General features: G+C 71.8%; 98 protein-coding genes, 2 tRNA genes and 2 pseudogenes (2 of these 102 cut by a window edge). 53 read left to right on the top strand and 49 right to left on the bottom strand.

All coding sequences use genetic code 11. The annotated features are described in order from the left end of the window. The 4 genes from ACZ42A_RS11490 to ACZ42A_RS11475 form a co-directional block, all read right to left on the bottom strand. Positions 1–227 carry the 5' portion of a CBS domain-containing protein gene (locus ACZ42A_RS11490; protein WP_468526960.1) on the bottom strand. Its footprint begins 121 nt before the window's first position, so only the first 227 of its 348 coding nucleotides appear in the window; the start codon lies at positions 225–227; its stop codon lies beyond the left edge, outside the window. A gap of 44 nt (positions 228–271) precedes the next feature. Next, complete coding sequence (locus ACZ42A_RS11485; protein ID WP_468526959.1) at positions 272–1,780, bottom strand: DEAD/DEAH box helicase; 1,509 nt, start codon at positions 1,778–1,780, stop codon at positions 272–274. Between the two features lie 244 nt (positions 1,781–2,024). Next, positions 2,025–2,228, bottom strand: a complete 204-nt coding sequence (locus ACZ42A_RS11480) for a cold-shock protein (RefSeq protein WP_189725621.1) — start codon at positions 2,226–2,228, stop codon at positions 2,025–2,027. A gap of 1,069 nt (positions 2,229–3,297) precedes the next feature. Further along, on the bottom strand, positions 3,298–4,329 hold the full coding sequence (locus ACZ42A_RS11475; RefSeq protein ID WP_468526958.1) for a helix-turn-helix domain-containing protein: 1,032 nt from the start codon (positions 4,327–4,329) through the stop codon (positions 3,298–3,300). A gap of 89 nt (positions 4,330–4,418) precedes the next feature. On the opposite strand from ACZ42A_RS11475, the gene ACZ42A_RS11470 reads away from it, so the two are divergent. The 3 genes from ACZ42A_RS11470 to ACZ42A_RS11460 all read left to right on the top strand — a co-directional run bounded on the left by ACZ42A_RS11470 (position 4,419) and on the right by ACZ42A_RS11460 (position 9,069). After that, a complete protein-coding gene (locus tag ACZ42A_RS11470) occupies positions 4,419–6,194 on the top strand; it encodes an ABC transporter ATP-binding protein (protein WP_468526957.1) in 1,776 nt (591 codons plus the stop codon). Continuing rightward, the gene (locus ACZ42A_RS11465) at positions 6,191–7,906 is read left to right on the top strand and encodes an ABC transporter ATP-binding protein (RefSeq protein WP_468526956.1); all 1,716 of its coding nucleotides are present in this window, start codon (positions 6,191–6,193) and stop codon (positions 7,904–7,906) included. The genes ACZ42A_RS11470 and ACZ42A_RS11465 overlap by 4 nt, the downstream gene beginning before the upstream one ends. A 359-nt stretch (positions 7,907–8,265) precedes the next feature. Further along, positions 8,266–9,069, top strand: coding sequence for an MBL fold metallo-hydrolase (locus tag ACZ42A_RS11460; protein WP_468526955.1), 804 nt, complete (start codon positions 8,266–8,268; stop codon positions 9,067–9,069). Between the two features lie 129 nt (positions 9,070–9,198). Here ACZ42A_RS11460 and ACZ42A_RS11455 read toward each other — a convergent pair. Together ACZ42A_RS11455 and ACZ42A_RS11450 are read right to left on the bottom strand one after the other, a co-directional pair. Next, a tRNA-Arg gene (locus ACZ42A_RS11455) sits at positions 9,199–9,271 on the bottom strand. Positions 9,272–9,578: 307 nt separating this feature from the next. Beyond that, complete coding sequence (locus tag ACZ42A_RS11450; RefSeq protein ID WP_468526954.1) at positions 9,579–10,913, bottom strand: M6 family metalloprotease domain-containing protein; 1,335 nt, start codon at positions 10,911–10,913, stop codon at positions 9,579–9,581. 253 nt (positions 10,914–11,166) lie between these two features. Here ACZ42A_RS11450 and ACZ42A_RS11445 point away from each other — a divergent pair, with 253 nt between their 5' ends. Both ACZ42A_RS11445 and ACZ42A_RS11440 read left to right on the top strand, forming a co-directional pair. After that, the gene (locus ACZ42A_RS11445) at positions 11,167–11,811 is read left to right on the top strand and encodes a TetR/AcrR family transcriptional regulator (protein ID WP_468526953.1); all 645 of its coding nucleotides are present in this window, start codon (positions 11,167–11,169) and stop codon (positions 11,809–11,811) included. Between the two features lie 227 nt (positions 11,812–12,038). After that, complete coding sequence (locus ACZ42A_RS11440) at positions 12,039–13,586, top strand: MFS transporter (RefSeq protein WP_468526952.1); 1,548 nt, start codon at positions 12,039–12,041, stop codon at positions 13,584–13,586. Positions 13,587–13,616: 30 nt separating this feature from the next. Here ACZ42A_RS11440 and ACZ42A_RS11435 read toward each other — a convergent pair whose 3' ends face one another. After that, positions 13,617–14,129: a MarR family winged helix-turn-helix transcriptional regulator gene (locus tag ACZ42A_RS11435; protein ID WP_468526951.1), complete on the bottom strand. Its 513-nt coding sequence runs from the start codon at positions 14,127–14,129 to the stop codon at positions 13,617–13,619. Between the two features lie 115 nt (positions 14,130–14,244). On the opposite strand from ACZ42A_RS11435, the gene ACZ42A_RS11430 reads away from it, so the two are divergent. The 3 genes from ACZ42A_RS11430 to ACZ42A_RS11420 all read left to right on the top strand — a co-directional run bounded on the left by ACZ42A_RS11430 (position 14,245) and on the right by ACZ42A_RS11420 (position 17,657). Then, entirely contained in the window at positions 14,245–15,036 is a 792-nt protein-coding gene (locus ACZ42A_RS11430) for a dioxygenase family protein (protein ID WP_468526950.1), read from the top strand. 366 nt (positions 15,037–15,402) lie between these two features. Then, positions 15,403–16,401: a sigma-70 family RNA polymerase sigma factor gene (locus tag ACZ42A_RS11425; RefSeq protein WP_468526949.1), complete on the top strand. Its 999-nt coding sequence runs from the start codon at positions 15,403–15,405 to the stop codon at positions 16,399–16,401. A gap of 563 nt (positions 16,402–16,964) precedes the next feature. Continuing rightward, positions 16,965–17,657: a TetR/AcrR family transcriptional regulator gene (locus ACZ42A_RS11420; RefSeq protein ID WP_468526948.1), complete on the top strand. Its 693-nt coding sequence runs from the start codon at positions 16,965–16,967 to the stop codon at positions 17,655–17,657. Between the two features lie 24 nt (positions 17,658–17,681). Here ACZ42A_RS11420 and ACZ42A_RS11415 read toward each other — a convergent pair whose 3' ends face one another. Next, positions 17,682–18,647, bottom strand: coding sequence for a helix-turn-helix transcriptional regulator (locus ACZ42A_RS11415; protein WP_468526947.1), 966 nt, complete (start codon positions 18,645–18,647; stop codon positions 17,682–17,684). Between the two features lie 62 nt (positions 18,648–18,709). Between ACZ42A_RS11415 and ACZ42A_RS11410 the strand changes: the two genes are divergently transcribed. From ACZ42A_RS11410 to ACZ42A_RS11395, 4 genes are all read left to right on the top strand, one after another. Further along, positions 18,710–20,251 carry an MFS transporter gene (locus ACZ42A_RS11410; protein ID WP_468526946.1) on the top strand — a complete coding sequence of 514 codons (1,542 nt, stop codon included), beginning with the start codon at positions 18,710–18,712 and terminating at the stop codon, positions 20,249–20,251. 122 nt (positions 20,252–20,373) lie between these two features. Continuing rightward, positions 20,374–21,135: a DeoR/GlpR family DNA-binding transcription regulator gene (locus ACZ42A_RS11405; RefSeq protein ID WP_468526945.1), complete on the top strand. Its 762-nt coding sequence runs from the start codon at positions 20,374–20,376 to the stop codon at positions 21,133–21,135. Further along, entirely contained in the window at positions 21,132–22,079 is a 948-nt protein-coding gene (gene pfkB, locus ACZ42A_RS11400) for a 1-phosphofructokinase (protein WP_468526944.1), read from the top strand. Before ACZ42A_RS11405 ends, pfkB begins: the two co-directional genes overlap by 4 nt. A gap of 367 nt (positions 22,080–22,446) precedes the next feature. After that, the gene (locus ACZ42A_RS11395; protein WP_468526943.1) at positions 22,447–24,516 is read left to right on the top strand and encodes a PTS fructose transporter subunit IIABC; all 2,070 of its coding nucleotides are present in this window, start codon (positions 22,447–22,449) and stop codon (positions 24,514–24,516) included. 75 nt (positions 24,517–24,591) lie between these two features. Here the strand turns inward: ACZ42A_RS11395 and ACZ42A_RS11390 are convergent, their stop codons facing one another. The 3 genes from ACZ42A_RS11390 to ACZ42A_RS11380 all read right to left on the bottom strand — a co-directional run bounded on the left by ACZ42A_RS11390 (position 24,592) and on the right by ACZ42A_RS11380 (position 27,957). Further along, the gene (locus ACZ42A_RS11390; RefSeq protein WP_468526942.1) at positions 24,592–25,338 is read right to left on the bottom strand and encodes a DUF6227 family protein; all 747 of its coding nucleotides are present in this window, start codon (positions 25,336–25,338) and stop codon (positions 24,592–24,594) included. A 184-nt stretch (positions 25,339–25,522) separates the two neighbouring features. After that, entirely contained in the window at positions 25,523–26,626 is a 1,104-nt protein-coding gene (locus ACZ42A_RS11385; RefSeq protein ID WP_468526941.1) for a P1 family peptidase, read from the bottom strand. Positions 26,627–26,718: 92 nt separating this feature from the next. Beyond that, positions 26,719–27,957, bottom strand: coding sequence for a low temperature requirement protein A (locus ACZ42A_RS11380; protein ID WP_468526940.1), 1,239 nt, complete (start codon positions 27,955–27,957; stop codon positions 26,719–26,721). Positions 27,958–28,051: 94 nt separating this feature from the next. On the opposite strand from ACZ42A_RS11380, the gene ACZ42A_RS11375 reads away from it, so the two are divergent. Beyond that, entirely contained in the window at positions 28,052–28,237 is a 186-nt protein-coding gene (locus tag ACZ42A_RS11375; RefSeq protein ID WP_468526939.1) for a hypothetical protein, read from the top strand. A gap of 94 nt (positions 28,238–28,331) precedes the next feature. Here ACZ42A_RS11375 and mscL read toward each other — a convergent pair whose 3' ends face one another. From mscL to ACZ42A_RS11345, 6 genes are all read right to left on the bottom strand, one after another. After that, positions 28,332–28,808: a large conductance mechanosensitive channel protein MscL gene (gene mscL, locus ACZ42A_RS11370; protein WP_468526938.1), complete on the bottom strand. Its 477-nt coding sequence runs from the start codon at positions 28,806–28,808 to the stop codon at positions 28,332–28,334. 138 nt (positions 28,809–28,946) lie between these two features. Beyond that, entirely contained in the window at positions 28,947–29,498 is a 552-nt protein-coding gene (locus ACZ42A_RS11365) for a hypothetical protein (RefSeq protein WP_468526937.1), read from the bottom strand. Between the two features lie 194 nt (positions 29,499–29,692). Beyond that, positions 29,693–30,526: an S-methyl-5'-thioadenosine phosphorylase gene (locus tag ACZ42A_RS11360; RefSeq protein ID WP_468526936.1), complete on the bottom strand. Its 834-nt coding sequence runs from the start codon at positions 30,524–30,526 to the stop codon at positions 29,693–29,695. A gap of 153 nt (positions 30,527–30,679) precedes the next feature. Then, entirely contained in the window at positions 30,680–30,982 is a 303-nt protein-coding gene (locus ACZ42A_RS11355; protein ID WP_468526935.1) for an FmdB family zinc ribbon protein, read from the bottom strand. A gap of 67 nt (positions 30,983–31,049) precedes the next feature. Then, on the bottom strand, positions 31,050–32,342 hold the full coding sequence (locus ACZ42A_RS11350; protein WP_468526934.1) for an MFS transporter: 1,293 nt from the start codon (positions 32,340–32,342) through the stop codon (positions 31,050–31,052). Between the two features lie 294 nt (positions 32,343–32,636). Continuing rightward, complete coding sequence (locus ACZ42A_RS11345; protein ID WP_468526933.1) at positions 32,637–34,208, bottom strand: potassium/proton antiporter; 1,572 nt, start codon at positions 34,206–34,208, stop codon at positions 32,637–32,639. A gap of 199 nt (positions 34,209–34,407) precedes the next feature. Here ACZ42A_RS11345 and ACZ42A_RS11340 point away from each other — a divergent pair, with 199 nt between their 5' ends. Continuing rightward, on the top strand, positions 34,408–37,215 hold the full coding sequence (locus tag ACZ42A_RS11340) for a penicillin acylase family protein (protein ID WP_468526932.1): 2,808 nt from the start codon (positions 34,408–34,410) through the stop codon (positions 37,213–37,215). A gap of 56 nt (positions 37,216–37,271) precedes the next feature. Here ACZ42A_RS11340 and ACZ42A_RS11335 read toward each other — a convergent pair whose 3' ends face one another. Beyond that, the gene (locus ACZ42A_RS11335; protein ID WP_468526931.1) at positions 37,272–37,898 is read right to left on the bottom strand and encodes a 5-formyltetrahydrofolate cyclo-ligase; all 627 of its coding nucleotides are present in this window, start codon (positions 37,896–37,898) and stop codon (positions 37,272–37,274) included. A gap of 93 nt (positions 37,899–37,991) precedes the next feature. Between ACZ42A_RS11335 and galU the strand changes: the two genes are divergently transcribed. The 7 genes from galU to ACZ42A_RS11300 all read left to right on the top strand — a co-directional run bounded on the left by galU (position 37,992) and on the right by ACZ42A_RS11300 (position 43,582). Beyond that, on the top strand, positions 37,992–38,894 hold the full coding sequence (gene galU, locus ACZ42A_RS11330; protein WP_468526930.1) for a UTP--glucose-1-phosphate uridylyltransferase GalU: 903 nt from the start codon (positions 37,992–37,994) through the stop codon (positions 38,892–38,894). Between the two features lie 5 nt (positions 38,895–38,899). Beyond that, on the top strand, positions 38,900–40,222 hold the full coding sequence (gene glp / locus ACZ42A_RS11325; protein ID WP_468526929.1) for a molybdotransferase-like divisome protein Glp: 1,323 nt from the start codon (positions 38,900–38,902) through the stop codon (positions 40,220–40,222). Between the two features lie 86 nt (positions 40,223–40,308). Further along, positions 40,309–40,821, top strand: coding sequence for a cyclic pyranopterin monophosphate synthase MoaC (moaC, locus tag ACZ42A_RS11320; RefSeq protein WP_468526928.1), 513 nt, complete (start codon positions 40,309–40,311; stop codon positions 40,819–40,821). Beyond that, a complete protein-coding gene (locus ACZ42A_RS11315) occupies positions 40,818–41,333 on the top strand; it encodes a MogA/MoaB family molybdenum cofactor biosynthesis protein (RefSeq protein WP_468526927.1) in 516 nt (171 codons plus the stop codon). The genes moaC and ACZ42A_RS11315 overlap by 4 nt, the downstream gene beginning before the upstream one ends. Beyond that, the gene (locus ACZ42A_RS11310; RefSeq protein ID WP_468527283.1) at positions 41,330–41,953 is read left to right on the top strand and encodes a GNAT family N-acetyltransferase; all 624 of its coding nucleotides are present in this window, start codon (positions 41,330–41,332) and stop codon (positions 41,951–41,953) included. The genes ACZ42A_RS11315 and ACZ42A_RS11310 overlap by 4 nt, the downstream gene beginning before the upstream one ends. A 172-nt stretch (positions 41,954–42,125) precedes the next feature. Further along, positions 42,126–43,424, top strand: coding sequence for a divisome protein SepX/GlpR (sepX, locus tag ACZ42A_RS11305; protein WP_468526926.1), 1,299 nt, complete (start codon positions 42,126–42,128; stop codon positions 43,422–43,424). Between the two features lie 84 nt (positions 43,425–43,508). Further along, positions 43,509–43,582, top strand: a tRNA-Ala gene (locus ACZ42A_RS11300). Positions 43,583–43,713: 131 nt separating this feature from the next. Here the strand turns inward: ACZ42A_RS11300 and ACZ42A_RS11295 are convergent. Beyond that, a complete protein-coding gene (locus ACZ42A_RS11295) occupies positions 43,714–44,193 on the bottom strand; it encodes a GNAT family N-acetyltransferase (protein ID WP_468526925.1) in 480 nt (159 codons plus the stop codon). 68 nt (positions 44,194–44,261) lie between these two features. On the opposite strand from ACZ42A_RS11295, the gene ACZ42A_RS11290 reads away from it, so the two are divergent. After that, complete coding sequence (locus ACZ42A_RS11290; protein ID WP_468526924.1) at positions 44,262–45,065, top strand: exodeoxyribonuclease III; 804 nt, start codon at positions 44,262–44,264, stop codon at positions 45,063–45,065. Here the strand turns inward: ACZ42A_RS11290 and ACZ42A_RS11285 are convergent. After that, entirely contained in the window at positions 45,062–45,682 is a 621-nt protein-coding gene (locus tag ACZ42A_RS11285; protein WP_468527282.1) for a MerR family transcriptional regulator, read from the bottom strand. The genes ACZ42A_RS11290 and ACZ42A_RS11285 overlap by 4 nt on opposite strands. Before the next feature lie 187 nt (positions 45,683–45,869). On the opposite strand from ACZ42A_RS11285, the gene ACZ42A_RS11280 reads away from it, so the two are divergent. From ACZ42A_RS11280 to ACZ42A_RS11265, 4 genes are all read left to right on the top strand, one after another. Then, a complete protein-coding gene (locus ACZ42A_RS11280) occupies positions 45,870–47,432 on the top strand; it encodes a flavin-containing monooxygenase (RefSeq protein WP_468526923.1) in 1,563 nt (520 codons plus the stop codon). Continuing rightward, complete coding sequence (locus ACZ42A_RS11275; protein WP_468526922.1) at positions 47,429–48,346, top strand: alpha/beta fold hydrolase; 918 nt, start codon at positions 47,429–47,431, stop codon at positions 48,344–48,346. Before ACZ42A_RS11280 ends, ACZ42A_RS11275 begins: the two co-directional genes overlap by 4 nt. Beyond that, positions 48,343–49,236 carry an SDR family oxidoreductase gene (locus ACZ42A_RS11270; protein ID WP_468526921.1) on the top strand — a complete coding sequence of 298 codons (894 nt, stop codon included), beginning with the start codon at positions 48,343–48,345 and terminating at the stop codon, positions 49,234–49,236. Before ACZ42A_RS11275 ends, ACZ42A_RS11270 begins: the two co-directional genes overlap by 4 nt. 76 nt (positions 49,237–49,312) lie before the next feature. Further along, a complete protein-coding gene (locus ACZ42A_RS11265; RefSeq protein WP_468526920.1) occupies positions 49,313–49,513 on the top strand; it encodes a hypothetical protein in 201 nt (66 codons plus the stop codon). Between the two features lie 58 nt (positions 49,514–49,571). Here the strand turns inward: ACZ42A_RS11265 and ACZ42A_RS11260 are convergent, their stop codons facing one another. Next, positions 49,572–52,850: a S41 family peptidase gene (locus ACZ42A_RS11260; RefSeq protein WP_468526919.1), complete on the bottom strand. Its 3,279-nt coding sequence runs from the start codon at positions 52,848–52,850 to the stop codon at positions 49,572–49,574. Positions 52,851–53,019: 169 nt separating this feature from the next. On the opposite strand from ACZ42A_RS11260, the gene ACZ42A_RS11255 reads away from it, so the two are divergent. The 4 genes from ACZ42A_RS11255 to ACZ42A_RS11240 all read left to right on the top strand — a co-directional run bounded on the left by ACZ42A_RS11255 (position 53,020) and on the right by ACZ42A_RS11240 (position 57,461). Further along, positions 53,020–53,619 carry a TetR/AcrR family transcriptional regulator gene (locus ACZ42A_RS11255; protein ID WP_468526918.1) on the top strand — a complete coding sequence of 200 codons (600 nt, stop codon included), beginning with the start codon at positions 53,020–53,022 and terminating at the stop codon, positions 53,617–53,619. A 94-nt stretch (positions 53,620–53,713) separates the two neighbouring features. Then, positions 53,714–55,936, top strand: a complete 2,223-nt coding sequence (locus tag ACZ42A_RS11250) for an MMPL family transporter (protein ID WP_468526917.1) — start codon at positions 53,714–53,716, stop codon at positions 55,934–55,936. A 170-nt stretch (positions 55,937–56,106) separates the two neighbouring features. Next, a complete protein-coding gene (locus ACZ42A_RS11245; RefSeq protein ID WP_468526916.1) occupies positions 56,107–56,619 on the top strand; it encodes a YbaK/EbsC family protein in 513 nt (170 codons plus the stop codon). Next, a complete protein-coding gene (locus tag ACZ42A_RS11240; protein ID WP_468526915.1) occupies positions 56,616–57,461 on the top strand; it encodes an EamA family transporter in 846 nt (281 codons plus the stop codon). Before ACZ42A_RS11245 ends, ACZ42A_RS11240 begins: the two co-directional genes overlap by 4 nt. 7 nt (positions 57,462–57,468) lie before the next feature. On the opposite strand, the gene ACZ42A_RS11235 is transcribed toward ACZ42A_RS11240, so the two are convergent. Then, positions 57,469–58,242 carry an alpha/beta fold hydrolase gene (locus ACZ42A_RS11235; RefSeq protein WP_468526914.1) on the bottom strand — a complete coding sequence of 258 codons (774 nt, stop codon included), beginning with the start codon at positions 58,240–58,242 and terminating at the stop codon, positions 57,469–57,471. A 104-nt stretch (positions 58,243–58,346) separates the two neighbouring features. Here ACZ42A_RS11235 and ACZ42A_RS11230 point away from each other — a divergent pair, with 104 nt between their 5' ends. Continuing rightward, on the top strand, positions 58,347–58,619 hold the full coding sequence (locus tag ACZ42A_RS11230) for a DUF1876 domain-containing protein (RefSeq protein WP_468526913.1): 273 nt from the start codon (positions 58,347–58,349) through the stop codon (positions 58,617–58,619). A 12-nt stretch (positions 58,620–58,631) separates the two neighbouring features. On the opposite strand, the gene ACZ42A_RS11225 is transcribed toward ACZ42A_RS11230, so the two are convergent. The 6 genes from ACZ42A_RS11225 to ACZ42A_RS11200 form a co-directional block, all read right to left on the bottom strand. After that, positions 58,632–59,801: a serine hydrolase domain-containing protein gene (locus ACZ42A_RS11225; RefSeq protein WP_468526912.1), complete on the bottom strand. Its 1,170-nt coding sequence runs from the start codon at positions 59,799–59,801 to the stop codon at positions 58,632–58,634. 59 nt (positions 59,802–59,860) lie between these two features. Next, complete coding sequence (locus ACZ42A_RS11220) at positions 59,861–60,307, bottom strand: organic hydroperoxide resistance protein (RefSeq protein WP_468526911.1); 447 nt, start codon at positions 60,305–60,307, stop codon at positions 59,861–59,863. A 133-nt stretch (positions 60,308–60,440) separates the two neighbouring features. Further along, on the bottom strand, positions 60,441–60,911 hold the full coding sequence (locus ACZ42A_RS11215) for a MarR family winged helix-turn-helix transcriptional regulator (protein ID WP_468526910.1): 471 nt from the start codon (positions 60,909–60,911) through the stop codon (positions 60,441–60,443). Continuing rightward, positions 60,908–61,675: an energy-coupling factor ABC transporter ATP-binding protein gene (locus ACZ42A_RS11210; protein ID WP_468526909.1), complete on the bottom strand. Its 768-nt coding sequence runs from the start codon at positions 61,673–61,675 to the stop codon at positions 60,908–60,910. The genes ACZ42A_RS11215 and ACZ42A_RS11210 overlap by 4 nt, the downstream gene beginning before the upstream one ends. After that, the gene (gene cbiQ / locus ACZ42A_RS11205; protein WP_468526908.1) at positions 61,663–62,424 is read right to left on the bottom strand and encodes a cobalt ECF transporter T component CbiQ; all 762 of its coding nucleotides are present in this window, start codon (positions 62,422–62,424) and stop codon (positions 61,663–61,665) included. The genes ACZ42A_RS11210 and cbiQ overlap by 13 nt, the downstream gene beginning before the upstream one ends. Positions 62,425–62,431: 7 nt before the next feature. Beyond that, positions 62,432–63,484 carry an energy-coupling factor ABC transporter permease gene (locus ACZ42A_RS11200; RefSeq protein WP_468526907.1) on the bottom strand — a complete coding sequence of 351 codons (1,053 nt, stop codon included), beginning with the start codon at positions 63,482–63,484 and terminating at the stop codon, positions 62,432–62,434. Positions 63,485–63,663: 179 nt separating this feature from the next. Between ACZ42A_RS11200 and ACZ42A_RS11195 the strand changes: the two genes are divergently transcribed. Continuing rightward, complete coding sequence (locus ACZ42A_RS11195; RefSeq protein WP_468526906.1) at positions 63,664–64,026, top strand: SsgA family sporulation/cell division regulator; 363 nt, start codon at positions 63,664–63,666, stop codon at positions 64,024–64,026. Between the two features lie 36 nt (positions 64,027–64,062). Here ACZ42A_RS11195 and ACZ42A_RS11190 read toward each other — a convergent pair whose 3' ends face one another. From ACZ42A_RS11190 to ACZ42A_RS11180, 3 genes are all read right to left on the bottom strand, one after another. After that, positions 64,063–65,742 carry a penicillin-binding transpeptidase domain-containing protein gene (locus ACZ42A_RS11190; protein WP_468526905.1) on the bottom strand — a complete coding sequence of 560 codons (1,680 nt, stop codon included), beginning with the start codon at positions 65,740–65,742 and terminating at the stop codon, positions 64,063–64,065. Positions 65,743–65,874: 132 nt separating this feature from the next. Next, positions 65,875–67,497: a penicillin-binding transpeptidase domain-containing protein gene (locus ACZ42A_RS11185; protein ID WP_468526904.1), complete on the bottom strand. Its 1,623-nt coding sequence runs from the start codon at positions 67,495–67,497 to the stop codon at positions 65,875–65,877. A gap of 100 nt (positions 67,498–67,597) precedes the next feature. Next, positions 67,598–69,340 carry a dolichyl-phosphate-mannose--protein mannosyltransferase gene (locus tag ACZ42A_RS11180; RefSeq protein WP_468526903.1) on the bottom strand — a complete coding sequence of 581 codons (1,743 nt, stop codon included), beginning with the start codon at positions 69,338–69,340 and terminating at the stop codon, positions 67,598–67,600. A gap of 62 nt (positions 69,341–69,402) precedes the next feature. Between ACZ42A_RS11180 and rsmI the strand changes: the two genes are divergently transcribed. The 6 genes and pseudogenes from rsmI to ACZ42A_RS11150 all read left to right on the top strand — a co-directional run bounded on the left by rsmI (position 69,403) and on the right by ACZ42A_RS11150 (position 75,041). Further along, complete coding sequence (gene rsmI / locus ACZ42A_RS11175; protein ID WP_468526902.1) at positions 69,403–70,263, top strand: 16S rRNA (cytidine(1402)-2'-O)-methyltransferase; 861 nt, start codon at positions 69,403–69,405, stop codon at positions 70,261–70,263. A gap of 220 nt (positions 70,264–70,483) precedes the next feature. Beyond that, positions 70,484–70,735, top strand: a pseudogene (locus tag ACZ42A_RS11170) (hypothetical protein); the annotation flags it as partial. A gap of 59 nt (positions 70,736–70,794) precedes the next feature. Continuing rightward, positions 70,795–71,664 carry a TatD family hydrolase gene (locus ACZ42A_RS11165; RefSeq protein WP_468526901.1) on the top strand — a complete coding sequence of 290 codons (870 nt, stop codon included), beginning with the start codon at positions 70,795–70,797 and terminating at the stop codon, positions 71,662–71,664. A 117-nt stretch (positions 71,665–71,781) separates the two neighbouring features. Beyond that, on the top strand, positions 71,782–73,218 hold the full coding sequence (locus ACZ42A_RS11160) for a ubiquitin-like domain-containing protein (RefSeq protein ID WP_468526900.1): 1,437 nt from the start codon (positions 71,782–71,784) through the stop codon (positions 73,216–73,218). 39 nt (positions 73,219–73,257) lie between these two features. Beyond that, positions 73,258–74,148, top strand: coding sequence for a 16S rRNA (adenine(1518)-N(6)/adenine(1519)-N(6))-dimethyltransferase RsmA (gene rsmA, locus ACZ42A_RS11155; RefSeq protein WP_468526899.1), 891 nt, complete (start codon positions 73,258–73,260; stop codon positions 74,146–74,148). Next, on the top strand, positions 74,145–75,041 hold the full coding sequence (locus ACZ42A_RS11150; protein ID WP_468526898.1) for a 4-(cytidine 5'-diphospho)-2-C-methyl-D-erythritol kinase: 897 nt from the start codon (positions 74,145–74,147) through the stop codon (positions 75,039–75,041). Before rsmA ends, ACZ42A_RS11150 begins: the two co-directional genes overlap by 4 nt. A gap of 6 nt (positions 75,042–75,047) precedes the next feature. Here the strand turns inward: ACZ42A_RS11150 and ACZ42A_RS11145 are convergent. Further along, positions 75,048–75,419, bottom strand: a pseudogene (locus ACZ42A_RS11145) (Uma2 family endonuclease); the annotation flags it as partial. A gap of 215 nt (positions 75,420–75,634) precedes the next feature. Between ACZ42A_RS11145 and ACZ42A_RS11140 the strand changes: the two are divergent. From ACZ42A_RS11140 to ACZ42A_RS11125, 4 genes are all read left to right on the top strand, one after another. Then, positions 75,635–77,440, top strand: a complete 1,806-nt coding sequence (locus tag ACZ42A_RS11140) for an ABC-F family ATP-binding cassette domain-containing protein (protein WP_468526897.1) — start codon at positions 75,635–75,637, stop codon at positions 77,438–77,440. A 214-nt stretch (positions 77,441–77,654) separates the two neighbouring features. Further along, on the top strand, positions 77,655–79,457 hold the full coding sequence (locus ACZ42A_RS11135; protein WP_468526896.1) for an outer membrane protein assembly factor BamB family protein: 1,803 nt from the start codon (positions 77,655–77,657) through the stop codon (positions 79,455–79,457). Between the two features lie 55 nt (positions 79,458–79,512). Next, positions 79,513–81,414, top strand: a complete 1,902-nt coding sequence (locus ACZ42A_RS11130) for an outer membrane protein assembly factor BamB family protein (protein ID WP_468526895.1) — start codon at positions 79,513–79,515, stop codon at positions 81,412–81,414. Positions 81,415–81,709: 295 nt separating this feature from the next. Continuing rightward, on the top strand, positions 81,710–82,423 hold the full coding sequence (locus tag ACZ42A_RS11125; protein WP_468526894.1) for a helix-turn-helix transcriptional regulator: 714 nt from the start codon (positions 81,710–81,712) through the stop codon (positions 82,421–82,423). A gap of 33 nt (positions 82,424–82,456) precedes the next feature. Here the strand turns inward: ACZ42A_RS11125 and ACZ42A_RS11120 are convergent, their stop codons facing one another. After that, the gene (locus tag ACZ42A_RS11120) at positions 82,457–82,798 is read right to left on the bottom strand and encodes a hypothetical protein (protein ID WP_468526893.1); all 342 of its coding nucleotides are present in this window, start codon (positions 82,796–82,798) and stop codon (positions 82,457–82,459) included. 30 nt (positions 82,799–82,828) lie between these two features. Further along, positions 82,829–84,517: a sodium:solute symporter family protein gene (locus ACZ42A_RS11115; RefSeq protein ID WP_468526892.1), complete on the bottom strand. Its 1,689-nt coding sequence runs from the start codon at positions 84,515–84,517 to the stop codon at positions 82,829–82,831. A gap of 121 nt (positions 84,518–84,638) precedes the next feature. Here ACZ42A_RS11115 and galT point away from each other — a divergent pair, with 121 nt between their 5' ends. Genes galT through galK form a run of 3 tightly spaced genes read left to right on the top strand, consistent with a single transcriptional unit; the run spans position 84,639 to position 87,849 of the window. Continuing rightward, positions 84,639–85,697: a galactose-1-phosphate uridylyltransferase gene (galT, locus tag ACZ42A_RS11110; protein WP_468526891.1), complete on the top strand. Its 1,059-nt coding sequence runs from the start codon at positions 84,639–84,641 to the stop codon at positions 85,695–85,697. Beyond that, complete coding sequence (galE, locus tag ACZ42A_RS11105; RefSeq protein WP_468526890.1) at positions 85,697–86,692, top strand: UDP-glucose 4-epimerase GalE; 996 nt, start codon at positions 85,697–85,699, stop codon at positions 86,690–86,692. The genes galT and galE overlap by 1 nt, the downstream gene beginning before the upstream one ends. A gap of 2 nt (positions 86,693–86,694) precedes the next feature. After that, entirely contained in the window at positions 86,695–87,849 is a 1,155-nt protein-coding gene (galK, locus tag ACZ42A_RS11100; RefSeq protein WP_468526889.1) for a galactokinase, read from the top strand. 11 nt (positions 87,850–87,860) lie between these two features. On the opposite strand, the gene ACZ42A_RS11095 is transcribed toward galK, so the two are convergent. Then, a complete protein-coding gene (locus tag ACZ42A_RS11095) occupies positions 87,861–88,313 on the bottom strand; it encodes a GNAT family N-acetyltransferase (RefSeq protein ID WP_468526888.1) in 453 nt (150 codons plus the stop codon). A 250-nt stretch (positions 88,314–88,563) separates the two neighbouring features. Between ACZ42A_RS11095 and ACZ42A_RS11090 the strand changes: the two genes are divergently transcribed. Next, entirely contained in the window at positions 88,564–89,343 is a 780-nt protein-coding gene (locus tag ACZ42A_RS11090) for a LuxR C-terminal-related transcriptional regulator (protein WP_468526887.1), read from the top strand. Here the strand turns inward: ACZ42A_RS11090 and tamR are convergent. After that, the gene (gene tamR / locus ACZ42A_RS11085; protein WP_104780304.1) at positions 89,302–89,799 is read right to left on the bottom strand and encodes a MarR family transcriptional regulator TamR; all 498 of its coding nucleotides are present in this window, start codon (positions 89,797–89,799) and stop codon (positions 89,302–89,304) included. The two genes, ACZ42A_RS11090 and tamR, sit on opposite strands and share 42 nt — an antisense overlap. A gap of 73 nt (positions 89,800–89,872) precedes the next feature. On the opposite strand from tamR, the gene ACZ42A_RS11080 reads away from it, so the two are divergent. Further along, a complete protein-coding gene (locus ACZ42A_RS11080) occupies positions 89,873–90,679 on the top strand; it encodes a trans-aconitate 2-methyltransferase (protein WP_468526886.1) in 807 nt (268 codons plus the stop codon). 93 nt (positions 90,680–90,772) lie between these two features. On the opposite strand, the gene ACZ42A_RS11075 is transcribed toward ACZ42A_RS11080, so the two are convergent. Continuing rightward, complete coding sequence (locus ACZ42A_RS11075; RefSeq protein WP_468526885.1) at positions 90,773–91,450, bottom strand: TetR/AcrR family transcriptional regulator; 678 nt, start codon at positions 91,448–91,450, stop codon at positions 90,773–90,775. Beyond that, positions 91,447–92,466 (bottom strand): acyl-CoA desaturase, encoded by a 1,020-nt coding sequence (locus ACZ42A_RS11070; RefSeq protein ID WP_468526884.1) that lies wholly within the window; start codon positions 92,464–92,466, stop codon positions 91,447–91,449. The genes ACZ42A_RS11075 and ACZ42A_RS11070 overlap by 4 nt, the downstream gene beginning before the upstream one ends. Before the next feature lie 289 nt (positions 92,467–92,755). On the opposite strand from ACZ42A_RS11070, the gene ppc reads away from it, so the two are divergent. Continuing rightward, on the top strand, positions 92,756–95,488 hold the full coding sequence (gene ppc, locus ACZ42A_RS11065; protein WP_468526883.1) for a phosphoenolpyruvate carboxylase: 2,733 nt from the start codon (positions 92,756–92,758) through the stop codon (positions 95,486–95,488). Positions 95,489–95,566: 78 nt separating this feature from the next. Here the strand turns inward: ppc and ACZ42A_RS11060 are convergent, their stop codons facing one another. The 6 genes from ACZ42A_RS11060 to glmU all read right to left on the bottom strand — a co-directional run bounded on the left by ACZ42A_RS11060 (position 95,567) and on the right by glmU (position 101,105). After that, complete coding sequence (locus tag ACZ42A_RS11060; protein WP_468526882.1) at positions 95,567–96,283, bottom strand: LAETG motif-containing sortase-dependent surface protein; 717 nt, start codon at positions 96,281–96,283, stop codon at positions 95,567–95,569. A 173-nt stretch (positions 96,284–96,456) separates the two neighbouring features. Continuing rightward, entirely contained in the window at positions 96,457–96,945 is a 489-nt protein-coding gene (locus ACZ42A_RS11055) for a hypothetical protein (RefSeq protein ID WP_468526881.1), read from the bottom strand. Between the two features lie 54 nt (positions 96,946–96,999). After that, complete coding sequence (pth, locus tag ACZ42A_RS11050; protein ID WP_468526880.1) at positions 97,000–97,602, bottom strand: aminoacyl-tRNA hydrolase; 603 nt, start codon at positions 97,600–97,602, stop codon at positions 97,000–97,002. Between the two features lie 112 nt (positions 97,603–97,714). Next, entirely contained in the window at positions 97,715–98,314 is a 600-nt protein-coding gene (locus ACZ42A_RS11045) for a 50S ribosomal protein L25/general stress protein Ctc (protein WP_468526879.1), read from the bottom strand. Between the two features lie 222 nt (positions 98,315–98,536). Beyond that, positions 98,537–99,517, bottom strand: a complete 981-nt coding sequence (locus ACZ42A_RS11040) for a ribose-phosphate diphosphokinase (RefSeq protein ID WP_468526878.1) — start codon at positions 99,515–99,517, stop codon at positions 98,537–98,539. 139 nt (positions 99,518–99,656) lie between these two features. Then, positions 99,657–101,105, bottom strand: a complete 1,449-nt coding sequence (gene glmU / locus ACZ42A_RS11035) for a bifunctional UDP-N-acetylglucosamine diphosphorylase/glucosamine-1-phosphate N-acetyltransferase GlmU (RefSeq protein ID WP_468526877.1) — start codon at positions 101,103–101,105, stop codon at positions 99,657–99,659. Between the two features lie 416 nt (positions 101,106–101,521). Here glmU and ACZ42A_RS11030 point away from each other — a divergent pair, with 416 nt between their 5' ends. Continuing rightward, positions 101,522–102,844 carry a sensor histidine kinase gene (locus ACZ42A_RS11030; RefSeq protein ID WP_468526876.1) on the top strand — a complete coding sequence of 441 codons (1,323 nt, stop codon included), beginning with the start codon at positions 101,522–101,524 and terminating at the stop codon, positions 102,842–102,844. Positions 102,845–102,860: 16 nt separating this feature from the next. Here the strand turns inward: ACZ42A_RS11030 and ACZ42A_RS11025 are convergent, their stop codons facing one another. Further along, positions 102,861–103,364 carry an SUKH-3 domain-containing protein gene (locus ACZ42A_RS11025; protein ID WP_468526875.1) on the bottom strand — a complete coding sequence of 168 codons (504 nt, stop codon included), beginning with the start codon at positions 103,362–103,364 and terminating at the stop codon, positions 102,861–102,863. Positions 103,365–103,405: 41 nt separating this feature from the next. After that, a complete protein-coding gene (locus ACZ42A_RS11020; RefSeq protein ID WP_468526874.1) occupies positions 103,406–103,921 on the bottom strand; it encodes a YwqJ-related putative deaminase in 516 nt (171 codons plus the stop codon). 395 nt (positions 103,922–104,316) lie between these two features. Here ACZ42A_RS11020 and ACZ42A_RS11015 point away from each other — a divergent pair, with 395 nt between their 5' ends. The 3 genes from ACZ42A_RS11015 (at position 104,317) to ACZ42A_RS11005 (ending at position 109,307) form a co-directional block, all read left to right on the top strand. Next, positions 104,317–105,300, top strand: coding sequence for an SMI1/KNR4 family protein (locus ACZ42A_RS11015; RefSeq protein ID WP_468526873.1), 984 nt, complete (start codon positions 104,317–104,319; stop codon positions 105,298–105,300). Between the two features lie 8 nt (positions 105,301–105,308). Then, positions 105,309–108,200, top strand: a complete 2,892-nt coding sequence (locus tag ACZ42A_RS11010) for an SUKH-4 family immunity protein (protein WP_468526872.1) — start codon at positions 105,309–105,311, stop codon at positions 108,198–108,200. Between the two features lie 213 nt (positions 108,201–108,413). Beyond that, positions 108,414–109,307 (top strand): cellulose-binding protein, encoded by an 894-nt coding sequence (locus tag ACZ42A_RS11005; protein ID WP_468526871.1) that lies wholly within the window; start codon positions 108,414–108,416, stop codon positions 109,305–109,307. Positions 109,308–109,334: 27 nt separating this feature from the next. Here the strand turns inward: ACZ42A_RS11005 and ACZ42A_RS11000 are convergent, their stop codons facing one another. Together ACZ42A_RS11000 and ACZ42A_RS10995 are read right to left on the bottom strand one after the other, a co-directional pair. Continuing rightward, positions 109,335–110,945, bottom strand: a complete 1,611-nt coding sequence (locus ACZ42A_RS11000) for a sodium/solute symporter (protein ID WP_468526870.1) — start codon at positions 110,943–110,945, stop codon at positions 109,335–109,337. Next, on the bottom strand, positions 110,942–111,334 hold the full coding sequence (locus tag ACZ42A_RS10995; RefSeq protein WP_468526869.1) for a DUF485 domain-containing protein: 393 nt from the start codon (positions 111,332–111,334) through the stop codon (positions 110,942–110,944). The genes ACZ42A_RS11000 and ACZ42A_RS10995 overlap by 4 nt, the downstream gene beginning before the upstream one ends. Positions 111,335–111,515: 181 nt before the next feature. Here ACZ42A_RS10995 and ACZ42A_RS10990 point away from each other — a divergent pair, with 181 nt between their 5' ends. Beyond that, positions 111,516–111,905 (top strand): hypothetical protein, encoded by a 390-nt coding sequence (locus ACZ42A_RS10990; protein ID WP_468526868.1) that lies wholly within the window; start codon positions 111,516–111,518, stop codon positions 111,903–111,905. A 46-nt stretch (positions 111,906–111,951) separates the two neighbouring features. Here ACZ42A_RS10990 and ACZ42A_RS10985 read toward each other — a convergent pair whose 3' ends face one another. Beyond that, positions 111,952–112,280: the end of a DUF3592 domain-containing protein gene (locus tag ACZ42A_RS10985; RefSeq protein WP_468526867.1), read on the bottom strand. 424 nt of this gene lie beyond the right edge of the window; 329 of the gene's 753 nt are visible here — the last part of the coding sequence; the start codon falls outside the window, past its right edge; its stop codon occupies positions 111,952–111,954.

The raw sequence follows: 112,280 nt of genomic DNA, 5'->3' as shown, positions 1-112,280 counted from the left end.
CCGGGGCTGCCGCGGAGAACGGCGAGCCGGGCCAGGGTGATCAGGCCCGTGCTCTGGTCGTCCCCGTCGCACAGGACGAGGTGATCGACACGGGCACCGGCCATGAGGGACAGCGCCACCTCGACCGTCATGTCGTCACAGACCCGAGGTCCGGCGGTGTCCGTGTCGTCGACCACGGCCGTGGGGGAGCGATGCGCTACCTGGTGCTGCGGCTGAGCCGTCGTCATAGGTGCCTCCTACCGGAAGGGACGGGCTGGTGATCACGGCGGCTCTAGGCGGCCGAGCCGAAGCTGGTCCGCCGCTGTGTCCTGCGGCGCGCCGCTTCACCGACGGGCCGGCCCTGTCCGGCCTGGCCCCGGCGACCCCGACGGCCCCGGGACGAGGAAGACGCGCCGCGGGGACGTTCCACCTCCGGCGCGGTGATGACGACCGGGACACCGGAAGGAGTCTGGGCACCGGTGATGCGGCTCAGCTCCGCCTCGCCCGACCGCACCTGGGCGATCCGGGGGGTGATGCCCGCCGAAGCCATCAGCCGGCTCATGCCGCGACGCTGGTCAGGGGTCACCAGGGTGACGACGCTGCCGGACTCGCCGGCGCGGGCCGTACGACCGCCGCGGTGCAGGTAGTCCTTGTGGTCACTGGGCGGATCCACATTGACGACCAGGTCGAGGTTGTCGACGTGGATCCCGCGCGCCGCGACGTTGGTCGCCACCAGAACCGTCACATGCCCGCTCTTGAACTGGGCCAGGGTCCGCGTGCGCTGCGGCTGGGACTTGCCACCGTGCAGGGCCGCGGCGCGGACACCGCTGCTCAGCAGGTGCTTGGTCAGCCGGTCCACGGCGTGCTTGGTGTCCAGGAACATGATCACTCGACCGTCTCGCGCCGCGATCTCGGTGGTCGTCCGATGCTTGTCCGCCTCGTGCACGTGGAGTACGTGGTGCTCCATCGTGGTGACCGCGCCGGCGGAGGGATCGACCGAGTGGACGACGGGGTCGTGCAGGTAGGTGCGCACCAGCCGGTCGACGTTGCGGTCCAGGGTGGCCGAGAACAGCATCCGCTGCCCGTCGGGGGCCACCTGGTCGAGCAGGGCGGTCACCTGCGGCATGAAGCCCATGTCGGCCATCTGGTCGGCCTCGTCGAGGACCGTGATGTCGACGGCGTCCAGCCGGCAGTCGCCCCGGTCGATGAGGTCCTTGAGCCGCCCGGGCGTCGCGACGACCACCTCGGCTCCGGCGCGCAGCGCACCGGCCTGCCTGCCGATGGACATCCCGCCGACGACGGTGGCCAGCCGCAGGCTCACGGAGCGGGCGTACGGCGTGAGCGCGTCGGTGACCTGCTGGGCGAGCTCGCGGGTGGGGACGAGAACGAGGGCGAGCGGCTGCCGCGGCTCGGCACGCCGCCCCGCTGTACGGGCCAGCAGGGCGAGCCCGAAGGCGAGGGTCTTGCCCGAGCCGGTCCGGCCACGGCCGAGTACGTCACGACCGGCCAGGGAGTTCGGCAGCGTTGCCCCCTGGATCGGGAACGGTACGGTCACGCCTTCCCTGCCGAGCGTCGCCAGCAGCGACGCAGGCATGGCGAGATCGGCGAACGACTCTACGGCCGGCAGCGCGGGCGTGATCGTCTTCGGCGGCGCGAACTCGCCCTGTACGGCCGGTCCGGCCGGTCGATTTCCATAGCTCTTGGAACGGCGCGGACCACCGGAGCGGTTGGCGCCCGAGCGGTTGCCGCCGGAGCCCCCTCCGAAGCGATCATATGTACGGGATGTGCGGGCACGCTTCATGCGGAACCTTCCTTGATGGCACGTAGCAAGGAATTCCCGCAGCAGATGAGCGGCGCTGAGAATTTCGAGACGAGCCAAAGTCGATGTGGGGCGAGTCGGACCGACGGGGGATGTGTCACCGGCCGGTGATATAGGCCCGGTGATGCACCGGAGCCTTCCCGTCGCGCGCCCTGAAAAGCAGCGAGCTGGGGCCCGCACCCCAGAGGTGCGGGCCCCAGCTGCGAAGTATGCGTCAGCGCCGGTGTCAGGCGGGGACGATGTTCTCGGCCGTCGGGCCCTTCTGGCCCTGCGCGATGTCGAACGACACCTTCTGGCCTTCCTGCAGCTCGCGGAAGCCCTGGGTGGCGATGTTCGAGTAGTGGGCGAAGACGTCGGCGCCGCCGCCGTCCTGCTCGATGAAGCCGAAGCCCTTTTCCGCGTTGAACCACTTCACGGTGCCGGTAGCCATGTCATTTCTCCTTCGGAGGCGGTGTCAGGAATTCGCCCTGTGCGAATTCCGTGTCGCCGTGATGATTACCCCGTCGGAAATGAACCTTCTGGCAACCACACCTGCAACTGAGATCGACAGTAGCACGGTGCGATCGGCCCTGCACGGTCGATAATTCCGGGCCGCCCGCCAGTCGGGGAATACTGGCCGTGCCCGGATCCTATTTCTCATGTCACGGACACAGATATTGCTCTCCGCGGGCGCCGCGTTTCCTGCCGCGCACTTCCCTCACAGCCCTACGACCTCCACCGACGGCAGATGCGCCGCTGCCCCCACCGCCAGCGGACGGCACAGCGCCGAACGCGCCGAACCTCCACTACCGCGATGAAGGTCACATCCCCCGCGCAGACCGCGACGGCCGGTGGCCGGCAGGTTCGGGAGATCAACTCCCCGTCCACTCACACAAACGGCCCCGGACGAGGAGTCCGAGGCCGAAGCGCGTTGTGCCCCCGGCAGGATTCGAACCTGCGACACCCGCTTTGGGAGTGGGACGCAATTCATGATGAAAGGTGTGGGGTCATGCCGGGTGGTGCTGTCCTTGCAGGTCAGCACCGACCGGTGTGATCGCCGGTCCTGCTTCTGGTGGCTCGTGCTCCACCGTCCGCTCACGCATCGCTCACGCGTGGAAGAAGAGCGCGCGCGCTGTTTCCACGTAGGGGCGGTGTCTCACCTTGTGTGATTGAGGGACGGGAAAGAGCGCGGGCAAGGTCCGGATCCGGTACGACGAGGATGCGGTCCATTTCCACCAGGAGGGTGGAGGGGTCTCTTCTGGGCAATGGAGCCCGTCATCAAGATCTTGCGGCCGTCGGTTCCCGTGACTCGAGTGCTCGCCTGCAAGGGGGTCTCGGTCTCCAGGGGCGCAGGCCCGCGGTAGCGCATCCGGAGTGAGATGGTCATGCCTGGGTTGCCGACCGCGGTGCTTGCCTACCCCATCAGTTCGTCGAGGAGCATGGCGCTGACGCCGCCGTGGCCGTGGCCGGGTGGTCGTTCGTGCGCGATGCCCAGATCGCACCGTCCCACGAAGCCGCCGTCAGCCGGAGTCGCCCGCATCGGCGGCGCGAGCGGGCTGCCGGCGCCGGTGACGGGACCGTACATCCGTACCCCGCCCGGGAACTCGTTCGCCTCGGGTAGCTCCGCCGGTTGGCGGCGGTGGCCGGTGCGGCCCGTCGAAACGGGGGGCTGGGGCATTGCCCCATCGTGCCGAGAGGCGCGGCACGTGGTCCACCCACGCCATGTCGGCCGTCGTGATGAGCGACTGGCCGGCCACGGTTGCGGGGGTCACGCCGGTGAACGCCACGACGTCCCGGTGCAGATGCGACTGGTCGGCGTAGCCGCAGTCGGCCGCGACCCTGGCCGCCTCCTGGCCCCCGGCCAGGCGGGTGGCGGCCCAGTCGAAGCGGACGAGCTTCACGGCGCGCTTGGGCGGCAGGCCGAGCTGGGCGTGGAAGCGGGACCACAGACGCTTGCGGCTCCAGCCCAGTTCGTCGGCCAGCCCCTCGACCCGCACCTGGCCGTGCCCGGCGACGATACGGTCCCAGGCCCAGGCCAGCTCCGGCTCGATGGCGGGCCCCGCGGCGGCCAGCCGGGCGAGGAACGCTTCGACGAGCGCGAAGCGTTCCTCCCACGAGGCGGCCTGGGCCAGCTGCTCGCGCAGCCGGGCTGCCCGCCGCTCTCCCCACAGGTCGTCCAGGGCCACCACGGAGCTCTCCAGCTCAGCAGGGCCCACGCCCAGCACGGCGCGCGCGATGGCGGGGGACAGGCGCACCTGCATCCACTCGACGTTCGCGGCCCGCACCCGCGCAGTACCGCCGACGCCGAACCCGAGCCCGGTGACAAGGCTGCCGCGGTGCTGCCGCCCCGTCGACTCGTCGATGCCGAGCGCCGCCTCGCCGCAGGCCAGCGCCAGCGTCAGCACGGGGTGCGGGTCGAGCCGGTGGTCGACCGGAGCCGGGCCGCGGTCGCGCAGCCCCGCCAGGACGACGCCGGGTACGCGGCCGCGCCGGGCCGGGCGCGTGACCTGCCACACGGGGGCAACGACGCGCTGGCGCACGGCAGTCGACATGTGTCCATGCTACGGGCCCGCCCGGACGGAACATCCGGACGGAACATTTCTTCAATCCAGCGGGCCGCAGCCGCGGCGAAGGTGAGCGCATGACTTCCACCGGAACCACCGCGCCGCCACCACCGGGCGTGGCCCGTCTGTTGCGCCCGTACGCGGGCGGCTTCGCCGCCGTCGTCGTCCTGCAGGTCATCGGCGCTGTCGCCGGCCTGGCGCCGCTCCTCGCGGTCGTCGAGCTCGGCCGTACGCTGCTGGCGCCGGGGCCGGCCGACGACGGGCACGTGCGCGACGTCGTGATCGCGGGTGCGGCAGGGCTGCTCGTACGGCTGTTGTTCACGGCCGCATCGTCCGGCGTCGGACACCTCCTCGACACCCGGGTGCAGCTGTCGCTGCGCCGGCAACTCGCCGCGCGGCTCGGGCGGGTGCCGATCGGCCGGCTGGCGCGGCGGCGCACCGGGGAGCTGGCGAAGCTGGTAGGTGAGGACGTCAGCGCCGTGCACCCGCTCATCGCGCACACGCCGGGCGAGCTGGTCTCCGCCTTCGTGGTGCCGCTGGTCTCACTCGGCTACCTCCTCACCGTGGACTGGCGGCTGACGCTGATCACGCTGATCCCCGTGCTGCTGGCGGTCGCGCTGGTGCCGCTGATGATGACCCCCACGCGGCTGGGCGAGCAGAAGGAGTTCGACGCCGCAATGGGGCGGATCTCGGCGTCGGTGGTCGAGTTCGTGCAGGGCATCGCGGTGGTGAAGGCGTTCGGCGGGTCGGAGCGGGCGCACAGCAAGTTCCGTACCGCGGTGGGCGACTTCACCCGGAGCTTCTACCGGATGGTGCGCGGTCTTTCCGGGGTCGCCGCCGGGATGCAGGTGGCGCTGTCGCCGCCGTTCGTGCTGCTGGCGGTGCTGGTCGGCGGCGCGTACCGGATCACCGGGGGCGGGCTCGCCCCGGCGGACCTGCTGCCTTTCCTGCTTCTCGGCCTCGGACTGACCGCGCCCGTGGCCGCGCTCGGGCACGGCTTCGACGACCTGCAGGCCGCGCGGCGCGCCGTCGGCCGCATCCGGGACGTACTCGCCGAGCCGTCGCTGCCCGAGCCCGTACGGCCGGTGGCGCCCGAGGGACACCGGGTGGAGCTGCGGGACGTCCGCTTCGGGTACGAGGGTGCCGAGGCCGGGCGCGAGGTGCTGCGCGGGATCGACCTGGTGCTGGAGCCGGGGACGATCACCGCCGTGGTCGGGCCGTCCGGCAGCGGCAAGTCCACGCTGGTGCAGCTGCTGCCGCGGTTCTACGACCCGACGCACGGGTCTGTGCTCCTCGGCGGCGTCGACCTGCGCGAGGTGGGCAGCCAGGAGCTGTACCGGCGGGTGTCCTTCGTCTTCCAGGACGTCCGGCTGCTGCGCGCCTCGGTCGCGGACAACATCGCCCTCGCCGTACCGCACGCCGACCGCGACGCCGTTGTCCGCGCCGCCCGCCGGGCGAGCATCCACGACCGCATTCTCGAACTGCCCCGCGGCTACGACTCGGTGATCGGCGAGGACGCCCGCCTCTCCGGCGGCGAGGCGCAGCGCGTCTCGATCGCCCGCGCCCTGCTCGCAGACGCCCCTGTCCTGGTCCTCGATGAGGCCACCGCCTTCGCCGACCCGCAGACCGAGCAGGCGGTGCGCGAGGCGCTGGCGCAGACCCGGGAAAAGCGGACGACGCTGGTCATCGCCCACCGCCTGGAGACGATCGCCGACGCCGACACCGTCGTGATGCTGCGCGACGGCGAGATCGTGGAACGAGGCACGACTGCGGAACTCCTCGCGCGGAACGGCGCATTCGCCGAATTCTGGAAGATCCACGCCGGTGCCATGGAAGGGGAAGAGGCCCGATGATCAGCACACTGCTGCGTGTGCTCGGCCACGAGTACGCCGGGCCGGTGCGCCGCACCGTTGCCCTGATGACGGCGACCGCCCTCGCCGAGGGACTGTCGTACGCCCTGCTGGTGCCCGTGCTGCGCGCGCTCTTCGGCAGCACACCCGAGGACGCCCGGCCCTGGCTGGCCGCCTTCGGCGCGGCGGTCGCGGTCTATGCGGTGTTGCGGTACGTCAGCGACCGCTCGGGTTTCCGCGTGGGCACGACGATGCTGCACGGCATGTACGAGCGCCTCGGCGAACACCTCGCCCGGCTGCCCATCGGCTGGTATCAACCCGGCCGCACCGGCGAGGTGTCCGTCCTCGCCAGCCAGGGCGTGTTGCAGGCGATGAGCGTGATCGCGCACCTGCTGGCGCCGTTCATCTCCGCCTGTGTGACGCCGCTGACGATCCTCGCCGTGATGCTCGCCTTCAACTGGCAGCTGGGGCTTGCCGGCCTGGCCGCTGTGCCATTGGTAGCCGCGGTCCAGCTGCGCACGGCCCGCGCGACGACGGTTACCGACACGGAGCGCGTGGAACGCGAGCGCGAGGCCACCGGCCGCGTCATCGAGTACCTCCAGGCCCAGCCGGTGCTGCGCGCCGGCGGCCGCACCGGCGAGCGATTCGGTCTGCTGGACGACTCCCTGAAGGAACTGCGCCGCGCCTCGCGTCGCTCCACCCTTTCGGCGCTGCCAGGTGTGCTGGGTCTCGCGGTCACCGTGCAGGCGGTGTTCACCGCGCTGCTCGCACTCGGTGCGTACCTCGCCCTCGGCGGGGACATCGGCGCGGCCGAGGTGCTCGCAGTCCTGGTGCTCGCCGCCCGCTGCGCCGACCCGCTGCTGTCCCTCGCCGAGATGAGTGGTGGCATTCGCGCCGCCCGCGCCGAACTCACCCGCCTCGACGACGTCCTCAACACCAAGCCGCTGCCGGAGCCTCGCGTGCCGCGCGAACCGTCCTGCCACGAGGTCGAGTTCGACGCGGTCACCTTCCGGCACGGGGACCGGACGGTCGCCGACGGGGTGACGCTGTCCGTACCCGAGGGCCGGCGGCTCGCCGTCGTCGGGCCGTCGGGCGCGGGTAAGACGACGCTGCTGCAGCTGCTCGCCCGCTTCTACGACGTCGACGCGGGCGCGGTGCGGATCGGCGGCGTGGACGTCCGGGAGATGGACACCGCGGCGCTGATGGCTCGGATCGCCATCGTCTTCCAGGACGTCTACCTCTTCGACGGCACGATCGAGGAGAACGTGCGCCTCGGCCGCCCGGACGCCACCGACGCCGAGGTACGGGCCGCGGCCGCCGCGGCCCGTCTCGACGAGGTGATCGAGCGGCTGCCCGACGGCTGGTCGACGGGCGTGGGCGAGGGCGGGACGCTGCTGTCGGGCGGCGAGCGGCAGCGCGTCTCCATCGCCCGCGCGCTGCTGAAGGACGCGCCGATCGTGCTGCTCGACGAGGTCACTTCGGCCCTGGACCCGGTGAACGAGGCGGCCGTGCACGCCGGCATCGAGGAGCTGATGGCGGGCCGGACCGTGGTGATGGTGGCGCACCGCATGGGGACCGTGCGCCGGGCCGACCGCGTCGCCTTCCTGGACGCCGGGCGGGTGGTCGAACAGGGCAGCCACGAGGAGTTGCTGCGGCGCGCCGGCCGGTACGCCGCGTACTGGGACCTGTCCCGGGCCGGGGCGGCACAGGACTGAGACGGCCGTGCAGGCTGTCGCCCCGGCCGCGCGGGGCCTCGGCGGAGAAGACGACGGAACGGCCGACGAGGAACAGCTGGCTTTGTGCATCTCTTGGAACATATGTGGATGGGCGTTGGGAGGCGGTTGGTGGTTGCGCGTCGCCTGAACGTCGATGAGGAATGACGGCACTGTCTGCGGGAGACGCAGGCTTGTGGTCCTGAAAGAAGTACGCGCCGGTCAATGAGACGGAAGCGGCCGACGCCCGAGCCATGCACGAGGTCGAGGTCTGCCAGTTCTGCGAGGCGCACACGACCTGGAGCGAACTCCGGAGCTACCCGCCTGCTCATGGGTCGCCCACCGGTGGCACTATCTGTGGGATGCCCCCTTCCATCCAGGTCGGCCCGTACACCGTCATCGCGCTCGCCGACGGCGCGGGCCCCTTCTTCTCCCCCAGGTCGGAGGCGTTCCCCGGCGCCACCACCGAGCAGTGGGCGGCGGCCGACCAGCTCGATCCCGGCGCGCTCGACGCCGACGGGCGCTGGCGGCTCCAGTTCCGCGCGTTCGCGATCCGCAGCGACCAGGGTGTGACGCTGGTCGATGCGGGGATCGGCCCGGCCGACAGCCCGGCGGCCTCGTGGGCGCCCGTGCCCGGCGTGCTCCCGGCTTCGCTGGTCGCCGCGGGTATCGAACCATCCGACGTAGACACCGTGGTGCTCACGCACCTCCACACCGACCACGTGGGCTGGGCCGTCGTCGGCGGCGAGCAGACGCGGCCGTTCTTCCCGAACGCCGAATACCTGTTGCAGCAGGCCGAACTCGACGCGATCGAGGAGGTCAACCCGCAGCTGCGGTCCACTGTGGTCGACCCGCTCCGGAAGACCGATCAGCTACGGCTGCTCGACGGCGACACCCCGCTGCGCAGCGGCGAGCGCGTGATCGCCACGCCGGGTCACACGCCCGGGCACCAGAGCGTGCTCGTCGCGTCCGGGCGCGAACTGGTTGCCGTCACCGGTGATCTGCTCGTGCACGCGATCCAGCTGCTCCACCCCGAACTCGCCTACGCCCACGAGATGGACCCTGGGCAGGCAAGGGCCTCAAGGGAACAGGTGCTCCACAGCCGGGCCGCCAGCACCCTCTACCTCGCGACCCCTCACCTGACCGAGCCGTTCATCGCCCGCTGACCTCGCCGATGCTCCGAAGGTGTACGGCTGGTGCGCACCGCTCACGCAAACGGCCTCGGACGAGGAGTCCGAGGCCGACCAAAACCCCTCCCTGGGGAAGAAAGCCCAGGTCAGAGCGGTAATACGCTGTGCCCCCGGCAGGATTCGAACCTGCGACACCCGCTTTAGGAGAGCGGTGCTCTATCCCCTGAGCTACGAAGGCAGTGGGCGATAGCAGGCGGTGGTGCCTGCGTCACCGCGGCCAGTGTAGCGGGTGGCGGATCACGGGCGGGGTGAACTGGTGGTCCGCCCGGGCAGCAGGCGGTGGTAGCGGCCCGGGCAGGTTTCCGTGAGCCAGGCGTTGATGCTGTTCAGGCCGCGTTCGTTGAGCTGGGCGTCGTGGATGCCGTAGGCGCAGGGTGCCGCCGCCGGGGTGCTCCAGCCGGACGCAGGAGTGGGTGTGCTTGGTCAGCCGTAATGACCGCATTGGGATGTGTGCGGGGCCGTTGGCGTCCCGCCAAGAGGGCGATTCACTTCCTCGTCACCCTGATCACGTGCCGTCCCTCCAGGTCCGCCGAGGCGATGGCGATGACGATGCCGTGCTTCGGGTCCTTGAAGGTCTCGCCGGCCGAGAAGGTCGCGTCGGAGAGTTCCGCGTGGACGTTGGGGCTGTGGGTGCAGCCGCCGCTGTCGCGGTGGGAGTCGTAGACGTTCACCGGGCCCTGGCCGGTGTCCACGGTCGCGTCGACCTTGTAGATCAGGACGCCGGCGTGGCACACCGCCTCGTCGTTGCCCTCGCGGGTGCGCAGTTCGACGGCGTAGCCGGTGCGCCGGTCGAGCGGGACGAAGAGCAGCTTCGGGCCGCCGGCGCGGGCCAGCGGGGTGAGGAGGTGCTCGCTGGTGCCGCGGCCGGACGCGCAGGAGACCTGGGTGGCGTCCAGCCAGCCCAGCTTCCATTTGTGCCAGCCGAGCAGGTCGTTGTTGGCGCCCCAGTCCTCGCTCATGATGTCCCAGTGGCCGACGGCGCCGCCGCCTTCCTGGGTGTAGAGGTCGGGCAGGCCGAAGACGTGCCCGTTCTCGTGGGGCAGGACGCGGTAGCCGGTGCGCCCGTAGGAGCCGGAGCCGTCGTCCTGCCGGGAGTAGACGAAGGACGCGTTCGCCACCGGCACCCCGTCCGCGACCGGCGCCTCGGCGTTGCCGGCGAAGGTCACCGACAGGACGGTGTCGAGGGCGGAGGGGCCCGCGTTCGGCGTGACCAGGACGTTCAGGAGGTCGTACGAGCGGAAGTCCACCTTGGGATCGGCCGCGGCCACGATGTCCTGGACCAGCGTCCGGTAGCCGGGGTCGAAGGGCGCGCCGCGCTCTATGCCGTACGCCTCGAAGGTGCGCGGCATCCGCAGCCAGCCGCGGATGGGGGTCTCCGGGCGGTAGTCCAGACGGCCGTAGGAGCTGGTGCGGAACCACTCCCGGGTCTGCGGGAAGAACTCGCGGTAGCGGTCGAGCGCCTCGCCGGAGCCCGGCGCGTCGGAGAAGTCGATCATCAGGGTGAGCGCGCGGACCGTGCCGGTGGAGCGGGAGTAGCCGCCGGGGGTGGGGATGCCCTCCGACATCTGGACCTCCCGGTCGCTGCTGATCATGCAGGGGGCGAGGGCGGAGGAGTGGGCCGAGCTGATCGGGCGGGCCCCGGCCGTGGCCGGGCCGTCGGCGAGCCGGCCGCCGCCCGCCGAGGTGCAGACCGCCGCCGTCAGCGCGGCCACCGCCGTGAGAGCGGTTCCGCGCCGTACACCTCGTGACGGCCGTACACGACGTGACAGCAGTACACGTCGTGACGGGCGTATCCGACGGCTGGACGGCTGCGGCTGCATGCATGGACCTTTCGCTCCAGGCAGCCGCCGGTCTCCGGCTGCACCCTTGCGATCACCCTGTGACGCGAGGGGCGCGGACGCGCGTTGGAGGAGACCGATCGTGGGTTACTCGCGGGGAGGGAAGTGATTCAGGTCACAGGAGATGGGGGCTCTGGCGGGAAATAACCGGGGATCCAATCCCCGTTTAACCATGCGTCCGAGCGAAACGGGGACTCGGTCCCCGGATCCCCACACCGTCTCCGAGGAGTACGCCGTGCAGACCGCCACCCCCGTGCGCCGCAAGGCGACCCGGCCGCGCGCCGACGCCCTGCGCAACCGGGAGCGGATCGTCACCGCCGCCCGGGAGATGTTCGTCGAGTTCGGCCCCGATGTGCCGTTCGACGAGATCGCCCGCCGCGCCGGCGTCGGCAACGCCACGGTGTACCGCAACTTCCCGGACCGCGACGCGCTGGTCCGCGAGGTCGTCTGCGCGGTCATCGACCGCACGGTGCAGGCGGCCGAGCGGGCCCTCGCGGAGACCGGCGACGCCTTCACGGCCCTGGAGCGCATCGCGCATGCCGCCGCCGACGAGCGGATCAGCGCGCTGTGCCCCATGGTCACCAGCACCTTCGACCAGAACCACCCGGACCTGGAGGCCGCGCGCCTGCGTTTCGAGAAGCTGGTCGGCGAGGTCATGGACCGCGCCAAGGCCGAGGGGCAGCTCCGGCCCGACGTCGGGGTCGGCGACCTGATGCTCGGCGTCGCCCAGCTCAGCCGGCCCCCGGCCGGCACCGCCTGCCCGAGCGCCGACCGCTTCGTCCACCGCCATCTCCAGCTGTACCTGGACGGGCTGCGGGCCCCGGCCCACTCCGCGCTCCCGGGTACGGCCGTGACCCTGGAGGACCTCCGCCGGTCCTGACCGCGACCAGCCGCTCCGGGCTGCCTGAATCCGTCCGGCCGTCGATGGCGACGCGCCGTCCCGCACCGATCCCCTTTTTCGCTTCTTAGTTCGCTTCATCCCGTCCTGGTTCGCTTCATCCCGTCTTAGTTCGATTCGTCTCCTCTTAGTTCGCTTTAGTTCGCTTCATCTCGCTCCAGCTCGCTTTTTCCGTCACGAAGTCTCGAAGTCCCGAAGTGGGTACACCCATGTCTCAGACCGCCGCCAAGGCCTCCACCACACCCGGCCCCGTGCCGGACCCCGGGCGCTGGAAAGCGCTCGTCTTCATCGCCCTCGCCCAGCTGATGGTCGTGCTGGACGCGACCATCGTGAACATCGCTCTGCCCTCCGCCCAGCAGGACCTGGGCATCTCGGACGGCAACCGCCAGTGGGTGGTCACGGCGTACGCCCTCGCCTTCGGCGGTCTGCTGCTGTTCGGCGGCCGGATCGCCGACCTGTGGGGCCGCAAGCGCGCCTTCGTCGTCGGCCTGGCCGGCTTCGCCGCGGCCTCCGCGCTGGGCGGCGCCGCCACCAACGAGGCGATGATGTTCGGCGCCCGCGCCCTCCAGGGTGTCTTCGGCGCCCTGCTCGCGCCCGCCGCGCTCTCGCTGCTCGCGGTGATGTTCACCGACGCCAAGGAGCGCGCCAAGGCGTTCGGCATCTACGGCGCGATCGCCGGTGGCGGCGGTGCCGTCGGCCTGATCCTCGGCGGGTTCCTCACCGAGTACCTGGACTGGCGCTGGACGTTCTTCGTCAACATCCCGTTCGCCGTGGTCGCCGCGGCCGGTGCCTGGCTCGTCATCCGTGAGCCGGAGGGCGGCCGCAACCGCTCCCCGCTCGACATCCCCGGCGTGATCCTGTCCACCCTCGGCCTGGTCGCGCTGGTCTACGGCTTCACCCGCGCCGAGTCCGACGGCTGGAGCGACGCCGTCACCATCGGCATGTTCGTCGGCTCGGCCGTGCTGCTGCTCGCGTTCGTGCTGGTCGAGGCGAAGGTGAAGGCCCCGCTGCTGCCGCTGCGCGTGGTCACCGAGCGCAACCGCGGCGGTGTCTACCTCTCGCTCGGCCTCGCGATCATCGCGATGTTCGGCCTGTTCCTCTTCCTGACCTACTACCTGCAGATCGTGAGGGGCTACTCGCCGGTCAAGACCGGCTTCGCCTTCCTGCCGATGATCACGGGCATGATCGTGGGCTCCACCCAGATCGGCACCCGCCTGATGACCCGGGTCGCGCCGCGCCTGCTGATGGGTCCCGGCTTCCTGGTCGCCGCCGTCGGCATGCTGCTGCTGACCCAGATGGAGGTCGACTCCTCGTACACCGCCCTGCTGATGCCGGCGATGCTGCTGCTCGGCCTGGGCATGGGCACGGCGTTCATGCCGGCGATGTCCCTGTCCACGCAGGGTGTGGAGGCGCGGGACGCCGGTGTCGCCTCCGCGATGGTCAACACCTCGCAGCAGGTGGGCGGCGCCATCGGTACGGCTCTGCTGAACACCATCGCGGCCTCGGCCACCACGTCGTACATCGCCGACCACATCGGCTCGGCCACCTCCCGCTCCCAGCAGCAGCTGGTCCAGCTGGAGGGCATGGTGGAGGGCTACACCAGCGCCATCTGGTTCGCCGTCGGCATCCTGGTCGTCTCCGCGCTGATCGCCCTGACCTTCGTCAACGCCGGCCGTCCGAGCACGACGACGGTCACCGGGTCTGGCTCCGGCGCCGCGGCCGAGGACGAGGTGCCGGTGCCGGTGGTCGCGCACTGACCGGTCCGGTCCGCCCCGGCTCCCGGTGACTCACCGGAGCCAGGGCAGGTCCGCTCCCGCTTCGCTGGGCTGAAGTCCCTCGGCGACGATCCGCATGATCTCGCCGAGGGACTTCTGCTGTTCGGGGGTGAGCCGGTCGAAGACCGCCTGGCGTACGGCGGCCACGTGGCCCGGCGCGGACCGCCGCAGCACTTCCATGCCCTCCTCGGTGAGGACGGCGAACTGGCCCCGCTTGTCGGAGGGGCAGTCCTCGCGGCGCACCCAGCCGTTCTTCTCCAGCCGGGCCACGGCGTGCGAGAGGCGGGAGCGGGTGATCTTGGCGTACTTGGCGAGTTCGGTCATCCGCAGCCGGCGGCGCGGCGACTCGGCGAGCTTGACCAGGAGGCCGTAGTACACATGCGGCATTCCCGCGTCACGCTGGAGCTGACGGTCGAGATGGTCCTCCAGCAGGGTGGCGGCCTCGATGTACGAGCGCCAGACGAGCTGTTCCTCGGCGGTGAGCCAGCGGGGCTCCGCGGGGTCGGGTGCGGGTGCCGTGTTCATGGGTTCCACTGTACGAGGCCTCTCCTTGAATGTTGAACAAACGGGGCGTACGGTGGAGAGGTAAATCTTGAATGTTCAAGCATTCTCCAAAATCCTCCGGAGGGAGTCGCCGGACATGTCCGCAACCACCCAGGAGCGCATGCCCGCGCTCTACCTCAGCCACGGGGCCCCGCCGCTCGCCGACGACCCGGTCTGGCCCGGCGAACTGGCCGCCTGGTCGGCCGCGCTGCCGCGCCCCAAGGCGATCCTCACGGTCTCCGCCCACTGGGAGGAGGCCCCGCTCGCCCTCGCCGCCACGCGGACCGTGCCTCTGGTCTACGACTTCTGGGGCTTCCCCGAGCACTACTACCGGGTCCGCTACGCCGCCCCGGGCGCCCCCGCCCTGGCCGAGTCCGTACGGAAACTGCTGCGCGCCCCCGGCATGCCCGTGCAGGACATCCCGGACCGGGGTCTCGACCACGGTGCCTACGTCCCCCTCGTCGAGATGTACCCGGACGCCGACATCCCGGTCCTCCAGATCTCCCTGCCGACCCTCGACCCCGTACGGCTGATGGAGATCGGCCGCAAGCTGGCGCCGTTGCGCGACGAGGGCGTGCTGATCGTCGGCTCCGGCTTCTTCACCCACAACCTCGCCGCCCTGCGCCACACCGGCGGGGGAGTGCCCGGCTGGTCGGCCGAGTTCGACGACTGGGGGCGGCGGGCCCTGGAGGCGCGGGACGTCGACGCCCTCGCGGACTTCCTGAACAAGGCGCCGGCCGGCCGGTACGCCCATCCCCGCACCGAGCACTTCGCGCCCCTGTTCGTGGCCCTGGGCGCCGCGGACGCGGCCGGTGAGCTGGGGGAACAGAAGTCGGTGATCGACGGGTTCTGGATGGGACTGGCCAAGCGGTCCGTGCAGTTCGGCTGAGTCTGGCAACCATCGCGCGGCACCGCCCGTCTTCCCGGGTGAAGATCCCGGTGCCGGGCTCGGTGTCGATGTGATGGCCGTCTCATGTACGGAGTGGCGGGAGAGGCCGGCGGGAGCGGCGGGGTGGCTCCCGCACCGCGGCCTGACCTGCGCACCCGTACCCTCCGACGGCATCGCGCTACCCACTGTGGCGGCACAGGGTACTGCATGATCAGAAAAATTGAGGGGCGGCTTGGGAATTCTGTCCGGATTCCAGTCGTTGTTTCCATCGGATGCAGGGCACCCGGACGAGGATCGAAGGGTCCGTCACCGGTGCTGAGCGTCCGTAGGACCACCCGCTGACCTCACCATCGCAAGGGAGCACGCATGGCAACCCGTGCCGTCGCCCGTCGTACGTCCGCCGCCGGCGAGACCGTCGACGCGGCAAGCAGTGTTCGCGCCCATGGCGGCGAGATCGCGGACCGCGATCTGGTCGGCATGTACCTGGACGAGATCGCGCGGACGCCGCTGCTCGACGCCGCAAAGGAGGTCGAGCTGTCCCAGATCATCGAGGCGGGTGTGTTCGCACAGCAGGTCCTCGACGGGTACGAGGAGTCGAAGACGAAGGCCACCCGTGAGGAGCTGGAGGCCCTGGTCGCCGAGGGGGAGCGGGCCAAGGACGTCTTCATCCGCTCCAACCTGCGCCTGGTCGTCGCCGTCGCCCGCCGGTATCCGCGCAGCGGCCTGCCGCTGCTCGACCTGATCCAGGAGGGCAATGCCGGCCTGGTCCGCGCGGTCGAGAAGTTCGACTACCGCAAGGGCTTCAAGTTCTCTACCTACGCCACCTGGTGGATCCGCCAGGCGATCACCCGGTCCATAGCCGACCAGTCGCGCACCATCCGCCTGCCCGTCCACCTGGTGGAGGAGCTGGGCCGGATCCGCCGCGTGCAGCGCGAGTTCAACCGGGAGCACGGCCGGGAGCCCGAGCCCGCCGAGATCGCCGCCGAGCTCGGCTCGACGCCGGAGCGCGTCATCGACGTGCTCGACTGGGCCCGTGACCCGGTCTCGCTGAACATGTCGGTGGACGACGAGGGCGAGACCCAGTTCGGCGACCTGCTCGAGGACACCTCCGCGGTCTCCCCGGAGCAGTCGGTGCTGACCCTGCTGCGCAGCGAGGAGCTGGACGACCTGATCGGCCGCCTCGACCAGCGCACGGCCTCCATCATCAAGATGCGGTACGGCATCGAGGACGGCCGGGAACGCACCCTGACCGAGGTCGGCAAGGAGCACGGACTGACGCGCGAGCGCATCCGGCAGATCGAGAAGCACGCGCTGCTGGAGCTGAAGAAGCTCGCGCGGGACACCGGCTTCGACGCCGCGGCGTGAGCCGCGCCGGGGCCTCCCGGCGCCGGGTGGGGCGGACTGTTCCGGCGCCGGGCGGACGGCTTGCCGCCGGGCGGGGGACGGCCGGGGGTCTTGGGCGGAGGACGGCCGAGGGCCGCGGGCGGGAGACGACTGGGAAGCCGGTACGCAGTGGCGGTCGGTCCGCCGGACGGCGTACGACCGGGGGGCACCGCGTACGCCGGGTGGCGAAAGGCCGCGCAAATGTGGCGATGTAACGCCGCTTCAACCCGTCAGAGCCCGGGAACAAGACTTCCGGGTACAGGAGTTCGGTGAGTATCCGGACCCGCTCCCGGACCCGCCCCACCAGAGCCACGTCCCGACGCACTCCCCCCGGCGCCGGGACTTTCCCAGCCGGGCTTCGGCGCCTTCCCCCGGGCGTCGGAGCCCGGCTCTTTGCGTCCGGCCCGGCTCTCTGCGCCGTAGCCCGGCTCTTTTCGTCCTTAACTCCGGCCGCGGGCATGACTGGGCGGCGGGGCACCCCGTACCTGAACCCCGGGGTGGCCCGCCGGATGGCAGATTGTGCCACATGGGCATAGCCTGCCGGAGTGAGCAGCACCACCCCCGCACAGCCCCCGACCACCCCGGCGCCCGCCCTCTCGCTGACGGAACGGCGCAAGGCGGCCACCCGGATGGAGATCGCCCGGGCGGCGGCCGGCCTCTTCGCCACGCACGGGCTGCGGGCCACCCGCGCCGAGGACATCGCCCAGGCCGCCGGGATCGCCCCGCGCACCTTCTACCGCTACTTCGCCAGCAAGGAAGAGGCCGTCGCCCCCCTCTACGCCGCCGGCGCCCAGCGCTGGGCCCAGGCGGTGCGCGAGGCCCCGGCCGGACTGCCCGTCCCGGAGGCACTCGAACACGCCGCCCGGCACACCCTGTCGCCCGGTGTCGGGGTCTCGGCCGCGTCCTGGGAGTGGGTACGCACCCTGATCCGCCTGGCCACCACCAACCCGGCGCTGCGGAAGGTGTGGGCGGAGGTGTGCCACGAGGCGGAAGGGACGCTGGCGGAGGTGCTGAGGGAGCGGGGCGGCCAGGGCGGACGCGGTGGCGACAACGTTGCCGAGGGCCCGGGCATCTCGCCGGAGCTGCGCTTCGGCGCCGCCGTCGCCGGTGCGGCCGTACGCGTCGCGGTGGAGAGCTGGGCGACAGGCAGCGCTCCGGCGACCGGGCCGGAGGGACCGGCCGCGCTGGCGCTGCGGAACCTGGCGGCGTTGCGGGACTTCCCGTGGGAGAGGTCTTAGGGAGGGGCGTTTCGCGCGGGAGGGTCACCCCTGCGCCGCGCGGACCAGCCGTTCCCCCAACTCCCGTACACACGCGACGAGTTCCGCGGGTTCCCGCACCGTGAACTCATGGCCCAGCATGGCCAGCCGCAGAGCCAGCCACTCCACCGGATCCCCGGTGGTGCCGCGCAGCCGGCAGCTCGCCTCGTCGAGCGGCTCCGGCGTGCCCATCCAGGCCGGAACGCGGCCGGCGACGGTGTGCGCCGGGGCGGCGAAGGTCACGGTGAAGTCGTACGTCTCGCTCCGCCGGGCGATCGACTGCCGCAGATACTCCGCCGCGCTCCCCGTCGGCAGCTCGCGCGGCGCGAAGCGGGCACCGGTGGCGAAGGGGTCGCTGATCCGGTCGACGCGGAAGGTGCGCCAGTCGGCGCGGTCCAGGTCGTAGGCGACGAGGTACCAGCGGCGGCCCGTCGACACCAGGCGGTACGGCTCGGTCAGGCGCCGGGACTCGGTGCCGTCCTTGTCGCGGTAGGCGAACCGCAGCCGCTCGTGGCCGGCCACCGTCGAGGCCATCACGGTCAGCGTCTCGGGGGCGATGCTGGGGCCGTCGCCGCTGGTCAGCGGGGTCGTCGCGGCCTGGAGGGTGGCGACGCGACGGCGCAGGCGGGACGGCAGCACCTGTTCCAGTTTGGCCAGCGCCCGCACCGACGCCTCGTCCACGCCCTCGACCGCGTGCCCGGCGCCGGCCCGCAGCCCGACCGCGATCGCCACCGCCTCCTCGTCGTCGAGGACGAGCGGCGGCATCGCCTTGCCCGCGACCAGCCGGTAGCCGCCGTCGGCGCCCTTGGTCGCCTGCACGGGATAGCCGAGTTCGCGCAGCCGGTCGATGTCCCGCCGGACGGTGCGCCGGGAGACGCCGAGCCGGTCGGCCAGCTCGCCGCCGGGCCATTCGCGCGGGGTCTGGAGGAGGGAGAGGAGCTGGAGCAGCCGGGCCGGGGTGTCCGTCGTCATACGTCCGAGGATGCCGGAGAATTAGGTCGCTATCTGACCTAGTCCCCACCTAGCTTCGGGACATGACCTCCACCGAGACCCCTCCGATCGGTCCGAACGGCTCGAACGGTTCGAGCACCATGCCCGACCGGCGTCGCTGGTTCGCGCTCGCCATCGTGATGACGGCGGCCTTCATGGACCTCGTCGACGTCACGATCGTCAACATCGCCATACCGTCCATCCAGCGGGAGGCGGGCGCCACCCTCGCCCAGATCCAGTGGATCACCGCCGGTTACGCCCTCGCCTTCGCCGCCGGTCTGATCACCGGCGGACGCCTCGGCGACATCCACGGCCGCAAGCGGGTGTTCCTCATCGGCATCGGCGGCTTCACCGTCGCCTCCGCCCTGTGCGGGCTCGCCGCGAACCCGGAGATGCTGGTCGCCTCGCGTGTACTCCAGGGCGCCATGGCCGCGTTGATGGTGCCTCAGGTGCTGTCGATCGTGCACGCCACCTTCCCGGCGCACGAACGGGGCAAGGTCTTCGGGCTGTTCGGCGCGGTCGTCGGGCTCGGCGCGGTGTCCGGGCCGCTGCTCGGCGCGCTGCTGACGGAGTGGAACCTGTTCGGCCTCGAATGGCGCCCGATCTTCCTCATCAACCTCCCGGTCGGCCTCGCCGGCCTGATCCTGGGCAGCCGCTTCATCACCGAGTCCAAGGCCCCGCGCGCCCTCAAGCTGGACCTGGTCGGCGTCGCGCTGGTGACGCTGGGTCTGCTGATGCTGCTCTACCCGCTGACCCGCGGCCGTGAGCTGGGCTGGCCGCTGTGGGGGTACCTGTCCATGGCCGGCGCGTTCGTCGTCTTCGCGGCGCTGGTGGCGTACGAGCGGCGCAAGACCGCCCGCGACGGCTCCCCGCTGGTCGAACTGTCCCTGTTCAAGGTGAAGAGCTTCGCCGCCGGCATCGCCGTGCAGACGGTGTTCGGTGTCGCGCTCGGCATCTTCTTCCTGGTGTGGACGCTGTATCTGCAGATCGGGCTGGGCTGGGGCGAGTTGAAGGCGGGTCTGACCGGCGTCCCGTTCTCCATCGCCGTCTCCCTGGCGGCCGGACTGTCCGTGCAGAAGCTGGTGCCGCGCTTCGGCCGCAAGGTCCTCCAGGCGGGTGCGCTGATCATGGCGGCGGGCGTCCTGCTCTACCTCTGGGAGGCCGACCGCTACGGCCTCGTCATCGCCCCCTGGCAGATGGCCCTGCCGCTGGTCGTGATGGGCGTCGGCATGGGCCTGATCGTCGCCCCGCTGACGGACGCGGTGCTGTCGGGGGTGCCGCGCGAACACTCCGGTTCGGCGTCCGGGCTGATCAACACCGTGCAGCAGATGGGCAACGCGCTGGGGCTCGGGCTGGTGTCCGTCGTCTTCTTCGGCGTGATCGACGAGCCCCTGACCAGGGCGGAAACGGGCCCGGCCTTCGTGAACGCCTTCCAGCACGCCCTCGGGTGGGTGGCCGCCGTGATGGCCGTGATCTTCCTGCTGATGTCGGCGCTGCCGAAGCGTCCGGCGCAGCACATGGAGGGGGCGGCGGCCGAGCCGGAGGCCGCGGCGGGGAAGGCCGCCGAGCCCGAGCTGGTCCCCTGAGCCGAGCGGGCTGCGCCTGCCCGATCATGCCCGACTGTGCCCGAACCTGTTTACATTCCGGAAAACGCGTCGTAGCCTCCGATTGAAACCACACGTTCGGGCACAGTCGGAGGCGAACGGACATGTACGCACCGGAGCGGCAGCAGGAGATCCTCCGGCTCGCCCGTGACGGCGGCCGGGTGGACGTCGTGTCGCTGGCCGAGGAGTTCCAGGTGACGGCGGAGACCATCCGCCGCGACCTGAAGGCCCTCGACCGCGCCGGCCTGGTGCGCCGCGTACACGGTGGTGCGATCCCCGTCGGACGCCTCGACTTCGAGCCGGACCTCGCCGAGCGCGAGTCCACCGCCGCCGACGAGAAGGACCGGGTCGCCAAGGCCGCCCTCGCGGAACTGCCCGCCGAGGGCACGATGATCCTCGACGCCGGTACGACGGTGGCCCGCCTGGCCGCCGCCATCCCGCTGGAGACCTCCCTCACCGTCGTCACGCACAGCCTGCCCATCGCGGCTCGCCTCGCCGACCACCCCGGCATCCAACTGCACCTCGTCGGGGGGCGCGTACGGCACCGCACGCGCGCCGCCGTCGACGCCTGGGCGCTGCGGGCGTACGGCGAGATCCGCGCCGACGTCCTCTTCGTGGCGGCCAACGGCTTCTCCGCCGAGCACGGCCTCACCACCCCCGACCTCGCCGAGGCCGCGGTGAAGCGCGCGGCGATGGCCGCGGCCCGCCGGGTCGTGCTGCTCGCCGACTCCTCCAAGCACGGCCAGGAGCACTTCGCCCGCTTCGGGGACCTGAGCGATGTGGACCTGCTGATCACCGACAGCGGGCTGAGCCCCGAAGACGCCGCCGCCATCGAGCGCGGCGGCACGGAAGTAGTGCGCGCATGATCCTCACCGTCACCCCCAACCCGTCCCTCGACCGCTCCTACGAGGTCCAGGCCCTGAAGCGCGGTGAGGTCATCCGCGCCGAGACCGAGCGCGTGGACCCCGGCGGCAAGGGCGTGAACGTCTCGCGCGCCGTCGCGGCCGCCGGGCGGCGCACGGTGGCGGTTCTGCCGCTCGGTGGTGCGCCGGGGGCGCTCGTCGCGGATCTGCTCGACGCGCAGGGCATCGAGGTCGCGCCGGTGCCGATCGCGGGCGCCACCCGCTCCAACATCGCGCTCGCCGAGTCGGACGGGACGCTCACGAAGATCAACGCGCCGGGTCCCAAGCTGTCGGAGGCCGAGCAGGAGCTGCTGCTGGACACCGTGCGCGAGCAGTCGCGCGACGCGGACTGGATCGCCTGCTGCGGGAGCCTGCCCCGGGGACTCGAGCCGTCGTGGTACGCCGATGTGGTCGCGCGGGCGCACGCCGAAGGCGCGCGCATCGCGCTGGACACCTCCGGGCGCGCGCTGCTGGAGGCGCTGCGGGCCCGGCCCGACGTGGTGAAGCCGAACGCCGAGGAGCTGGCGGAAGCCGTCGGGCGGCCCCTGGCCACGGTGGGCGACGCGCTGAAGGCGGCCGAGGAGTTGCGTGAACGGGGCGCACGCGCCGTGCTCGCAAGCCTGGGCGCCGACGGCCAGCTGCTCGTGGACGACGCGGGCACCTGGTTCGGCAGCGCCCGCGTGGACGCCGTACGCAGCAACGTCGGCGCCGGCGACTCCTCCCTCGCGGGCTTCCTCATCGCCGGCGGCAGCGGCCCCGACGCCCTCGCCTCCGCGATCGCCCACGGCGCCGCCGCCGTCCAGCTCCCCGGCAGCGTCATGCCGACCCCGGCCGACCTGAACCCGGCGGCTGTGTCGGTCACGGCGGACGTACCGGTGGACCGGGTGCTGAGGGAGGCGGTGTCATGAGGTGGTCCGCGACCGTGGGGCGGCCTGTGCCCAAGGGGCCAGCGGTCATTTGTGGCCCGGCGCCCATGAGGACTCCGGCACCCACGAGCCGGCCCGCGCCCACGAGCCGACCCGCCCCCACCGCCCTCCACCCCGGACCGGCCACCCAGCGGCGAGGCTCCCCGTTACTCGCCGCGGTCCCCGGGCGGCCCGCCCACCCCGGCGGGTCGGCCCCCGCCCGGAGGCGGGGTTTCCCCGGCCCCGCCTCCGCCGACCGACGGGCCCTCGAAGCCCGTACGGCCCTCACCCCCGCGACCCCCCACCGCACCCCCGTCCCCACTCCCGCCCACCCCACTCCCCGGGCGATACGCGAGCGAAGGAGCCCGCGATGAGCGACATGATCACCGCGGACCTGGTCGATCTCGACCTGTCCGCCGACACCAAGGAAGCGGCGGCGCGCGCCCTCGCCCAGCGCATGGTCGCCCAGGGCCGGGTGACCGACCTGGAGGGCTTCCTCGCCGATGTGGCCGCGCGTGAGGCGCAGATGCCGACCGGGCTCGACGGCGGCATCGGCATCCCGCACTGCCGCAGCGCCCACGTCACCGAGCCGACGCTCGCCTTCGGACGCAGCGCCGCCGGCATCGACTTCGGCGCCGCGGACGGCCCCGCCGACCTGATCTTCCTGATCGCCGCTCCCGCCGGCGCCGACGACGCCCACCTGACGATCCTGTCGTCGCTCGCCCGGCAGCTGATGAACACCGAGTTCACCGACGCCCTGCGCGCGGCCGGCGACCCGGTGGCCGCGGCGGCGCTCATCCGCGGGGAAGAGCCCCCGGCTGCGGCCGAGAGCGGCTCCGCGGCCGCCGAGGACGCCTCCGCCGCGGCCGAGGGCGGCTCCGAAGACTCCGTGGCGGCGTCGGTGGCGGCCTCCGCCGACGCCGCCGCGGACACCACTGACGCGAGCGGGGAGGAGGAGCGGCCCTTCCGTATCGTGGCCATCACCTCCTGCCCCACCGGCATCGCCCACACCTACATGGCCGCCGAGTCCCTGGAGAACGCGGGCCGTGAGGCGGGCATCGAGGTCGCCGTGGAGACGCAGGGCTCGGCCGGCTTCACCCGGCTCGACCCGGCCGTCATCGCCGCCGCGGACGGCGTGATCTTCGCCCATGACGTCCCCGTCCGCGACAAGGACCGCTTCGCGGGCAAGCCCACCGTCGACGTCGGGGTGAAGGCGGGCATCAACCGCCCCGCCCAGCTCATCGCCGAGGTGCGCGAGAAGGCGGCGCGCGGCGAGGTGACGGCCGCCGCCAGGCCCGGCGGCACGCCGGTGGAGCGCGCCGGTGAGCCCGGCGAGGGCTACGGCACCAAGCTGCGCAAGTGGCTGATGTCCGGCGTCAGTTACATGGTCCCGTTCGTCGCGGCCGGCGGTCTGCTCATCGCCCTCGGCTTCGCGATCGGCGGCTACCAGATCAACGAGGCCAAGTCGGTCATCGACCACTTCGACTGGGGCCAGGTCGACAGCTGGGGCGCGCTCTTCTTCCAGATCGGCGCGGCGGCCTTCGGCTTCCTCGTCCCGGTCCTCGCGGGTTACATCGCCTACGGCATGGCCGACCGGCCAGGCCTGGTGCCCGGCTTCGTCGGCGGCGCGATCTCGCTGACGATCGGCGCGGGCTTCCTCGGCGGTCTCGTCGCCGGTCTGATCGCCGGTGGCGTGGTCCTCGCGATCCAGCGCATCAACATCCCGGCCGTGCTGCGCGGCATCATGCCGGTGGTGGTGATCCCGCTGGTCTCGTCGGCGGTCGTCGGCTTCCTGATGTTCGTGGTGATCGGCAAGCCGATCTCCGAGGCACAGCAGGGCCTGACCAACTGGCTGAACGGCCTCTCCGGCGCCAACGCCATCCTCCTCGGCGTCCTGCTCGGCCTGATGATGTGCTTCGACCTCGGCGGCCCGGTCAACAAGGTCGCGTACACCTTCGCCACGGCCGGTATCTCCGTCGCGGCGCCCAGCGACTCGGCGATGAAGATCATGGCCGCGGTGATGGCCGCCGGCATGGTCCCGCCGCTGGGCATGGCGCTGGCCACCACCCTCCGCAAGAAGCTGTTCACCCCCGCCGAGCGCGAGAACGGCAAGGCGGCCTGGGTCCTCGGCGCCTCCTTCATCTCCGAGGGCGCGATCCCGTTCGCGGCCGCCGACCCGCTCCGGGTCATCCCCGCCTCCATGGCGGGCGGCGCGGTCACCGGCGCGCTGGCCATGGCGTTCGGCTCGACCCTGCGCGCCCCGCACGGCGGCATCTGGGTCACCTTCCTGATCGGCAAGCCGTTCCTGTACCTGCTGGCCATCGCGGCCGGTACGGCGGTCACGGCCGGCCTGGTGATCCTCCTGAAGGGCCTGCGCAAGCCGGCCCCGGGCACCGAGCCCGCCCCGGCGGCGGAGACCAAGCATCTGATCGCCGCGTAAGAAACGCTCCTTGGGGAGACAGACCACGGTCCGGGACGGAAGTCCCGGACCGTGGTCTGTGGTGCTTGTGGGCCGCTACGACATCTGCGCCGCCCGCCGCTCCATCGCCTCCCGCGCCGCCTCCTCGGAGGTGTACACCTCGCACATGTGCCGCCCGTCGGGCGTGGCCGTGTGCTCGACCTCCCACAGGGAGATCTCCGCGCCGTCGCGCAGCAGGAACGCGTGCTCGTAGAGCGAGAAGCCCAGCCCGGCGCGCCCGGCCCGGCAGGGGCGCCCGAAGGCCTGCGTGATCTGGTGCGCGCACGCCGTGGCCAGCAGCGCGGCCGTCTCCGCGTCCGGCCGGTCCGGGTTCTCCGCCCGGCGCAGGAGCCGACGCGCGTGGTCCGCCGAGTCGTCCGGCACATACGCGTGCCGCGGCCCCGGCACCGGCGACGGCTGCACCAGCACCGGCAGCTCGAACTCCGGCGCGTCCGGCGGCAGCGGCAGCCGCATGGTCGCGGCCCGCAGCTCCTCCTCGTCGACGTACACCTCGTGCTGCGCCGCACGACCCCGCGCGGTGTTGTGCACAAGCTCCCACAACGTGAGCGCCGAGCCGTCGGCGAGCAGCCAGGTGTGCCGGTACGTCTCGCGGTGCAGGCCCGCGCTGTGGTGTGCGGAGTGCAGCGAACTGTCGTGCGCCAGCGCGCCGTCGAGGCGCCTTATCGTCTCGTCGGGCAGTTCGAACGAGTTCAGGGCGCGGCCGAGCAGTCGCGCGAGATGCTCCTCCGGAGACTCGGGCGACTCGTGTGGTTCGTACGCTGCGGTCTCGTACGGAACGCTCAAGGTTTCTCCCGGCGTTGCTGCATGTCACCTTGTGGGTGCATACCGTAGCCCCTCGGCCAGACATCATGTCTCGGAACCGAGAAAACGTATGCGGGGAAAACGGCCGGGCCGCGCGCGAAGTTCCCACCCGATCCGACGATCAGTCAAAACCTCCTGTTCAGGCGCCCCTTGGCTGTCGGCGCCGTCAATCGGGCAGCACGTTCGGCGAGCTGCCGGCTCCCCTCCGTTCTCCCTCTCGACGCCCCCCGTACGGCTTCTCGTACGGCTCCCCGTACAGCTCCCCGTACGACGGCCACACCCCGCCCGGCCCGTCCACCGACTCGGCGGCGCGCACCGCGCGCACGATGGCGCGCGTCACCAGATCCGCGCCCGCGGCGAGGATCTCGTTGAGCGCGAGAGGGCTCCCGGCGTCGAGCGCACGCTCCCCCGTCGCCAGCGCGAACACGGTGTCGCCGTCGTTGAGCTGATGCACCGGCCGCACCGCGCGCGCGATCCCGTCGTGCGCCGTGCCGGCCAGCTTCTGCGCCTGCGCCTTCGACAGGTCCGCGTCGGTGGCGACGACCGCGAGCGTCGTGTTGAGCGGCGGCGGCGCGTTCCTGGCCGCGGTCTCGGCGAGGCGCCGCCGCGCGGCCTCGTGGACGTGCGCCTCCGGATAGCCCACGCGCCCCTGGAACAACTCTCCGTACAACACCCCCGTCTCCGGATCCTCCACGGCGCCCGCGGCGTTGGCCACCACCAGCGCCGCCACGGTGATCCCCGACTCCAGGACGGCGCTCGCGGTGCCGACGCCGCCCTTCAGCACGCCGACCACGGCCCCCGTGCCGGCGCCCACACACCCCTCGGGCACCGGCGCACCGGGCCCGGTGGCCGCGGCCGCCTCGACCGCGGCACGGCCGAGGGCCGCGTCCGGCCTGGCCCGGAAGTCGCCGCCGCGCCCCAGATCGAAGACGCACGCGGCGGGCACCACCGGCACGACGTGCGCCGGGTCCACCCCCACCCGCACTCCGCGCCCTCGTTCCTCCAGCCAGGCCATCACCCCGGACGCCGCGTCGAGCCCGTAGGCGCTGCCGCCGGTCAGCACGATCGCCTCGACCCTCTGCACCAGGTTGCGCGGGTCGAGCGCGTCGGTCTCCTTGGTGCCCGGCCCGCCGCCGCGTACATCCACGGCGGCGACGGCCCCGCCCTCCGGGGCGAGGACGACGGTGGTGCCGGTGAGCCACCCGTCCCCGGTGCGCGTCGCGTGTCCCACCCGCAGGCCTGCCACGTCCGTCAGAGCGTCAACAGTCATGGGGTCAGTCTGGCCCGCTCCGGCGAGCGCACGGCGCTCTGCTCCCAGTTCTCCTCTCTCGGTTCTCCTCCCCGGCTCTCCCCTCTCCGCGTTCAGACCGTGGGCGCGGGCTCGTTCGCCGCGCTCTCCCGGGCGGTCCTGCGCGCCGTCAGCGTCACGCCCGTCGCCACCGCCAGAGCCGTCACGACGCCCGCCGCGAGGACCGCCCAATGCCCCAGGAAGGTGCAGCAGATGACCAGCAGAGCGGTCACCGGCAGCACCGCCTGCTGGGCGAGGCCCACCTTGAAGTGACGCGAGTGCAGCGCCCACACGGTCAGCAGATAGAGCGCCGTCGGCAGGGTCACCGCGGCGGCGGCGGACAGCGTGGAGATGTGTGCCTTGCCGACCGCCTGCTCGACCGCCACCTCCAGGCCCGCGCCGATCGCGGCCGCCGAGGCGAAGATCAGGTAGTGGCCGTAGCCCCACAAAAACGCCTGCCGGTTGGAGCGCAGACGGCCGTGGATCGGCACCGCGAAGTAGATCCACCAGGCGGAGAACACGATCAGCAGGCCGCCCGCCGCGATCGGCAGCAGCTCGCCCAGCGCGTCGTTCTCGTCGACGCCCGACTTCACGGCCACCGTCGCCGCCGCGATGGTCTCGCCCAGCACGATGATCGTGAACAGCCCGTACCGCTCGGCGATGTGGTGCGGATGCCAGGACGTCGGGACGTCCTTCTCCGCGACGACCGGCACGCACAGCTCCGCGACCACCATCACGAGGAACACCCAGGGCCGCGCCGGCTCCGGCAGCACCACCAGCCCCAGCCAGCCGACCTGGCACAGCAGTACGCCGACCGCGTACCGCAGCGCCGTGGTCCGCTCCGGGCCCGCCGCCGATCTCGCGGCGCGCAGCCACTGCGGGACCAGCGCCAGCCGCATGATCAGGTAGCCGAGCCAGACGACGGTGAAGTCATGCTCGTCGAAGGCCCGTGACACACCCGCGGCCAGCACCAGGACACCGGCGATCTGGACCAGGGTGACGACGCGGTACAGGGCGTCGTCGTTGTCGTAGGCCGAGGCGAACCAGGTGAAGTTCATCCAGGCCCACCAGATGGCGAAGAACACCATCGCGTAGTTCAGGATGCCCTCGCCCGCGTGCCCCTCGGCGACGGCGTGCACCAGCTGGAGGCCCGCCTGGGCGACCGCCACGACGAAACACAGGTCGAAGAACAGCTCCAGTGGGGAGGCGACGCGGTGCGCCTCGTCGCGGCGCCGTGCGGTGAGTCTGCGCAGCGGCCTGCCGGGGGCCGGCCCGCCCGCCGGGGCGGGCGGGGGAGTCGAAGGGGACGTCATGAGTCCCAGAACAGCAGATACCGGGTGAAATTTCTTGTGAAGGTGTTCACAAGCACCCCGGCGTGGCCCAGCCCCGGAGCCGTACCCTGGGGGCATGAGCAGCACCGCCTCCAGCCCCGAACCGCGCGAATCCAAGGCCGCCCTGATCTTCGGCGACCCGCTGGACGAGCAGTCCTCCGACGACACGGACCGGGGCTGGGGCGAACGGCAGGGCACCGAGGGCGATGCCGCGGACGACCTGAAGCGCTTCCTCGACGAGAAGCCGCCGCACCACCTGTGAGCCGGCCGGGACGCACCGTCTCTCGCAGCCGGCCTGATCCGAACGACAGGCCCTAGGCCGTTTCCGCAAAGTCCCGCCTGCCCCGCGACACGACCTAGCGCTCGGTGTGGCCCGACCCTCGCTGCGCGACCAGCGCGTCGCGGATCTCCTTCAGCACCTCCAGCTCGGTCACCTCGACGACCTCCTTCGTGCCCTCGCGCTCCCTCCGGCGGGCCTCCTGCCGTGCCAGGTACTTGGACATCGGCAGGACCATCAGGAAGTAGACGACCGCCGCGGTGATCACGAAACTCAGCGTCGCGCCGAGGACCGAGCCCCAGAGGATCATGACCCCGCTCGTGACGGTCCCGTCCCGCCCCACCTCGCACGGACCCTTGAGACACGAGCTGTAGCTGTCGAGGTTCTTCGTGCCGATCGCTCCGACCAGCGGGTTGATGACCCCCTTCACCACCGAGTTGACGATGTTGGTGAAGGCGGCGCCGATGACCACCGCCACTGCCAGATCGACGACGTTCCCGCGCATCAGGAAGGCCTTGAAGCCCTGCCAGAGACTCGGTTCCTTCTTTTCGCTCACCTCGGGGCCTCTCCTCGCACGCACACGGTGTGGAATCAAACGCTCCGCAACCTACGTCACGGCGAGGCCGGGCTGTCCCCTGAGGTGGCTCGAACGAGCGACTTGACAGCACCTTGCCCAGCAGGCGCCAACCCCGGTTCAGCACAGCGTCACCGCCAGCCGCGCCGTCGCGCTCGCGCCGACCAGACGCGCGGCCGTGGCACGGGGGACCGACAGCACGACCAGCGCGCCGCCGTCCACCGCGTCGCCCAGCGGTTCGGGCACCTCGGTCACCCGCGCTCCGCGCGCGACCACGCGGGCCTGGCCGCCGGACGCCGTCTCCTCGGCGGCGATGACGTCGACCCGGTCGCCGGGCCGCAGCAGCCGCACCGTGGCGGCGTCCGCGATCCGCACCGGCGCGGTCACCCGCGCCGCGGCGGGCCGTCCCGGCACCCGGTCCGCCACCGGGTGGCCACGCGCCCGGTCGCCGGGAGGCGGCTCCGTACTCCGCGGACCGGCGGCCACCAGCGCGGCGGCGGTGACGGCGAGCCCGGCGGCCAGCGCCCGCTGCCGGTGCCGTACGAGCCGGCGCAGCCGATGGCACCCGCCGCGCACCCGGACGGGAGGGAAGTGCGGCACCTCGCGGGTGCCGGGTACGTCGGTGCCGGGCGGGCGCGGGGACAGGGAAGCGGACGAGGGAGCGAGGGTCACGTGGACCACCACCTTCGGCGAGCGAGCGAAGCGATCGGTTCGAGCCCACGATGAGGCTTCGCTCCGCCGCCCGCTGAGGCCGGTGGACTACCGACGGGTTGTGGAAAACCCCGTCACCGGAACGAGGCGCTCCGCAGCCGGAGTCCCACGGCGCCAGGTCCCGTCCGGCCTCCCGCTCCCCCGGATACGGACGGCTACGGCAGCTCGAACCCCGGATCCATCCCGCCCAGCGCCCTTGTGCACAGGCAGTCCCGCTCCTCGTTCGCGGGCAGCGCGGCCACCGCGTCGAACAGCACGCCCCGCAGCCGGTCCACGTTCGCCGCGAACACCCGCAGCACCTCGTCGTGCGAGACGCCCTCACCGGTCTCCGCGCCCGCGTCCAGGTCGGTGACCAGGGTGAGCGAGGTGTAGCAGAGTTCGAGTTCGCGGGCGAGCGCCGCCTCGGGGTGGCCCGTCATGCCCACCACCGACCAGCCCTGCGCCTGGTGCCACAACGATTCGGCACGGGTCGAGAACCGCGGCCCCTCGACGACGACCAGCGTGCCGCCGTCCACCGGCTCCCAGTCCCGGCCGCGTGCCGCCTTCAGGGCCGCCGCGCGGCCGGCGGGGCAGTAGGGGTCGGCCAGAGACACGTGCACCACGTTCGGCACGGTGCCGTCCGGCAGCGGCAGCCCGTCGAAGTACGTCGCGACCCGCGCCTTCGTACGGTCCACCAGCTGGTCCGGGACCAGCAGCGTGCCGGGCCCGTACTCGGGCCGCAGGCCGCCCACCGCACACGGGGCGAGGACCTGGCGCACCCCGACCGACCGCAGCGCCCAGAGGTTGGCCCGGTAGTTGATCCGGTGCGGCGGCAGATGGTGGCCGCGGCCGTGCCGGGGCAGGAAGGCCACCCGCCGGCCGGCGATCTCGCCGAGGAGGAGGGAGTCGCTGGGCGACCCGTAGGGGGTGTCCACCCGCATCTCGGTGACGTCCTCGAGGAAGGAGTAGAAGCCGGACCCGCCGATGACACCGATCTCTGCGTTCGCCATGACCAGCACAGTAGCCGCCGCGGGCAGCGCACAGGGACCCGCGCGGGAACGCGGAAGCCCTCGCCGGCCCCCGGGAAGCGCGAAAGCCTCCGCCGGCCCGGGAACGCGAAAGCCCCCGCCGTCGTGGGACGGCGGGGGCTGCGCGGAGGTGCGTTACGCGGCGGTGCCGGTCGAGGTGCTGGAGCCCGACGCCTTAGAGTCCGAGGACGAGGACGTCGAGGACGACGAAGACGAGGCGGACGACGACTTCGACGACGCCGGCGAGCTGCTCGACGAGGAGCCGCGGCTGTCGTTGCGGTAGAAGCCGGAGCCCTTGAAGACGATGCCGACGGCCGAGAACACCTTCTTGAGGCGGCCCTGGCAGCTGGGGCACTCGGTCAGGGCGTCGTCGGTGAACTTCTGCACCGCCTCGAGGCCCTCGCCGCACTCGGTGCACTGGTACTGGTAGGTCGGCACTGTCTTCCTCCTGGCACTCTCACTCAATGAGTGCTAACGACGGTCCATAGTGACGTATTCCAGCGGATCAGTCCACCGTCACCGGCGAGCGGTGACCCACGCCACGCGCGACGGTACGCGTGCGGGGCCGCGCCGAGAGGCGCGAGCGCAGTGCCAGCAGGGTCGCCAGGGCGAGCGCCGTGCCGCCCAGCGGCACCAGGAACCCGGCGCCGCCCCAGAAGCGGTCCTCCAGCTGTCCGGCGATGGTGACGGCGGCCGCCTGGCCGAGCGCGACCGCGCCGGTCAGCCAGGTGAAGGCCTCGGTGCGGGCCCCGGCCGGGACCAGGCTCTCGACCAGCGTGTAGCCGGTGATCAGGGCGGGCGCGATGCACATGCCGACCAGCAGACCGAGGCCCGCCAGGAGGAGCACCGAGTGGGCGGCCCACAGCCCGGCGGCGGCCAGCGCGAGCGCCGCGTAGCCGACGACCAGGCGCTGCTGCGGGGCGGCCTTCCACGCGATGGCGCCGCAGACGATGCCCGAGAGCATGTTGCCCGCGGCGAAGATCCCGTACAGGACGCCGTTCAGCCCCGGCTCGCCGATCGACTCGGTGAACGCGGCCAGCGAGACCTGCATGCCGCCGAAGACGGAGCCGATGCCGAGGAAGGCCACGATGAGGACGCGCACGCCGGGGACGCGCAGCGCGGACGTGTGCTCCACGCGCGCGTGGCCGCCGGTGGTGACGACCGGCTGCGTGCTCTTCTGCGCGGCGAACAGCAGACCGCCGACCAGGGTCAGGGCGGCCTCCGTGACCAGGCCCGCCGCCGGGTCGACGGTGGTGCACAGGGCGGTGGCCAGCAGCGGGCCGACGACGAAGGTCAGCTCGTCGGTGACGGACTCGAAGGCGGCCGCGGTGGTCATCAGGGGCGAGCCCTGGAGCTTCACGCCCCAGCGGGCACGCACCATGGGGCCGATCTGCGGCACCGAGGCGCCGGTGGGGACGGCCGCGAGGAACAGCGCCCACAGGGGGGCGTGCGCGAGCGCGAGCGCCGTCAGGGTGAGGCCCGAGACGGTGTGCACCAGCACGCCGGGGATCAGCACGGCGCGCTGGCCGAAGCGGTCCGCGAGACGCCCGCTGTAGGGCGCGAAGAGCGCCATGGAGACGCCGGTGACCGCCGCGGCGGCGCCCGCCGCGCCGTACGAGCCGGTGGTGTGCTGCACCAGCAGCACGATGGAGAGCGTGAGCATGGCGAACGGCTGGCGGGCCGCGAAGCCGGGCAGCAGGAACGTCCAGGCGCCGCGGGTGCGCAGCAGCTGCCCGTATCCCGGGCGGGAGGGCGCCGTCGTGTCCTTCGACGGCTCGGTGGTGACCGTGGACGCCACGGCCCGTGCCTTTCTGCCGCCTGGTAGCGCGGCCCCCGGGGTGGCGGGGCGGCGCCGAGAGCTGTCCTCTTGCGCGGAACTGCGGTAGATACCGGTGCTCACTGCGGGGAGCGGGCCGGCCGCCATACGGTCGCGCCAGCTCTGCGTCAGGCAGAGTTGGTTCGATCAGGTCTGGTCGACCTTCATGATACAGAGATCTACGCGCGTCGCACCTGTGAAAACGAGCACCATGCGGCCCGTCACCTGTGAAGGCCGGGCACGCGCGCCCTTCTCGTACCCGTGAGCGCCGAAGGCCTACGGCCCGTTCCCGCTCGTCCCCAGCCAGCCGGCCAGCTTGCCGCCCCGTCCCACCGCGCGCAGGCGCCGCTCGGCGGCGTCCCGGACCGGATCGGTGGCGACGACCAGCAGCTCGTCGCCGCGTCGCAGCACGGTCGAGGGGAGCGGCACGAACGACTTCCCGTCGCGGACGACGAGGGTGACCGCGGCGCCGGCCGGCAGCCGCAGCTCGTGGACCTCGACGCCGTGCATCTTCGACCCCTCGGGGATCGCGACGGACAGCAGATGCCCGCGCAGTCGCTCCAGGGGTGCCGACTCGATGCCGAGGTCGGCGGCCTCGGCCCGGTCGCCCAGGCGGAGCTTGCGGGCGAGCCAGGGCAGGGTCGGCCCCTGGACGAGGGTGTAGACGACGACCAGGACGAAGACGATGTTGAAGATGCGGCGGCTGCCCTCGACGCCGTTCACCATGGGGATCGTCGCCAGGATGATGGGCACGGCGCCGCGCAGGCCGGCCCAGGACATGAGCGCCTGCTCCGGCCACGGCACCCGGAACGGCAGTAGGCAGACCACAACGCTCAGCGGGCGCGCCACCATGGTCAGCGCGAGGCCGATGAGCAGCGCGGGCACGATGTCGTCGCCCAGCTCGGAGGGCGTGACCAGCAGGCCGAGCAGCACGAACATGCCGATCTGGGCGAGCCAGCCGAGCCCGTCGGCGAACCCGCGCGTGGCGGGCCAGTGCGGCAGCCGCGCGTTGCCCATCACCATCGAGGCGAGGTAGACGGCGAGGAAGCCGCTGCCGTGGGCCAGCGCGCCCGCCGCGTACGCCGCGACAGCGATGGCCATGACGGCGATCGGGTAGAGGCCGGAGGCGGGCAGCGCCACGTGCCGCAGGCCCCACGCGCCCAGCCAGCCCACCGCGAGGCCGATGGCGGCGCCGATGGCCAGCTCCAGGGCTATCTCGCCGAGCAGGGCGTACCAGTGTTCGATCGGGCCGGCGGTGGAGAAGGCCACCACCAGGATGACGACCGGGGCGTCGTTGAAGCCGGACTCGGCCTCCAATGTGCCCGTCACGCGCGCGGGGAGGGGTATTTTCCGCAGCACCGAGAAGACGGCCGCCGCGTCGGTCGAGGAGACGACCGCCCCGATGATGAGCGCCTGGCGCCATTCCAGGCCGATCAGCAGGTGTGCCGCCGTCGCGGTGACCCCCACGCTCACCGCGACCCCGACCAGCGCCAGCGCGGAGGCGGCCGGCAGGACCGGCCTGATCTCCTTCCACTTCGTGCCCAGACCACCCTCGGCGAGGATCACGACGAGCGCCGCGTACCCGATGACCTGCGTCAGCTCGGCGTTGTCGAAGCGGATCCCGCCGATCCCGTCCTGGCCCATGAGGACGCCGATGCCCAGGTACACGAGCAGGCTGGGGAGCCCGCTGCGCGAGGAGATCCGGACCGCTGCGACGGCGATGAGCAGGACGAGCGAGCAGACGAGCAGGAGCTGGTTGAGGTGGTGGACAGTCAGCGGCCGTTCCCTTCCCTGGTTCGCGCGCTCCCCGCGCGCGTGGATCTCCACGAATCCGACACGGAGCCGCACCCGCTCCGCACCAAGTACTTCGTTACCTTACCTAACTCTTGACGATTTCTTGACGTTCGCCCGGCAAGATCGAACGTCCGTGCGCGCTGGTTCCCGACTCCGCGTCAAGCGGGAGGGGGCCCTGCGCCTATGGTTGCTCCAGCGCTCATTGAAAGTCACAGCCCGACCTGCCGCTCGCGTTAGGACAGCAAGGACAGCGATGCCCCCCAACACCACCGCCTCATCGGGTCAGAAGCCCGGCAAGTCCGGCAGGAAAAAGGGGCGCAAAGCCCGTCTGATCGTGCTCGTGCTGGTGCTGGCCCTGATCGGCGGCGTCGCCTACGGGGCGTACTGGACCATCAGCACCGTCCGGGCCTCCTTCCCGCAGACCAAGGGTTCACTCACGCTCGACGGCCTCTCCGGACCCGTCGACGTGAAGCGGGACGGCTACGGCATCCCGCAGATCTACGCCTCCTCCGACGAGGACCTGTTCATGGCGCAGGGCTACGTCCAGGCGCAGGACCGGTTCTACGAGATGGACGTGCGCCGCCACATGACGGCCGGGCGCCTGTCGGAGATGTTCGGCAAGAGCCAGGTCGACAACGACGAGTTCCTGCGCACCCTGGGCTGGGAGCGGATCGCGCAGGAGGAGTACGACACCAAGCTGTCGGCCTCCACCAAGAAGTACCTCCAGGCCTACGCCAAGGGAGTCAACGCCTACCTGAAGGGCAAGGAGGGCGAGGACATCTCCCTGGAGTACGCCGCCCTCGGCTTCAGCAACGACTACAAGCCCCGGGAGTGGACCCCGGTCGACTCGATCTCCTGGCTGAAGGCGATGGCCTGGGACCTGCGCGGCAACATGCAGGACGAGATCGACCGCGCCCTGATGACCAGCCGCCTCGGCCCGAAGCAGATCGCCGACCTGTACCCGGAGTACCCGTACGACCGGAACAAGGCGGTCGTCCAGGAAGGCGGGTACGACGAGCTCACGCAGACGTTCGAACAGGGCGCGGGCTCGGGCACGTCCACCGGCGCCTCGACCGGCACGGCCGGCGCCGCGGGCACGGCCGGGGCGTCCACGGGGACCGCGGCGGGCACGGCGGCGGGCACCGGCTCGCCCTCGGCCACCGACGCGCTCCAGACCCAGCTGGCGGGCCTCCAGGAGGTCCTGGACGACCTCCCCACGGCCGTCGGCGTGAACGGCAACGGCATCGGCTCCAACTCCTGGGTCGTCGGCGGCGCGCACACCATCACCGGCAAGCCGCTGCTCGCCAACGACCCGCACCTGTCGCCGTCGCTGCCGTCCGTCTGGTACCAGATGGGCCTGCACTGCCGGTCCGTGTCCCGTACGTGCCAGTACGACGTCTCCGGGTACACCTTCGCGGGCATGCCCGGCGTGATAATCGGCCACAACAAGGACATCGCCTGGGGCCTGACCAACTCCGGCGTCGACGTCAGCGACCTCTACCTGGAGAAGCTCACCGGCGACGGCTACCTGTACGGCGGCAAGGTGGTCCCCTTCAAGACCCGCGAGGAGACCATCAAGGTCGCCGGCGGCGCCCCGAAGAAGATCGTCGTCCGGGAGACCAACAACGGCCCCCTGCTGTCCGACCGCGACGACGAGCTGGTGAAGGTCGGCAAGAAGGCCACCGTCGACACCGCAGCGCCCGACCGCGGCGACGGCTACGGCATCGCCCTGCGCTGGACCGCGCTCGACGCGGGCCGGACCATGGACGCCGTCTTCGCGATGGACAAGGCGGCGAACTGGGACGACTTCCGCGCGGCGGCCGCCCTCTTCGAGGTGCCGTCCCAGAACCTCGTCTACGCCGACACCCGGAACCACATCGGCTACACCCTGCCCGGCCGGATCCCCACGCGCGCGCAGGACCACGACGGCTCCGTCCCGGCGCCCGGCTGGGACCCGCAGTACCGCTGGACCGGCTACGTCGAGCAGGACGAACTGCCCTACGAGTACGACCCGGAGCGCGGCTACATCGTCACCGCCAACCAGGCCGTGGTCGACGAGAAGTACCCCTACACGCTGACCACGGACTGGGGCTACGGCACCCGCAGCCAGCGGATCACCGACCTGATCGAGTCGAAGATCAAGGGCGGCGGCAAGGTGTCCACCGAGGACATGCGCCAGATGCAGACGGACAACAGCAGCGAGATCGCCAAGCTGCTGGTGCCGCAGCTGCTGAAGATCGACATCGGCGACAAGGACGTCCGCGAGGCGCAGAAGCTGCTGGAGGGCTGGGACTACACCCAGGACGCCGATTCGGCCGCGGCCGCCTACTTCAACGCCGTCTGGCGCAATGTCCTCAAGCTGGCCTTCGGCAACAAGCTGCCCAAGGAGCTGCGGGTCAAGGGCCAGTGCCTGTGGGTCGAGCCGGTCGACACCACCGGGCCCGTGGACGACGACCGCCGGGTGCGCGAGTGCGGCCAGCGCGACGCCGACGAGGCTCAGCCGGACGGCGGCGACCGCTGGTTCGAGGTGGTCCGCAACCTCATGGACGACCAGGACAGCGACTGGTGGACGGCGCCCGAGAACGGCACCCGCCCCGGCGCGGACAACCGCGACGAGCTCTTCGAGCGCGCCATGATCGACGCCCGCTGGGAGCTGACCGCCAAGCTGGGCAAGGACATCGACACCTGGAGCTGGGGCCGGCTGCACCGCCTGTTCCTGAAGAACCAGACCCTCGGCACCGAGGGCCCCGGTTTCCTCCAGTACGCCCTGAACCGCGGCCCCTGGAAGCTCAGCGGCGGCGAGGCCGCGGTCAACGCCACCGGCTGGAACGCCGCCGGCGGCTACGGCGTCGTCTGGGTGCCGTCGATGCGGATGGTGGTCAACCTCGGCGAGCTCGACAAGTCGCGGTGGATCAACCTCACCGGCGCCTCCGGGCACGCCTACAGCGCCCACTACACGGACCAGACGGGCAAGTGGGCCAAGGGCGAACTGCTGCCGTGGTCCTTCTCGGAGAAGGCGGTCGACAAGAGCACGACCGACACCCTGGTCCTCAAGCCGTGAGCGACTGACGAAGCAGAACGCGAAGGGGCCCTCCACGCGCGCGTGGAGGGCCCTTTTCACATCTCCGAGGCTCCGAAGCGGCGCACGCCGGACGGGGTCACCACCGCGTGCACCGGCCGGTCGTGCTCCTCCTCCGGGACGCGCTCGACGACCTCCGTGTCGTACAGCAGCACCACCAGCGCCGGGTGGGCGCCCGCGCGCTCCAGCCGGGCCAGGACGCGGTCGTACGATCCTCCGCCGCGCCCCAGCCGCATGCCGCGCGCGTCGACCGCGAGGCCCGGCAGCAGCACGACGTCGGCCGCGGTCACCGCGTCCGGCCCGAGGCGGTCGCCGACGGGTTCCAGGAGGGCCATCTTCCCGCCGTGCCGGACCTCGGCGAGGGAGCCCTCGCCGGCGTACTCGCCCCAGTCGAGGTCGTTGTCGGGCAGCAGGGCCGGAAGCAGGACGCGCACGCCCCGCGCGCGCAGCGCGTCGAGCAGCGCGCGCGTCCCCGGTTCACTCCCCACGGACACATACGCCGCCACCGTGCGCGCCTGCGCCAGCTCGGGCAGCTCCAGCGCCCGACGGGCCAGTGCCGCCTCCGATTCCCGCACGTCATCCGCCGTCAACCTGTTCCTCACGGCGATGAACTCGCGTCGCAACCCTCGCTTGTCAGGATCGGCCGAAGGTCCGCTGTGGCTCACCTGTCACTCCCGTACGGTTCCAATGTGCTCATATGAGCGTCAACTAACCGGAGCCTCAGATTCCCTACAAAGGCACCGGATATGGTGTCGGGCATGACTCAGTCGCACCCCAGGATCAGCAAGGCTGTCATTCCCGCAGCCGGCCTCGGTACCCGGTTCCTGCCGGCCACCAAGGCCACTCCCAAGGAGATGCTGCCGGTTGTGGACAAGCCGGCGATCCAGTACGTGGTCGAGGAGGCCGTGTCGGCGGGCCTCGACGACGTCCTCATGATCACGGGCCGCAACAAGCGCCCCCTCGAGGACCACTTCGACCGCAACTACGAGCTGGAATCGGCCCTGGAGAAGAAGGGCGACGCCGAACGGCTCGCCAAGGTGCAGGAGTCCAGCGACCTGGCGACGATGCACTACGTCCGGCAGGGCGACCCCAGGGGCCTCGGCCACGCCGTCCTGTGCGCCGCTCCGCACGTCGGTGACGAGCCGTTCGCCGTCCTCCTGGGCGACGACCTGATCGACCCCCGCGACCCCCTGCTCAAGCGGATGATCGAGGTCCAGGAGCAGCACGGCGGCAGCGTCGTCGCGCTCATGGAGGTCGCGCCCGAGCAGATCCACCTCTACGGCTGCGCCGCCGTCGAGTCCACCGCCGACGGCGACGTCGTCAAGGTGAACGGCCTGGTGGAGAAGCCGGATCCGGCCGATGCCCCGTCCAACTACGCCATCATCGGCCGTTACGTCCTCGACCCGCACATCTTCGACATACTGCGCAAGACCGAGCCGGGCCGCGGCGGCGAGATCCAGCTGACCGACGCCCTCCAGCAGCTCGCGCAGGACGAGAAGGTCGGCGGCCCGGTGCACGGCGTCGTCTTCCAGGGGCGCCGCTATGACACCGGCGACCGTGGCGACTATCTGCGTGCCATTGTCAGACTCGCGTGCGAACGTGAAGACCTGGGCCCGGAGTTCCGGACCTGGCTTCGCAGTTTCGTCACCGAGGAGATGTAGCCACCTTGAGCACCGCCGCGCCCCGCGCCACCGGCCAGGACCACCTCTGGTCGGTGGACGAACACCTGGAGGACATCCTCGACACCGTCCGCCCCCTCGAACCCATCGAGCTGAACCTGCTCGACGCCCAGGGCTGTGTCCTGGTCGACGACATCACGGTGCCGGTCTCCCTGCCGCCGTTCGACAACAGCTCCATGGACGGGTACGCGGTGCGGGTCGCGGATGTCGCGGGCGCGAGCGAGGAGTTCCCCGCGGTGCTCGACGTCGTGGGCGACGTCGCGGCGGGCCAGGCCGACCTGCTCCAGGTGGGCCCCGGCCAGGCCGCCCGCATCATGACGGGCGCCCCGCTGCCGCCCGGCGCCGAGGCCGTGGTCCCCGTGGAGTGGACCGACGGCGGCCTCGGCGAGGGCCCCGTCACCGGGATGCGCGCCCGCAGCCTCGCCCCCGAGGGCGCCGGCGGCCAGGTGCGCGTGTACCGGCCGTGCGAGGCACGCGCGCATGTGCGCGCGAAGGGCAGCGACGTGAAGGCCGGCGAGCGCGCCCTCGACGCCGGCACCGTCCTCGGCCCGCCGCAGATCGCGCTGCTCGCCGCCATCGGCCGCGGCACGGTCCGCGTGCACCCGCGCCCGCGCGTGGTGGTGATGTCCACCGGCAGCGAACTCGTCCAGCCCGACGAGGAGCTGTCCGGCGGCCAGATCTACGACTCCAACAGCTTCGCCCTCACCGCCGCCGCGCGGGACGCCGGGGCGATCGCCTACCGGGTGGGCGCCGTCGCCGACGACGCCGAGACCCTGCGCACCGCCATCGAGGACCAGCTCGTCCGCGCCGACCTCATGGTCACCACGGGCGGCGTCAGCGTCGGGGCGTACGACGTCGTCAAGGAGGCGCTGTCGCACGTCGGCGACGAGGACGAACCGGGCAGCGGCGTCGAGTTCCGCAAGCTCGCCATGCAGCCCGGCAAGCCGCAGGGCTTCGGCTCCATCGGCCCCGACCACACCCCGCTGCTCGCCCTGCCCGGCAACCCGGTGTCGTCGTACGTCTCCTTCGAACTGTTCGTCCGCCCCGCGATCCGCACCCTCATGGGCCTCAAGGACGTGAACCGGCCCCGGACCCGCGCCACCCTGACGGCGGACAAGCCGCTGACCTCGCCCAAGGGCCGCAGACAGTTCCTGCGGGGCGCCTACACCGACGGCACGGTGACCCCGGTCGGCGGTGCCGGGTCCCACCTGGTCGCGGCCCTCGCGCGCGCCGACGCGCTGATCGTCGTGCCCGAGGACGTGGAGTCCGTCGAGCCCGGCACCGACGTCGAGGTGATCCTGCTCGGCTGACCGCCTCCGGTTGGAGGTACCGTGTCGCGCACAACAGGCCCGCGCGCCGCACCGCGCGGGGCCCGGACCGGGAGCGCCACACGATCATGACTGTGCCTTCCCGGGGGGAGACCCCCGGACCCCCTGTGCAGGACCGACTGACACACATCGACGACGCGGGCGCCGCCCGGATGGTCGACGTGTCGGACAAGGACGTGACCGCGCGCACCGCCCGCGCCAGCGGACGCGTCCTCGTCTCGCCCCGCGTGGTCGAGCTGCTGCGCGGCGAGGGCGTCCCCAAGGGCGACGCCCTGGCGACCGCGCGGATCGCCGGGATCATGGGGGCCAAGCGCACCCCGGACCTGATCCCGCTGTGCCACCCGTTGTCGGTGTCGGGTGTGAAACTGGACCTGTCGGTCGCGGACGACGCCGTGGAGATCACCGCCACGGTGAAGACGACGGACCGCACGGGCGTCGAGATGGAGGCCCTGACCGCGGTCTCCGTCGCCGCGCTCACCGTGATCGACATGGTCAAGGCGGTCGACAAGGGAGCGGTCATCACGGACGTGAGGGTGGAGGAGAAGACGGGCGGCAAGTCGGGCGACTGGAGCCGGGCATGAGCGCCGGGGGCGCGCCGTACCGCGCGCTGGTCGTCACCGCCTCCAACCGGGCCGCCGCCGGCGTCTACGAGGACAAGGGCGGCCCGCTGATCGCGGACGCCCTCAAGGCGTTCGGGTTCGACGTCGACGGCCCGCAGGTCGTCCCCGACGGGGACCCCGTGGAGGCGGCCCTGCGCGCGGGCGTGGACGCCGGGTACGACGTGATCGTCACCACGGGCGGCACCGGCATCTCGCCCACCGACCGCACCCCGGAGGCCACCCGCGCGGTGCTCGACCGCGAGGTGCCGGGCATCGCGGAAGCGATCCGCGCGTACGGCCGGGACAAGGTGCCGACCGCCGTGCTCTCCCGGGGTCTGGCCGGAGTGGCGGGCCGGACCCTGATCGTCAACCTGCCCGGCTCGACCGGCGGCGTGCGCGACGGACTGGCCGTCCTGGAACCCCTGCTGATCCACGCCGCCGACCAGATCCGCGGCGGCGACCACCCCAGACCTTCCCGTGGGGGTGCGAGCTGAGCAGCGCATCGTGGCCCGTCGAGCTGGCCGAGGGAGATGTCGTCCTCCGGCCGATAAAGCTGCGCGACCAGCGGGCCTGGCGCGAGGTCAACCGGCGCAACCGGGACTGGCTGCGCCCCTGGGAGGCGACCATCCCGCCGCCCGCGCCCGGCGGGCCGGTCACGCACCGGCCGACCTACCGCCAGATGGTCCGCCATCTGCGCTCCGAGGCGAACGCGGGCCGGATGCTGCCGTTCGTCATCGAGTACCAGGGGCGGCTGGTCGGGCAGTTGACGGTCGCCGGGATCACCTGGGGCTCGATGTGCTCCGGGCACATCGGCTACTGGGTGGACGAGGCGGTGGCCGGCCGCGGGGTGATGCCGACCGCCGTGGCGCTCGTGGTGGACCACTGTTTCCGCACCGTCGGACTGCACCGCGTGGAGGTCTGCATTCGCCCGGAGAACGCGCCCAGCCGCCGGGTCGTGGAGAAACTCGGATTCCGCGAGGAGGGGCTGCGGCCCCGTTATCTCCACATCGACGGAGCCTGGCGCGACCACCTCGTCTTCGCGCTCACCGCGGAAGAAGTGCCCGACGGGCTGCTGAACCGGTGGCGGCGGAGTCGGGCGCGGAGCAGTAATTGAATAAACGTTCGAAATTGATCGCCCGGTGACCGACTCGGGGCTTTGAATTCACGACCGGAGCGGTCCGCTGATCGCATCCATCACAAAAAAAGCCAGAAATATCAGCCAGATCGTGCGACACACCGGCTCAATTGGCGGATGGCCTCACGCAAACCCCTCTACCGTGTGAGGCGTGAGCAGCAGCGGCCTCATCTACGCAGTCATCGTCGGGGCCTGGGCCGCCTACTTGGTGCCGATGTGGCTCCGTAGGCAGGACGAGCTGAACGAGGCCCGTCCGACGGAACGCTTCAGCACAGCCATCCGGTTGTTGTCCGGACGGGCCGGGATGGAGCGCCGGTACGCCAAGGACCTGCAGGCGCGCTCCGCCGACGAGGAGGAGCCCGCCCTGAGCGACCCGGACGCGGTCACCGACTCGGTGGACGTCCGGGCCTTCGCCGTGCCCCCGACCCGCCCGCACACGCAGGTGCCCCTGCCGGCACGCGGCGCGGAGCGGCCGGAACCGGCACGGGAACGGGCGCCCGCCCCGGTGGACGGGTCCGGTGACGCGCCCGCCCGCGGATCGGGGTCCGCGGGCGGGCCCGCCTCGGGCGGCGCGCCCGGACAAGCGCCATCGGGCAGTGCCCCCGCGCGCGGATCCGGTGCGGTACCCGCCCGTCAGCAGGTGCCGCCCGCTCGGCGTGCGCCTGGAGCGGAGGCCGCCGCGGCGCGCGCCCGGCGCTCGAAGGTGCTCGCGCGCCGCCGACGCACCACCGTGATGCTCTTCCTCGCCTTCACGCTGGGCTCGATCGTCGCCGCGGTCGGAGGGCTCGCCTTCCTGTGGGCGCCCGGCGTGCCCGCCGTGCTGCTCAGCGCGTACATCGCCTATCTGCGCTCCCAGGAGCGCCGCCGCTTCGCGTACCAGATGGACCGCCGCCGCGCGGAGGCCGCCGCCCAGCGGCTGCGCGAGCGGGCGCGCCAGTCGCGCCGGCAGCCGTCCGCGCCCACCGACAGCGACGAACCCGACGAGGGCCCGGAGCCGGAGGCCGACCCCGGCCTGTCGGCGCTCGCCGCGGACCGGCGGGCGCTCGTCGAGCAGACCGATCACGCCGAGTGGGTCGACCAGCAGCGCGAGCGGCAGCGGCGGCCGGGGCGCGGGGAGAGCTGGGAGCCGGTCCCGGTCCCGCTGCCGACGTATGTGACTGCGCCGGTGGCACCGCGGGCCACGGCCGACGTCGACCTCGGCGCGCCGGACGCGTGGAGCTCGGCGCGCTCCAGCCCCGTCGCGCGGGAGGAGGAGAGCCGGGCCGCCGGCGAGTCGTCCGAGGGGGAACCGGGCGACGGAGAGGCGGACCGAGCGGGAGACCGGCCGGAGGGCGACGGGCGCAGTGACGCGCGGCGGGCCGCTTCGGCGCGGCGGGCGCGGGAGCGGGGGCGTACGCCGCTGTTCGATCAGTACGAGGACGGGGACCGGCCGCGCGCGGCCAACGAGTAGGGGCCCGCCGGGCCCCTGGTGGCCCCGACCAGGAGCGGATTTCCAAGCAGGCCGATCGGGGTGCTAAAGTTTCACTCGTTGCAAGGGCCTGTGGCGCAGTCCGGTAGCGCACCTCGTTCGCATCGAGGGGGCCAGGGGTTCAAATCCCCTCAGGTCCACGCAGCATAGAGCCCCGTCGGGAAACCGACGGGGCTCTATCGTTTTCTCTGCCACTTGAGGGACCGTGACGGCCCCTCAAGTGGCCCGTGTCACAGGGCCGACAGGGCCCACAGGACCGCCACGGAGGCCCTCACAGCGCCTTCGCGTAGCACCGGCTCGACTCGTGGAAGCGGTAGTAGCCGAACTTGGCGCACGGCTCGTAGCCGCTGGAGGTGTACAGGCCGATGGCCTCCGGCTGCTCGGTGCCGGTTTCCAGGACCATGCGGATACGGCCGGCCGCGCGGGCGTCCTCCTCCAGGGCGGTCAGCATGCGCCGGGCGAGGCCGCGGCCGCGCATCTCCCTGATCACGTACATCCGCTTCAGCTCGGCGTCGCCGTCCTCGTTGCCCTCGTCGTTCTTGTCCTGGCGCCGCCAGCCGCCGGTGGCCACGGGGCGGTCCTGCTCGTCGTAGGCGATGAAGTACACGCCGTTCGGGGGGTCGAAGTCGGACGGGGCGAGCGGGGTGGCGTCGCCCTCGCCGCCGCCGTAGCGCTCCTGGTACTCGGCCTGGACCTCGTCGTTGAGCTTGACGGCGTCGGGGTGGTCGAAAGCAACGCGGCGTATATTCATGTGAGGCATCGTACTTCTATGCAGATGGCGAATCCGGACTTCGTCCAGTGTGCCGGTATCGTGCCGGGGTGCTCACTGTGACCTCCGTAAACGTGAACGGGCTGCGGGCCGCCGCGAAGAAGGGCTTCGTGGAGTGGCTGGCCGGGACCGACGCCGATGTGCTGTGCCTCCAGGAGGTGCGCGCGGAGCCACAGCAGCTGCCCGAGCATGTGCGGACGCCGGAGGGCTGGCATGTGGTGCACGCTCCCGCCGCCGCGAAGGGGCGCGCGGGCGTCTCGCTCTACACCCGGCGTGAACCGGACCGCGTGCGGGTCGGGTTCGGCTCGGCCGAGTTCGACGGAAGCGGGCGCTACGTCGAGGCTGACCTGCCCGGTGTGACCGTCGCCTCCCTCTACCTCCCCTCCGGCGAGGTCGGCACCGAGCGGCAGGACGAGAAGATCCGCTTCATGGGCGAGTTCCTCGCCTACCTCAAGGAGCTGCGCGAGCGCGCCGCCGCCGACGGCCGCGAGGTGCTGGTCTGCGGCGACTGGAACATCGCCCACCAGCAGGCCGACCTGAAGAACTGGCGCGGCAACACCAAGAACTCCGGCTTCCTGCCGGAGGAACGCGAGTGGCTGACCCAGGTCCTCGCGCCGGCGGCCGGCGGCTACGTCGATGTCGTACGGGCGCTGCATCCGGGTGTGGAGGGGCCGTACTCGTGGTGGTCCTACCGGGGGCGGGCGTTCGACAACGACACGGGATGGAGGATCGACTACCACGTCTCCACGCCCGGTCTCGCGGCGAAGGCGGTCAAGGGGTACGTGGAGCGGGCGGCCACGCATGCCGAGCGCTGGTCGGACCACGCGCCGGTCACCGTGGTGTACGACCTCTAGTCCTGCTTGCGCAGCCGCCTGTCGAGGGCCAGGGACAGTTCCGCCTCCACCACGCTGCGGGCCAGGGGGCGGAGGCGGTGGAGGTGGTCCTCGGGGGCGTGGCGGAGGATCAGGTCGGCGAAGAGGTCGGCGAGGGCGTCGGCGTGTTCGCGGACGCGTTTCGCGGCGGCCAGGACCTCGGCCAGCGGGATGCCCTCGCGGACCAGGGTCGAGGAGACGTCCAGCAGGCGGCGGCTGATGTGGACGATCTCGTCGCCGTCGGTGCCGAGGTAGCCGAGTTCCATGGCGGCGGCGAGGTTCTCGGGGGTGGCCTGGCCGGCGAAGTGGTCGGCGAGTTCCTCGGGGGTGAGGCGGACCGGGGTCTCCTCGGTCGGGGCGCCCAGGCCGAGCAGGTCGCCGACGTCGCGGCCGTGGTCGAAGGCCTCGGCCAGTTCGGCGATGCCGCTCAGGGTGTGGCCGCGTTCCAGTAGGGCGGCGATGGTGCGCAGCCGGGCCAGGTGGTGGTCGTCGTACCAGGCGATACGGCCCTCGCGGCGGGGTGGCGGGATCAGCTTGCGTTCGCGGTAGAAGCGCAGGGTGCGCACGGTGATGCCGGCCAGGCGGGCCAGTTCCTCCATGCGGTATTCGCGCTTCTCCGGCTGCGGTTCTGCCTTGTCTGCCTTGTCTGCCACGTCCGCACCCTAAGTCGTACCGGCGGTAACTTTCCTCGCGCCGACCCCTACCGGTGAGTACGGCTCTCCTCTACTCTCCCCATTGCGCCAGTGTTCACTGGCATGGTCACGAGCGATGCGTGGAGGCTACGGGATGGCCGAGCACGAGCACGAGCATGAGCACGTACGGGTGGCGGTTGTCGGGTCCGGGTTCGGCGGGCTCGGGGCCGCCGTGCGGTTGCGGCGGGAAGGCGTCACGGACTTCGTCGTGCTGGAACGCGCCGACAGCGTCGGCGGGACCTGGCGGGACAACAGTTATCCGGGGTGTGCGTGTGATGTGCCGTCCCATCTGTACTCGTTCTCCTTCGCGCCCAACCCCGACTGGCCGCGCACCTTCTCCGGGCAGGAGCACATCCGCGCCTATCTGGAGCGGGTCGCCGACGTCTACGGGCTGCGGCCGCACCTCCGCTTCAACGCCGAGGTGAAGCTGATGACCTGGGACACCGAGAAGCTGCGCTGGGAGATCGAGACCAGCTCCGGGCGGCTCTCGGCGGACATCGTCGTCTCCGCCACCGGGCCGCTGTCCGACCCGAAGATCCCCGAGATCCCGGGGCTGGACTCCTTCCCCGGCAAGGTCTTCCACTCCGCGCGCTGGGACCACGAGTACGACCTGCGGGGGAAGCGGGTCGCCATGGTGGGGACCGGGGCCTCCGCCATCCAGATCGTGCCCGCCATCCAGCCGCGGGTCGGCAGGCTCACCCTCTTCCAGCGCACGCCCCCGTGGGTGATGCCCCGGATGGACCGCGCGATCAGCGGCGTCGAGCGCTGGCTGCACCGGCAGTTGCCGTTCACCACCCAGGCCCGGCGCGGACTGCTCTGGGGCATCCGGGAGTTGCAGGTCCAGGCCTTCACCAAGCACCCCGACGAGCTGGGCCTCGTCGAGCAGCTGGCCAAGCGGAACATGGCCCGCGCCATCAAGGACCCGGCGCTGCGGGCCAAGCTCACGCCCGACTACCGCATCGGCTGCAAGCGGATCCTGCTGTCCAGCGAGTACTACCCGGCGATCGCCCAGCCGAATGTCGACGTGGTCGCCAGCGGGCTGAGCGAGGTGCGCGGGTCGACGCTCGTGGCCGCCGACGGCAGTGAGGCCGAGGTCGACGCGATCATCTTCGGCACCGGCTTCCATGTCACCGACATGCCGATCGCCGAGCGGGTCGTGGGAGCCGAGGGCCAGACGCTCGCCGAGGTCTGGAAGGGCGGCATGGAGGCCCTGCGCGGCGCCTCCGCGGCCGGGTTCCCCAACTGGATGACGATCATCGGGCCCAACACCGGCCTCGGGAACTCCTCGATGATCCTGATGATCGAGTCCCAGCTGAACTACATGGCCGACTTCGTACGGCAGCTCGACGTGCTCGGGGGGCGCGCCGCGCTCGACGCGCGCCCCAGCGCCGTGCACGCCTGGAACCGGCGGGTGCAGGAGCGGATGAAGCGCACGGTGTGGAACACCGGCGGCTGCACCAGCTGGTACCTGGACGCCAACGGCCGCAACACGACGATCTGGCCCGGGACGACGTCGGAGTTCCGGCGGGCGACGCGGCGGGTGGATCTCATGGAGTACGAGGTGCTGCGGCCGCCCGCCAGGAAGGGCCCCCAGGAGTCCAGGGCCGCCAAGGGCGGGAAGCGCGCCGCCAAGGCCACCACCGAGGCCGCCATATGAGCCGCCTCCTGCACGTCCTCTCCGGCCCCTACGCCCCGCCCGCCCCCGCCCGAGAGCTGACCGTCGTCTCCGCCGACGGCGCGCGACTGCACGTCGAGGTGCACGGACCCGAGAACGCGCCCCCCGTCGTCCTCATCCACGGCTGGGCCTGCTCGACCGCCTTCTGGGCGGCGCAGATCCGCGCCCTGGCCGTCGACCACCGGGTCATCGCCTACGACCAGCGCGGCCACGGGCGCAGCCCCGCGAGCCGGACGTGCACTACCGACACCCTCGCCGACGACCTGGAAGCCGTCCTCGCCGCCACCCTCGCGCCCGGCGAGAAGGCGGTGCTCGCCGGCCACTCCATGGGCGGTATGACGGTGATGGCGGCGGCCGCCCGCCCACGGGTGCGGGAGCACGCGGCGGCCGTACTGCTGTGCAGCACGGGCAGTTCGCGGCTCGTGGCGTCCGCCACCGTCGTACCGCTGCGCCCCGGCCGGATGCGTACGTGGCTGACGCGGCGCATTCTCGGCTCGCGCGCTCCCCTCGGGCCGGTCACGCCCCTCGCGCGACGTGTCCTCAAGTACGGGACCATGGGCGCCGGTTCCGCCCCGCACATGGTGGAGGCGTGCGCACGAGTGGTGCATGCCTGTCCGCGCGCTGTGCGCTACACCTGGGCGCGCGTCCTCGAAGTGCTCGACCTCGACCACGGCGTACGGGAGTTGAGCGCGCCCACGGCGGTCGTCGTCGGCTCGCACGACCGGCTCACACCGCCTGTGCACGCGCGGGCGCTCGTCGCCGCGCTGCCGCAGCCGGCCGGTCTCACCGAGCTGCCCGGGCTCGGCCACATGACACCGGTGGAGGCCCCCGAGCTGATCACCGGGAAGATACGGGAACTCGTCACGACGTACGCGAAGGTGAGGGAGGGCGCATGAGCAGGGTGGGCCTCGAAGGGCAGGTCGCGGTCGTCACGGGTGCCGCGCGCGGCGTCGGCGAGCTGCTGGCGCGCAAGCTGTCGGCGCGCGGGGTGAAGGTCGCGCTGGTCGGGCTGGAGCCGGACGCGCTCAAGGACGTCTCCGCGCGGCTGCACAGCGACAGCGACCACTGGTACGCCGACGTCACCGACCACGAGGCGATGGCCCGGGTGGCGCGGGAGGTCAAGGAGCGGTTCGGGAAGGTCGACATCGTGGTCGCCAACGCCGGTGTGGCGACCGGCGGACCGTTCGCCGACTCCGATCCGGAGGCCTGGCGGCGGGTCATCGAAGTCAACCTGATCGGTTCCGCGGTGACCGCGCGGGCGTTCCTGCCGGTGCTCATGGAGAGCCGCGGCTATCTGCTCCAGATCGCCTCCCTCGCCGCCATCACGCCGGCGCCGATGATGACGGCGTACTGCGCGTCCAAGTCGGGTGTGGAGGCGTACGCGCACAGCCTGCGCGCGGAGGTCGGCTACCAGGGCGTGAAGGTCGGCGTCGGCTATCTGTCCTGGACCGACACCGACATGGTGCGCGGGGCCGATCAGGACGATGTCATGCGGGAGTTGAGGCAGCGGCTGCCGTGGCCGTCCAACAAGACGTATCCGCTCGGTCCGGCGGTGGACCGGATCGTGGCCGGGATCGAGCGGCGGTCCGCCCATGTCTACGGGCAGTGGTGGCTGCGCGGGATGCAGGGCGTGCGCGGGTATCTGCCGGCGCTGATCGGGACGGTCGGGCAGCGGGAGATGCGGCGGTTCGCGGACCGGCTGGAGGGGATGCGCACCGGGCTGGTGGGCGCGGGCGGGGCGGCGGACGAGGAGGCCCGCGCGGTGCACGCTACACAGGGTGACTGATCGACATGCAGAGCGTGTCAGCCCGTGTGAATCTGAGGGAGCCCCATCCCCCACGAGTCACAAGGAGTGACATCACATGGGTATGAAGGACAAGTTCCAGGACGCGAGCGAGCAGTGGCAGCAGCAGGCCCGCGAGAAGATGGACCAGGCCAAGGAGCAGGTCCAGAACCGCCGTGGCGAGCAGCGCGGCCAGCGCGGCCAGCAGCGTCCTGAGGACGAGACGACGACGCGCGAGCGCGAGCAGGAAGACCGCTTCAACGAGGACTACGACCGGTAGTCGCGCTCGGCTTCGGTTGACGCGGGGTGCCCTCTCTCACTCGGGGCACCCCGCGTTCTCATGACCGCGGCGGCAGCTTCGGCCGCGACCGGTCCGGCACGTTGCTGTAGTCCGGAGGGGTGGCCGGAGGAGTGGAGTCGAGGAGGTTGAGGGCCAGGTGGACGGCGTCGTGGAGTTGGGTGTTGCGGCCCTCCGCCCAGTCCAGGGGGGTGCGGAGGACCTCAAGGTCGGGGGTGACGCCCTTGTTCTCGACGGACCAGCCGTAGGCGTCGAACCAGGCCGCGTTCATCGGTACGGTGATCACGGTGCCGTCGCCGAGGCGGTGGCGGCCGGTCATGCCGACGACTCCGCCCCAGGTGCGCTGGCCGACCACCGGGCCGAGCTTGAGGAGTTTGAAGGCGGCGGTGATCATGTCGCCGTCCGAGGAGGTCGCCTCGTCGGCCAGCGCCACCACCGGCCCGCGTGGGGCGTTGGAGGTGTACGACACCGGCTGAGCGTCGCGGGTGAGGTCCCAGCCCAGGATGGTGCGGGTCAGTTTCTCGATGACGAGTTCGCTGATGTGGCCGCCCGCGTTGCCGCGCACGTCGACGATGAGGGCGGGGCGGGAGACCTCCATGCGCAGGTCGCGGTTGAACTGGGCCCAGCCGGAGCCGCCCATGTCGGGGATGTGCAGATAGCCGCACTTTCCGCCGCTCAACTCCCGTACGACCGCGCGTCGTTTGGCCACCCAGTCCTGGTAGCGCAGCGGCCGTTCGTCGATGAGCGGGACGATGGCGATGCGGCGGGAGCGGCCCTCGCCCTCGGCGGGGGTGAACGTCAGCTCCACGGTCGTACCGCCCGCGCCCGCGAGCAGCGGGTAGGGACCCGCGACGGGGTCGACGGGGCGGCCGTCGACATGGGTGAGGATCGCGCCCTCGCGGATGCCCGAACCGGCCAGCGGGGAGCGGGCCTTGGAGTCGGAGGAGTCCCCGGGGAGGATGCGCTTGACCATCCAGCCGCCGTCGCGGCGCACGAAGTTGGCGCCGAGCAGGCCCTGCCAGCGCTGGTAGTGGGCGGGGCCCTCGTTGCGGCGGGCGGCGGTGACGTAGGCGTGGGAGGTGCCGAGCTCGCCGAGGACCTCGCGCAGCAGGTCGGCGAACTCGTCGGGTGAGGCGACCCGGTCGACCAGCGGGCGGTACTGCTCGAGTACGGCGTCCCAGTCGATACCGCACATGCCGGGTTCCCAGAAGTAGGCGCGGATCAGACGGCCGGCCTCGTCGTAGGACTGGCGCCACTCGGCGGCCGGGTCGACCTGGTGCAGGATGCGGCGCAGGTCGATCCAGGTGGTGCTGTCGCTGTCGCCGGGCTCGGTGGACGGGACCGCGCGCAGGTCGCCCTCGTCGACGACGACGAGGCGGGTGCCGTCGCCGCTGACGGTGAACCAGTCCAGGTGGCCGACGAGTTCGGACCGTTTGGCCTTGGTGATGTTGAAGTACTCCAGGGTGGGACGGCCGGTGGTGTCGTCCGGGTTGACGAAGGTCTCGCCGAGCGCGCCGGAGATCGGCCAGCGCAGCCACACCAGTCCGCCGCCCGCGACCGGGAACAGCGCCGAGTACTTGGAGGCGGCGACCGGGAAGGGGGTGACCCTGCTCTCCAGGCCCTCCACCTCGACGGTGACGGCGCCGCCCTCGCCGCCCTCCTCGTCGCCGATCTGGCCGAGGCCGCCGGCGGCGGGGCGGCCGTCGGGGTCGAGGGCGAACGGCGAGGGGGTCGCGGAGGAGAGCGGGACCAGGTAGGGGCGGCAGCCGAGCGGGAAGGACAGGTCGCCGGTGTGGACGTCGTAGACCGGGTCGAAGCCGCGCCAGGAGAGGAAGGCGAGATAGCGGCCGTCGCTGGTGAAGACCGGGTTCTCGTCCTCGAAGCGGCCGTTGGTGACGTCGACGACGAGCGGGCCCCCTTCTCCGGTGCCTCCGGGGCCGGAGAGTCGTGCCATCTTGATCTGCCGCAGCGTGCGGCCGATGCCCGGGTGCGACCAGGTCAGCCAGGAGCCGTCCGGGGAGAAGGCGAGGTCGCGGACCGGGCCGTTGATCGACCGGATCAGCTCGGTGACCTCGCCGTCCGATGCCTCCGCCTCCTCGGTCGCGTCGATCAGCAGCAGCCGTCCGTCGTGCGAGGCGATGGCGAGGCGTTCGCCCTGCGGATCGCAGACCAGTTCGAGGACCCGGCCGAGCCGGCCGGAGGCGAGCCGCCGGGGCTCGCGGGCGCCCGTCGTGCGGGGCAGCGAGGCGATCTCGATCGCGTCCTCGCCCTCCGCGTCCGTCACATACGCCACCTGGCCGCTGGAGCCCAGCATCTCCGGCAGCCGGACCCGGACGCCGGGGGTGTCGGTGAGGGTGCGGGCGGGGCCGTCGCGGTGGGTGAGCCAGTACAGGCTGCCGCGGACCACGACGGCACTGGCCCGGCCCGTCTCGTCGACGGAGAGGGCGTCGATGTGCTGGGCGGCCGGGACCTGGTACCGGCGGCGGCCGGTGCGCGGCCCGTTCAGCCGGACGTCGAGCCGGCGCGGGACGGCGTCGGGGGCGAGGTCGTCGACGAGCCACAGGTCGCCGGCGCACTGGTAGACCACCCGGGTGCCGTCGCTGGCGGCGTGCCGGGCGTAGAAGGTGTCGTGGTCGGTGTGGCGGCGCAGGTCGGAGCCGTCGTAGGCGCAGGAGTAGAGGTTGCCGACGCCCTCGTGGTCGGAGAGGAAGGCGATCCGGCCGCCGACGAACATCGGCGCGTCCAGATGGCCCTCCAGGTCGGCGAGCAGCCGCTGTCCGTGCAGCCAGAGGCGGCCCATGGCACCGCCCCGGTAGCGCTTCCAGGCGGCGGGTTCGTGCGGCGGGGTGCCGGTGAGCAGCAGGGTCTTGTGCCCGTCGGGCAGATCGGCGACCTGGATGTCGGAGACCGGGCCCCAGGGCAGCTTGCGGCCGGGGTCGCCGTCCGGGGCGACCTTGTACGCCCAGGTGAAGTACGAGAAGGGCTCGCCGTGGGAGGCGACGGCGAGGATGTCGCCGGTGCCGTCCCCTTCGGGCGGTGTCCAGCCGCAGACCCGGGTGTCGGGGCTGCCCCAGTAGGTGAGCTGCCGGGACTGGCCGCCGTCCACCGGGATCAGATGGATCTCCGGGACGAGGCTGCGCCAGCTCGTGTACGCGATCTGGCGGCCGTCGGGGGAGAAACGCGGATGGCCGATCTTGGTGCGGTCGGCGGTGAGCCGCCAGGCCCGGCCGGGATCGTCGAGCGGAGCGAGCCAGAGGTCGTCCTCGGCCACGAAGCACAGCAGGTCACCGTGGAGATGGGGGAGGCGCAGATAGGTCACCTCTTCATGCTTTGCCGGGTGCCTGGCCCGGGCAACTTATGCGGCTTTGACAGACGTGACTCAGCACACGTACGAAACGGTTTCGTTTCGCTAGCGCGCGGGCGTACATTGGTCCTGTACGAAACCGTGTCGTTCGGACCCGGATCGGAACCCGGAAGAGGTGAGGACCATGGCCGAGGCCGCCACCGCGCGTCGCAGTCGGCTCACGCCCGAGCGCGAGGCGGAGCTGTACGAGGCCGTGCTCGGCCTCCTCCGGGAGGTCGGCTACGACGCCCTGACCATGGACGCCGTCGCCGCCCGCACCCACTCCAGCAAGGCCACCCTCTACCGCCAGTGGGGCGGCAAGGCCGAGCTGGTGGCGAGGGCGATGCGGCACATGAAGCCGGGCAGCATCGCCGACTTCGACACCGGGTCGCTCCGCGGTGACCTCGTCGCCCTCGTGACCCGCGAGGACGACTGCGCCATGGAACAGAACACCGCGCTGATCCGGGGTCTGGCCATGGCGGTCCACACGAACCCCGACCTGCTGCGGGCGTTCAAGGAACTGCTCATCGAACCGGAGCTGGAGGAGTTCCGGCGCGTGCTGCAGCGCGCGGTCGACCGGGGCGAGGTCCGCGAGGACAACCCGGCGCTGGCATTCGTGCTGCACATGCTGCTGGGCGCGTTCGTCACCCGGGCGATGATCGACGAACTGCCGCCGACGCAGGCCTACCTCCTCTCGTACATCGACGCCGTGGTCCTCCCCGCCCTCGGCGTCCCCACCACCTGAGCAACCTCCTCAGACCACCTGACGCGACCGCTCACGTCGTCGGGCTGATGACCCCTGCCCTGACCACCCCACGACTGACCGGGAGTACGCCCTCGTGGCCACGTTCCTCTACAAACTCGGCCGGCTCTCGTTCCGGCGAAGGCACTTCGTCGCCCTGATATGGGTGGCGCTGCTGACGCTCGCGGGCGTCGGCGCGGCCAGCGCCCCCACTCCGGGCTCCACCTCCTTCTCGATCCCCGGCACCGAGGCCCAGAAGGCCTTCGACCTGCTGGAGGAGCGCTTCCCCGGCATGAGCGCCGACGGCGCCACCGCGCGCGTCGTCTTCAAGGCGCCCGCCGGCGAGAAGATGACCGACGCCGACAACAAGGCGACCGTCGAGAAGACCGTGCGGGAGCTGGCCGACGGCTCCGAGGTCGCCTCCGTCGCCGACCCCTACCAGGCGAAGGCCGTCAGTCAGGACGGCACGATCGCCTACGCGCAGGTCAAGTACAAGGTCTCCGGCATGGAGCTGGAGGACGCCACCAAGGACGCCCTGGAGGACGCCGCCGAGGGCGCGCGCGACGCCGGGCTGACCGTCGAGGTCGGCGGTGACGCCCTCCAGGCCACGCCGCATACCGGTACCGCCGAGATCATCGGCATCGCGGTCGCCGCGGTCGTCCTCGTCATCACCTTCGGATCGCTGCTCGCCGCCGGACTGCCGCTGCTCACCGCCATCGTCGGCGTCGGCATCGGCGTGTCGACGATCACCGCGCTGGCCGCCACACTCGACCTGGGCTCCACCACCTCCACGCTCGCCTCGATGATCGGCCTGGCGGTCGGCATCGACTACGCCCTGTTCATCGTCTCCCGCTACCGCGGGGAACTCGCCGAGGGCCGCGACCGCGAGGAGGCGGCGGGCCGGGCCGTCGGCACCGCCGGTTCGGCGGTGGTCTTCGCCGGCCTCACCGTCGTGATCGCCCTGGTCGGCCTGTCGGTCGTCAACATCCCGATGCTGACGAAGATGGGCATCGCCGCGGCGGGCACGGTCGCGATCGCCGTTCTGATCGCGCTGACGATGATCCCCGCGCTGCTCGGCTACGCCGGCCGCAAGGTCCGCCCGGCGGGCGAGAAGAGCAAGCTGCTCGGCGGCGGCCGTACGCCCAAGAACCCGGGGCGCCCGAACATGGGCACCCGCTGGGCCAGCTTCGTCGTCCGCCGTCCGGTGGCCGTGCTGCTGCTCGGCATCCTGGGCCTCGGCGCCGCCGCGGTCCCGGCGACCTCGCTGGAACTGGGCCTGCCCGACGACGGCTCCCAGCCGACGTCGACCACCCAGCGCCGCGCCTACGACCTGCTGTCCGAGGGCTTCGGGCCGGGCTTCAACGGGCCGCTGATGGTCGTCGTCGACGGCAAGGACAGCGAGAACCCGCAGGCCGTCTTCAAGAAGGTCTCCGACGAGGTCAGGGGCCTGGACAACGTGGTGACGGTGACCCCGCCGGCGCCCAACAAGGCCGGCGACACCGCGACGATCACCGTGATCCCGGACGCCAAGCCGTCCTCGGCCACCACCGAGGACCTGGTGCACGCCATCCGCGACTCGGGTGCCGAGGTGGCCGCCGACAACGACGGCCAGGTGCTGGTCACCGGTTCGACGGCGATGAACATCGACGTCTCGCAGAAGCTGAACGACGCCCTGCTGCCGTACCTGGCGCTCGTGGTGGGCCTGGCCTTCCTGCTGCTGATCGTGGTCTTCCGCTCGATCCTCGTCCCGCTGAAGGCGGCCCTCGGCTTCCTGCTCAGCGTGATGGCGGCGCTCGGCGCGGTGGTCGCGGTCTTCCAGTGGGGCTGGCTGTCCGGCCTGATGGGCGTCGAGGAGACCGGCCCGGTCATGTCGATGATGCCGATCTTCATGGTCGGCGTGGTCTTCGGTCTGGCCATGGACTACGAGGTGTTCCTCGTGACCCGGATGCGGGAGGCCTACGTCCACGGCGAGAAGCCCAGCCAGGCGGTGGTGACCGGGTTCAAGCACGGCGCCCGGGTCGTCACGGCCGCGGCGGTGATCATGATGGCGGTCTTCGCGGGCTTCATCGGCTCCAGCGAGTCCATGGTCAAGATGATCGGCTTCGGCCTGGCGGTCGCGGTTCTGTTCGACGCGTTCATCGTCCGCATGGCGATCGTCCCGGCGGTGCTCGCCCTGCTCGGCAAGAAGGCCTGGTGGCTGCCGAAGTGGCTGGACCGCGCGCTGCCGAACGTCGACGTCGAGGGCGAGGGCCTGCGCGCCGAGTCCGACGGCGCCGGCCGCAAGGACCCGGACGAGGACCGCGAACTGGTCCGCGCCTGACGACACCTGCATGAGACCAGCCGGTGAGGGCTCCGTGGGGACGGGGCGCCCTCACCGGCTTCCTCACGTACGGGTCCGAAGGCATGTACGGGTCCGAGGGGGCATGTACGGGTCCGAGGAGCGGGAAACCCCGTCGCGTGCCGTCTACACCCACCGCTAGGTTGCCCTCCATGACGAGCGCAGCCACCGACACCGAGGGCCACGGAGCCCACCCCCGATTCGCCGAGGCCCTGCGGGAGATGGGACTCGCGGACGTTCTGGGGAAGGTCCGCCGGTTCCCGGACGCGACCCGCACCGCCGCCGAGGCCGCCGCAGCGATCGGCTGCGAGCTGAGCCAGATCTGCAAGTCGCTGATCTTCGCCGCCGACGGCGTCCCGGTGCTGGTGCTGATGGACGGCGCCTCGCGGGTCGACGTCGAGCTGGTGCGGCAGGCGCTGGGCGCGGGCGAGGTCACCCGGGCCAAGGCCGGTGTCGTACGGGAGACCACGGGGTACGCCATCGGGGGCGTGCCGCCGTTCGGGCACCGGACGCGGACCCGGGTGCTCGCCGACCGGGGTCTGCTGGAGCACGACGTGGTGTGGGCCGCGGCCGGTGACCCGCACGCCGTCTTCCCGATGGAGCCCAAGACGCTGGTCGCGCACGCCGGCGGCACCCTGGTGGACGTCCGCGAGCCGGACGCGTGACCCCGCTGGTCACCGCGGCCGTGCTGGCGGCCGCGGTCACCCACGCCGGGTGGAACGCCATCGCGCACCGCATCACCGACAAGCTGGTCGGGTTCATCCTCATATCCGGCGGGGGCGCCCTGATCGGGCTGGCCCTGGTGCCGTTCACGGCGGTGCCGGCGGCCGCCGCCTGGCCGTACCTGCTCGGCTCCGCCGCCATCCACATCGCGTACTACGCCCTGCTCATGCGGTCCTTCCGGCTCGGCGACTTCGGGCAGGCCTACCCCATCGCGCGCGGCAGCGCTCCCCTCGTCGTCACCGTGCTCGCCGCCGTCTTCGCGCACGAGGTGCCGGACGGCTGGGCCGCCGCGGGCATCGCGTTGTCCTGCGCCGGGCTGACCGGTGTCGCGCTGTGGGGGCTGCGCGGGCGGCGCCCGGACTGGGCCGCGATCGGCGCCGCGCTGGCGACCGGCCTGACGATCGCCGTGTACACGCTGGTCGACGGGCTCGGCGTACGGGCCTCGGGCTCGTCGCTCGGGTACATCGCCTGGCTGATGCTGGTCCAGGGCACGATCATCCCGGCGTACGCCCTCTACCGCCGGCGCGGCGCGCTCCTCGCCACCGTGCGCCCCTTCGCCGCCCTCGGACTGGTCGGCGCGGTGATGTCGGTCGCCGCGTACGCGCTGGTGCTGTGGGCGCAGACCCGGGCGGAGCTGGCGCCCATCGCCGCCCTGCGGGAGTCGTCGATCATCGTGGGCGCGGCGATCGGGGCCGTGTTCTTCAAGGAGCGGTTCGGTGTGCCGCGGATCGCGGCGGCCGGGCTGCTGGTCGTGGGCATCGGCCTGATGCTGCACGCGGGGTGAGGCAGGGCTAGGGCGTCTTCGGCGCCCGGCGGATCGGGGCCACCGTCGGCACCGGCTCCCGGGTGAGGAAGTCCAGGACGATCGCGTTGACCAGGTGTGGCTTCTCGCGGGTGAGGAAGTGCGAGGTGCCGGGGACGACGGCCAGCTCGGCGTTCGGGAGGGCGTCGTACAGGTCCACCGCGTGCCGCATGGTCACCAGGTCGTCGTCGGAGAACATCACCAGCGAGCGGGCGGTGATCGCGGACAGCTCGGATGCGGGGAGATACGGCTCCTTCGCGGCCATCTCGCCGATCTTCGCCGCGACCACCCGGAAGTGGTCGGCGCCGTCCGGGGACACCTCGCCGTAGGACAGGCCCAGGAACTCCTCGATCGCGTCCACGTCCCACTCCGCGTCCGGCGCCGCCTCGCCCTCCTTGCTGAACCCGCCGCTGATCATCACCAGCCGCTTCACCAGCTCGGGCCGCCGCATGGCCACCAGCATCGCCACGATCGCCCCGTCGCTGTGCCCGACCAGGTCGGCCGGCTCGCCGACCACCGCCTCCAGGAAGGCGACCGTGTCGTCCGCCATCAGCCGGTACGTGATGGGGCCCGGTACGTCCGGAGTGTGGCCGTGGCCCCGGCGCTCCGGGGTGTAGACGTGGAAGTGCTCGGCGAGCGGCCCGAGGTTCGGCTCGAAGAACCGGGCGTCCACCAGACCGCCGTGCAGCAGCACCAGCGGCTCGCCGGCGCCGTGCTCGGCGTACCAGGTGTCGACCTCGCCGAGGCGTACGTACGTTCCCATGATCCATCCCCTGTCTTCCGTCCGGAATATCCCCGAATGGATGCATCCGTACGCCATCAGGCGCACCCTGGAAGCAGGTTCTTCCGGAGGTGATCGTTATGACGATGCACAGCGCAGTGGGATGGCACGTCGAGCTGGAGTTCAAGGAGGACGACCGGCACACCGAGGCCGCCGCGCTGGTGCGCCTGCCCGACGGCAGCGAGGTGCGCTCGCACGGCCACGCCAGCAGGCACCACACCGACGCGAATCAGCCCAGGGTGGGCGAGGAGATCGCCGGTGCCCGGGCGCTGAACGAGCTGGCGATGCAGCTGCTCACCAAGGCGCACGAGGAGATCGACTCGGCGTCGGGGCGGATCTCCCACCCCATCCACGTCTGAGCCGCGTCCGCGTCACAGCCTGGTGAGGGCGGTGCGGACCGCCCTCACCAGGGTCTGCGCCCGGGGGTCCGCCGTCACGGTCTTGCGGAAGCCGTTGGTCACATAGCCGAAGGCGATCCCCGAGGCCGGGTCGGCGAAGCCCAGCGCTCCGCCGCGGCCCGGGTGGCCGAAGGAGTCGGGGGACAGCAGCGGGGACGCGCTGCCGTGCAGCATGTAGCCGAGACCGAAGCGGGTGCCCACCACCAGGACGCGGTCGGGGCCCGCCGACTCCTCGGCGCGGGCGAGGGCGGCCGTCTCCGGCGTGAACAGCCGTACGCCGTCGACCTCGCCGATCAGGGACGCGTAGAAGCGGGCCAGGCCGTCGGCCGTGGCTATGCCGTTGGTCGCCGGGAGGGCCGCCGCGCGGTAGGCGGGGTCGTTCTGGTCGGGGAAGGGAGTGATCGCGGCGAAGGCGCGGCGGGTGAGGGAGGCCGGGTCGTCGTAGGCCTCGGTGACCGAGCGCTTCGGACGGACCCGCAGGCCCCCGGTGGGCTCGGGGCCGTCGACCCGCCCCACCCGGCCGGTCCGTCCCGCCGCCTCCTCCGACGCGGGCAGCCCCAGCCACAGGTCGAGCCCCAGCGGTCCGGCGATCCGCGAGGCGAGCCACTCGCCCGCCCACTGCCCCGTCACCCGCCGGACCAGCTCGTCCAGCATCCAGCCGTACGTCAGCGCGTGGTAGCCGTGGTCGGTGCCCGGCTCCCAGGCGAGGGTCTGCGCGGCCACCGCCGCCGGGCCCCGGTGCGGGTCGAGGGCCTCCTGCGGGGTGAGCGGGTGGTCCAGGACCGGCAGTCCGGCCCGGTGGTTCAGCACATGCCGGACCAGCACCCATTCCTTGCCGCGCGCCTTGAACTCCGGCCAGTAGTCGCCGACCGGCGCGTCCAGGTCCAGCTCGCCGCGCTGGTGCAGCAGCAGCGGTACGGCGGCGGCGACGCCCTTCGTCGCCGAGCGCACCACCTGGGCCGTGCCCCGCTCCCAGGGCGCGGTGCCGTCGACGTCCTTGGTCCCGCCCCACAGATCGACGACCTTGCGTCCGTCCCGGTAGACGGCCACGGCGGCGCCCCGCTCGCCGAGCGTCGCGAAGTTCTGTACGAACGCTTCCCTGACCGGCTCGAAGCCCTCGGCCACTGTGCCGTGCACGTCCACGTCCGTACTCCTCGTCGTGCTGTCCTGCGGTAGGGGGCGCCGTGTGCGGGGCGCCCCTCTCACCCAAGCAGAATCGTCACGTCGATGTTCCCGCGGGTGGCGTTCGAATACGGGCAGACCTCGTGGGCCGCGTCCACCAGCTTCGACGCGATGTCCGGGTCGAGGACGGGCAGCGAGACGCTGAGGGCGACCGCGAGGCCGTAGCCGCGGTGCCGGTTGGGGCCGATGCCGACCTTCGCGGCGACCGTCGAACCGGTGAGGTCGTAGCCCTCGCGGTTGCCGACCAGGATCAGCGCGTTGTGGAAGCAGGAGCTGTAGCCGGCCGCGAACAGCTGCTCCGGGTTGGTGCCGTTGCCGTCGCCGCCCAGCTCCGGAGGCATCGCGACCCTCAGCTCGATCTGGCCGTCCTGGCTGGTGACATAGCCGTCCCGGCCGCCGTGCGCGGTGGCTTCGGCGACGTACATGATCTTCGTCGGGCGGGTGTCGACGGCGACGCCTTCGGACACGGCGGGACCTCCCCCAGGACAGACACGACGGCAGGCGGCACGGAAGCGTGCAGGTGCATCGTGCACAAGGTACCGGCGAGTAGGGACGCGGTGTGCGGTCAGGGGGTGGCAACCGTGGGTAACAGCGGGCTGGTCAGCGGGTGCGCGCCGCCGCCTCCTCCGCGCGGTGGGCCAGCTGCCGGAGTTCCTCGCGCAGTCGCGCGACGTCCGCCGTGTCGAGTCCCGTCGCCGTGAGCAGGGTGACGGGCACGTGCGCCGCACGCTCCCGGAGTTCCTCCGCCCGTCCCGTGCACGCGACCAGCACCGAGCGCTCGTCGTGCGCGGCGCGCTCCCGGCGCACGAAACCGGCGCTCTCCAGCCGCTTGAGCAACGGCGACACCGTGCCGTAGTCCAGCCGCAGCGCGCCCGCCAGCTCCTTCACCGTGGTCTCGCCGCGCTCCCAGAGGACCAGGAGCACGAGGTACTGCGGGTAGGTGAGGCCCAGCTCGTCGAGGAGCGGACGGTACGCGGCGGTCACCGCGCGCTGGGCGGCGTAGAGCGCGAAGCACAGCTGCTCGTCGAGCAGCAGTGACGCGCCCTCCTGTGCGGGCTCCTCGTTCGTCACGCGCCCATTGTCACGGACCGCGGGTCGAAGCCGAAGGGCAGCTCCAGGCGGTGGGCGCGCATCAGCTCGTCGTCGGAGAGCAGCTCGCCGGTCGGGCCGTCCGCGGCGATCGTGCCCTCGCTCAGGATCAGGGAGCGCGGGCACAGCTCCAGGGCGTACGGCAGGTCGTGGGTGACCATCAGCACGGTCACGTCCAACGAGCGCAGGATGTCGGCGAGTTCGCGCCGGGAGGCCGGGTCGAGGTTGGAGGAGGGCTCGTCCAGGACGAGGATCTCCGGCTCCATCGCCAGCACGGTCGCCACCGCCACCCGGCGCCGCTGGCCGAAGGAGAGATGGTGCGGGGGCCGGTCCTTGAAGTCCTCCATGCCGACCTGCTTCAGGGCACGGTCGACGCGCTCCTCCAGTTCGGGCCCCTTGATCCCGGCCGCCGCCGGTCCGAACGCCACGTCCTCGCGCACGGTCGGCATGAAGAGCTGATCGTCCGGGTCCTGGAAGACGATGCCGACCTTGCGCCGGATCTCCGCCATGTTCTTCCGGTCCACGGGCAGCCCGGCCACCCGCACGCTCCCCACCCCGCCGGTCAGGATGCCGTTGAGATGCAGCACGAGGGTCGTCTTGCCGGCGCCGTTCGGCCCGAGCAGCGCGACCCGCTCACCGCGCGCGATCGTGAAGTCCACGCCGAACAGGGCCTGGTGCCCGTCGGGGTAGGCGAAGGCGAGGCCGGAGACCTCGAGGGAAGCGGAAGCGGTGCTCACAGGGTCCATCCCAACACGCAGACGACGAGGGCGGTGAACGGGAGCGCGAGGGCGTACGACCACTGCGCCCGGGACGCGGTCACCTCGTCGATGACCGGCATCGCACCGGCGTACCCGCGGCTCACCATGGCCAGATGCACCCGCTCCCCGCGCTCGTAGGAGCGGATGAACAGCGCGCCCGCCGACTTGGCGAGCACGCCCCAGTGCCGGACACCCCGGGCCTCGAAGCCGCGCGACTCGCGCGCGATCCGCATCCGCCGCATCTCGTCCGTGACGACATCGCCGTAGCGGATCATGAAGGAGGCGATCTGCACCAGCAGCGGCGGCAGCTTCAGCCGCTGGAGCCCCAGCAGCAGCTCGCGCAGCTCGGTGGTGGCGGCCAGCAGGACGGAGGCGGCGACGCCGAGGGTGCCCTTGGCGAGCACGTTCCACGCGCCCCACAGGCCGTTGACGCTGAGCGAGAGGCCCAGCACGTCGACCCGCTCGCCCTCCGCCACGAACGGCATGAGCACCGCGAACGCGACGAACGGCACCTCGATCAGCAGCCGCTTGAGCAGGAAACCGGCGGGCACGCGCGCGTGGTACGCCACGACGGCGAGCAGCACCGCGTACAGCCCGAACGCCCACATCGCCTCCCGCGGGGTGGAGACCACGACCACGACGAAGGCGAAGACGGCGGCGAGCTTGGTGTGCGGCGGCAGGGCGTGCACCGGCGAGTCGCCCCGCCGGTACAGCCGGTGCGCGTGCCCAGCACCCATGACGACGTCAGACGTTCTCGACGGTGGTGGAGGACGGCGAGGTCTCGGCGCTGCGGCGGCGGCGCACCGCCCAGAAGACGCCGGTGCCCGCGACGACGGTCACACCCACGCCGATGACGCCCGCCAGCCCCCCGGACAGGCGGGCGTCATCGACATCCTTGACGCCGTAGTCGGCGAGCGGGGAGTCGGCGATCGCGTGCTCCTCGGCCTTCTTGTCGATGCCGTGGTCGGCGGCGACCTTCTCCAGGCCGTCGGGGTCGGCGGAGGCGTAGAAGCTGACGAACCCGGCGAGCACCAGGGAGGCGGCGAGCCCGGCGAGCCACACCTTGCGGTGCGAGGCGCGGGCCGGGACGGCGGCCTCGGGGGCCGGCGCGTCCACGAGTTCGCCGCCCACCCGCAGCTTGAGCGGATTGCGCAGGTCACGCGCGCCGTACACGAGGTCGGGTCGTACGGCGACCACGGCGCCGACGGTGAGCGCGGTGATCGCGGCCTCGCCGATGCCGATCAGGATGTGCACGCCGACCATGGCGCCGGCGACCTTGCCGATGGCGACGTCGGTGGTGCCGCCGATCCAGTACAGGAACGTGAAGGCGAGGGCCGCGGCGGGCACGGAGAGCAGCGAGGCGACGAACGAGGCGGCGGTGACGGAGCGGCGGGTGCGCGGCAGCACCTTCACCAGGCCGCGGAAGACGGCGTAGGCGACGATCACCGTGACCACCGCCATGTCGGTGATGTTCACGCCGAGCGCGGTCAGACCACCGTCCGCGAAGAGGATGCCCTGCATGAGCAGGACGACGGATATGCACAGCACGCCGGTGTAGGGCCCGACGAGTATCGCGGCGAGCGCTCCGCCGAGGAGGTGGCCGCTGGTGCCCGCGGCGACCGGGAAGTTCAGCATCTGGACGGCGAAGACGAACGCCGCGACGAGACCGGCCAGCGGCGCGGTGCGCTCGTCGAGTTCGCGGCGCGCGCCGCGCAGGCTCACGGCGACGGCGCCGGCGGCGACGACTCCGGTGGCCACCGAGGTGGGGGCGTTGATGAATCCGTCAGGTACATGCACCGTTCGATGATAGTGGCTTAATGCGAACGGCTTGCAAGAGCGAGACGGTTTCTATCCGGCTCTATCCGGCCGCGAAGTTCCACGGCCCTCGCGAGGCATGAACCGGAGAATATGGGACATTGGAGTGGAAGCGGATTCATAGCTTTCACATAGGTCACGCTGGGTAAAGGGGCCGTCGGATGTCTGTAGTCGAGCAGTACGCGCGAGCCCATATCGTCACCGACACCGATGTCCAGGTGGACGACGAGCGAGGAGCGGTTCCGGTCATCCTTCGGTACGACCCCGACAGCGACCCGCGCTCGGTCCGCATAGGGCTCCCCGGCACCCAGGAGTGGACCTTCGACCGCTCCCTCCTCGAACAGGGGCTACGCGCACCGGCCGAATCCGGGAGCGTACGGGTGTGGCCGTGCGGGCGGGTGCAGGCCGTGGTGGAGTTCCACGACCCGCACGGGGCCCACCAGGTCGTGCAGTTCGACATGAAGGCGCTGATGCGTTTCCTGCGCCGCACGTATCTGGCGACGCCGGTGGGCACCGCCCACTGACCGATCCGGGGCAGTCCCCGAACCGGTTCCGTGGGGTCAGTCCCCGAGCTTCAGCAGCGCCGCCACGATCGGCCCCGCCGTCTCACCACCGTGCCCGGCCGCCTGGACGACACCCGCGGCCGCGAGGTCGTTCCGGTACGCCGTGAACCAGCCGTTCGGCTTCTTCTGGCCGTCGACCTCGGCCGAGCCGGTCTTCGCTCCGGCGTCACCGCTCACCCCGGCCATCGCCTCCGCCGCCGTCCCGTACGCCGCCGTGTAGGACATCAGGTCCCGCAGCTGCGCCAGCGTCGACGCGGACATCGTGCGCGAGGCCGTGGCCAGCGTCCGCCCGTCGACCGACGGGGCGACCAGATATGGCTGGCGGAACACGCCCGACTTCACCGTGGCCGACACCGACGCCATGTTCAGCGGGTTCATCCGCACCCCGCCCTGGCCGATCAGGGAGGCCCCCATCTGCGCCTGCGACTGGACCGGCACCGAGCCGTCGAAGGTGGGCACACCGACCGCCCAGTTGTTCAGCGACAGGCCGAACACCTGCTGGGCCTGCTTGGTCAGGTCGTCGTCCGCCAGCTCCGGGGCCTGGCTGATGAAGGCCGTGTTGCAGGACCGCGCGAAGCTCGCCTTGAACGTGCCGCCCTTGATCTCGAACTTGTCGTCGTTCTGGAACTTCCAGCCGCCGTACGTGAAGTACTTCGGGCACGGATGCGCCTTGTCGGCCGAGGCCAGCCCCTTCTCGATGAGCAGCGAGGAGGTGATGACCTTCATGGTGGAACCGGGGGCCAGCGAGCCCTGGAAGGCGGTGTTGAAGGTGGGCGAGGAGTTCGCCACCGCCAGGATCTCGCCGGTGGAGGGCCTGAGGACGACGACCGAGGCGCGGGACTTGGCGGCGACCTGCTTCTCCGCGGCGGCCTGCATCGCCGGGCTGAGCGTCGTCTTCACCGTGCCCGGCGTGCCCTCGCTCAGCTCCAGCAGCGTCGTGTCGGACAGCTTCTTCGCCTCGGACGCCTTGCCGCGGACCACCCGCAGCTCGACGCCCGCCGTGCCGCCCGCCTTCTTGCCGTACTTCTCGCGCAGCCCGTCCAGGACCGGCTCCAGCGAGGGGTACTTCTCGGCGGTCAGCTCGCCGCCGTCCCGGTCGAGGGCCTTCACCGGCGGGGTACCGGCCTCGCCGGTGACGAGCGTGTCGCCCTCGCGCAGCTCGGGGTGGACCACCGCCGGCGCCCAGTCGACCAGCGGCTCTCCGTCCGAGGCGCGGCGCACGACGGTCAGCGCGCTGTCGTACGCCAGCGGCTTGCTGACGCCCTTGTAGGTGACCGTGCCCTTCACGGTGAACGGCACCCTGTCGCCGGTGCGCGGGCCGGGGGTGAGGGTGACGTTCCCGATGTGGGCGGTCTTGCCGTAGCCGGTGAGCAGGGCGGTGGCCGCCGCGGTGTCGTCCGTGGCGGCGGCGGCCTGCGGGACCTGGCCCCGCTGCCAGGCGGTGAGGAAGCGCTGGGCCGTTCCGGTGACCTCGGCGGCGGACAGGGGCCCGGTCTTGACGGACTTGGTCCGCGGCTCGCCGGCGGCGGTGTTCGCCGTACCGTCCTCGGCCGCGGCACCGCCGCCCAGCAGCGCGTACGCGCCGAATCCGGCGCCGCCGACGACCGCGGCGATCAGCCCGCCGATGACCGCGGGTCTCGTCTTCCGTCGCTCGGCGACGTGCCTTCTGTTGCCCACTGCTTTCCCGATCCTCCGCGGCATTCCCGGACACTCCGGAGCGCCGGTGCTTCTCGTGGCCCCTACGGCCCCACAGCCTTCACCGTCTGCAACGACCGCACCACCCTAGAGTCCCGTCCGGTGAGGGTGAGATCAGCCACCCCCGCGCAGCACCGACGCCACGATCGGGCCCGCCGCGTCGCCGCCCCGGCCGCCCTGCTGGACCATGGCGGCCGCCGCGACGTCGTCGCGGTAGCCGGTGAACCAGCTGTTGGCCTTGGCCCCGTCGACCTCGGCGGAGCCGGTCTTCGCGCCGATGCTGCCGGGCAGCTGGGACATCACGGAGGCCGCGGTGCCGCTGGTGGCGGTGCGGTTCATCATCGCCCGCAGCTGCTGGACCGTGCTCGAGTCCAGCCCCCGCGCGGTGGCCAGTTCCCGGTCGTCGAGGCTCTGCGGCACGATCACCGGCTGCCGGAAGACGCCCGTTGTCGCGGTCGCGGTCACCGACGCCATGTTCAGCGGGCTCATCTGGACCTGGCCCTGGCCTATGAGATTGGCGGCCTTGTCCGGGCCGCCGGAGGCGGGGACCGAGCCGTCGAAGGAGGGCACGCCGACCTGCCAGTTGTGGCCGATGCCGAAGCGGTCCTCGGCCTCGCGGGTCAGGGACTCGACCTTGAGCGAGTCCGCGAACTTGATGAAAGCCGTGTTGCAGGAGCGGGCGAAGCTCTCGGAGAGGGTGGCGTTGTCGTTGGGGGTCAGGCCCGGCAGGTTGCCGAAGGTCTGGCTCTCCCACATCGCCTTGTCCGGACAGGGGGCCGGCTCGTTCATACCGGCCAGCCCGGTGTCGATGAGGGTGGCCGCGCTGACGATCTTCATCGTCGAGCCGGGCGCCACCTGCCCCAGGAACGCCGCGTTCCAGCCGTCCGCGCGGTTGTTGGCGACCGCCAGCACCTCGCCGGTGCTCGGCTTGACGGCGACCACGGACGACTCGGCGTACTGCTTCACCGCCGTCTCGGCCGCCGCCTGCGCGGTCGCGCTGAGCGTCGTGGGCAGCTTGCCGGGCTTGCCCTCGGCGAGGGTCAGCAGCGAGGTGTCGGCGGCGCCGGTCTCCTCGGGGTGCCGCACCACCAGCTCGACGCCCGGGGTGCCGCCGGCCTTGTCGCCGTAGCGCTTGCGCAGTTCGTCGAGGATCGGGCCGAGCGAGGGGTACTTCTCCTTGCTCAGCACCGTGCCGTTACGGTCCACCGCCTCGATCGGCGGGCTCGCCGACTCCTCCGTGACGAGGGTGTCGCCGTCCTTCAGCGCCGGGTGGACGACCGACGGCTCCCAGTCGACCAGCGCCCGGCCGGTCGTCACCCCGCGGACGACGGTGAGCTTGCTGTCGTACGCCAGCGGCTTGCTCTTGCCGTCGTACGACACCGTCCCCTTCACCGAGAACGGCACCGTGGCGCCCTTGGCGGCGCCCGGCGTGATCTTCACGCCGGTGATGTGCGCGTCCTCGCCGAACGCCGTCAGCAGCGGTCCGGCCGCCTCGGCGTTGTTGGTGTACGACGCCGCGGTCGGACCCTGGCCCTTCTCCCACGCGGCGAAGAACTTCCGCGTGGTCTCCGCGACCTCGTCGCCGCTCGGCGGCCCGGTCTTCACGGTCTCGGTGCCGCCCGACCCGCCCCCGTCGCCGTTCAGCGCGGACACGATGTTGAACGCCCCGTACCCGGCGCCGCCGACCATCGCGGCGAACACCGTGCCGACGATGGCGCCCTTGACCCCCTTGCGCATCGCGCAGTCCCCTCCCCGTTGTGGTCCCTCGCACTGTAGGCGGCGGGTGTGACAACGGGGGCGGAAGTTTTTCCGATTGTTAGATGCACCTACCGCACCGTCAGACCCAGGTATCCAGCCACATCCGTGAACGCCAGTCATCGATCGGGATCGCCATGCCGGTGTAGATCGGCCAGAAGTAGATGAAGTTCCAGGCGATCAGCAGCACCAGCACACCCGCACCCGTCGCCCCCGCCACCCGGCGGGTGTCGCTCGCGCCGGGCGGGCCGACCAGCGCGCCGACCAGCATCGCCACCGCCAGGCACAGGAACGGCACGAAGACGACGGCGTAGAAGAAGAAGATCGTCCGCTCCTGGTACAGGAACCACGGCAGATACCCGGCGGCGATGGCACAGGCGATCGCGCCCGCCCGCCAGTCGCGGCGGAAGAACCAGCGCCACAGCACGTACAGCAGCGCGAAACAGGCCACCCACCACAGCATCGGCGTGCCCAGGGCCAGCACCTCGCGGGCGCACTTCTCGCCCGCGTCGGCGGGGCAGCCGTCCTTGCCGGGCAGCGGCGACTCGTAGAAGTACGACACCGGGCGCCCGGTGACGATCCAGCTCCACGGGTTCGACTCGTAGGTGTGCGGCGAGGACAGGCCGACATGGAAGTCGTACACCTGCGTCTCGTAGTGCCACAGGCTGCGCCACCAGTCCGGGAAGAGCCACGACCAGCTGCTGTCCTTGCCGTCGGTCGCGGCCCAGTCGCGGTAGTAGCCGCCGCTGCCGTCGCTCGGGGAGAGGATCCAGCCGAGCCAGCTCGCGACATAGGTGGCGATCGCGACCGGCACCGTCGACAGGAACGCCCAGCCCAGATCGCGCCGGACGACGGTCAGGTACGGGTTCCGGGCCCCCGCGACGCGGCGGGAGGCCACGTCCCACAGGACCGTCATCAGGCCGAACGCCGCCAGGATGTACAGGCCGTTCCACTTGGTGCCGATGGCCAGCCCCAGCATCAGGCCCGCCAGCAGCCGCCAGGGCCGCCAGCCGAGGCGGGTGTGCTCCGCCGTGTACACGTCCGGGCGGACCCGGCCGTCGGCGTCCGCGGGGAGCGCGGCGGCCAGCTTCTCGCGCGCCTTGTCCCGGTCCACCACCAGGCAGCCGAACGCGGCCAGCACGAAGAACATCAGCACGCCGTCGAGCAGTGCGGTGCGGCTCATCACGAAGTGCAGCCCGTCCACCGCCAGCAGCGCGCCCGCCAGGCAGCCCAGGAAGGTGGAACGGAACAGCCGGCGGCCGATCCGGCACAGCATCAGCACCGTCAGCGTGCCGAGCAGCGCCGTCATGAACCGCCAGCCGAACGGGGTGAACCCGAACATCAGCTCGCCGAGCCCGATGACGTACTTGCCGACCGGCGGATGCACCACGTACGCCGCGTCGGACGGGATCGGGACCTTGCCGCCGGTCGACAGGATCAGATCGTTGACGTTCTTGTCCCAGTTGACCTCGAAGCCGCGGTGGACGAGCGCCCAGGCGTCCTTGGCGTAGTACGTCTCGTCGAATATCACCGCCTTCGGGCTGCCCAGGTTCCAGAACCGCAGCACACCCGCGAACGCCGTCACCAGCAGCGGGCCCAGCCAGCCCGACCAGCGCACGAGCCAGGCCGCGAGCCCGTGCGGGACCGCGAGCGCCGCCCACAGCCGCGGGCTCGGCTCGGTGTACGGCGGCACCAGCCGGTCCCGGACGTCGCCGCGTGGCTCCGCGAGGTAGCCGAAACGGCGCAGCCGCCGCTGCCACGACGGCCGCGAGTCGGGGGCGGCCTGGTCCTGCCGGGTGTCCGTGGAGGACGCGGTACTGGTCACCGCGCCATGGTAGGGAACCGTGCTGTGTGAGTCCCGTGCATGGCCCCTGCGAGGATGGAACCGTGACAGACACTCCCGGAACCCTGGTCCTCGCCGGCACCCCCATCGGCGACATCTCCGACGCCCCGCCCCGGCTCGCCGAGGAGCTGGCCGGGGCCGACGTGGTCGCCGCGGAGGACACCCGGCGGCTGCGCCGCCTCACCCAGGCGCTGGGCGTCACCCCCAAGGGGCGCGTCGTGTCGTACTTCGAGGGCAACGAGTCCGCCCGTACGCCCGAACTGGTCGAGGCGCTGCTCGGCGGCGCGCGTGTGCTGCTCGTCACCGACGCGGGCATGCCGTCGGTGTCCGACCCCGGGTACCGGCTGGTCGCGGCCGCCGTGGAGCAGGACATCCGGGTGACCGCCGTGCCCGGCCCGTCCGCCGTGCTCACCGCGCTCGCGCTGTCCGGGCTGCCGGTGGACCGCTTCTGCTTCGAGGGGTTCCTGCCGCGCAAGGCGGGCGAGCGGCTGGCCCGGCTGCGGGAGGTCGCCGAGGAGCGGCGCACCCTCGTCTACTTCGAGGCGCCCCACCGGCTCGACGACACGCTCGCCGCGATGGCCGAGGTGTTCGGCGGGGAGCGGCGGGCCGCCGTCTGCCGTGAGCTGACCAAGACGTACGAGGAGGTCCGGCGCGGGCCGCTGGCCGAGCTGGCGGAGTGGGCGGCGGAGGGGGTGCGCGGGGAGATCACGGTTGTGGTCGAGGGCGCCCCCGAGCGGGCGCCGGAGGCGCTGGGGGCGGAGGAGCTGGTGCGGCGTGTGCGGGTGCGTGAGGAGGCGGGGGAGCGGCGTAAGGAAGCCATTGCCGCAGTGGCTGTGGAGGCGGGGGTTCCTAAGAGGGTGGTTTTCGACGCGGTGGTTGCTGACAAGCGGTCGTCTGCGGGTTGAGTGGGGCTGGTCGCGCCCACGCGGCGGAGCCGCATATCGGACAGGGCCCCGCGCCCCTGGGTAGGTCTCCCATCCGCGGGTAAAGCAGTGCGGGCGTTTCGGCAAGAGGTGCCCAAAAGCCGTTCAACCTTGGACAGTTGGCGTGCTTTCGGTGTTCGTCGGGAGTCCACTGGGGGGCAGGGCGAGAACCGTCCCTCTCCAGCGGACATCAGGAGCTGCCATGCGTCAGCCGACCGCCGTCGTTCACGAGTCGTACTCCTTCGCCTGTATGCGATGCGGGCACGGGTGGGAGCAGTCGTACGAGATAGAGCACCACGTGGACGGGGAGGGCCACGAATTCGTGCTGTACGTGTCGGACGGGCGGGTCGTGCCGTCGCCGTTGAGCCGGCCCACGTGCGCCAACTGCGAGGGGCACCTCGTGCGGATCATGCGGGCCGGGCAGGTGTCGTCGGCGCTGAGCGCGCTGCCGCGGGGCTGGGCGAAGTGATCAAGCCGTCGATGCGGGGCGTGCCCCTTTCGTAGGATCGGGGCATGTCTTCCCACGACGAAGCCCCGCCGCTGCCCGAGCCCCTCCGGGTGCCGGTCGCCGACTCCCACACCCACCTCGACATGCAGTCCGGCACGGTCGCCGAGGCCCTGCTGACGGCCGAGTCCGTGGGTGTGACGACGCTGGTCCAGGTCGGCTGCGACATACGCGGCTCGCAGTGGGCGGCCGAGACGGCCGCGGCCTACGAGAACGTCCACGCGACCGTCGCCCTGCACCCCAACGAGGCCCCCCGCATCGTGCACGGAGACCCGGACGGCTGGTCCCGGCAGGGTGCGCGCGAGCCCGGCGGGCAGGCGGCGCTGGACGCGGCGCTGGCCGAGATCGACCGGCTGGCCGCGCTGCCCCAGGTGAAGGGCGTCGGGGAGACCGGCCTGGACTACTTCCGCACCGGCCCCGAGGGCAAGGAGGCGCAGGAGACGTCCTTCCGCGCCCACATCGAGATCGCCAAGCGGCACGGCAAGGCGCTCGTCATCCACGACCGCGAGGCCCACGCGGACGTGCTGCGCATCCTCAAGGAGGAGGGCGCGCCGGAGCGGACGGTGTTCCACTGCTACTCCGGGGACGCCGAGATGGCGGAGATCTGCGCCCGCGCGGGGTACTACATGTCCTTCGCCGGCAACGTCACCTTCAAGAACGCCCGGAACCTGCGGGACGCGGTGGCGGTGGCCCCGCTGGAGCTGCTGCTGGTGGAGACCGACGCGCCCTTCCTGACGCCGGCGCCCTACCGCGGACGGCCCAACGCGCCGTATCTCATTCCGATCACGGTGCGGGCGATGGCCGCCGTGCGCGGGATCGAGGAGGACGAGCTGGCGACCGCCGTCGCGGCGAACACCGCACGTGCCTTCGACTACTGATCACGACCGTCCGTAGTCGCGTCGCTTTGGAGAGTGACCGCCGCTCCGCTAGGTTCTGGGGGCCCGATCGGACCCTTGGGCTCCTTCTGGATCTCTGGCCCCCTGGAGTGTGTCGGCGTGAGCAGCTCGCAGTACGCGCGGGACGCGCGGTATGGGTACGGCGCCGAGTACGCGCCCTACGGCACGGAGAACGCGCCCGGCGCGTACGGCGGCTTCGACGCGGCACCCGGACTCGACGCGCCCCCGGCCTTCGATCCGCCCCCGGCCTTCGATCGGCACAGTGCGGAGACGCTGGGGTACGGAGAGACGTTCGACGCGGCGGCGTACGGGGTGACCGAGGGGGCGTACGAGGACACGTACGCGCCGGCCTACGAGACCGCCTCCGCGCCCGTGCCCGCGCCGCGCACCGGAGTGAGCCGGCGGGCCGCGCGCCGGCGCAAGGCGCGGTACGCCGAGCGCCCGGACGGCTCCATGCGCCGCCTGCTCCCGCAGGCGCTGGTCGTCGCCTTTCTCGCCGGCGGCACCACCGCGTTCGTCGCCAAGGACAAGGCGATCGAGCTGAGCATCGACGGCAGACCCCGCATGCTGCACACCTTCGCCGACGACGTGACCGAGCTGCTCGCCGACGAGGGTGTCGCGGTGGGCGCGCACGACGTGGTCGCGCCCGCCCCGGGCACGGCGCTCGCCAGCGGCGACGAGGTGGTGGTGCGCTACGGGCGCCCCGTACGGCTCACCCTCGACGGACACCGGCGCGAGATCTGGACGACGGCGCGCACGGTCGACGGGGCGCTCAGACAGCTGGGGGTGCGTGCGGAGGGTGCGTACCTGTCCACCTCGCGCTCCCGGCGCATCGGGCGTGAAGGTCTCACGCTGGACGTGCGCACCGAGCGCTCCGTCACGATCATGGCCGACGGCCGCGCCCGCACCGTGCGCACCAACGCCGCGACCGTCCGCGAGGCCGTCGAGCAGGCCGGCATCACCCTGCGCGGCCAGGACACCACCTCCGTGCCGCCCGGCAGCTTCCCGCGGGACGGCCAGACCGTCACCGTGCTGCGGATCACGGGCACCAGGGAGGTGCGCGAGGAGCAGATCCCGTTCCAGGTGCGGCGGGTCGCGGACCCGGCGGTGTTCCAGGGCACCGAGGTCGTCGAGCAGGGCGGGCAGCCGGGGCTGCGCCGGGTCACGTACTCCCTGCGCACCGTCAACGGGGTCCGGCAGAAGCCGCGCCGGATCCGCAGCGAGGTGGTGCGCGAGCCGACCACGCAGGTGGTGAAGGTGGGCACGAAGCCGCTGCCGACCTCCGTGCGCGGCGCGGACCATCTGAACTGGCAGGGGCTCGCGGCGTGCGAGTCGGGCGGGCGGCCGGACGCGGTCGACCCCTCGGGGACGTACGGGGGCCTCTACCAGTTCGACACCCGGACCTGGCAGAGCCTCGGCGGCTCCGGCCGCCCCCAGGACGCGCCCGCCGCGGAGCAGACCTACCGGGCGAAGAAGCTGTACCTGCGGCGCGGGGCGAGCCCGTGGCCGCACTGCGGGGCGCGGCTGCGCGGCTGAGCGGCGGGGACGGCTGTGTGCGCCCCGTACCCTTGTGCCGTGAGCAGCCCCACCCCCGACGCCCTGCTGGGCCCCGCCGACATCCGCGAACTGGCGGCGGCCCTCGGCGTACGCCCCACCAAGCAGCGCGGCCAGAACTTCGTGATCGACGCGAACACGGTCCGCCGTATCGTCCGCACCGCCGAGGTGCGGCCCGACGACGTGGTCGTCGAGGTCGGCCCGGGGCTCGGCTCGCTCACCCTGGCGCTGCTGGAGGTGGCCGACCGGGTCACGGCGGTCGAGATCGACGACGTCCTCGCCGCCGCGCTGCCCGCGACGATCGCCGCCCGGATGCCGGAGCGCGCCGACCGGTTCGCGCTGGTGCACTCCGACGCGATGCACGTGACCGAACTGCCGGGCCCCCCGCCGACCGCGCTGGTCGCGAACCTGCCGTACAACGTCGCCGTGCCCGTGCTGCTGCACATGCTCGACACATTTCCGAGCATCGAGCGCACCCTGGTCATGGTCCAGTCGGAGGTCGCCGACCGGCTGGCCGCGGGGCCCGGGTCGAAGGTGTACGGCGTGCCGTCGGTGAAGGCGAACTGGTACGCCGAGGTCAAGCGCGCCGGGGCCATCGGCCGCAACGTCTTCTGGCCCGCGCCGAACGTCGACAGCGGGCTCGTCTCACTGGTCCGGCGGGCCGAGCCGATCAAGACGTCCGCCTCCAGGAAGGAGGTCTTCGCGGTCGTCGACGCGGCGTTCGCCCAGCGGCGCAAGACGCTGCGGGCCGCGCTCGCCGGATGGGCCGGCTCGGCGGCGGCCGCGGAGGCGGCCCTGGTCGCCGCGGGCGTCTCGCCGCAGGCGCGCGGCGAGGCCCTGACCGTCGAGGAGTTCGCCCGGATCGCCGAGAACAAGGCAGCCGCCCAGACCGAGGAGCCCGTGCAGCAGTGAGCGTCACCGTCCGCGTCCCGGCCAAGGTCAACGTCCAGCTCGCGGTCGGCGCCGCCCGCCCCGACGGCTTCCACGACCTGGCCAACGTCTTCCTGGCGGTCGGCCTGTACGACGAGGTCACCGTCACGCCGTCGCCCGAGGGCCTGCGGGTCACCTGCGAGGGGCCCGACGCCGATCAGGTCCCCCTGGACGACACCAACCTCGCCGCGCGGGCGGCGATCGAGCTGGCCAGGCGCCACGGCCGTACCCCCGACGTGCACGTCCACATCGCCAAGGACATCCCCGTCGCGGGCGGCATGGCGGGCGGCAGTGCGGACGGCGCGGGCGCGCTGCTCGCCTGCGACGCGCTGTGGGGCACGAACGCCTCCCGCGCGGAACTGCTCGACATCTGCGCCGAGCTGGGCAGCGATGTGCCGTTCAGCCTGGTCGGCGGGGCGGCGCTGGGAGTCGGGCGGGGCGAGAAGCTGACGGCGCTGGAGGTCGGCGGGACCTTCCACTGGGTGTTCGCGCTGGCCGAGGGAGGTCTCTCGACCCCGGCCGTGTTCAGGGAGTTCGACCGCCTGACGGAGGGCACGGAGGTCCCGGAGCCGGTCGCGTCTCCGGAGCTCGTCGAAGCGCTGGCCAAGGGCGACGTCCACGCCCTCGCCGCGACGCTGGTGAACGACCTCCAACCCGCCGCGCTGTCCCTGCGCCCGTCCCTGGCCGACACCCTGTCCGCGGGCACGGCGGCGGGGGCCCTGGGGGCGCTGGTCTCGGGGTCCGGTCCGACGACGGCGTTCCTGTGTGAGTCGGCCGAGACGGCGGAGAAGGTGGCGGAGGCGCTGAGGGCGTCGGGCACGTGCCGCGCGGTGCGGGTGGCGGCGGGGCCGGTGGCGGGGGCGACGGTGCTCTGAGGGGGCTCAGTACCGGTCGATGGTGGTCAGGTCGATGTCGATCGGGTACGGCTTGTCGACCTTGATGCGGTCGCGATACGTGCCGGTGTGCACGTAGGCCCCGGTCAGAGGGTCCAGCGCGTACACATAGATGACGGGACGGTCGTCCGAGTCGTTCAGTTCCACCCGCCAGAAGTGCTCGATCCCGGCTGTGGCGTACTTCCGGGGCTTGGTCGTGCGGTCACGGGACTCGGTGCCCGGTGAGACGACCTCGACGGCCAGTACGACGTCGTGGGCCTCGTAGCTCATCTGGTCCAGCCCGGTGATCGCCTCCCGCCGGATCACGCTGACGTCGGGCTCGGGGCTGTTGCGCCGATCGAGGATGACGGTCATGTCCGAGCAGGTCGTCCACGGTGTAGCCGCCGTCGGGGGGAATGGTTCCGCTCACGGAGGCATCCTCGACCGCTGACCCAGGCAGCAACCACGGCCTCCCCGGCAGCAACCACGGCCTCCCCATCACGTCACCACAAAGAGTGACCACCCCCTCGCGCCCCGCCCCCACCCCCGGAGGCCCTACGCTTGAAGGCTGACCGTCCCCCGTACGCAGGAGAGAAATGGCCGTCAACCTGGTCAATGTCGAGAACGTCAGCAAGGTGTACGGCACCCGTACCCTCCTCGACGGCATCTCCCTCGGCGTCTCGGAAGGGGACCGGATCGGGGTCGTGGGCCGTAACGGTGACGGCAAGACGACGCTGATCCGGATGCTCGCCAAGCTGGAGGAGGCGGACACCGGGCGGGTCACGCACTCCGGCGGGCTGCGCATGGGCGTGCTCACGCAGCACGACTCGCTGGATCCCGAGGCGACCGTCCGGCACGAGGTCATCCGGGACCTGGCCGACCACGAGTGGGCGGGCAACGCCAAGATCCGGGACGTGCTGACCGGGCTGTTCGGCGGGCTCGACCTGCCCGGCTTCCCGCAGGGGCTGGACACCGTCATCGGTCCGCTCTCCGGTGGCGAGCGGCGCCGTATCGCGCTCGCCAAGCTGCTCATCGACGAGCAGGACCTGATCATCCTGGACGAGCCCACCAACCACCTCGACGTGGAGGGCATCGCCTGGCTGGCCCGGCATCTGCGCGAGCGGCGCTCGGCGCTGGTGTGCGTCACCCACGACCGGTGGTTCCTCGACCAGGTGTGCACCCGCATGTGGGACGTCCAGCGCGGCGACGTCTACGAGTACGAGGGCGGCTACTCCGACTACGTCTTCGCCCGCGCCGAGCGCGAGCGGATCGCCGCCACCGAGGAGGCCAAGCGGCAGAACCTGATCCGCAAGGAGCTGGCCTGGCTGCGCCGCGGCGCCCCCGCCCGCACGTCCAAGCCGCGCTTCCGCGTGGAGGCCGCCAACGAGCTGATCCAGGACGTGCCGCCGCCCCGGGACAGCAGCGAGCTGATGAAGTTCGCGTCGTCGAGGCTCGGCAGGACCGTGTTCGACCTGGAGGACATCACCGTCCAGGCCGGGCCCAAGATCCTGCTGAAGCACGTGACCTGGCACCTCGGCCCCGGCGACCGGATCGGTCTCGTCGGCGTCAACGGCGCCGGCAAGACCTCCCTGCTGCGCGCGATGGCCGAGGCCGCGCGGACCGAGGGCGAGGCCCAGCCCGCCGCCGGCCGGATCGCCGTGGGCAAGACCGTCAAGCTGGCCTACCTCTCGCAGGAGGTCGCCGAACTCGACCCGGACTGGCGGGTCCTGGAGGCCGTGCAGCGGGTCCGCGAGCGCGTGGACCTCGGCAAGGGCCGGGAGATGACCGCCGGGCAGCTGTGCGAGACGTTCGGCTTCAACAAGGAGAAGCAGTGGACGCCCGTCGGGGATCTGTCGGGTGGTGAGCGGCGGCGGCTCCAGCTGCTGCGCCTGCTCATGGACGAGCCCAACGTCCTCTTCCTCGACGAGCCCACCAACGACCTCGACATCGAGACCCTGACCCAGCTGGAGGACCTGCTCGACGGCTGGCCCGGCTCGATGATCGTGATCTCGCACGACCGGTTCTTCATCGAGCGCACCACGGACCGCGTGTTCGCCCTGCTCGGCGACGGCACACTGCGGATGCTGCCGCGCGGGATCGACGAGTACCTGGAGCGGCGGCAGAAGATGGAGGAGGCCGCCGCGGCCGCCGCACCCGTGGCGCAGAAGCCCGCGACCGCCGAGAAGAGCGCCGCCGACCAGCGCGCCGCGAAGAAGGAACTCCAGAAGATCGAGCGGCAGTTGGACAAGATCTCCGAGAGGGAGGCCAAGCTGCACGCGCAGATCGCCGAGAACGCCACGGACTTCGCGAAGGTGGCCGAACTGGACGCCGAACTGCGGGAACTGGCGGGGCAGCGCGAGGAACTGGAGCTGCGCTGGCTCGAACTCGCCGAGGACGCGTAGCGGTCGTGAAGGGCGCGTGAAGGCGCGTAACGACGGCATCACGGGCCGGTCCTCCCTTGGGTACAGGGGAGGATCCGGCCCGCTGCGTTGTCGGCGCCGGGTGATAGAAAGGGCCGTCTGAGAACCGTCTGAATACGTCTGAGAAATCACGGGTGTGGCGGAAACGCAGCGCCACAGGGCGCGGCGCCACATCGGTCACAAGGGGGAACCGCAGATGACCCAGCCGCCCAACCAGCCGCCGCAGCCGGGCGGTTTCGGCGCTCCGCAGGACCCGCCGCCGGGCGGCTTCGGTGCCCCGCAGAACCCGGGCCAGCCCACGCCTCCGCCGCCCGCACAGCCCCCGCAGCCGGGCTACGGCTATCCGCAGCAGCCCGGCCCGTACGGCGCGCCGCAGCAGCCGGGGCCGTACGGCCAGCCGGGTCAGCAGCCGGGTCCCTACGGCCAGCCGCAGCAGGGCCCGTACGCGGCCCAGCAGCCCGGCCCGTACGGCCAGCCCGGACAGCCCGGCCAGCAGCCCGGCTACGGCTACCCGCAGGCGCAGTTCCCGGGCGCTCCCGGCACTCCGCCGCCCGGCGGCTCCGGTTCCCGCAACCCGTTCAAGGGCAAGCCCGCGCTGGCGATCGGCGCGGCCGTGGCGGCGCTGCTGGTGATCGGCGGCACCGTGTACGCGGTCTCCGGCGGTGACGGCGGCGGCAAGAAGAAGCCGGTCGCCGAGAAGAGCGACGACGCCAAGCCCACCGGCACCGACGCCCCGGTCAACCCGGGCGACGGCAGCGGCGACGGCGGCGCCGACCCGGACAACCTCAACGAGGGCCGCCAGCCGGGCGAGTCGAGGGTGCTCTGGTACAAGGAGGCGCCCGACGCGCCCGGTTCCGGCGCCGACGCCAACGGCATGTGGATCACCGACAAGACGGCCGTGAAGGCGGCGTACGAGCAGCTCTTCGCGTACAACGTCGGCGACGGCAACCCGACCTGGGACCCGATCACCTTCCCGCAGAAGATCTGCGCGACCACCGCGCAGAAGACCGCCGACGACAAGATCGTCGTGGCGTACATGAACGGCGCCAGCGACCGCGCCAAGTGCAACCAGCTCCAGCAGATCGACCTCAACACCGGCGAGAAGGGCTGGACCGCCGAGATCGCGGACGGCGCGCTGTTCGACAGCACCATCACCGTGGAGCTGTCCCTGTCCGGCAACACCCTGATTGTGGGCCGCTCGCAGTCCGGCACGGCGTACGACGTCACCACCGGCAAGAAGCTCTTCGAGAAGAAGAAGTACGGCGACGCCTGCTTCCCGGCCGCCTTCGCGGGCGGCTCCCGGCTGATCCAGGTCGCCTCCTGTGGGGCCGCCACGGAGAACGAGCACGAGGAGATCTCCGAGCTCGACCCGAAGACCGGCAAGGTCAAGTGGACGTTCGCCTACGAGAAGGGCTGGCGGATCGGCCGCACCTTCTCCGTCGACCCGTTGGTGGTCTACAGCACCAACGAGGACAAGGACACCTGGAACATCGCCACGTTCACCCCGACCGGCAAGGTCCGCTCCCAGGTCGACATCAAGGACGGCATCGCCCCCGAGTGCGGCTGGGCCGTCCTCCAGCGCGACCTGACCGGCTGCCTCGGCGTCGCCGTCGACGCGAGCACCCTCTACCTGCCCACCGAGGCCACCACCGGCGCCAACGAGGTCATCGCCATCGACCTCGCCAAGGGCAAGGAGAAGTGGCGGGTGAAGTCCCCGGCCGACGAGACGATGCTGCCGCTGACAGCCGAGGGCGGCAAGCTCGTCGCCTACGTCGAGCCGTCGTACGACGCGGGCGGCCAGGTCGTGTCCATCGCCACCACCGGAAGCAGCCACAAGCCGGCCAAGCTGCTCCAGAACCCGGCGGGCGCGGCCCAGGTCGAGAACGGCTTCTTCTCCCGGGACATCGACTGGGTGGACGGGCGGCTGTATCTCTCCACCACGCGGCTGACCGGCAACGACGAATCGAAGGAGAAGCTGATGCTCGCCTACGGCAAGTGACGCGCCCTTCGACCCCCCGCCCGCTCGGCCGATCCGTTCCCCGAGGTACCACACCATGACCCAGCCGCCGCCCCCGCCGCCCAACCAGCCCCCGCAGGGGGGAGGGTTCGGCGCTCCCCAGGACCAGCCCCCGCAGCCGCCGCAGCAGCCGGGCGGCTTCGGCGCCCCGCAGACGCCGCCCACCCCGGCCCCGCAGCCGGGCTACGGCTACCCCCAGGCGCCGCAGCCCCCGCAGGGCGCCCCGGCCACCCCGCCGCCGCCTCCGCAGGGCGCGCCGCAGACCCCGCCGGCCGGCTACGGCTACCCCGGTCAGGGCCAGCAGCCGGGGCCGTACGGCAACGGGCCCGCCACCCCGCCGGGCCCGTACGGCGCCCCGGCCACCCCGGCGCCCGGTCCGTACGGTCAGCCCGGCCAGCAGCCGAACGCGTACGGCCAGCAGCCCGGCTACGGCTACCCGCAGCAGCCCACCATGCCGATGCAGCCGCAGGCGGCCCCGCCGGCCGGCGGCGGGCGGAAGATCAACGCCCAGCTGGCGATCATCGTGGCCGCGGTCGTGGCGATCGCGCTGATCGTCGGCGGCGGTGTCTGGTACGCCTCGTCCGGCACGGACGACGACAAGAACGACACCGCCAGCTCCAGCGGCGGCACCGGCGGCGGTGACGACAAGGGCGGCTCCGGCGGCACCGCGTCCAAGGGCTCGGAGAAGGTCCCCGGCAACCCCGCCTCCGAGGTGCTGTTCCAGGTCCCGATGCCGAAGGTGGCCAAGGACGACACGGTCGTCGTCGAGGGCTCCTGGCTCACCGACAAGGTGTACGCCAAGAGCGGCGTCGCCGAGATCGTCGGCTATGACCTCGAGAAGGGCACCAAGGCCTGGTCGATCAAGCTGCCCGGCCCGGTCTGCCATGCCAGCCGCCACATGACCGAGGACTACAGGACCGCGGTTGTCTTCCAGCCAAGGATGCCGGCGAAGAACTCCTCCGAGGGCTGCAGCCAGGTCGCGGCGATCGACCTCGCCGCGGGCACGAAGCTGTGGACGAAGACCGTCAAGTCCGGTGACCAGGACATCAACCTGGACAACGTCACGGTCAGCGCGTCCACCGTCGCCGTGGGCAGCACCAGCGGCGGCGGCGCGTTCGACCTGACCACGGGCAAGGCCCTGTGGACCCCGAAGCCCACCGACACCTGCTACGACGCGGGCTACGGCGGCGGCGCCAAGCTGGTCGCGGTGCGCAAGTGCGGCCAGTACGGCGCGCGGCAGCTGCACATCCAGACCATCGACCCGAAGTCCGGGAAGGTGATCTCCGAGTACAAGATGGCCCAGGGCATCGAGTACGCCAGCGTGGTGTCGACCGAGCCGCTGGTGGTGGCCGCCGACGTCGGTGACTCCGCGGGCGACGGCTCCGGCATCTCCGACTTCTTCTCCGTCGACAACAAGACCGGCAAGCTGCGCGCCCGCATCTCCGCGCCCGGCGACGACTACGCCGCCAAGTGCGACGGCATCTCCCGGATCGAGGACTGCGCGGGCCTCGCGGTCGGCAACGACCGGCTGTACATCCCGACCGAGGAGCACGACGGCACGGGCGAGTACGGCTCGACCAACGAGATCGTCGTCTTCGACCTGGCCACCGGCAAGCAGACCGGCCAGCGCGGCGACGCCGGCGACGGCTACACCATCACCCCGCTGCGCATGGACGGCGGCAATGTGATCGCGTACAAGTCGCCGCCGTACGACAAGGGCGGGCAGGTCGTCAGCCTCGACGGCGGCAGCTTCAAGGAGACCAAGCTGCTGGAGAACCCGTCCGACGAGACGATCCGCGACGTGGAGACCAGCATGCAGCCGGAGTACGCCGAGGTCCTGTACTCCCAGGGACGGCTGTTCCTGTCCGAGACGTACGCCAGCACGCGGTCCACGGGCGGCGAGGCGTACCTGGCGATCGCGTTCGGCGCGACCGGCTGATCCGGGCACCCGCTGATCCACCGGCGCACGCGCCAGAGCGTACGGCCCCGTCCCTGCTCAGGGACGGGGCCGTACGCGTAACTCTCAACACCGTCAACACCCTCGAATGAGCGGAATATCGGAGTTACGGGGCACTTCTCACCAGTAGGGGCAGCGCAACGTCGAACAAGCGTGTAGCTTCCGGGGGCATGAAAGGGCGTGGGAGCCGGGGGGCCCCGCGCCGGGGGTCTGTCCGAGTGATCTCGTGGGCATCCATAGGGGCGTCCACTGGGGGGACTGGGTGGGGGGTTGCTCGATGGGAGTGCGGCTCATGGTGGTCGACGACCACCGTCTGCTCGCCGAGGCGCTGGCCTCGGCGCTGAAGCTGCGCGGGCACCGGGTGCTGGCCGCGGCGGCGCCCGCCGCGGGGGCGGCGGAGCTGGTGATCGCCCGGGCGCCGGAGGTGTGCCTGCTGGGCACGGCGGCCCCGGCGGAGCCGGGCATGTTCGACCCGGTGATCCGCATCAAACGGGAGCGCCCACAGGTGGCGGTCCTGGTGCTGGGCCCGGTCCCGTCCCCGCGCGGCATCGCGGCGGCCTTCGCGGCGGGGGCCTCCGGCTACGTCCGCCACGACGAACGCATAGAGGGCGTGGAACGGGCCATCATGAAGGCCCGCGCGGGCGAGGCGGCCGTCGCCCCGGCCCTCCTTCAGGGCGCCTTCGGTGAACTCCTCAACCCCGCCGCCCAGCCCGACGACGAGGGCCAACGCCTCCTGGAGATGCTCACCCCACGCGAGGTCGAGGTTCTGATCCGCGTCGCCGACGGCGAGGACACCCGCCTCATCGCGGCCGGCATGGGCATCGCCCCGTCAACGGCCCGCACCCACGTCCAACGCGTCCTCATGAAACTCGGCGTCGGCTCCCGCCTGGAGGCGGCGGCCCTGGCGGCGCGCACGGGGTTGCTGGACCGGGCGGGGCCGCTGCGGCAGCCCGGCCACGGCCCGCGGACGGGCGCGGGGCCGGAGCCGTGACGGCCCCGGGCCCCGCGTCGGGTCAGCCTGCGGTCACTCCGCCTTCGGACGCTCCTCCGGCACGAGGTCCGGAGGCGGCGGAGCCGTGGGCCGTAGCTTCAGCCAGATCAGGAAGAACAGGCCGAGGGCCAGCATGCCCAGGCCGGTCCACAGGTTGATGTTGACGCCCTGCGCCTTGTCGATCGCGGCGTCGCCGTCGGTCAGGCCGGTGATCGTGACGATGACGCCGTAGATCACGAACAGGCCGCCGATGATGCGGCGGATGTCGAAGAGGCGGGCGGCCGTCGCGGACTTGGTCTCCAGCTCGGTGACCTCCCGTACGACGTCCTCCTCGGAGAACCCGTGGTGCCGGGGGTGCTCGGGGTGTTCGGACATGGTCTCTCCAACCCTTCTTGGAACACGCCGTCAGAACGAGAACGGGATGTAGCAGGCGGCGGCCAGGATGATCGCGCCCCAGCCCAGCAGCGCCGGCCTGCGGTACCAGGCCTCGTCGCCGGGCGCGGGCGGCTCCGCCATGCCGGGGGAGCGGGTGCCGTAGACCAGGCCCTGGAGCTCCTCGAGCGGCTTCGGCCGGGTGAACAGGGAGACGGCCACCATGACGACCGCGCCGGCGACGAAGCCCGCGATGGCGGAGACGAAGTTGGCGCCCTGGTCGGAGGGGATGTCGATGATGCCCTGCTTGTAGATGACGAAGTAGTTGACCATGGCCGCCGTCGTGCCCGCGAGCAGGCCCCAGAAGCCCGACTTCATCGACGCCCGCTTCCAGAACATGCCGATGATGAAGACCACGAACATCGGCACGTTGAAGAAGGAGAACAGCGTCTGGAGGTAGGCCATGATGTTCGAGAACGACGCCGCCAGGAACGCCGTGCCGATGGAGGCCAGGACGCCGATCGCGGTGATCAGGCGGCCGAACTTCACATAGTACGCGTCCTCGCGGTCCCGGACCACGTACTTCGCCCAGATGTCGTTGGTGAAGACCGTGTTGAACGACGAGATGTTCGCCGCCATGCCGGCCATGAAGGCCGCCAGCAGGCCCGTCACCGCGATGCCCAGCACGCCGTTGGGCAGCAGCGACTCCATCAGGTACGGGATGGCGTCGTTGTACTGGAGGTCCGAGTCGGCCGTGCCGATCCGCGGGACCAGCGCGGCGGCGACCAGGCCCGGGATCATCACCAGGAAGACGATGAAGATCTTCGGGAACGCCGCGATGAGGGGCGTGCGCTGGGCCGCCGAGAGGTTCTTCGCGGACAGCGCGCGCTGCACCTCGGCGAAGTTCGTCGTCCAGTAGCCGAAGGACAACACGAAGCCGAGGCCCAGCACGATGGTCAGCCAGTTGGCGCCGAGCGGGTTGTCGCTGCCGATGCCGGTGCCGCCCCAGGCGGTCATGAAGTCACCGCCGCGCTGCTCGGTCAGCCGGTCCGACAGGCCGTCCCAGCCGCCGACCGACTTCAGGCCGAGCACGGTGATCGGGATGAGCGCCGCCAGGATCACGAAGAACTGGAGCACCTCGTTGTAGATCGCCGAGGACAGGCCGCCGAGGGTGATGTACGCGAGGACGAAGAAGCCGGCGACCACGATCGCCACCCACTCCGGCCAGCCGAGCAGCGCCTCGACGACGATGGCGAGGGCGTAGAGGTTGACGCCGGCGATGAGGATCGCGGCGAAGGCGAAGAGGATCGCGCTCAGCAGGTGCGCACCCCTGTCGAAGCGCAGCAGCAGGAACTCGGGGACCGAGCGGACCTTGGAGCCGTAGTAGAAGGGCATCATCACCAGGCCGAGGAAGACCATGGCCGGGATGGCGCCGATCCAGTACCAGTGGGTGGTGTAGACGCCGTACTGCGCGCTGTTGGCGGCCATGCCCAGGATCTCGGTGGCGCCCAGGTTGGCGGCGATGAACGCGAGACCGGTGACCCAGGCCGGGAGGGAGCGGCCGGAGAGGAAGAAGTCGAGGCTGGTCTTGACCGAGCGGCGGGCGGCGAAGCCGATGCCCAGGACGACGACGAAGTAGATCCCGAGGATCGTGTAGTCGAGCCAGTTCGTCGGGAGTCGTAGCTCGGCCGCGAGGTGGACGTGCTGTGGGGGAATCTGCATCCGGGCCTCACCTTGCTTGGGGTTCTTTGTTCGGTTGTGATGGTGACTGGCGTGGGGATTTGTGCTTTGATGTGTTCGGTTCTGTTTGAAGCGTTGCCGGGTGTACGGATGGAGAGTGGCGGTGAAGAAGACTTCGACCCGCTTGGCCGACGGTCGTGAGCTCATCTACTACGACCTGCGGGACGACTCCGTGCGCGACGCGGTGGACCGCCGTCCGCTGGAGCCCACGGTCACCACTTCGGAGGTACGCCGGGATCCGCTGCTCGGCGACTCGGTCGCCGTCGCCTCGCACCGGCAGGGCCGCACCTACCACCCGCCGGCCGACGAGTGCCCCCTGTGCCCGTCCGAGGGCGACCGGCTGAGCGAGATCCCCGACTCGTCGTACGACGTCGTCGTCTTCGAGAATCGTTTCCCCTCCCTGGCCGGCGACTCCGGCCGCTGTGAGGTCGTCTGCTTCACCTCCGACCACACCTCGTCCTTCGCCGACCTGAGCGAGGAGCAGGCGCGGCTGGTGCTGGACGCGTGGACCGACCGGACGTCGGAGCTCTCCCATCTGCCCTCCGTGGAACAGGTGTTCTGCTTCGAGAACCGCGGCGCCGAGATCGGGGTGACCCTCCAGCACCCGCACGGGCAGATCTACGCCTACCCGTTCACCACCCCGCGCACCGCCCTGATGCTGCGTTCGCTCGCCGCCCACAAGGACGCCACCGGCGGGGAGAACCTGTTCGACGCCGTCCTGGAGCGCGAGCTGGCCGACGAGCGGGTCGTCCTTGAGGGTGAACACTGGGTGGCCTTCGTGCCGTACGCCGCGCACTGGCCGTACGAGGTCCACCTGTACCCGAAGCGCCGCGTGCCCGATCTGCTCGCGCTGGACGAGGAGGCGCGCTCAGAGTTCCCCAAGGTTTATCTGGAACTGTTGAGGCGCTTCGACCGGATCTTCGGTGAGGGAGAGCCGCCCACGCCGTACATCGCGGCCTGGCACCAGGCCCCGTTCGGCCAGCTGGAGGAGTTCGACGGCGTCTCGCGGGACGACTTCGCGCTCCACCTGGAGCTTTTCACCATCCGAAGGACTTCCGGCAAGCTGAAGTTTCTCGCGGGTTCCGAGTCCGGCATGAGCGTGTTCATCAACGACGTGCCGCCGGAGCGCGCGGCCGAGCGACTGCGAGAGGTAGCGAGTTGATGAGCGGTAAGTACCTGGTCACGGGCGGCGCGGGATACGTCGGCAGTGTGGTCGCCCAGCATCTGCTGGAGGCGGGTGCCGAGGTCACCGTCCTGGACAACCTCTCCACCGGCTTCCGCGAGGGCGTCCCCACCGGGGCCGCCTTCGTCGAGGGCGACATCCGCGACGCCGCCAAGTGGCTCGACTCCTCCTACGACGCCGTGCTCCACTTCGCCGCCTTCTCCCAGGTCGGCGAGTCGGTGGTGAAGCCGGAGAAGTACTGGGACAACAACGTCGGCGGCACCATGGCCCTGCTCGCCGCGATGCGCGAGGCGGGCGTGCGCAAGCTGGTCTTCTCCTCCACGGCGGCCACCTACGGGGAGCCCGTCAGCACGCCGATCACCGAGACCGACCCGACCGCCCCGACCTCCCCCTACGGGGCGTCCAAGCTCGCCGTCGACCACATGATCACCGGCGAGGCGAAGGCCCACGGCCTCGGCGCGGTCTCGCTGCGCTACTTCAACGTGGCCGGCGCGTACGGCGCCTACGGCGAGCGCCACGACCCCGAGTCCCACCTCATCCCGCTGGTCCTCCAGGTCGCCCAGGGCCGCCGCGACGCCATCTCCGTCTACGGCGACGACTACCCGACCCCGGACGGCACCTGCATCCGCGACTACATCCACGTCGCGGACCTGGCCGAGGCCCATCTGCTGGCCCTGAAGGCCGCGCAGCGGGGCGAGCACCTGATCTGCAACCTCGGCAACGGCAACGGCTTCTCCGTCCGCGAGGTCATCGAGACGGTCCGCCAGGTCACCGGCCACCCCATCCCGGAGGTCCCGGCCCCGCGCCGGGGCGGCGACCCCGCGGTCCTGGTGGCCTCCGCCGACACGGCCCGCGAGAAGCTGGGCTGGAACCCGTCCCGCGCGGATCTCGCGGGCATCGTGGCGGACGCGTGGCAGTTCGCGCAGACCATCGCCGCCGGCGCGAACGGCGCGAGCAAGGCAAGGGAGCAGTGAGAGTGGGCGCACAGCAGGTGCGGGACGGCTTCGTCGCGCTGTACGGGGCCGAGCCCGAAGGCGTCTGGGCGGCGCCCGGCCGCGTCAACCTCATCGGTGAGCACACCGACTACAACGACGGCTTCGTGATGCCCTTCGCGCTGCCGCACACCGCGATCGCCGCCGTCGCGCGGCGCACCGACGGCGTGCTGCGGATGCACTCCGCGGACGTCGAGGGCGGCGTCGTCGAGCTGCGCCTCGACGACCTCGCCCCCGAGTCCGACCAGGGCTGGACGGCCTACCCGGCGGGCGTGGTCTGGGCGCTGCGCGAGGCCGGGCACCCCGTGACCGGCGCGGACATCCACCTCACCTCCACCGTCCCGGCGGGCGGGGGCCTGTCCTCGTCGGCGGCCCTGGAGGTCGTGGTCGCCCTCGCCCTGAACGACCTGTACGAGCTGGGCCTGAAGGGCTGGCAGCTGGCCCGCCTGTGCCAGCGCGCCGAGAACGTCTACGTCGGCGCCCCGGTCGGCATCATGGACCAGACGGCCTCCGCGTGCTGCACCGAGGGCCACGCCCTGTTCCTGGACACCCGGGACCTGTCGCAGAAGCAGATCCCGTTCGACCTCGCCGCCGAGGGAATGCGGCTGCTGGTCGTCGACACCCAGGTCAAGCACGCGCACAGCACCGGCGAGTACGGCAAGCGCCGCGCGGGCTGCGAGAAGGGCGCCGCACTGCTGGGCGTCGACGCCCTGCGGGACATCCCGTACGGGGAGCTGGACGCGGCGCTGGAGCGGCTCGGCGACGAGGAGGAGGTGCGCCGCCTGGTCCGCCACGTGGTGACCGAGGACGAGCGCGTCGAGCGGGTGGTCGCCCTGCTGGAGTCCGGCGACACGCGGGCCATCGGCCCGGTCCTCACCGAGGGCCACGCCTCCCTGCGCGACGATTTCCGCGTCTCCTGCCCGGAGCTGGACCTGGTCGTCGACACCGCGCTCGCGGCCGGTGCGCTGGGCGCCCGGATGACCGGCGGCGGCTTCGGCGGCTCGGCGATCGTGCTCGCCGAGGCGGCCGACGTCGACACGATCACGAAGGCGGTCGAGGAGGCCTTCGCCGCGGCTGGCTTCACGGCACCGCGGGTCTTCGAGGCGGTTCCGTCGCCGGGGGCGCGGCGGATCGGCTAGAGCCCGCTGACTCAGAGCCTTTTGGTCAGGGTGTATTCGGTGATCCCCGGCGGATAGTCGGGGATCACGCACACCACCTCGTAGCCCCGCTTCTCGTAGAAACCGGGGGCCTGGAAGTCCCAGGTCTCCACCCGCGCGGCCCCGCAGCCGCGCTCCTCGTGGGCGATCCGCTCGGCCTCGGCCAGGACGCGGCTGCCGAGCCCGGTGCCCCGGTGGCGTTCGTCCACCCACAGATACGTCACCTGCAGCCAGGTCGCCCAGGTGTGGCCGACCAGTCCGCCCGCCAGCTCGCCCGCCTCGTCCAACGCCCACACGTGCAGCGGGACTTCGCGTTCCCCCGGGGTGCCGCGCAGGGCGGCCAGGACCGGGGAGGCGGCGGTGTTGGTGGCGCGCAGCCGCGAATGGAGAAGATCGCGCCGGGCCTTGTCGACTTCTGTCTCAATACGAAACATGCGGCTCACCATAAACGCGCCGGACTGCCAGTTCTGCAAATAACCTTCCGCCGCAGCCCCCCGCCCGTACTCTGAGGAACGGCACCGGTGGGGGCCGGTGCTGTTCAGGGGGCGAGACAAAGTCGGGTACGACGCCCGAAGCGGGGGTAGCAGTCACTGCACGGCGGCGGCCGTGCGGTTGTGGTTGCCACAAACGCCAGGGCGTCGTACCCGCGCCGGTGCTTTCGTTCTCCGGGTCTGTCCGGACCAGTGGGGGTTTTCAGTGGTTCGCATCCGAGTCCTGGTCGTCGACGACCACCGCATCTTCGCCGAGTCGCTGGCCGCGGCCCTGGCCGCCGAGCCCGACGTCGACGTGTCCGCGGCGGGCAGCGGCCCGGCCGCGCTGCGCAGCCTGGAGCGGGCGGCGGCCGAGGGCCGGCGGTTCGACGTGCTGCTCGTCGACGCCGACCTGGGCGGCGGCGGGCCCGGCGTGCGCCCGGCGGTGGCGGCCGTGCCCGCGCAGCGGGACGGCGGCGAGGAGGGCGTCGTCGACGGGATCTCCCTGGTCGCGGGCGTGCGCTCGGCGCAGCCCGGGGTGCGGATCGTGGTGCTCGCGGAGAAGGACGACCCGCGCCGGGCCGCCCTCGCGCTCCAGGCGGGCGCCTCCGGGTGGGTCGCCAAGGACTGTTCGCTGTCCCGGCTGCTCACCGTGATCCGCGGGGTGCTGCGGGACGAGACGCATCTGCCGCCGGCGCTGCTCACCGGCGTGCTGCGCGAGCTGACCGCCGCGCGCCGGCACCGCACCGAGAGCGAGCGGCTGGTGGAGTCGCTGACCCCGCGCGAGCGGGAGGTGCTGCGCTGCATGGTCGCGGGCCTCGGCCGCAAGGCGGTCGCCGAACGCCTCTTCCTCAGCCCGCACACCGTCCGCACGCATATGCAGAACGTGCTCGGCAAGCTGGGCGTGCACTCCACCCTCGCCGCCGTCGCACTCGCCCGGCGGGCCGGGGTGGGGCCGGTCGACCTAACCGGGGATGTTGTCGAACGGGGCGGTCAACTGGCGTAGCAGGGCGGCCAGTTCACCGCGCTGCGCGCGGGACAGCTCGGCCAGGATGGCACGCTCCTGGTCCAGCAGTCCGGCCAGCGCCTGGTCGGCGCGGTCGCGGCCCTCGTCGGTGAGCCGGACCAGCACCCCGCGCCGGTCACTCGGGTCGGGCAGCCGCTCGACCAGGCCCTTCTTCGCGAGCCGGTCGATGCGGTTGGTCATCGTGCCGGACGTCACCAGGGTCTGCGTCAGCAGCTGACCGGGGGAGAGCTGGTACGGCGTACCCGCGCGCCGCAGCGCGGTCAGCACGTCGAACTCCCAGGGCTCCAGGTTGTGCTCGGAGAAGGCCAGCCGGCGTGCGCGGTCCAGATGCCGGGCGAGCCTGCTCACCCGGCTGAGCACCTCGAGCGGTTCCACGTCGAGGTCCGGGCGCTCCCGGCGCCACGCTGCGACCAGCCGATCGACCTCGTCCTCCATGACGATCAGTGTAGTGGTTGTGTCGACATGAAGTCTCTTGACGTCGAGATACCTGCCTTGCCAGTCTGACGGTATGGCTGACCCCACCTGGGACCCCGCGCAGTACCTGCGCCACGCCGGCCACCGTGCCCGCCCCTTCACCGACCTCCTCGCCCACGTCCCCGACCTCCCCGGCGACCCACCCCGCATCGCCGACCTGGGCTGCGGCCCGGGCAATGTCACGGCGCTGCTCGCGGAGCGCTGGCCCACCGCGCACATCACGGGATACGACAACTCGCCCGAGATGCTGGCGCGGACCTCCGCCGGCCCGACCGAGGGCGGCGGCCACCTGGACTTCGCTCACGCCGACGTCCGCACCTGGACCCCGACCGAGCCGCACGACCTGATCATCAGCAACGCCACCCTCCAGTGGATCCCCGGCCACGCCGACCGCTTCCCCGACTGGACCACCGCCCTCGCCCCCGGCGGCACCCTCGCCTTCCAGGTCCCCGGCAACTTCGACGCCCCGAGCCACCGCCTCCTGCGCGAGCTGGCGGATTCCCCGCGCTGGCGCGCCCGCCTCGCCGGGGCCCTACGGCACGAGAACGCCGTCCTCGCACCGGTGGCCTACCTGAGCCGGCTGACGGCCCTCGGCTGCGAGGCCGACGTGTGGGAGACGACGTACGTCCATCTCCTGCCGGGGCAGGACCCGGTCCTGGACTGGGTGAAGGGAACGGCCCTGCGGCCGGTGCTCACGGCTCTGGCCGATGATCCCGAGGCGCGGGAGGCCTTCGTACGCGACTACCGCGACGCCCTGCGCGAGGCGTACCCGGCGACGCGGCACGGCACCCCGTTCCCATTCCGCCGGGTGTTCGCAGTGGCCCGGAAGCGGGCCGAATGATCACTGACGGTTCGGCGACTCCCTGAAGGGGCGCGGGGAACTGCGCGACCAGCCCCAACGACGCCGCACCGACCCAGCGACAGCAAGCGGCACTCAGCTCTTCCGGTGCCCTATCAGCCGCGGCTTCGGCTCCAGCCCATCCAGCCCGTGCCACGCAAGATTCACCAGATGCGCCGCGACCTCCGCCTTCTTCGGGCGGCGGACCTCCAGCCACCACTGGCCGGTCAGGGCGACCATGCCGACCAGGGCCTGGGCGTACAGCGGGGCCAGCTTGGGGTCGAAGCCGCGGCTCTTGAACTCCTTGCCGAGGATGTCCTCCACCTGGGTGGCGATATCGGAGATCAGCGAGGCGAAGGAGCCCGTCGACTGAGGGATGGGGGAGTCGCGGACGAGGATCCGGAAGCCGTCCGTGTACTCCTCGATGTAGTCCAGGAGGGCGAACGCGGCCTGTTCCAGCAGTTCGCGGGGGTGGCCGGCGGTCAGAGAGCCGGTGACCATGTCCAGCAGGCGCCGCATCTCGCGGTCCACGACGACCGCGTACAGCCCCTCCTTGCCGCCGAAGTGCTCGTACACCACCGGCTTCGAGACCCCCGCCTTCGCGGCGATCTCCTCCACCGACGTGCCCTCGAATCCCTTCGCGGCGAAGAGGGTGCGACCGATCTCCAGCAGCTGCTGGCGGCGCTCCGCACCGGTCATGCGGGTGCGACGCGTACGCCGCGGCTTGTCACTGTTCGAGGTACTGCTGGAGTCGGTCGCCACGGCGTCAATCATGCCGCCTTGGCGGCCTCCTTCCGGCGCCGGGAGCCGTCTTCCCCGGTGTTCCGGCGGGAATCGATACGCGAGCGTGACGGCCAGCGCACGTCGTACGCCCAGCCGAGCTGTTCGAACCAGCGGATCAGCCGGGCGGAGGAGTCCAGCTGGCCGCGCATCACACCGTGGCGCGCCGAGGTGGGGTCCGCGTGGTGCAGGTTGTGCCAGGACTCGCCGCAGGACAGGATCGCCAGCCACCAGACGTTGCCCGAGCGGTCCCGCGACTTGAACGGGCGCTTGCCCACCGCGTGGCAGATCGAGTTGATCGACCACGTCACGTGGTGCAACAGCGCCACCCGGACGAGTGAACCCCAGAAGAACGCGGTGAACGCGCCCCACCAGGACATCGTCACCAGACCGCCGATCAGGGCCGGCAGGCCCAGCGACACGATCGTCCACAGCACGAACTGCCGGGAGATCGTCCGCAGGGTCTTGTCCTTGATCAGGTCCGGGGCGTACTTGTCCTGCGGCGTCTGCTCCTCGTCGAACATCCAGCCGATGTGCGCCCACCACAGGCCCTTGATCAGAGCCGGCACGGTCTCGCCGTACCGCCACGGAGAGTGCGGGTCGCCCTCCGCGTCCGAGAACTTGTGGTGCTTGCGGTGGTCGGCCACCCAGCGGACGAGCGGGCCCTCGACCGCCATCGACCCGGCGATCGCCAGCGCGATCTTCAGCGGGCGCTTGGCCTTGAACGAACCATGGGTGAAGTGGCGGTGGAAACCGATCGTGATGCCGTGACAGCCGAGGTAGTAGAAGAAGACCAGCAGGCCGAGGTCCAGCCAGCTCACCCCCCATCCCCACGCCAGCGGCACGGCCGCGAGCAGCGCGAGGAACGGGACGGTGATGAAGAGCAGCAGGGTGATCTGCTCGACGGACCGCTTCTGCTCGCCACCCAGGGTGGCGGACGGCAGCGGCGCGGCGGAGCCCTCGGAGGCCGACTTCGGGGCGTCGTCGATCACATCGGAGCTTGTGGTCATGGGCGTCCCCTGTGGGGTCGATGGTTGTGGCAGGGTGCCGGGCGGGGAACCGGGCGAACTCCCTACGGTTCCGTAACCTACGGCTTCGTAAGTATGGCAGCGCGTCGCCCGGCGGCAAGAGCCCGACGGTCTGCGCGTCCCCGTGGACACCTATCCTTGGAGTCGGTCGGACAGCGCGGTCCGCTCTGTTTACTTCCCGGATGTCCGGCCCGTATGCGGCAGCCGCCGCGCGAGACGCCGTCCGGGTTCCCCTCCCAGACGAGCTTCAACACTGCAAGGAGCCGCACCTGTGAGCAGTGCCGACGACCAGACCACGACGAACAGCAGCGCGCTGCGCGCCGACATCCGCCGGCTGGGTGATCTCCTCGGTGAGACCCTGGTGCGGCAGGAGGGTCCCGAGCTGCTGGAGCTCGTCGAGAAGGTCCGCCGCCTCACCCGAGAGGACGGCGAGGCCGCCGCCGAGCTGCTGCGCGGCACGGAACTGGAGACCGCGGCCAAGCTGGTCCGCGCCTTCTCCACCTACTTCCACCTGGCCAACGTCACCGAGCAGGTGCACCGCGGCCGCGAGCTGCGGGCCAAGCGCGCCGCCGAGGGCGGTCTGCTGTCCCGTACGGCCGACCGGCTGAAGGACGCCGACCCCGAGCACGTGCGCGAGACGGTACGGCACCTCAACGTGCGCCCCGTCTTCACCGCGCACCCCACCGAGGCCGCCCGCCGCTCGGTGCTGAACAAGCTCCGGCGCATCGCCGCCCTTCTGGACACCCCCGTCCTCGACTCCGACCGGCGCCGCCACGACGTCCGGCTGGCCGAGAACATCGACCTCATCTGGCAGACCGACGAACTGCGCGTCGTCCGCCCCGAGCCCGCCGACGAGGCGCGCAACGCCATCTACTACCTGGACGAACTGCACGCCAACGCCGTCGGCGACGTCCTCGAGGACCTGACGGCGGAGCTGGAGCGCGTCGGCGTCAAGCTGCCCGACGACACCCGCCCGCTGACCTTCGGCACCTGGATCGGCGGCGACCGCGACGGCAACCCGAACGTCACGCCCCAGGTCACCTGGGACGTCCTCATCCTCCAGCACGAGCACGGCATCAACGACGCCCTGGAGATGATCGACGAGCTGCGCGGCTTCCTCTCCAACTCCATCCGCTACTCCGGCGCGACGGAGGAGCTGCTGGCCTCCCTCCAGGCCGACCTGGAGAACCTGCCCGAGATCAGCCCCCGCTACAAGCGGCTCAACGCCGAGGAGCCCTACCGGCTCAAGGCCACCTGCATCCGGCAGAAGCTGGAGAACACCAAGCAGCGCCTCGCCAAGGGCACCCCGCACGAGCCCGGCCGCGACTACCTCGGCACCGCCGAGCTGCTGCACGACCTCACGCTCATCCAGACATCGCTGCGCGCGCACCGCGGCGCTCTGTTCGCCGACGGCCGGATGAACCGCACCATCCGCACCCTCGCCGCCTTCGGCCTCCAGCTCGCCACCATGGACGTCCGCGAGCACGCCGACGCCCACCACCACGCCCTCGGCCAGCTGTTCGACCGTCTCGGCGAGGAGTCCTGGCGGTACGCGGACATGCCGCGCGACTACCGGACCAAGCTGCTCGCCAAGGAACTCCGCTCGCGCCGACCCCTGGCGCCCACCCCGGCCCCCGTCGACGCGGCCGGTGAGAAGACCCTCGGCGTCTTCCAGACGGTCAAGCGGGCCCTGGAGGTCTTCGGACCCGAGGTCATCGAGTCGTACATCATCTCCATGTGCCAGGGCGCCGACGACGTCTTCGCCGCGGCCGTGCTGGCCCGCGAGGCCGGGCTGATCGACCTGCACGCCGGCTGGGCCAAGATCGGCATCGTGCCGCTCCTGGAGACCACCGACGAGCTCAAGGCCGCCGACACGATCCTGGAGGACATGCTCTCCGACCCGTCCTACCGGCGCCTGGTCGCGCTCCGGGGCGACGTCCAGGAGGTCATGCTCGGCTACTCGGACTCCTCGAAGTTCGGCGGCATCACCACCAGCCAGTGGGAGATCCACCGCGCCCAGCGCCGCCTGCGCGACGTCGCCCACCGGTACGGCGTCCGTCTGCGGCTCTTCCACGGCCGCGGCGGCACCGTCGGCCGCGGCGGCGGCCCCACCCACGACGCCATCCTCGCCCAGCCCTGGGGCACCCTGGAGGGCGAGATCAAGGTCACCGAGCAGGGCGAGGTCATCTCCGACAAGTACCTCATCCCGTCCCTGGCCCGGGAGAACCTGGAACTGACCGTCGCGGCCACGCTGCAGGCCTCCGCCCTGCACACCGCGCCCCGCCAGTCCGACGAGGCCCTCGCCCGCTGGGACGCCGCCATGGACGTCGTCTCCGACGCCGCCCACGCCGCCTACCGGCGCCTGGTCGAGGACCCCGACCTGCCGACGTACTTCCTCGCCTCCACCCCCGTCGACCAGCTCGCCGACCTGCACCTGGGCTCGCGGCCCTCCCGCCGCCCCGGCTCGGGCGTCTCGCTCGACGGCCTGCGCGCCATCCCGTGGGTGTTCGGCTGGACCCAGTCCCGGCAGATCGTCCCCGGCTGGTTCGGTGTCGGCTCCGGCCTGAAGGCGCTGCGCGAGGCGGGCCTGGACACCGTGCTCGACGAGATGTACGGGCAGTGGCACTTCTTCCGGAACTTCATGTCCAACGTCGAGATGACGCTCGCGAAGACCGATCTGCGGATCGCCCGCCACTACGTCGACACCCTCGTCCCCGACGAGCTCAAGCACGTCTTCGACACCATCAAGGCCGAGCACGAGCTGACCGTGCGCGAGGTCCTGCGGGTCACCGGCGAGGAGGAACTCCTCGACGCCCAGCCGGTGCTCAAGCAGACCTTCACCGTCCGCGACGCCTACCTGGACCCGATCTCCTACCTCCAGGTCGCCCTGCTCAAGCGCCAGCGCGACGCGGCCGCCGCCGGTGAGCAGCCCGACCCGCTGCTCGCGCGCGCCCTGCTGCTCACCGTCAACGGTGTGGCGGCGGGCCTGCGCAACACCGGCTGACGCCCGCCCGGGCAGACGACGGCGCCCCCAGGCTCACCAGGAGCCTGGGGGCGCCGCTGCGTGCGGTGACGCCGTACGTCAGCCCTGCTGGGCCTTGCGGCGGCGGAACACCAGGAAGCCACCCGCGGCCACCAGCGCGGCGGCCACACCCGCCAGCAGACCCACCGGGGCGCTGCTGCCGGTCTCGGCGAGGTCACCCTCGGCGCCGCCCTGCGGGGACGGGGACGAGGACCCGGCCGGAGCGGCCGCACCGCTCTCGGAGGCGCCCGGAGTGGCGCCCTCGGACGGACCCTCCGACGTGCTCGGAGAGGCGGACGGGGCCTCGGAGGCGCCGGACGACGCGGATGGCGTGGCGGACGGCGTCGTACCCGGCTGCCCGCCCTCGTCCTCCTCGCAGTCAGTCCAGAAGACCTTGTGCTTGGGGGCGCCGTGCTTGCCCTCGAAGGTCCAGAACAGCTTGTAGTGGCCGTCGGGGAGGGTCATGTCCTCCGTGCGCTCGTGACCGTCGTCGTCGAGGGTCAGGGAGCCGGACTTCACCGTCTCGCCCTTGACGTCGGCCGTCGGGGCCCAGGTCTCGATGTGCCAGTCGACCTGCTGGCCGGCGTCGAAGCCGAAGGCGTCCAGGTAGAAGGTGCAGACGTGCGGCTCGTTCTTGCGCAGCTCCTCGCCGGTGGTGGCGTCGTGGATCTTCACGGTGCCGTTGTCGCCGGGCGGAGTCGCGTGGGCGGCGGGGGACAGGAGCAGCGCAGCCGCGGCACCGGCGCACACGGCGCCGACGCGAGTGAGGGTTCGCATGAAGCAGTCAGTCCATCTTCGAGTGACGAACGGGGAAGATGTGGAGGGGGCGGCTCAGCTTCCGGCCAACCCCGGTGACGGATCAAGCACGAACAGGCAACGATCCAAGTCTCCACAGGAGACACAACGGTGATACCCGGTCAGACGTATCGGCTGATCCGGAAATCGGGCTGTCACACCGCCAGGAACGCCGCGGTGATCAGCGCCAGCCCCGACCCCGCCAGCACCCACGCCGCCCGGACCCGGCGCAGACCGCCCGCGACCACGACCGAGGCCAGCAGCAGCGCACCCCCGAGCGGCACCCAGGAGTAGAGGATCCCGGCCGGCCCCGAACGCACCGCCTCATCGCCGTCCGGCTTCATGACGACCGTGTACGTCTGCCCCTCCCGCACCGCCGCCGACTTCTCCACCACCACCCGCTCCCGGGCCCGCGAGCCCGCCGAGAGCGGCGCGTACGGACCGGAACAGGTCTTCGCACCGCAGCGGGTGACCTCGACGGTGCCGCTCTCCCGGCCCTTGGTGAGCATCACGTACTGGGCGGACCCCCACGAGGCCCACACCCCGGCGATCAGGATCAGCGCCGTGACCGCGCCCATCGCCGCGAACCGGCCGAAGCGCAGCACGGCGTCCGCACCCTGACTGGAGACGACCGCAGAAGGCATGGCCGCGATCCTTGGCCATGCCTGCACGGCCAGTCAACTCACGTAAGGGACAAGTCAGGAGTTGTACGTGCTCTGCGCCCGCTCAAGACCCTCGATCACCAGACACTCCACCGCGTCCGCCGCCCGGTCCACGAAGTAGTCCAGCTCCTTGCGCTCCGCCGACGAGAAGTCCTTCAGCACGAAATCCGCCACCGGCATCCGCCCCGGCGGCCGCCCGATCCCGAACCGCACCCGGTGATAGTCCGAGCCCATCGCCTTCGTCATCGACTTCAGCCCGTTGTGCCCGTTGTCACCGCCGCCCAGCTTCAGCCGCAGCGTCCCGTAGTCGATGTCCAGCTCGTCGTGGACAGCCACGATGTTCCCCACCGGCACCTTGTAGAAGTCCCGCAGCGCGTTCACCGGACCACCCGACAGATTCATGTACGACATCGGCTTCGCCAGGATCACCCGCCGGTTCGCCGGCCCCGGCGGACCGATCCGGCCCTCCACGACCTGCGCCTGCGCCTTGCCCGCCCGCTTGAACCTGCCCCCGATCCGCTCCGCCAGCAGATCCGCCACCATGAACCCGACGTTGTGCCGGTTCATCGCGTACTCCGGCCCCGGATTCCCCAGCCCCACGATCAGCCAGGGGGCACCCGCATCGGTCGTCACGTCCATGTCTCCTTAGATACGCGATCCGTGGATACGCGAGAAACGCCTCGAATACGCGCCAGCCGCTGCCCCCAAGGGACCCCCCGGGGAACAGCGGCTGACGCGACGACGCTGAGGATCAGGCCTCGGCGGACTCTTCGCCGGCCTCGGCCTCCTCGCCCTCCGCGGCCTCCTCGGCCTGCGCGGCCAGGACCTGCAGGACGACGGCGTCCTCCTCGACGGCCAGGGTCACGCCGTTCGGCAGCGCGATGTCCTTGGCGTGGATCGAGGCACCGGCGGCCAGACCCTCCACGGACACCGTCACCTGCTCCGGGATGTGCGTGGCCTCGGCCTCGACCGGCAGCGCGTTCAGCACGTGCTCCAGCAGGTTGCCACCCGCGGCCAGCTCGCCCTCGGTGACGACCGGGATCTCGACCGTGACCTTCTCGCCCCGCTTGACCAGCAGCAGGTCGACGTGCTCCAGGAAGCCCTTCAGCGGGTCACGCTGCACGGACTTCGGGATCGCCAGCTCCTGGGTCTTGCCGTCGATGTCCAGGGAGATCAGGACGTTCGGCGTACGCAGCGCCAGCAGCAGGTCGTGACCCGGGAAGGTCAGGTGCAGCGGCTGCGAGCCGTGGCCGTACAGGACACCCGGGACCTTGTTGTCACGGCGGATACGACGGGCCGCACCCTTGCCGAACTCGGTGCGGGTCTCGGCGGTGAGCTTCACCTCGGACATATTGATCACTCCTCGTAGGAAGCGGAACGGACGGGTCACCCGGCCACGAACGGCCTGCTACGAAGAGCGCGTCGATAACGGACCGCCGTACGTACGCGTACGGCCTCCCTCGCCGAGCAACTCCCACAGGGTACTCGGCGAGGAAGGCCGCAGAAAAGTTGACCTTGAGCGCCCTCCGGGCGCGGGCGATCAGCCAGAGAGCCGCTCAGAGAGCCGTACGGCTCACTGCTCGTCGAACAGGCTCGTCACCGAACCGTCCTCGAACACCTCACGCACCGCGCTCGCGATCGTGGGCGCGATGGACAGCACCGTGATCTTGTCGAGGTCGCCGCTCAGCTCACCCGGCGTCGGCAGCGTGTTCGTGAACACGAACTCGCTCACGCGGGAGTTCTTGAGCCGGTCCGCGGCAGGCCCCGACAGCACACCGTGCGTGGCGGTGACGATGACGTCCTCCGCCCCGTGCGCGAAGAGCGCGTCGGCGGCGGCGCAGATGGTCCCACCCGTGTCGATCATGTCGTCGACCAGGACACACACCCGGCCCTTGACCTCACCCACGACCTCGTGGACCGTCACCTGGTTCGCCACGTCCTTGTCACGCCGCTTGTGCACGATCGCCAGCGGCGCGCCCAGCCGGTCGCACCAGCGGTCCGCGACCCGCACGCGACCCGCGTCCGGCGACACGACCGTCAGCTTCTCGCGGTCCACCTTCTTGCCCACGTAGTCGGCGAGCAGCGGCAGCGCGAACAGGTGGTCCACCGGCCCGTCGAAGAAGCCCTGGATCTGGTCCGTGTGGAGGTCCACGGTCAGGATCCGGTCGGCACCCGCCGTCTTCATCAGGTCGGCGATCAGACGCGCCGAGATCGGTTCACGACCCCGGTGCTTCTTGTCCTGCCGCGCGTAACCGTAGAAGGGCACGATGACCGTGATGGAGCGGGCCGACGCACGCTTCAGCGCGTCGATCATGATCAGCTGCTCCATGATCCACTTGTTGATCGGAGCCGTATGGCTCTGGATCAGGAAGCAGTCCGCGCCACGCGCGGACTCCTGGTAGCGGACGTAGATCTCGCCATTGGCGAAGTCGAAGGCCTTCGTCGGGACGACCCCGACACCCAGCTGGTGGGCGACCTCCTCGGCAAGCTCGGGGTGGGCGCGGCCGGAGAAGAACATCATCTTCTTCTCGCCGGTCGTCTTGATCCCGGTCACAGCACTTTCTCCTCAGAGGTGTCTCAGCTGGGTGTTGACACGACGTCTCGCAGCTGGGGCACGAGAATCGTCGTCTCAGCTGGTGGGGTGCGGGTGTGCACTTATCACGGTACGCCGTCCCAGACGCACCTGTTTCCGGTCAGCCTTCGCCATCCGGCTTCCGGGACGCCGCCTCGGCCGCCTTCGCCGCCGCGCTCCCCGGACGCTTACGAGCCACCCAACCCTCGATATTCCGCTGCTGACCACGGGCCACAGCCAGCGAGCCGGGCGGCACATCCTTGGTGATCACGGAGCCGGCAGCCGTGTAGGCGCCGTCCCCGATGGTGACAGGAGCCACAAACATGTTGTCCGAACCGGTACGGCAGTGCGAGCCGACCGTGGTGTGGTGCTTCTCCTGACCGTCGTAGTTCACGAACACGCTCGCCGCGCCGATGTTGGTGTGGTCGCCGATCGTCGCGTCACCGACGTAGGACAGGTGCGGCACCTTGGTCCCCTCGCCGATCGAGGCGTTCTTCGTCTCGACGTACGTCCCGATCTTGCCCTTCCGCCCCAGGCGGGTCCCCGGCCGCAGATAGGCATACGGCCCCACGGTCGCCTCCGCGCCGACGGTCGCCTGCTCGGCCACGGTGGTGTCCACCCGCGCTCCCGCGCCGACCCGGGTGTTCTTCAGCCGGCTGTTCGGACCGACCTCCGAGCCCTCGGCGAGATGGGTGGTGCCCTGCAACTGGGTGCCCGGGTGCACGACGACGTCCTGCTCGAACGTGACGGTGACATCGACCCAGGTGGTGGCGGGGTCGACGACCGTCACACCCGCGAGCATGGCCCGCTCCAGCAGCCGGTCGTTGAGAATCCGCCGGGCCTCGGCGAGCTGCACGCGGTTGTTGATCCCGGCGATCTCCCGGTGATCGGCGGCGACGGACGCGCCGACGCGGTGCCCCGCCTCGCGCAGGATCCCGAGGACGTCCGTCAGGTACTCCTCACCCTGGCTGTTGTCCGTACGGACCTTCCCCAGCGCGTCCGCGAGCAGCCGGCCGTCGAACGCGAACACCCCGGAGTTGATCTCCCGGATCACGCGCTGCGTCTCGGAGGCGTCCTTGTGCTCGACGATCGCGGTGACGGCGCCCGTGGCCTCGTCGCGGATGATCCGCCCGTATCCGGTGGCGTCCGGGACCTCGGCGGTGAGCACGGTCACCGCGTTGCCGTCGTCGGCGTGGGTCTGGGCGAGCTGCTTCAGCGTGTCGCCGGTGAGCAGAGGGGTGTCCCCGCACACGACCACGACGGTCCCGTCGACCGCCCCGCCCAGCTCCTCCAGGCCCATCCGGACGGCGTGCCCGGTGCCCTTCTGCTCGGCCTGCACGGCGGTACGGACGCCAGGGGCGACGGCGGTGAGGTGCTCGGTCACCTGCTCCCGGGCGTGCCCGACCACGACGACCAGATTCTTCGGCTCCAACTCACCGGCCGCGGCGAGCACATGACCGACGAGACTGCGGCCGCACAGCTCGTGCAGGACCTTCGGTGTGGCCGACTTCATACGGGTGCCCTCACCCGCTGCGAGAACGACGACGGCTGCCGGGCGAATGGCGCTCACGGGATGCCCTTCGGCTGTGGAGGGGGTGTGGACAACCGCAGGATACCGGGGGGTTTCTGGGGGGACATGGCTGCGGGCCCCGACGTGGATGTCGGGGCCCGGATGTCAGGAGCTCCCCCATCAGGATTTGAACCTGAACTTAAGGGACCAAAACCCTCAGTGCTGCCTGATTACACCATGGGGGATGGAACTCGCCTGAACCGGACATTCGGTCAGGTCGCCGAGTCGGCACCCAACACTATGCCGTACCAAGACCCCGCGATGCGACGGTACAAGTCCGCCCCCTTCAGGACTTTGATCACCCTCCCGGATCCGCCGAAGGCCGTGTCCGGCCGGAATGGGGGGTTACGGAGGCGAACGGCCAGTCGTCGAAACTCGCCGGAAATGCGGACCCGGGCGCCCGTAGGCTGGAGGGCATGACCACGACGGGGGATGACCACACGGAGGCCCGTTCGGGGCCGTGGTGGTGGGAGAGGCGGCGCGGCGCGGTGCTCGACTGGAGCCTCGCGTTGGTGTCGGCGCTGGAGTGCGGGGCGGAGGGGTATCCCTTCGCGCAGGACGCGGGGATTCCGGAGGCGGCGGGGGTCGTTTTCGGGGTCGTGGCCGGTTCGACGCTGTTGCTGCGTCGGATGTGGCCGATCGCGGTCGTGCTGGTGTCGATCGCGATCTCGCCGGCGCAGATGGGTCTGCTGCTGACGGTTGTGGGGCTCTACACCCTCGCCGCCTCCGAGCTGCCGCGCCGGATCATCGCGGCGCTGGCGGGCATGTCGCTGGTGGGGACGCTCGTGGTGACGCTGGTACGGGCGCGGCAGGACATGGCGCACGGGGAAGTGGAGCTGAGCGTCGGGGACTGGTTCGTCCCCTTCATCTCGATCACTGCCTCGCTGGGGGTCACCGCGCCGCCCTTGCTGCTGGGTCTGTACGTGGGGGCGCGGCGGCGGTTGATGGAGAGTCTGCGGGAGCGGGCGGACTCGCTGGAGCGGGAGCTTCAGTTGCTCGCGGAGCGGGCGGAGGAGCGGGCCGAGTGGGCGCGTAACGAGGAGCGGACTCGGATCGCCCGGGAGATGCATGACGTGGTCGCGCATCGGGTGAGTTTGATGGTCGTGCATGCGGCGGCGTTGCAGGCGGTGGCGCGGAAGGATCCCGAGAAGGCGGTGAAGAATGCCGCGCTCGTGGGGGACATGGGGCGGCAGGCGTTGACCGAGTTGCGGGAGATGCTCGGTGTGCTGCGGACGGCGGGGGACGGCGCCGGGCGGCGTGAGCGGGCGTCGGTGCCGCTGGCGGCGGTGGGTGCGGCGGCGGCCGCGGCGGCGTCGCGGGCTGTCGATGAGACGGGGGAGGGGCCCTGTCTGTCGGAGCTGGACGAGTTGATCGGGCAGTCGGCGGCGGCCGGGATGGTCGTGGATCTGTCGGTGGAGGGGGAGGCGCGGGCGTATGCGCCGGAGATCGAGCAGACCGCGTATCGGGTGGTGCAGGAGGCGTTGACCAACGTCCACAAGCATGCCGCCGGGGCGAAGACGTATGTGCGGCTGGCGCATCGGGCGTCGGAGATCGCGATGCAGGTGGAGAACGAGCCGCCGCCGGAGATGGGGGCCGCGTCGTCGGCGCGGTTGCCGTCGGGGGGCAATGGGCTGGTGGGGATGAAGGAGCGGGTCGTGGGGCTCGGCGGGGTGTTCGTGTCGGGGCCGACGGATGCGGGGGGTTTTCGGGTGTCGGCGGTGATTCCGGCGTCGTCGTAGGGCGCTCTGCCTGGTTTCAGGCCCCTCGGTCCGCTGTGAGGCGTACGGGTTCCAGGCCTGCCACGAGGGTGGTGAGGGCGTGGTCGATGTCGGGGCCGAGGTACCAGTCGCCGGTGTGGTCGAGGGCGTAGACGCGGCCTTCGGTGTCGATGGCGAGGAGGGCCTGGGTCTCGGTTTCGGCGCCGAGGGGGCTGACCTCGGTGTCGAGGGCGCGGCCGAGGTCGCCGAGGGTGCGGGCCATGTGGAGGCCGTGCAGCGGGTCGAGGTGCAGGGCGGCGGGGGCGAGCTGGCGGCCGGGGCCGGTGGGGTTGATCTGGAGACCGCCGAATTCGGCCCAGGCTTCGACGGCGGCGGGGAAGACGGCGTGCCGGTGGCCGGCCGGTGAGGTGTGCTCGCGCAGGGTGTCGGCCCAGATCTCGGCCTGTTTGATGTCCCAGCGTCCGGGTTGCCAGCCGGCGGCGCGCAGGGCGGCGTCGACGGGGACGGAGAAGCGGGTGGTGGAGGTGCGGTCGGTGTGCATCTGCCCTTGCTCGTCGTGTGGTGGTGAGGCGGCTGTGCGGGTCAGTCGTCGGTTGCCGTGGGGTCGACGATGCGGACGCCGAAGTGGGCGCTGAGGGCGGTGCAGGCGCGGCACGGCGCGGCGAAGCTGCCGTGCAGGGGGTCGCCGTCCTCACGGATGCGGCGGGCGGTGAGTTTGGCCTGTTTGAGGGCTTTGCGGGCTTCGCCGTTGGTCATGGGCCGGCGGGCGGCGCGTTTGCTGCGGGCGGCGTCGGCGGTGGCGAGGTGGCGTGAGATGAGGATGGTCTCGGCGCAGCGGCCGGTGAAGCGGTCGCGCTGGGCGCTGGTGAGGGTGTCGAGGAAGTCCTGGACCAGGGGGTGGAGCGTCGGGGGCTGGTCGCCGCGGGCGGCGGTGCCGGTGAGGGTGGCGCCGCGGACGGAGAGGGCGGCGGCGACGGTGGGGAGTATGCCGTCGCGGCGGTGACGCAGCGTGGGCGCCGGGCGCTCGTCGGTGGCGCTCCAGCCGACGCGGGGGTCGCCGGAGGCGCTGGTGTGCGGTCCTGTTTGCGTCGCGTTCATGATCGTCTTCCCCTCCCGAGCATCCCCCCGGCGGACACAGAGTGCCAAATGCCGTGGCAGGTGCGGAAGCTGGGGCGGCTCGACACGCACGGTCGGGGGTGTGCTGTCACGTGGTGGTGACGCGATGGTGACGGTGTGTCAGGGGTGGGGTGGGGAGCGGATGGCGGTGGGGTCGTGTACCGGTGGGGGCGGAAGGCGGGCGTCCGGTGGCGCGGGGCGGGCGTGACCGGCGCCGGTGACCGGTTTCCTCATACCGCATAGGCTGTCGACACCGCGCCGCGCGCGGTGGGCGTGCCCGGGTCAAGGGGTGCGTCGGAGCAGAGAAGTCGATACGGGGCGTAGTGGCCGGAGTCGGTCGTTACGGGTCGTACAGAGTGCCGCAGGGGGCAACCGCCATGACGACAGGTCGGCTCGGGCAGCAAGCCGCGCCGCCGAACGCGGCCTACGCCGGGCAGGTCGTGCATTTCCCGGATCCGGTCCGGGCGGCCCGTCACCCGAGAGGGGTGCGGGTGGACGAGCACGGCTACCCCGACTTCTCGCCCTACGCGCGGGCGGCGGCGGAGATCGCGGATCCGCCGGAGGGTTTCGGTGTCGACGAACTGCGGCTGACGGACTACGTCTCGGCGAACGCGGCGCTGTCGGCGTCCGGGCACGAGCTGTGGGACACGGTGCCGGCGGTGGCGACGCCGCACGGTTGGACGTGGCACCACGTGGCGGGGACGCGGCGGCTGGAGCTGGTGCCGGTCGAGGTGAAGGCGTTGCTGCGGCATCACGGCGGTATCGCGACGGCGGCGGTGGACCAGGCTAAGCGGGGTACGCGGCCGTTGCAGGAGACGCGTCCGGCGCACTTCGGGCTGCCGAAGTCGGGTGTGGCGGTGAGCGAGGCGCAGGTGCAGGGCGTCGAGGAGGAGCTGGGGTACCGGCTGCCGGGCGCCTACCGCTCGTTCCTGAAGGCGGCGGGCGGCTGCGCGCCGGTCGGGACCGCGCTGGACGCGGAGTTGGGGCTGCTGGTCGACCAGCCGTTCTTCACGGTGCGGGACGAGGCGGCGGTCAACGACCTGGTGTACGTCAACAAGTGTCTGCGGGATCACCTGACCAAGGACTATCTGGGGGTCGGGTTCGTGCAGGGCGGTCTGCTGGCCGTGAAGGTGAAGGGCGAGCGGATCGGTTCGGTGTGGTTCTGCGCGTACGACGACGCGCGGGACGTGGATCCCTCGTGGTCGCCCGCCGAGCGGGTGGAGCGGCTGCTGCTGCCGTGCGGGGAGGACTTCGACGCCTTTCTGTCGCGGCTCGCGGGATCGCCGCCGGAGTTGGAGACGGTGGCGAATCTGATGGTGGACGGCGGTTTCGCGCGGTCCGTGCCGGTGTCGGGGGAGTGAGCTGACCGATGGTGACGTTCGCGCAGGCGCAGGAGCGCGCGGAAGAGTGGATCAACGGGGACGTGCCGTCGTACCAGCACCGTGAGGTGCGGGTGCGCGAGTTCGAGCTCGGGTTCGTGGTGTGGGCCGAGGACCGCGCGGACGGGCCGCGTTCGGACGGCGGCGCGCAGCGGCTGGTGATCGCCCGGGACAGCGGGGAGGCCACGCTGTGGCCGTCGCTGCCGGTGGGTGAGGTGATCCGCCGGTACGAGGAGGAGTACGGCCGTGACGAGGTGGCCGGCGAGCCGGCGCCGGCGCCTCCGGCGCGGGTGGACCTCAATCAGACGTCGTTCCTGCTGACTCCGCCGGAGTGGTTGCAGGACGCGGCGGACAGGCTGGGCATTCCGGACCATCGGGGTGCGGCTCGGGGCGAGTCCCGGGACGGGTTCCGGGGCGGGGCGCCGGAGGATGCGGTGCCTGCGGCTGGGGAACCTGTGGATTCGGTTCCTGCGGGTGCGGCGCCTGAGGGCGGCGGGCCCGTGGATGCGGTGCCCGGTTCCGCGACTCCGGCCGCCGGTGCGGCGTTGCCGCAGACGCAGGCGGGGATTCCCACCGGCGCGTCGGCGCCGGGCGCGCCGGGTGTGCCCGTAGGGGCGACGCCCTGGGCCGGGACCGACACCAACGCGGATGCCGGTGAGGACCGTTCGGTACCGCTGCCGGAGACCGTGTTCGCGCCGCCGCTGAGCGGTGCCGACGACGAGACTCCGCCGGTGGTGGTGCCGGACGCGAAGACGGCGCTGATGTCGGGGGGCAGCCAGCTGCCGCCGACGGCGATCGCGCCGGCGATCGACGATCCGAACGCGCTGGGGGCGCAGGGCGCGCCGTCTGGTGTGGGGGCTGCGGGCGGCCCGGGTATGCCGGGCGTGCCGAGCGCTCCCGCTCCGGGTGCTCCCGGTACGCCGGGTGGTCCCGGCGTGCCGAACGCGCCGAGCGCCCCTGGGATGCCGGGTGCTCCGGGCACGCCGGATGCGCCGGGTACGCCTGGCGCGTCGGGTGTCCCAAGTGCTCCTGGGATGCCGGGTGCCCCCGGTGCTCCGGGTGTGCCGAGCGCGCCAGGTACTCCGGGCGCTCCGGGTACGCCGCCCGGTGCGCACAGCACGCCGCCGCCTCCCTCCATGCCGCCCACCCCCGGGGCGCCGGTCCCTGGCGCACCGCAGGGGAGCACGCCGCCGCCCGCGCCGTCCTACGGCTACCCGCAGTCGGCCGCCCAGCCGCTTCCGTCGAACGCCGGTGACATCGCCGACGCCGCGACCAGCAAGGCGGCCCCGCCGCCGCGCCGTGGCCGGGGGGCGACGCCTCCGCCTCCGCCGGGTGCGCCGGGCACGCCGGGTGTTCGGCCGGGCGGTACGCCCCCGCCGCCGGGTGCGCAGGGCACTCCGGCGGGCGGCGCGTACGTGCCCACCCAGCTCGTGTCCGCCCTCGGTCCCGACGGCCCCGAAGGTCCGGCCGGCCCGGGCGCGCCGCAGCCGCCGAACCCGCCGGGTGTCCCCGGTGGCACGCCTCCGGGCGGTGTCCACCATGCCGCCACCATGCTGGCCGACCCCTCGCAGATGGGTCCGGCGGGTCCGGGCGCGCCGCAGCCCCCGGGCCCTCCCGGCGCACCGGGTGCTCCGGGCGCCCCGCGCACTCCCGGCGCCCCGGGGGCGCCGCAGCCTCCGGGCGCCCCGGGCACGCCGGGCACGCCGGGCGCGCAGGGTGCCGTACACCACGCGGAGACCATGCTGGCCGCGCCCCCGGTGGGCGGTCCGGGCGTGCCCCCGCCGCCGCAGGCCCCGGGCGTCCCCGGCGTACCCCCCGGCGCCCCCCAGCCGATGCCGCCCGCGCCGGGTCAGCCCGTGCCGGGTGCGCAGCCCCCGGCGTACGGCTACCCGCAGCAGCCCACCGGTCAGCCGACCGTCGGTCCCGGCTACCAGGCCGTCCTCCGCTACCGCGCCCAGGACGGCTCGGAGCAGCAGCTGATCCGGCGTTCCGCGCCGGGCACCCCGCATCCGGAGTGGCAGATCTTCCACGAGCTGCGGGCGATGAACGTGCCGCCGGACCAGGTGCTGGAGCTGCACACCGAGCTGGAGTCGTGCGAGCTGCCGGGTGCCTACTGCGCGCGGATGATCCGGGAGCAGTGGCCGCAGGCGCGGATCACGTCCATCGCGCCGTACGGCGCGGACCACGCGAGCCGGCAGCAGGGCATGCAGCAGCTGCTGGCGCACCAGGGCGAGCTGCACCAGGTGGCCGACGGGCCGGCGCGTCCGGCGCCGGTGCGCGCACCGTTGCCGCCGGTGCAGCCGGCGCCGCCCCTTCCGCCGGAGGCCATCGCGCAGGAGCTGGCGGCGGCGTTCGGGCCGGGCGTCTTCCGGTTCGAGCAGGCCGCGGTGTCCCGGCAGGGCGTGCCGCCGATCGTGGCGCACACCCTGGTGGTGGCCGGCCTGCCGGTCGACCTGGGGCCGTTCTTCTGGGCGCAGGCCCAGCCGGGACGTCCGGTGCCGACGCTGGCGGAGCTGGCGCAGGAGCGCGGGGTGCAGCCCGCCGCGGACGCGGGGTCATACCTCGTCATGGGCAGCGACTTCGGCAAGGCGATCTGTGTGCAGTACGGCACGGCGAACATCGTCGCCGTGCCCGTCGAGGCCGGTCCGGGCGGGGCGCCGGTGCCGCCGCAGTTCGTGAACACCGGTCTGCCGGAGTTCGCGCGCTGCCTGGCGCTGCTCGGCCGGATGTGGCGGCTGCGGTTCGGGCTGAACCAGGAGCAGGCGGGCCGCTGGACCGTCGACTTCCAGGCCCAGCTGGCCGCCCTCGACCCGGCGGCGCTCGGTTCGCCGGAGAGCTGGTGGTCCGTGCTGCTGGAGCAGATGTGGGACGGGCTGCTGTGACATCCGTTTGACGGAGTGTCAGAAAGGGCCTGGCCCGGTCGTGAAGGACCGGGCCAGGCCCTTTTGTGTGGAACATGGCGTGGAGTGTTGCGTTGTGGGCTTTTCCTGCCGATCCATCAAGATGTGCGCGAAATCGTCAGTCGCAATCGTTCGTACGACGTCCGTGATCGTTCGTACGTCGTTTCGGGTGAGTCGGTGGAGAGGGGTCCCGGGATGAGCAGCACATCGGTGTCACCACATGGCTTTGCGGCCGTGGTCCGGGGGCGCGGTTACCGCCCCGAGCAGGTCGACGCGTCCGTCTCGGCGCTCTGCCGCGACCGTGACGCCGCGTGGGAACGGGCCGCCCGTCTCACCGTGCTCGCCAAGGAGATGGAGGCGGAGGTGGAGCGGCTGCGGGAGGAGGTCGACCAGCTCCCGCCGCAGACGTACGAGGCGCTGGGGGAGAGCGCCCGGCGCCTGTTCCAGCTCGGGGAGGATGAGGCGGCGGCCGTACGCGAGCGGGCTCGGCGCGAGGCGAAACATCGTGTCGCGAAGGCGGAGGCGCACGCCGACAGCGTGCGCCGGGAGGCGCAGGCGGAGGCCGACGCGCTCCGCACGGACGCCGAGGACCGCGCCCGCCACCGGCTGCTCGCGGCGCGCGCCGAGGCCGACGAGATCCGCGTCACGGCCCGGCGCGAGGTGAAGGAGAGCCGTACGGAGGCGCTGACCGCCCTCCGCGAGATGCGGCAGCGCGCCACCGCGCTCCTCGCCGACCAGCAGAAGGAGCACGCCGAGCGGTGGGCCACCGTCGAACGCGAGGCCGCCGAGCGCGCCGCCGCGCTGGATGCCCGCCACGCCGACCAGGTGGCGCGCGCCGAGGCCGCGCTCGCCGAGGCCGAGCAGGCCTTCGCCGAGGCCGAGGAGTCCGCCCGCCGCCGGCAGGAGGAGGCACAGGAGCGTGCCGCGGAGATCGTCGCCGAGGCGCGGGCGCGGGAGGAGCAGATCGCCCGGGAGACCGAGCGGGTGCTGCGGGAGCACGGGGAGCGCTGGGACGACGTACAGGCGCACATGGACCACGTACGCGAGAGCCTGGCGGCGCTCACGGGCGGGCACGCGCCCGCGGAGTGACGCGCCCCCTCTCCTCCTCGCTTGTCCTCATTCGCTCCTGCGCACCGCCCCCGCCAGGATCCAGCCCTCCACCGCCTCGTACTGCCGGCGCTCCTCCTCCGCCCTCCGCAGGCCGGAGAGCACCGTGCCCAGCCAGCCGAAGGCGAAGCCGAGGGGGACGGAGACCAGGCCGGTGGTGGTGAAGGGGAAGTAGGTGAAGTCGGCCTCCGGGAAGGCGGAGACGGGGGAGCCGGAGACCAGGTTGGTGCCCGGGGTGAGGACGAGGACCGCGAGGGTGCCGCCGATGAGGGTGGCGAGCAGGCCGGCGCGGGTGTAGCGGCGCCAGAAGAGGCTGTAGACCAGCGCGGGGGCGATGGCCGAGGCGCCGAGGCTGAAGGAGAGCGTGACCAGCGGCTGCAGGCTGCGGTGCTGGACGAGCGTGGCCAGCAGGATCGCGGGGACGCCGACCGCCAGCGCGGAGACGCGGGCCAGCGTCATCTCGCGGCGGGCCGGCATCTCCTGCACGCGGGCCGCGAACACGTCGTGGGCCAGGGAGTTGGCGCAGGCGAGGATCATGCCGGCGACGGAGGCGAGCACCGTGAGGAACACGGCCGTCGCGACCGTCGTGAACAGAAACGTCTCCGCGGTCGACACCTCCGGCCCGAGCGCCGCCTGGGAGCCCAGCAGATAGGCCGAGTTGCCCTGCGGGTCCGCCAGCGCGATCGCCTCCCGCCCGACGAGCGCCGTCGCGCCCATCCCGATGACCGTGATGACCAGCACGAACACCGCCACGCCGGCCACCGCCCAGGACATCGAACGCCGTACCTGAGGAGCGCTGGAGGCGGTGTACATGCGCATGGTGACGTGCGGCAGGCAGGCGCCGCCGAGCACCACGCACAACTGGGCGCTGATCATGTCGACGCGCGGATAGGGGCCGCCCGCGAACTCCAGCCCCGAGCCGAGGAACGCGTCGCCCACCCCGCTGCGCGCCGCCGCCGCGGAGAACAGGGCCGTCGGGTCCCAGTCGAACCTGCTCAGGACGAGCACGGCGACCGCGGCGCCCGAGCCGAGCAGGATGACCATCTTCAGGATCTGGATGAGGGCGGTGCCCTTCATACCGCCGATCGCCGCGTAGGAGATCATCAGCGCGCCCAGGCCGATGACGCAGCCCGTCTTCACCTCGTTGCCGGAGAAGCCCAGGATGAACGCCAGCAGCTGTCCGGTGCCCGCGAGCTGCACCAGCATCAGCGGCAGCAGCGCGGCCAGCGTCACCACGCACGCCGTCATTCGCACGGTGCGCCCGGGCATACGGCGCGCGAAGGCGTCGCCCATCGTGAACCGGCCCGCGTTGCGCAGCGGTTCGGCCAGCAGGAACATCAGCAGCATCAGCGACAGGGCCGTGCTCAGCGCGAGCACGATCCCGTCGTGGCCGTAGAGCGCGATGACCCCGCACGTGCCCAGCACGGTCGCGGCGGAGATGTAGTCGCCCGCGATCGCCAGGCCGTTGCGCATCGGCGACAGGGAGCTGTAGCCGGTGTAGAACTCGTCGAGGTCGTCGCGGTCCGGGCCGGTCATCACGCACAGCAGCAGGGTGATCGTGGCGATGGCGGTGAAGGCGACCAGGGACATCGTCTGCGCGGAGTCGCTGAAGACGTTCATCGCGCCGCCTCCCGCCTGGCCTCCACCTCGGACTGCCGGCGGATCCGGTCGGCGAGCGGGTCGACGTAGCGCCGCGCGGTGTGCTCGTACAGCGCGATCGCCAGCCAGGTGACGGGCAGTTGGACCAGCGCCAGCAGCAGCCCGACGGGCAGTCCGCCGGTGACGTCGGCCGTCATGAACGACGGCGCGTACGCCGACAGGATGAGGAACAGCGTGAAGTAACCGAGCGCGGTGAGCGTGGCCACGCGCCGCTGCCAGCGGTAGGCGCTGCGCAGGATCCGCAGGTCGCTGTGGTGGCCGAGCGGGGCGTTCGCCGGCCTTCGGTGGGCGTGCGGCGGCGGTGGGGGCGCCGGCTGCCAGGGGTACGTCGGATACGGGTCGGAGGACATCCCGGTGCTCCTTGCGCGGCTCGGGTCCGGGGCGGCGGACCGCAGGGAGTGGGGGGTGTGGTGCGGGGCACGCACGCTACTCGGAGCACCGGGAGCGCGCGACGGTTTCGCCAAACTGAGTGGTCGGTATGCGCTTTCCGCGCGTGATCTACCATCGGGCGACGATCACGAGGGGGATGAGATGAGTTCTGCCGCCGGGCCGGTGATGCCCGTCCAGGTACGCGCGGCCCAGATCCTGGTGTACGCGTGCGTGGGGGTGGGGCTGCTCTCCCTGCTCGCACTGACCGACGGCCTGTCGTCCTACGAGCTGGGCCAACGGTTCGCGCCCTGGCTCCTGCTGGGAGTGTGCGCGCTGCTCGCCCTGACGTACGACGGCGGTGCCCGCCTCGGCGTCCGGCTCGCGTCCTGCCTGATCCTCGCCTTCGTCGTCATCGGGTCCTTCGCCACCGTGGGCGAGGCCGAGACGGTCGGGGAGTTCCTGGACGCGGCGGTACGCATCGTGCTGACCGCACCGGCCCTGGTGCTGCTGTGCCTGCCGGAGGCCACGGCGTGGTTCCGCCGGCCGGGGTGAACCGCCGGGCGTCGCCGGGTGGGCTGAACCGTCGGCCGGCCGTCGCTCACAGCGGGGTGAGGGCCAGCGCGACGCCCGTCAGGGCCACCAGGGCGGCGCTCGCGCCGAACAGGGCGAGGAGCAGCCCGGCGCTGAGATGGCCGAGCGCACGAGCGCCCCGCACCCGGGTCGGGTCCAGCGGGTCGTAGGTCACGTCGACGCCGGGGTGTGCCAGGCGCTTCAGCACGGACACCGAGGACTCCTGGGTCAGGGTCTCGCCCGTGACCGTGGTGAACCGGTAGACGGGGTACATGGCCTGCTGCTTGGTGGAGGTGATGTACCGGACGACCTGCCCGGGCACCGTCACCCCGCGTCGGCGCAGGATCCAGGGGTCGC

The sequence above is a fragment of the Streptomyces sp. NPDC030838 genome, assembly GCF_055572035.1.
Note: the sequence above shows the minus strand (reverse complement) of the source record. Positions and strands in the feature narration are given on the sequence as shown.

Excerpts from the sequence above, each read along its gene's own strand:
- ACZ42A_RS11485 (WP_468526959.1), bottom strand. The coding sequence starts at position 1,780 with ATGAAGCGTGCCCGCACATCCCGTACATATGATCGCTTCGGAGGGGGC.
- ACZ42A_RS11480 (WP_189725621.1), bottom strand. The coding sequence starts at position 2,228 with ATGGCTACCGGCACCGTGAAGTGGTTCAACGCGGAAAAGGGCTTCGGC.
- ACZ42A_RS11475 (WP_468526958.1), bottom strand. The coding sequence starts at position 4,329 with ATGTCGACTGCCGTGCGCCAGCGCGTCGTTGCCCCCGTGTGGCAGGTC.
- ACZ42A_RS11470 (WP_468526957.1), top strand. The coding sequence starts at position 4,419 with ATGACTTCCACCGGAACCACCGCGCCGCCACCACCGGGCGTGGCCCGT.
- ACZ42A_RS11465 (WP_468526956.1), top strand. The coding sequence starts at position 6,191 with ATGATCAGCACACTGCTGCGTGTGCTCGGCCACGAGTACGCCGGGCCG.
- ACZ42A_RS11460 (WP_468526955.1), top strand. The coding sequence starts at position 8,266 with ATGCCCCCTTCCATCCAGGTCGGCCCGTACACCGTCATCGCGCTCGCC.
- ACZ42A_RS11450 (WP_468526954.1), bottom strand. The coding sequence starts at position 10,913 with ATGCAGCCGCAGCCGTCCAGCCGTCGGATACGCCCGTCACGACGTGTA.
- ACZ42A_RS11440 (WP_468526952.1), top strand. The coding sequence starts at position 12,039 with ATGTCTCAGACCGCCGCCAAGGCCTCCACCACACCCGGCCCCGTGCCG.
- ACZ42A_RS11435 (WP_468526951.1), bottom strand. The coding sequence starts at position 14,129 with ATGAACACGGCACCCGCACCCGACCCCGCGGAGCCCCGCTGGCTCACC.
- ACZ42A_RS11430 (WP_468526950.1), top strand. The coding sequence starts at position 14,245 with ATGTCCGCAACCACCCAGGAGCGCATGCCCGCGCTCTACCTCAGCCAC.
- ACZ42A_RS11425 (WP_468526949.1), top strand. The coding sequence starts at position 15,403 with ATGGCAACCCGTGCCGTCGCCCGTCGTACGTCCGCCGCCGGCGAGACC.
- ACZ42A_RS11415 (WP_468526947.1), bottom strand. The coding sequence starts at position 18,647 with ATGACGACGGACACCCCGGCCCGGCTGCTCCAGCTCCTCTCCCTCCTC.
- ACZ42A_RS11410 (WP_468526946.1), top strand. The coding sequence starts at position 18,710 with ATGACCTCCACCGAGACCCCTCCGATCGGTCCGAACGGCTCGAACGGT.
- ACZ42A_RS11405 (WP_468526945.1), top strand. The coding sequence starts at position 20,374 with ATGTACGCACCGGAGCGGCAGCAGGAGATCCTCCGGCTCGCCCGTGAC.
- pfkB (WP_468526944.1), top strand. The coding sequence starts at position 21,132 with ATGATCCTCACCGTCACCCCCAACCCGTCCCTCGACCGCTCCTACGAG.
- ACZ42A_RS11395 (WP_468526943.1), top strand. The coding sequence starts at position 22,447 with ATGAGCGACATGATCACCGCGGACCTGGTCGATCTCGACCTGTCCGCC.
- ACZ42A_RS11385 (WP_468526941.1), bottom strand. The coding sequence starts at position 26,626 with ATGACTGTTGACGCTCTGACGGACGTGGCAGGCCTGCGGGTGGGACAC.
- ACZ42A_RS11380 (WP_468526940.1), bottom strand. The coding sequence starts at position 27,957 with ATGACGTCCCCTTCGACTCCCCCGCCCGCCCCGGCGGGCGGGCCGGCC.
- ACZ42A_RS11375 (WP_468526939.1), top strand. The coding sequence starts at position 28,052 with ATGAGCAGCACCGCCTCCAGCCCCGAACCGCGCGAATCCAAGGCCGCC.
- ACZ42A_RS11360 (WP_468526936.1), bottom strand. The coding sequence starts at position 30,526 with ATGGCGAACGCAGAGATCGGTGTCATCGGCGGGTCCGGCTTCTACTCC.
- ACZ42A_RS11340 (WP_468526932.1), top strand. The coding sequence starts at position 34,408 with ATGCCCCCCAACACCACCGCCTCATCGGGTCAGAAGCCCGGCAAGTCC.
- galU (WP_468526930.1), top strand. The coding sequence starts at position 37,992 with ATGACTCAGTCGCACCCCAGGATCAGCAAGGCTGTCATTCCCGCAGCC.
- moaC (WP_468526928.1), top strand. The coding sequence starts at position 40,309 with ATGACTGTGCCTTCCCGGGGGGAGACCCCCGGACCCCCTGTGCAGGAC.
- ACZ42A_RS11315 (WP_468526927.1), top strand. The coding sequence starts at position 40,818 with ATGAGCGCCGGGGGCGCGCCGTACCGCGCGCTGGTCGTCACCGCCTCC.
- ACZ42A_RS11295 (WP_468526925.1), bottom strand. The coding sequence starts at position 44,193 with ATGAATATACGCCGCGTTGCTTTCGACCACCCCGACGCCGTCAAGCTC.
- ACZ42A_RS11285 (WP_468527282.1), bottom strand. The coding sequence starts at position 45,682 with ATGGAGGAACTGGCCCGCCTGGCCGGCATCACCGTGCGCACCCTGCGC.
- ACZ42A_RS11280 (WP_468526923.1), top strand. The coding sequence starts at position 45,870 with ATGGCCGAGCACGAGCACGAGCATGAGCACGTACGGGTGGCGGTTGTC.
- ACZ42A_RS11275 (WP_468526922.1), top strand. The coding sequence starts at position 47,429 with ATGAGCCGCCTCCTGCACGTCCTCTCCGGCCCCTACGCCCCGCCCGCC.
- ACZ42A_RS11270 (WP_468526921.1), top strand. The coding sequence starts at position 48,343 with ATGAGCAGGGTGGGCCTCGAAGGGCAGGTCGCGGTCGTCACGGGTGCC.
- ACZ42A_RS11265 (WP_468526920.1), top strand. The coding sequence starts at position 49,313 with ATGGGTATGAAGGACAAGTTCCAGGACGCGAGCGAGCAGTGGCAGCAG.
- ACZ42A_RS11255 (WP_468526918.1), top strand. The coding sequence starts at position 53,020 with ATGGCCGAGGCCGCCACCGCGCGTCGCAGTCGGCTCACGCCCGAGCGC.
- ACZ42A_RS11245 (WP_468526916.1), top strand. The coding sequence starts at position 56,107 with ATGACGAGCGCAGCCACCGACACCGAGGGCCACGGAGCCCACCCCCGA.
- ACZ42A_RS11235 (WP_468526914.1), bottom strand. The coding sequence starts at position 58,242 with ATGGGAACGTACGTACGCCTCGGCGAGGTCGACACCTGGTACGCCGAG.
- ACZ42A_RS11230 (WP_468526913.1), top strand. The coding sequence starts at position 58,347 with ATGCACAGCGCAGTGGGATGGCACGTCGAGCTGGAGTTCAAGGAGGAC.
- ACZ42A_RS11210 (WP_468526909.1), bottom strand. The coding sequence starts at position 61,675 with ATGGACCCTGTGAGCACCGCTTCCGCTTCCCTCGAGGTCTCCGGCCTC.
- cbiQ (WP_468526908.1), bottom strand. The coding sequence starts at position 62,424 with ATGGGTGCTGGGCACGCGCACCGGCTGTACCGGCGGGGCGACTCGCCG.
- ACZ42A_RS11195 (WP_468526906.1), top strand. The coding sequence starts at position 63,664 with ATGTCTGTAGTCGAGCAGTACGCGCGAGCCCATATCGTCACCGACACC.
- ACZ42A_RS11185 (WP_468526904.1), bottom strand. The coding sequence starts at position 67,497 with ATGCGCAAGGGGGTCAAGGGCGCCATCGTCGGCACGGTGTTCGCCGCG.
- ACZ42A_RS11165 (WP_468526901.1), top strand. The coding sequence starts at position 70,795 with ATGTCTTCCCACGACGAAGCCCCGCCGCTGCCCGAGCCCCTCCGGGTG.
- ACZ42A_RS11140 (WP_468526897.1), top strand. The coding sequence starts at position 75,635 with ATGGCCGTCAACCTGGTCAATGTCGAGAACGTCAGCAAGGTGTACGGC.
- ACZ42A_RS11135 (WP_468526896.1), top strand. The coding sequence starts at position 77,655 with ATGACCCAGCCGCCCAACCAGCCGCCGCAGCCGGGCGGTTTCGGCGCT.
- ACZ42A_RS11130 (WP_468526895.1), top strand. The coding sequence starts at position 79,513 with ATGACCCAGCCGCCGCCCCCGCCGCCCAACCAGCCCCCGCAGGGGGGA.
- ACZ42A_RS11125 (WP_468526894.1), top strand. The coding sequence starts at position 81,710 with ATGGGAGTGCGGCTCATGGTGGTCGACGACCACCGTCTGCTCGCCGAG.
- ACZ42A_RS11120 (WP_468526893.1), bottom strand. The coding sequence starts at position 82,798 with ATGTCCGAACACCCCGAGCACCCCCGGCACCACGGGTTCTCCGAGGAG.
- ACZ42A_RS11115 (WP_468526892.1), bottom strand. The coding sequence starts at position 84,517 with ATGCAGATTCCCCCACAGCACGTCCACCTCGCGGCCGAGCTACGACTC.
- galE (WP_468526890.1), top strand. The coding sequence starts at position 85,697 with ATGAGCGGTAAGTACCTGGTCACGGGCGGCGCGGGATACGTCGGCAGT.
- ACZ42A_RS11095 (WP_468526888.1), bottom strand. The coding sequence starts at position 88,313 with ATGGTGAGCCGCATGTTTCGTATTGAGACAGAAGTCGACAAGGCCCGG.
- tamR (WP_104780304.1), bottom strand. The coding sequence starts at position 89,799 with ATGGAGGACGAGGTCGATCGGCTGGTCGCAGCGTGGCGCCGGGAGCGC.
- ACZ42A_RS11080 (WP_468526886.1), top strand. The coding sequence starts at position 89,873 with ATGGCTGACCCCACCTGGGACCCCGCGCAGTACCTGCGCCACGCCGGC.
- ACZ42A_RS11075 (WP_468526885.1), bottom strand. The coding sequence starts at position 91,450 with ATGATTGACGCCGTGGCGACCGACTCCAGCAGTACCTCGAACAGTGAC.
- ACZ42A_RS11070 (WP_468526884.1), bottom strand. The coding sequence starts at position 92,466 with ATGACCACAAGCTCCGATGTGATCGACGACGCCCCGAAGTCGGCCTCC.
- ACZ42A_RS11060 (WP_468526882.1), bottom strand. The coding sequence starts at position 96,283 with ATGCGAACCCTCACTCGCGTCGGCGCCGTGTGCGCCGGTGCCGCGGCT.
- ACZ42A_RS11055 (WP_468526881.1), bottom strand. The coding sequence starts at position 96,945 with ATGCCTTCTGCGGTCGTCTCCAGTCAGGGTGCGGACGCCGTGCTGCGC.
- pth (WP_468526880.1), bottom strand. The coding sequence starts at position 97,602 with ATGGACGTGACGACCGATGCGGGTGCCCCCTGGCTGATCGTGGGGCTG.
- ACZ42A_RS11045 (WP_468526879.1), bottom strand. The coding sequence starts at position 98,314 with ATGTCCGAGGTGAAGCTCACCGCCGAGACCCGCACCGAGTTCGGCAAG.
- ACZ42A_RS11030 (WP_468526876.1), top strand. The coding sequence starts at position 101,522 with ATGACCACGACGGGGGATGACCACACGGAGGCCCGTTCGGGGCCGTGG.
- ACZ42A_RS11025 (WP_468526875.1), bottom strand. The coding sequence starts at position 103,364 with ATGCACACCGACCGCACCTCCACCACCCGCTTCTCCGTCCCCGTCGAC.
- ACZ42A_RS11020 (WP_468526874.1), bottom strand. The coding sequence starts at position 103,921 with ATGAACGCGACGCAAACAGGACCGCACACCAGCGCCTCCGGCGACCCC.
- ACZ42A_RS11015 (WP_468526873.1), top strand. The coding sequence starts at position 104,317 with ATGACGACAGGTCGGCTCGGGCAGCAAGCCGCGCCGCCGAACGCGGCC.
- ACZ42A_RS11010 (WP_468526872.1), top strand. The coding sequence starts at position 105,309 with ATGGTGACGTTCGCGCAGGCGCAGGAGCGCGCGGAAGAGTGGATCAAC.
- ACZ42A_RS11005 (WP_468526871.1), top strand. The coding sequence starts at position 108,414 with ATGAGCAGCACATCGGTGTCACCACATGGCTTTGCGGCCGTGGTCCGG.
- ACZ42A_RS11000 (WP_468526870.1), bottom strand. The coding sequence starts at position 110,945 with ATGAACGTCTTCAGCGACTCCGCGCAGACGATGTCCCTGGTCGCCTTC.
- ACZ42A_RS10995 (WP_468526869.1), bottom strand. The coding sequence starts at position 111,334 with ATGTCCTCCGACCCGTATCCGACGTACCCCTGGCAGCCGGCGCCCCCA.
- ACZ42A_RS10990 (WP_468526868.1), top strand. The coding sequence starts at position 111,516 with ATGAGTTCTGCCGCCGGGCCGGTGATGCCCGTCCAGGTACGCGCGGCC.